The sequence below is a fragment of the Streptomyces sp. NPDC058637 genome, from assembly GCF_042717325.1.
Taxonomy (GTDB): Bacteria; Actinomycetota; Actinomycetes; order Streptomycetales; family Streptomycetaceae; genus Streptomyces.
In genome coordinates this window covers 1-115,343 of the sequence record NZ_JBHXRD010000008.1, presented here as the reverse complement: position 1 = coordinate 115,343, position 115,343 = coordinate 1, and the positions used below count along the sequence as shown (strand labels likewise).

The following is a 115,343-nucleotide window of genomic DNA, read 5'->3' as shown; positions in this document are numbered from 1 at the left end:
GAACTCCCGAAGACGGCAAGTGGGAAGATCCTCAGGCGGGAACTGCGTTCCCCCCGGTAGGACGCTCAGGCACAGACGAAAGGGCAGGTGGCGGCAATGGCCAAGGCGACGGACGGGAACGGTACGCCCGTCCCTCAACGGCTGCTGGCCGCCGCCACCCGGCTCTTCGCCGAGCGCGGTTACGACCGCACCTCGGTCCAGGAGATCGTCGAGGCGGCGGGCGTCACCAAGGGGGCGCTCTACCACTACTTCGGCTCCAAGGAGGACCTCCTCCAGGAGGTCTACTCCCGGGTGCTGCGGCTCCAGCAGGAGCGGCTCGACGGTTACGCGAACGCCGACGCCCCGATCGAGAAGCGGCTGCGGGAAGCGGCGGCGGACGTCGTCGTCACGACCATCGAGAACCTCGACGACGCCTCGATCTTCTTCCGTTCCATGCATCACCTGAGCCCGGAGAAGAACAAGCAGGTGCGGGTGGAGCGGCGCCGCTACCACGAGCGCTTCCGGGCCCTGGTCGAGGAGGGGCAGCGCACCGGGGTCTTCTCCTCCGCGACCCCCGCCGACCTGGTCGTCGACTACCACTTCGGCTCGGTCCACCACCTGTCCACCTGGTACCGCCCGGACGGCCCGCTCAGCCAGCAGGAGGTCGCGGACCACCTGGCGGACCTGCTGCTGAGGGCCCTGCGCCCCTGAGGCGTGTTCCGGCGGTGCCGTCCGGGGTCCGGGTAGGCCTGCGCCAGGTTGTGTCCGATTATCGGACGACCTTGTCCGGATTCAGCTCTTGACGGTACGCGGTCACCTCGTTGAGCATCGGTCACGCACTCAGCACCGCCAGCTCCAGGCCCCGGCCGTGCACGACCGGGGACCCCCGCACGTTCCGTCAGTCCCCGAACGGAATCCGGAGCCCTCCATGAGCCCCTTCCGCCACAGACCCCTGTCCGCGGCCGCCGTCCTCGCCGTCGCGGCCCTGCTCGCCACCGCCGCCCCCGCGGCGCAGGCGGAACCCGTCGCCCGTACGGCCGCCGCCGCCGCGCCCGACATACCTCTCGCCAACGTCAAGGCGCACCTCACCCAGCTCCAGTCGATCGCCACCGCGAACGGCGGCAACCGGGCCCACGGCCGGACCGGCTACAAGGCCTCCGTCGACTACGTGAAGGCCAAGCTGGACGCGGCCGGATACACCACCGCACTCCAGCAGTTCACCTCCGGCGGAGCCACCGGGTACAACCTGGTCGCCGACTGGCCGGGCGGCGACCCGAACCAGGTCCTCATGGCCGGTGCCCACCTCGACTCGGTGACCTCCGGCGCCGGCATCAACGACAACGGCTCCGGATCCGCCGCCGTACTCGAGACGGCCCTGGCGGTCTCACGGGCGCAGCTCACCCCGGACAAGCACCTGCGCTTCGCCTGGTGGGGAGCCGAGGAGCTGGGGCTCGTCGGCTCGAAGTACTACGTCAACAACCTCGCCTCCACCGAGCGCGCCAAGCTCGCCGGATACCTCAACTTCGACATGATCGGCTCGCCCAACGCCGGCTACTTCGTCTACGACGACGACCCGGTCATCGAGCAGACCTTCAAGAACTACTTCGCCGGCCTGTCGGTGCCCACCGAGATAGAGACCGAGGGTGACGGCCGGTCCGACCACGCCCCGTTCAAGAGCGCGGGCGTGCCGGTCGGCGGACTGTTCACCGGGGCGAGCAACACGAAGTCGAGCGCCCAGGCCCAGAAGTGGGGCGGCACCGCGGGGCAAGCCTTCGACCGTTGCTACCACTCCTCCTGCGACACGACCGCGAACATCGACGACACGGCCCTGAACCGCAACAGCGACGCCGTCGCCCACGCGATCTGGACCCTGTCCGCCGGCACGGTGACCCCGCCGACCGGCACGGTGTTCAGCAACGCCACCGACGTGGCCGTCCCGGACAACGGCGCCGCGGTGACCTCGCCCGTCGCCGTCACCGGCCGGACGGGCAACGCCCCGTCCGCACTCAAGGTGGGCGTGGACATCAAGCACACCTACCGCGGTGACCTCGTCGTCGACCTGCTCGCCCCCGACGGCACCGCGTACCGGCTGAAGAACTCGAGCGGCAGCGACTCGGCCGACAACGTGATCGCGACCTACACGGTCAACGCGTCCGCCGAGACGGCCGACGGCACCTGGAGGCTCCAGGTGCGGGACGTCGCCGCGCAGGACACCGGCTACATCGACAGCTGGCAGCTCACCTTCTGACCGCGCCGGGGAGGCGCCCCCCGCGCCTCCCCGCACCGCACTCAGAGGTACTTCTTGATCTCCCGCCGTGCCAGCGACCGCTGGTGCACCTCGTCCGGCCCGTCCGCCAGCCGCAGCGTCCGTGCCGACGACCAGAGTTCGGCCAGCGGGGTGTCCTGGCCGACCCCGCCGGCGCCGTGCAGCTGCACCGCCTGGTCCAGGATGTCGCAGACCGCGCGCGGGGTGGCGATCTTGATCGCCTGGATCTCGGTGTGCGCCCCGCGGTTGCCCACGGTGTCCATCAGCCAGGCCGTCTTCAGGACCAGCAGCCGCAGCTGCTCCACCGTCACCCGGGCGTCCGCGATCCAGTTCTGGACGACGCCCTGCTGGGCGAGCGGCTTGCCGAAGGCCGTACGGGACACGGCCCGCCTGCACATCAGCTCGATCGCGCGCTCGGCCATCCCGATCAGCCGCATGCAGTGGTGGATACGGCCCGGGCCGAGCCGCGCCTGGGCGATGGCGAAGCCGCCGCCCTCCTCGCCGATCAGATGCGAGGCGGGCACCCGTACGTCGGTGAAGACCACCTCGGCGTGGCCGCCGTGGGAGTGGTCCTCGTAGCCGTACACCCGCATCGCGCGCCGGACTTCGAGGCCCGGGGTGTCGCGCGGGACCAGGATCATGGACTGCTGGCGCCGGATGTCCTCGCCGTCCGGGTCCGTCTTTCCCATCACGATGAAGACCGCGCAGTCCGGGTTCATCGCCCCGGAGATGTACCACTTGCGCCCGTTGACGACGTAGTCCCCGCCGTCCCGCACGATCCGGGTCTCGATGTTCGTCGCGTCCGACGAGGCCACCTCGGGCTCCGTCATCGCGAACGCCGAGCGGATCTCGCCGGCCAGCAGCGGCTCCAGCCACTGCTTCTTCTGCTCCTCGGACCCGAACTGGGAGAGCACCTCCATGTTCCCGGTGTCCGGGGCCGCGCAGTTCAGCGCGGTCGGCGCCAGGTGCGGGCTGCGGCCGGTGATCTCGGCCAGCGGGGCGTACTGGAGGTTCGTCAGCCCGGCGCCGTACTCCGCGTCCGGGAGGAAGAGGTTCCACAGGCCCTGCCTGCGCGCCTCCGCCTTGAGGTCCTCGACGATCCGCGGGGTGTCCCACGGTGAGGCCAGCAGCGCGCGCTGCTCCTCGGCGGTCTTCTCTGCCGGGTACACGTGCTCGTCCATGAACGCGAGCAGCCTGGTGCGCAGCTCCTCGGTACGGGCGTCGAATGCGAAGTCCATGGGTGATCAGCCTTCCTGGAGGGTGGTGAGGCCGTGCGCGATGAAGACCGGGACGAGGTCGCCGATGCGGTCGAAGCCGGCGCCGACGGTCTGGCCCAGGGTGTAGCGGTAGTGGATGCCCTCCAGGATCACGGCGAGCTTGAACCACGCGAAGGCCGTGTACCAGGAGATGGCGGAGGTGTCCCGCCCGGAACGGGCGGCGTAGCGCTCGATCAGCTCGCCGGGAGAGGGGTGACCTGCCGCGCCGCTCGTGGTGGACACCGGGGACGTGGGCAGGTCCAGGTCGGAGCTGTACATCACGAGCAGCCCGAGGTCGGTCAGCGGGTCGCCGAGCGTGGACATCTCCCAGTCCAGGACGGCCCTGATGCGGTCGTCCGGGCCGATCAGCACGTTGTCCAGGCGGTAGTCGCCGTGTACGACGGCGGGCGCGGGGGAGACGGGGAGCTCCCGGCCCAGCGCGGCGTGCAGCTCGTCGATGCCGGGCAGTTCGCGGTTGCGGGAGGCGTCCAGCTGCTTGCCCCAGCGCCGCAGCTGCCGGTCCAGGAAGCCCTCCGGGCGCCCGAAGTCGCCGAGCCCGACGGCCGCGGGGTCCACCGCGTGCAGGTCGACCAGGGTGTCCACGAGCCCCAGCACGACGGCCCGGGTGCGCTCGGCGCCGAGCGGGGCGAGCTGCTCCGCCGTACGGTACGGGGTGCCCTCGACGTACTCCATGACGTAGAACGACGCGCCGACGACCGAGTCGTCCTCGCAGAGCAGGACGGGCTCGGGCACCGGCACCGCCGTCGGGTGCAGCGCGCTGATCACCCTGTGCTCGCGCTTCATGTCGTGCGCGGTGGCCAGCACATGGCCCAGCGGCGGTCTGCGGACGACCCACTGCCCGCTGCCGTCGGTGACGACATAGGTGAGGTTCGAGCGTCCGCCCTCGATCAGCCGGGCTTCGAGCGGTCCGTTCACCAGCCCCGGCCGCTCGCGGTCGAGATGGCCGCGCAGCAGGTCGAGGTCGAGACCTGGCGGGTGGACTGGGCTCATGGTGCGCACCTCCGGGGCGGTTGGACGGTCGGGACCATGATGCCGACCAGTCGGTATGTCGTCCAGTGCCGTCCCTGAATCCGGTGGGTGATCTCGGTGCGGAGTCTGGCGCCCGGCTGTATGGCTGAATAGAGTTCACGTATGGATACAGCATTGTTGATCGACGCCGTCCGGCTGACCCCGATCCTCATAGCCGATCCGCCGCTGCTGAACACCCAGGGCGTCCATCAGCCGTACACCCCGCGGCTCATCGTGGAAGTCGTCACCCGCGGCGGTGTGACCGGGATCGGGGAAACCTACGGCGACGGCACCTACCTCGAACTGGCCGAACCCCTGGCCCGCGCCCTGCCCGGCCGCCCGGTCAGCGATCTGAACGGCCTCTTCGCCCTCGCCGACGGGGTGTGCGGCGACTCACGCGCCGCCGACGAGCGGGTCGACGCGGGCGGGCTGCGCGGCGTGCAGACCGCCGACAAGCTGCGGCTCTCCGTCGTCTCCGGCTTCGAGGTCGCCTGTCTGGACGCGCTCGGCAAGACCCTCGGCCTGCCCGTGCACGCGCTGCTCGGCGGCAAGGTCCGCGACCGCGTCGAGTACAGCGCGTACCTCTTCTACCGCTGGGCGGCGCACCCCGTCGGCGGCGAACGGGACGACTGGGGCGCGGCCCTCGACCCCGCCGGAGTCGTCGCCCAGGCGCGGCGCTTCGCCGCCGAGCACGGCTTCAGCTCCTTCAAGCTGAAGGGCGGCGTCCTCCCGCCGGACGAGGAGATCGCCGCCGTCCGCGCCCTGGCCGAGGCCTTCCCGGGCCGGCCGCTGCGGCTGGACCCCAACGGCGCCTGGTCCGTGGAGACCTCCCTGTACGTCGCCGACCGGCTCAAGGGCGTACTCGAATACCTGGAGGACCCGACCAGCGGTACGGCCGCGATGGCGGAGGTCGCCGCCGGGACGGACCTCCCGCTCGCCACGAACATGTGCGTCACCACCCTCGCGGAACTCCCCGAGGCCTTCGCCCGCGACGCCGTCCAGGTGCTCCTCTCCGACCACCACTACTGGGGCGGGCTGCACCGCACCCGGGAACTGGCCGGAATCTGCCGCACCTTCGGCGTCGGACTCTCCATGCACTCCAACACCCACCTCGGCATCAGCCTCGCCGCGATGACCCACGTCGCCGCCACCGTGCCCAACCTCGACTACGCCTGCGACAGCCACTACCCGTGGCAGACCGAGGACGTCGTCACCACCCGCCACACCTTCACCGACGGACACCTGACCGTCTCCGACGCCCCCGGACTCGGCGTCGAACTGGACCGCGACCGGCTGGCCGCACTCCACCGGCGCTGGCTCGACGACGACGGCACGATGCGCTCACGCGACGACGCGGCCGCGATGCGTGAGGCCGACCCGGAGTGGGTGACCCCGCCGATCCCGCGCTGGTGAGCCCCGCACACCACTGCGACCCTTCCACCTGGCCCAGGCCTGAGTTGCGGGGACCCTGACCTGCGCCGATCGTCGGAGGATGAAGGCGATCAGCTACAGCAGGTACGGCTCGGCCGATGTCCTGGAATACGGTGAGCGGCCCGACCCCAAGGTCGGCCCCGACTCGGTCCTGGTGAAGGTACGGGCCGCGGCGGTGAACCCCGTCGACTGGAAGGCCCGCGAGGGATACCTCCAGACGGCGCTCGAAGCCGTCTTCCCGGTCGTCCCCGGCTGGGACGTCTCCGGGGTCGTCGTGCAACCCGGCGCGGCCGTCGACGAATTCGAGGTCGGCGACGAGGTCATCGGCTACGTGCGGGAGGACTTCCTCTCCCGCGGCACGTTCGCCGAATACGTCGCCGCACCCGTGCGCACCCTCGCCCGCAAGCCCCTGAGCCTGAGCTTCGAGGAGGCCGCGGGCCTGCCGCTGTGCGGCCTCACCGCCCACCAGGTGCTGCACCGCACCCTGAAGGTCCAGGAGGGCGAGACCGTCCTCGTCCACGCGGCCGCCGGAGGGGTCGGCTCGCTCGCCGTCCAGCTCGCCCGGCACGCCGGCTGCCGGGTCGTCGGCACGGCCGGCCCCCACAACCACGAGTACGTGCGACAGCTCGGCGCCGAACCGGTGGAGTACGGCGACGGGCTCGCCGACCGGCTGCGGGCGCTGGCCCCCGAGGGCTTCGACGCCGCCTTCGACACCGTCGGAGGGGAAGCCCTGCGGGTCTCGGCGGAGACCCTCGCATCCGAAGGCCGGCTCGCCTCCATCGCCGACGCCGAGGTCTTCTCCTACGGCGGCCGCTACGCCTTCGTGCGCCCCGACGCCCACGACCTCGCCCACCTGGCGGAACTGGCCGAGCAGGGCATCGTCTCCGTGCACGTCGACCGGGTCTTCCCGCTGGAACAGGCCGCGGACGCCTACCGGCTCAACGAGGAAGGGCGCACCCGCGGCAAGATCGTCGTCACCGTGGACTGGGAGAACTGAAGCACCGTACGGGGGCCCGCGGGGCCGGGGGAGCCGGGAGCCGTACGCGGGACCGGGAGAACCGAGCGCCGTGCGGGGGGTCCGCGCTCAGAACAGCATCGCGGCGGCGAACACCGCGAGTGCCACCGTGCACGCCGTCGCCGTCAGCGCGTGGCGCGCCGACAGCGGCGCGGGCTCCGCGGTGCTGATGCCCGTCATCCGCCGGTGCGCCACGCCGAGAAGCCCCAGCCAGGCCGACAGGCTCAGGGCCACGGCGATCACCCCGGCCGCACCCGCCCCGCCGTGCAGGGCCTGCCGGACCGCGAGCAGGGCCACCACCGTGCAGGACAGCGTGGTGCGCCGCCAGGCCAACCGCGTCCGCTCCGGCTGCAGCCCGGGATCGCGCCCGCCCGTCACCGGCCCTCCCAGCCGAACAGGACCACCACCACCATGGCCACCGCGACCACGGCGACGGCCAGGCTCAGCAGCGCCGGGAAGCGCGACACCGGCAGGTCCTCACCGCGCCGCATCGCCCGCTCGCAGCGCACCCAGTGGTGGACGGCCCGCAGCGCGCACAGCACACCGGCCCCCAGCAGCGCGAGAGCCATACCGGCCCGGACACCCCAGGGCAGGCCGGGCAGGAACTGGTCGACGGCGAAACCACCGCCGATCAGCGCGAGAGCCGTACGGATCCAGGCCAGGAAGGTGCGCTCGTTGGCCAGCGAGAAGCGGTAGTCCGGGGTGTCGCCCTCCTCGCGGATCCCCTGCGGCGACACCCACAGCCACAGGCCCCGCCTGAAGTCGCCGCCCCGGCTCATCCGTCGGACCCGGCCCGCATCGCCCGCAGCCGGTGGTACGTCTCCAGCCCGTCCGGCACCCACGTCCAGTCGCCGAGCCTGCGTTCCAGCTCCGCGTCCGTCAGGAAGGTGTGCCAGGCGACCTCCTCGGCCTGCGGGCGCACCGGCAGCTCGCACCGCACCCGGTACACGTACGACCACCAGCTGTGCTCGGCGCTCGTGTAGAGGAACTTGAACAGGGGTTCGGGTCGGGGGAGCCCCGACACCCCGAGCTCCTCCTCGGCCTCCCGCAGCGCCGCGTCGCCGTAGGACTCGCCCGCGCCGACGACCCCGCCCACGAACATGTCGTAGTGCGAGGGGAAGACCAGCTTGGTGGCGGTCCTGCGGTGGACGAAGATCCTGCCCTCCGCGTCCCTGGCCTCGATGAAGGTGCAGCGGTGGCGCAGCCCGCGCGCGGTCGCCTCGCCGCGCGTCGCCTGCCCGACGACCTCGTCGTTCTCGTCGACGATGTCCAGGATCTCATCTGCGGGAGTCATGCCCCTCATCCAATCCCATGCCGCCGACAGCCGTGGATCCGTGCCGCTCCTTGCCCTCCGGCATCGCCGGGTGCAGCCCGAGCAGCACGATCCCGGCCACGATCGCCGCGAGCCCGGCCGCCTCCCAGGCCAGGGCGCCCGTGTCGGTGCGTACCCGGTCACCGAGGAAGCCGATCCCGCAGGCGATCCCGGCCAGCGGCTGCGCGGCGGTCAGCGCGGGCAGGGAGGCCCGCAGCGGCCCCGCCTCGAAGGCGCTCTGCACCAGGATCAGCCCGGCCACCCCCAGCACGAGCACCGTGTACGGCTGCCACGCCGTCAGCAGGGCTGCCCAGCCGCTCTCCGTCAGCTTCTCCCCGCTGACCCTGGTCAGGGCGTCCTGCAGTCCGTACAGCAGCCCGGCCGCGAGTCCCAGCAGCACGGGGGCCCCACGGGTCCGCGGATGCCGGGCGCCGGCGGTCAGGAGCAGCGCGATCCCCGCCACCGTGCCGACCACCAGCCAGTGCCGCAGCGGGTCCGTGTCGGCCTGCCCGCCGCGCGGCTCGCCCGCCAGCAGGAACGCGGTGACACCGCCCGCCAGCAGCCACAGGCCGCCCCAGCCCTGCCGGCCCAGCCGCTGGCCGGTGAGGCGGCGCGACAGGGCCAGCGCGAAGACCAGATTGGTCGCCAGCAGCGGCTCGACGACCGACAGTTCGCCGTTGCCGAGCGCGAGCGCCCCGAGCACCATGCCGCAGACCATCAGCCCGATTCCCGCCAGCCAGCTCGGCACCCGCATCAGGTCCAGCAGCAGCCGGGGCGAGAGGAAGTCACGCAGGGGCGCGCGGCGGGCCGCGTCCTGCTGGAGGACGAAGCCGAGGCCCAGACAGCACGCGGCACTCACGGCGAGCAGGACGACCAGCACCGACACCGTCCGACCATAGCCCCGCGACGGTACGGGAACCGGGAGGGCGCCACGGGCCGGGCGGTTGACGTGGGCGCGGCCCGTACCGAAGATCTGACGCACAAGTAACTTCGCAGCACCGCGCATGCCCCGTACCCGCCCCGCACCGCCCCGAAGGATGGAACCCATGGCGTACGACGCTGACGTGATCGTGATCGGGGCGGGGCTCGCGGGGCTGGTGGCCACCGCCGAGCTCGTCGACGCGGGCCGGACGGTGATCCTGCTCGACCAGGAGCCCGAGCAGTCCATCGGCGGCCAGGCGCACTGGTCCTTCGGCGGTCTCTTCCTCGTCGACTCGCCCGAGCAGCGCCGTCTGCGGATCAAGGACAGCCACGAGCTGGCCCTCCAGGACTGGTACGGTACGGCCGGCTTCGACCGCGAGGAGGACCACTGGCCGCGGAAGTGGGCCGAGGCGTACGTCGACTTCGCGGCGGGCGAGAAGCGGTCCTGGCTGCACGCCCAGGGGCTGCGGCTGTTCCCCGTCGTCGGCTGGGCCGAGCGCGGCGGCTACGACGCCAACGGCCACGGCAACTCCGTACCCCGCTTCCACATCACCTGGGGCACCGGACCCGGGGTCGTCGCCCCCTTCGAACGCCGGGTTCGCGAGGGCGTCGCGAAGGGCCTCGTCCAGCTGCGCTTCCGCCACCGGGTGACCGGCCTCGGACGCTCGGCCGGAGCCGTCGACACGGTCACCGGCGAGGTCCTCGAAGCGAGCGGCACCGAGCGGGGCACCGCGAGCAGCCGCGAGGTCACCGGGGCCTTCGAGCTCAGGGCCCAGGCCGTGATCGTCACCTCCGGCGGTATCGGCGGGAACCACGACCTCGTACGGGCCCAGTGGCCCCGCCGGCTCGGCACCCCGCCCGAGAAGATGCTCTCCGGCGTACCGGCCCATGTCGACGGGCTGATGCTCGGCATCACCGAGGAGGCGGGCGCCCACCACATCAACCGCGACCGGATGTGGCACTACACCGAGGGCATCGAGAACTGGAACCCGATCTGGGCGAAGCACGGCATCCGGATCCTCCCCGGCCCGTCCTCCCTCTGGCTGGACGCCCGCGGCAAGCGGCTGCCGGTGCCGCTCTTCCCCGGCTTCGACACGCTCGGCACCCTCGAACACATCATGAGGTCCGGATACGGCTACACCTGGTTCGTGCTGGACCGGAAGATCATCGGCAAGGAGTTCGCACTCTCCGGCTCCGAGCAGAACCCGGACCTCACCGGGAAGTCGGTGCGGGACGTGATCGGCAGGGCGCGCGCCGACGTGCCCGGGCCCGTGCGGGCGTTCATGGACAAGGGCGTGGACTTCGTCGTCGAGAAGGACCTGGGCGCGCTCGTCCGGGGGATGAACGCGCTGACCGACGAGCCGCTGATCGACGAGGACGACCTGCGCCGCGAGATCACCGCCCGCGACCGGGAGGTCGCCAACCCCTTCACCAAGGACCTCCAGATCACGGCGGTCAACGGAGCCCGCGCCTACCTCGGCGACCGGCTGATCCGCACGGCCAAGCCGCACCGCATCCTCGACCCGGAGGCGGGCCCGCTCATCGCCGTACGGCTCAACATCCTCACCCGCAAGTCCCTCGGCGGACTGGAGACGGACCTGTCCTCCCGCGTCCTGACCGCGGACGGCACCCCGCTGACCGGGGTGTACGCGGCGGGGGAGGCGGCCGGATTCGGCGGGGGCGGGGTCCACGGCTACCGCTCGCTGGAGGGCACGTTCCTGGGCGGCTGCATATTCTCCGGACGCGCGGCGGGCCGCGCGGCGGCGGAGGCCACGGGCTGACCGCACCCGGCCCCACGAGCGCGGACCGCCCGTGACGGGAGCTTCACGAGCCTGTCCCGATTGTGTGCCGTTCGGCGGCAGGCCGAAATCCGACGGTTAGCCTGACTGCGCTCAGGGCGTCCGGGGGACGTCGGACCAGTTGGACGGAAGCGGGAACAGACGTGGGCAGCAGACGTGACGGGAACGCGGTGTCGCGCAGGCACATACTCAGGCTGGCCGGTACGGGACTGGGGCTGGCCGTGCTCGGGGCCGGAGCCGTGGGATGCGGGCCCGAGGAGGACTCGGCCGCCCCGGCCGGCGGCGCCACACCCGGCGGGGGCAGGAGCGGCGACACCTTCACCACCCCGCCGCCCGGCACCGCGCCCGAGCCGCTGTGGCAGGCGGACACCGCGAACACCAGCCTCTCCGGCGGTGACGCGCTCGCCGTGATCGGCGGCCTGGCCCTGGTCTCGGGCGACCCCCTGGTCGGACGGGACACCGTCACCGGCAAGGAGAAGTGGAAGCGCGCCGGTGTCGCCACGCCGGGCGCCAAGCTCATCGTCGGCGGCGGGACGCTCTACCTCGCCAGCGGTGAGTACGACGGCAACGTGGTGGGTCTGGATCCGGCCACCGGCAAGGAGACCTGGCGCAGCCGTCTCGGCGACGAGTACCAGCAGCCGCGCCCCATGGCGGCGGACGACGGCCATGTCTACGTCCTGGCCGGGATCCTGGAGAAGGACTTCACCACGCCGAACAACGTGATCGCCGCGATCGACACGGCCTCCGGCAAGGTCACCTGGAGCGAGCAGCGCGACGCGGGCACCGAGGAGTACGGCATCAACGCCGCGGTCGTCGGAAAGCGCCTCGTCTACACGGACTACCGGGAGAACGTGACCGTCCGCGACACGACGACGGGCCGGCAGATCTGGACGAAGAAGATCGGCCGGTCCAACTACCGCCACTTCGCCGTGCACGAGGAGCTGGTGATCGTGGCGGACGGACAGCGGCTGCGGGCGTTCGAACTCGCCGGGGGCAAGGAGCGCTGGTCGCTCAAGACGGAGGCGTTCAGCCGGTTCAACGACCCGCACCTCCTGGACGGCGTGCTCTACGCCTCCGACAGCGCGCGCGGCCTGTGGGCCGTGGACCCCGCCACGGGCAAGGAGGTCTGGCACAACGAGGACCTGCGGGACACGGCGACGCAGGCATGGCAGTTCGTCAAGGTGAAAGGCACCCTCTACGGAGCCACCGAGTTCGACAAGGACGGCGGCGTGCACGCCTTCGACGCGGCGACCGGGAAGCTGCGCTGGACGTACAACGACGAGACCGGCGACATCCAGCAGTGGTACGTGGCCGCGGCGGGCGACCGGCTGGCCGTGATGCACGGGAAGCGGCTCTACGCGCTCCCAGCCGTCTGACCACCCTGCCCTGCCCGGCCCCCGCTGCGACGACGCACGGGGCCGGGCCGGGGCCCGTGGCAGGAGGGGCCGATGCCGCCGGCCCACCCCGGGCGGGCCCGCGCCCGCACGTCCTCGGCGGCGGGCGGCCCCGGCCAGGGCCGCTTCCCCCGGCCCGCACACACCCCCGCGTGCCCGGGACCGGTCGCTCCCGCCGGCTCGCTGCGGGCCGTCGTTGTCCGGCAGGTTCGTACCGGGTGGCGCCGCTCCGGCCGTTTGGCACCGGAGCAGGTCCGGGTCGCTCCGGCCGGTCCGCACGGGCCGTTCCCGGGATCGCTCCCGCCGGCTCGCTGCGGGGCGGCGGGCGTCGTTGTCCGGCAGGTTCCCACCGGGTGGCGCCGCTCCGGCCGTTTGGCACCGGAGCAGGTCCGGGTCGCTCCGGCCGGTCCGCACCGGGTGGACGGCGGGCCGGTCGGCGCCGCGTTCCCGCCGGTCCGTTCCCGCCCGGGCTCCTGCTCGCCCTGGCGTCCGCTTCCGCCCGCCCGCCCCGCCCCGCGTCAGGGCGGCCGTCGTCAGAGCAGCCGCTCCACCACCCGGAACCTCTCCGCCACCACCATCGTGTCGTCGTCCACCGTGAAGGACGGATCGCCCAGCGCGTCGCGCATCTCCTCGCTGTGCCAGAACGCCTCGTGCCCGGCACGCCACTCCGCCACCGACGTGTGGCCCTCGCCCTCGTCGAGCGCGTGCCGCAGATCCACCGATCCCAGCGGCAGTACCCGCACCTCCGTCACCTCGACCACCGCGATCTCCCGCCCCTGCGAGTCGATGAGCGCGGACCTCTCGCCCACCGGCGGCAGCTCCTCCTTCTCGATCTCGTATTCCAGGAGCAGACCGGACGTCGACACCTTCTCGCCGGAGAGCACGGCCGCCACCAACTGATCGCGCAGCGGCCCGGGGAAGGCGAGGAGGAACGGCTTGAGCGGTTCGGGGGTGTCCATCCCGGCAGTGTGGCACGCGTCACTCCGAGCCACCCAGCCGCTTCCGTACCCTCGCGACGAGCTGCGCGAAAGGTGCGGACCAACCCCCTCCGGCGGTGGCCTTCGCCCTCACCGACGACAACCCGGCCGGCGACCCCACGGCGCCCGTCCCGCACCTGTTCACCTGGATGGGCAACGTCGGCGCCCTCGGCGTCATCCTGCTGATGGCGGCGGCCTCCTTCGCGGTCATCGCCTTCTTCCTGCGCCGCGGCGCGGGCCGCGCCCAGGCATCCCGGCTGGTCGCCTCCGGCCTCGCCCTGCCGGCCATCGCCGTGTCCACCGTCCGGGACTTCGACGTACTCGTCGGCTCGGGCCCCGGCTCCGCGCTCGACTGGCTGCTGCCCGGAGCCATCGGGGCCGCACTCGTCGTCGGTCTCGTGTACGGCGCGGTGCTGCGCTCCACCGAGCCGGAGGTCCACGCCAGGATCGGGCTGGGCGACGAGGCCTTCCAGCTGGAGAAGGCCGCGGAGAGCACGCCGGGCCCCCGGCAGTTCTTACGGTGGTGTGACGTACACCTGCGGCCCCTGGTGACGGGACGGCCGCGGGTGTTCGATGGGCGGGTGAACAGTCGCCCTCCCGCTCACCGGGAACCACCCGGTCACGAAGGCCCACCCGGCCACGAGGACCCGGCCGGCAGCCGCGGCACGCCCGTGGGCCGCCGTCTGGTCCTGACCATGCTGGGCCTCGGCGCCGCCGGAGTGGTGGCGGCCCCCGCACTCCAGCGGGCACTGGAGTCCGGGCTCGGCGCCGTCGCCGACAAGGATCCCACCGGACTGACCGGGCTCCTGCCCAACGGCGGCGGCTTCCGCTACTACTCCGTCGCCACCTCCGTACCGAAGAAGACCGCCGCCGACTACCGCCTCACCGTGGACGGCCTGGTCGACCGCCCGGCCACGTACACGCTGGACACCCTGAAGGCGCTCCCGCAGACCCGCCTGGTGCGGGACGTCCAGTGCGTCACCGGCTGGCGGGTCCCCGAGACCCCGTTCGAGGGGGTCAGGCTCTCCGCACTGCTGGACGCGGCAGGCGTGCGGGCGGGCGCGAAGGCGATCCGCTTCACCTGCTTCGACGGCGCCTACAGCGAGAGCCTCACCCTGGAACAGGCGCGCCGCGCCGACGTCCTGGTCGCCCTGCGGATGCGGGACGAGCCGCTGTCCCACTCGCACGGCGGCCCGGTCCGGCTCTACGTGGCCCCGATGTACTTCTACAAGTCGGCGAAATGGCTCTCCGGGATCACCGTCACCGACTCCGTCCGCCCCGGCTACTGGGAGGAGCTCGGCTATGACGTCGACGCCTGGGTCGGCCGGTCCAACGGCCGCGACGACGTCCCCACCGTCTGAACCCCCGGTGAGGATCCGCCGCTTCACCCGTGCCGAGCGCTGGGTGCACCGCACCACCGCCTGGCTGACGCTGCTCTGCGTGGCCACGGCCGCCTGCCTGTACGTCCCCCAGCTCGCCGAACTCGTCGGCCGCCGCCACCTCGTGGTCACCGTCCACGAATGGTCCGGGCTGCTCGTTCCCGTACCGCTGCTCGCCGGGCTGGTCTCCCGGGCGCTGCGCGCCGACCTCTCCCGGCTCAACCGCTTCGGGCCGCACGACCGGCAGTGGCTGAAGGCCGCCCTGCGCCGTGACCACCGACCGGACTCGCGGCCCGCCGGGAAGTTCAACGCGGGCCAGAAGCTCTACGCCGCGTGGATCGCGGGCGCCGTGCTCGTCATGCTCGGCACGGGCCTGCTCATGTGGTTCACGGACCTCGCCCCCCTGGTGTGGCGCACCGGAGCGACGTTCGTGCACGACTGGCTGGCGCTCGCCGTCGGCATCGTCCTCGCCGGACACATGGCGAAGGCGCTCGCCGACCCGGAGGCACGCCGTGGCATGCGCACCGGGTCGGTCGAGCGCCCTTGGGCCCGCTCCGAGCACCCGCTGTGGCGGGATCCCGAGGAGGAGTAGCTACAGGACCAGCGACAGCAGCAGGATGAAGCCCAGCGAGACGACGGAGATGATGGTCTCCATCACCGACCACGTCTTGATCGTCTGGCCGACGTCCATGCCGAAGTACTCCTTCACCAGCCAGAACCCCGCGTCGTTGACGTGGCTGAAGAAGAGCGAACCCGCACCGACGGCCAGGACGAGCAGCGCGGCCTCCGGGGTGGACATGCCGGCCGCCAGGGGAGCGACCAGACCGGCCGCCGAGATGGTGGCCACGGTCGCCGAACCCGTCGCCAGCCGGATCGCGACGGCGATCAGCCAGCCGAGCAGCAGGGCGGGTATCGACCAGTTCTCCGAGAACTCCAGGATCATCTGGCCCACACCGGCGTCGATCAGCGTCGTCTTGAAGCCGCCGCCCGCGCCGACGATCATCAGCACGCCCGCGATCGGGGCGAGGGACTTCTCGACGGTCGTGGAGAGCCGCGCCTTGGTGAAGCCGGCGGCCCGGCCCAGCGTGAACATGCCGACGATCACGGCCGCGAGCAGGGCGATCAGCGGGGAGCCGATCACATCGGTGACCCGCTGGACGTGGTTCTCCGGGTCGTCCACCACGATGTCGACGAGCGCCTTGGCCAGCATCAGGACGACGGGCAGCAGCACGGTGGCCAGGGTGGCGCCGAAACCGGGGCGGTGCTCCAAGTCCTCCGAGGGGCGCTGCGGGATCATCTTCTCCGGAGCCTGGATGTCCACCCAGCGGGCGGCGTACCGGGAGAAGACCGGACCCGCGATGATCACGGTCGGGATCGCGACGAGCACACCCAGCGCCAGCGTGACACCCAGATTGGCGTCGAGGGCGTCGATGGCGACCAGCGGGCCGGGGTGCGGCGGGATCAGACCGTGCATCACCGAGAGTCCGGCGAGCGCGGGGATGCCGATCCGCATCAGCGAGTAGTTGCCGCGCTTCGCGACGAGCAGCACCACCGGGATCAGCAGCACGATGCCGACCTCGAAGAACAACGGCAGACCGATGATCGAGGCGATCAGCACCATCGCCCAGGGCATCGCCCGCCCGCTCGCCCTCGCGAGGATCGTGTCGACGATCTGGTCGGCGCCGCCCGAGTCGGCGAGCAGCTTGCCCAGGATCGCGCCGAGCGCGATCAGCACACCGACGCTGGCGACCGTGGAGCCGAGACCCGCGGAGAAACTGGTGATCGTCTTGTCCAGCGGGGCACCGGCGAAGACGCCGAGCGCCAGCGAACCGATGGTCAGCGCCAGGAAGGCGTGCACCTTGAACTTCGTGATGAGTACGACGATGACGGCGATGCCCGCCAGGACGGCGATGCCCAACTGCGCGTTGCCGGCCGAGGTGATCGGTTCGACGGCGTCCGCTGCCAGCATCTCGACGCTGAGACTGCTCACGGTGAATCCTTAGGAATCGAGCCGGCGCAGCGCTGCGACGGCCCTGTCGATGATTTCTTCGGGGGAGCCGGACACGTCCACGGCCACACCCAGCTCGTCCTCCTGCAGCGGCTGCAGGGTCGCGAACTGGGAGTCGAGCAGTGCGGTCGGCATGAAATGCCCCTTGCGGCCCGCCATCCGGCGCTCGATGAGAGCCCGGTCGCCGGTCAGGTGGAGGAAGACGGCACCGGGAGCCTCGGCGCGCAGCCGGTCGCGGTAGACCCGCTTGAGCGCCGAGCTGCTGACGACTCCGCCGAGACCGGACCGGCCGTGCGCCCACCGGCCGATCGCGTCCAGCCAGGGCCAGCGGTCGTCGTCGTCCAGCGGCGTGCCCGCCGACATCTTCGCGATGTTGGCAGGCGGGTGGAAGTCGTCGCCCTCGGCGTAGGGAACGCCGAGGGCGGCGGCGAGCAGGGGACCGATCGTGGTCTTGCCGGTCCCTGCTACGCCCATGACCACGACGACGTGGGGGGTGCTCATTGGTGCCTCGCTGTCTTCTTCGACATCGGTCCGTCGCGCTACTGAAACCCATTACATACGACTTATTCAAGAGGCTGTGACATAAACGTCGTACTTTTTGTTCCCGCAGGTCGCACCGTAGGCTTGTGGCGTGACCACACAGAGCCAGGGGCTGCATACACATGTGCTGGACGCCCTGGGTCTGGAGATCGCCGCGGGCGACTGCCCGCCGGGCCGCGTCCTGCGCACCGATGAGCTCGCCCAGCGCTTCGACGTGTCCCGTACCGTCGTACGCGAGGTCGTCCGCGTACTGGAATCCATGCACCTGGTCGAGTCCCGGCGCCGGGTCGGGGTGACCGTGCGGCCCACCGAGGAGTGGAACGTCTTCGACCCCCAGGTCATCCGCTGGAGGCTGGCCGGAGCGGACCGCCCCCGGCAGCTGCGGTCGCTCACCGTGCTGCGGTCCGCCGTCGAACCCGTCGCCGCCGGACTCGCCGCCCGCCACGCCACCGCCGAGCAGTGCGCCGCCCTCACCGAATGCGCCCTCGGCATGGTCGCCACCTCGCGCGGCCAGCAGCTGGAGGGCTATCTGCGGCACGACATCGCCTTCCACCGGATCGTGCTCATCGCCTCCGGCAACGAGATGTTCGCGCGGCTCGGCGACGTCGTCGCCGAGGTCCTCGCGGGCCGCACCCACCACCAGGTGATGTTCGAGGACCCGGACCCGGCCGCCGTCACGCTGCACGTCCGGCTCGCCGAAGCGGTGCGCGAGGGCGACACAGCGGGCGCCGAGCGGCTGACCAAGGAGATCGCGGTCGGCGCACTGCACGAACTGGACGTCCTCGCGCCCTGACCCGGACTCCCGCCCCGGTACGGTGACCAATGAACGATCTTCGGCAGAACACGGGACAGTCCGGATGGGAGACCACGACATGGCGCAGCGGGTACAGGGTGTCATCGCACCGGGGAAGAACGAGCCGGTGCGGGTGGAGACGATCGTCGTGCCGGATCCGGGTCCGGGTGAGGCCGTGGTGAAGGTCCAGGCGTGCGGGGTCTGTCATACCGATCTGCACTACAAGCAGGGTGGTATCAACGACGAGTTCCCGTTCCTGCTGGGTCATGAGGCGGCGGGTGTCGTGGAGTCGGTGGGGGCGGGGGTCACGGATGTGGTGCCCGGGGACTTCGTGGTCCTGAACTGGCGTGCGGTGTGCGGTCAGTGCCGTGCGTGTCTGCGCGGGCGTCCCTGGTACTGCTTCGACACCCACAACGCGAAGCAGAGGATGACGCTGCTGGACGGTACCGAGCTGTCGCCGGCGCTGGGGATCGGGGCGTTCGCCGAGAAGACCCTCGTGGCAGCCGGCCAGTGCACCAAGGTCGATCCCGCGGTCTCCCCGGCCGTGGCCGGCCTGCTGGGCTGCGGGGTCATGGCGGGTATCGGGGCGGCGATCAACACCGGCCAGGTCGGCCGGGGTGACTCCGTGGCCGTCATCGGCTGCGGCGGTGTCGGCGACGCGGCGATCGCCGGGGCCCGCCTCGCCGGTGCGGCGAAAATCATCGCGGTGGACATCGACGACCGCAAGCTCCGGACGGCGAAGACGATGGGCGCCACGCACACGGTGAACTCGGCTTCCGACGACCCCGTCGAGGCGATCCGGGCGCTGACCGGCGGGAACGGCGCGGATGTCGTGATCGAGGCGGTCGGCCGCCCGGAGACGTACAAGCAGGCCTTCTACGCCCGTGACCTGGCCGGCACCGTCGTCCTGGTCGGGGTCCCCACCCCGGAAATGCGGTTGGAACTGCCTCTGCTGGACGTGTTCGGGCGTGGTGGTTCCCTCAAGTCGTCCTGGTACGGGGACTGTCTCCCCTCGCGTGACTTCCCGATGCTGATCGACCTGCACCAGCAGGGCCGACTCGACCTCGGAGCGTTCGTCACCGAGACCATCGCCCTGGGTGACATCGAGCAGGCCTTCGCCCGGATGCACGACGGTGACGTCCTGCGCTCGGTGGTGGTGTTCTGATGAGCGCCCGCATCGACCACCTCGTCACCTCCGGCACCTTCGCCCTGGACGGCGGCGCGTGGGACGTCACCAACAACGTGTGGATCATCGGCGACGACACCGACGCCGTCGTCATCGACGCCGCCCATGACGCCGACGCGATCCGGAGCGCACTGGGTGGCCGTACCCTGCGCGCCATCATCTGCACCCACGCACACAACGACCACATCGACGCCGCCCCCGCCCTCGCCGACGCGACCGGCGCACCGATCCTCCTGCACCCCGACGACCTCCCCCTGTGGAAGCAGACCCACCCCGGCCGCACCCCCGACGCCGAACTGGCGGACGGCCAGGTCCTGGAGATCGCCGGAACCCGCCTGGAAGTCCTGCACACTCCGGGTCACGCCCCCGGCGCGGTCTGCCTCCACGCCCCGGAACTGGCCACCGTCTTCACCGGCGACACCCTCTTCCAGGGCGGCCCCGGCGCCACCGGCCGGTCCTTCTCCCACTTCCCCACCATCATCGACTCCATCAGGGACCGGCTCCTGACCCTCCCGGCGGAAACCGCCGTCCGCACCGGACACGGCGACCCCACCACCATCGGCGCCGAAGCCCCCCACCTCAACGAATGGATCACCCGCGGCCACTGACCGAGGCCGGCTTCACCGGTCCGGCCACGCGTTCACCGGTCCGGCCACGCGGACAGCCGCAGCCCGCTCTCGAAGCGGTGCGGCACACCCGTGACCGGATCGGTGAACTCCAGCACCCTGGCCAGCAGTTGCAACGGCCGCGCGTAGTCCTCCCGGCCGGTCTCCGGCTCCACGACCGGATAGACCGGGTCGTGGACGAGCGGCAGCCCCAGCGCGTTCATATGGACCCGCAACTGATGGGTGCGCCCGGTGGCGGGCAGCAGCCGGTAGCGGCCGAGCCCGCCCCGGTGCTCCAGCAGTTCGATCCGGCTCTCGCTGTTCGCCTCGCCGGGCTCCTCGCGCGCGGCGATGACCCCGCGCTCCTTGACGATCCGGCTGTGCACGGTGCGGGGGAGCACCACGCCGGGGTCGTACGGGGCCACCGCCTCGTACTCCTTGCGCACCAGCCGGTCCCGGAACAGCGTCTGGTAGGCACCCCGCTCCCCGGGCCGTACGACGAGGAGCACCAGACCCGCCGTCAGCCGGTCGAGCCGGTGCGCGGGCTGCAGGTCCGGGAGATCCTGCTCCCTGCGCAGCCGGGCCACCACCGTCTCGGTGATGTGCCGGCCACGCGGGGTGGTTGCCAGGAAGTGCGGCTTGTCGGCGATGACGAGGTGCGCGTCGCGGTACACCACGCCGACCGGGAACGGCACGGGTTCCTCCGGTGCGAAGTCGCGGTGGAACCAGAGGTACCGCCCCGCGGTGTACGGCTCGTCGCCCCCCACCGCGGCGCCGTCGGCCCCGACGAACCGACCCCCGGCCAGCATGGCGTCCACCCGTTCCGCGCCGACCGCCCCCGCGAACCGGTCCAGCAGATGGTCCCGGACGCACCCCCAGACCCCGTCGGGGTCCTCCGGCAGCCGCACCCGCACCGGATCGACTCCCGCGTGCTGCGGCAACGGCGCGGCGGGGGGTTTCGCCCGTCCTCTCATCGCGTCGGTCCTTGCCATGGGTGGGGCGGGGGCCTGGATGCCCGGTGGCCCGGAGGGCTGCCCATCATCGCACCGCGAGGACGGAGGGCCCGGTGGCCGCCCCGACGGTAGGGCCGGTCCGGAGCGATCGTCAAGGGAAGCGGACGAAACCGCGCGCAGTGTAGAAAGCGCTTGCCGATGCGCGTAGGGTCCTGCCCGCTGAATCCATTCAACCGGATTCCGTCCACCCCGGATTCCGTCCACCCCGGGAATCCGTTCCTTTCGAACCGGAGGAGCCCCGCCATGCGCCGAGCCGGATCCGCACTGCTGGCCGCCTGCACCGCCGTCGCCGCCCTGACCGGCCTCGCGGCCACCCCCGCCGGAGCCCAGGACCGCCCCGCCGCCGGGCCGGACGCCCTGGACCACTGCACCGGCACCGCCCCCGTCCTCTGCCACTTCGACGTCGCTCCCGGCACCTACCGCGTCCGGGTCCTCCTCGGTGGAGGCGCCGGGGACGGCTCGACCTCCGTCACCGCCGAGACGCGCAGAACCGTGCTCGCCGAGACCCCGAACGCCGCCGGGAAGACCGTCCGCCGTAGCTTCACCGTGGACGTCCGCGAACCGGAGGGCGAGCCCACCGGGCCCACCGGCAGCCCCGGACTCGACCTCGCCTTCGGCGGTACGGCACCGCGGCTCGCGGCGCTCCGGGTCGAACGCGTCCGCACGCCCCAGATCCTCCTCGCCGGCGACTCCACCGTCTGCGACCAGCCCGGCGACCCCTACTCGGGCTGGGGGCAGCAGCTCCCGCAGTACCTCACCGACCGGATCACCGTCGCCAACTACGCCGACTCCGGGGAGGGCTCCCAGTCCTTCCGGGACAATCCGGCGCTCTTCCCCGCGCTCCGGGCCCGTATCCACCGCGGTGACCTCGTCCTCGTCCAGCTCGCCCACAACGACAAACAGACCGACCGCGCCACCTACCGCGCCAACCTCACCGCGATGATCGAGGACGTACGGGCCGAGGGCGGAAGGCCCGTGCTCGTCACCCCGATCGTCCGCCGCTGGTTCAACACCGACGGCACCCTCGACAACGGCACCGCCCTCCTCGTCAACGGCCTGGGCGTGGACCTGCCCGCCGAGGTGCGTACCCTCGCCGCCGAGCAGGGCACCCCGCTCGTCGACCTCACCGCCCTGACCAAGGCGCGTGTCGAGGAGCTCGGCCCCGAGGCGTCCAAGGCCCTCTACCTCTACGACGAGAAGCGCGACAACACCCACACCTCCGCGCGCGGCGCCACCGAGTACGCCGCGCTCGTCCGCGGCGAGCTGCGCGACCGGAAGCTCGTCCCGCCCCACGCGCTCCGATGACCCCCGCCCCCTTGAGCGCCCGTCCCCCACGAAGGGCGATCCCCGTGAGCCGAGCCGGAGAGCCCAGCCGCAGGAGCATGCCGAGGGGTGCCCTGGTCGCGGGAGCCCTCACCGCCGTACCCGGCGTCGCCCACGCGGCGGCGCCGCACACCGCGTACCGCAATCCGCTCGTCGAGCGGCGCGCGGACCCGCACATCACCCGGCACACCGACGGCCGTTACTACTTCACCGCCAGCGTCCCCGGGTACGACCGGATCGTCCTGCGTTCGTCCCGCACGCTGAGCGGCCTGGGTACCGCCGAGGAATCGGTCGTCTGGACCCGGCACACCACCGGGGACATGGCCGCCCACATCTGGGCTCCGGAGCTGCACCGCATCGGCACCACCTGGTACATCTACTTCGCGGCGGCCCCCGCGGACGACATCTGGAAGATCCGGATCTGGGTGCTGGAGAACGCGAGCGCCAATCCCTTCCGGGGCACCTGGACCGAGAAGGGGCGCCTCACCACCGCCTGGGACACCTTCTCCCTCGACGCCCACACCTTCACGCACCGCGGCGACCGATATCTCGCCTGGGCCCAGCACGAGCCCGGAGCGGGCGGCAACACCGGGCTCTTCCTCTCGAGGATGGCCGGCCCCTGGACACTGACAGGGCCCCAGATCCGCCTCAGCACGCCCGAGTACGAATGGGAACGCGTCGGCTTCGCGGTCAACGAGGGGCCGGCGGTGATCAAGCGGAACGGCCGCGTCTTCATGACGTACTCCGCGAGCGCGACCGACGCCAACTACCGCATGGGCCTGCTCACGGCCGACGCCCGCGGCGACCTGATGGACCCGGCCTCCTGGGCGAAGTCCCCGGAGCCCGTCTTCACCAGCAGCGAGGAGACGGGGCAGTACGGCCCAGGCCACAACTCCTTCACCGTCGCCGAGGACGGCCGCACCGACGTGCTCGTCTACCACGCCCGCCCGTACCGGGAGATCACCGGCGACCCGCTGCACGATCCCAACCGGCACACCCGCATCCAGCGGCTGGCCTGGAGGACCGACGGCACACCGGACTTCGGCATCCCGGTCGCCGACACCGTCTGACAGCGAACCCGCGCCCCGGCCGGAACGACCGGAACCCGCCGGGAACGGCCCGCAACGGCCCGGAACCGATGGGGGATCCGCCGGAACCGGCCCGGAGCGCGGGAGACGGGCCGACCTCACCCCCACGTCCCCGGCGTGCTCCGCGCACACCGTGACCCTCATCCGCGTCAAGGGGGCCAAAAAGCAAAAAACCCCAGATGACCTGGGGTTTGTGCTGGTGTCCGAGGGGGGACTTGAACCCCCACGCCCGATAAAGGGCACTAGCACCTCAAGCTAGCGCGTCTGCCATTCCGCCACCCGGACCGGGTGTCTGTCGTCCGGGCCGTGCCCGTTCCGACGTGGAAAACCATAGCAAACATTCGGGGGTGCTCGATCACGCCCCCGGCATGTGAAAGGCACGTGACGCGGAGTGGGCGGTCTTGGGTGAGCGGGGCAGGCGCGCGAGGATGAGGGGGAGCAGCACCGCGACAGTGGAAGGAAGCAGCGTGAGCGAGACCAACACGGCCCGGACCGGCATCGGTGAGTCCGCCGAGAATGAGGTCGTGGACCTCTGTCGTGACCTGATCCGGATCGACACCAGCAACTACGGCGACCACTCCGGCCCCGGGGAGCGGCTCGCCGCCGAGTACGTCGCCGAGAAGCTCGCCGAGGTCGGGCTGGAACCGCAGATCATCGAGTCCCACAAGGGCCGCGCCTCCACCGTGGCGCGGATCGAGGGCGAGGACCCGTCCCGGCCCGCACTGCTGATCCACGGGCACACCGACGTGGTGCCGGCCAACGCGGCGGACTGGACGCACGACCCGTTCTCCGGTGAGATCGCGGACGGGTGCGTCTGGGGCCGGGGCGCGGTCGACATGAAGGACATGGACGCGATGACCCTCGCGGTCGTCCGCGACCGCATGCGCAGCGGCCGCAAGCCCCCGCGCGACATCGTGCTCGCCTTCCTCGCCGACGAGGAGGCGGGCGGCACCTACGGGGCCCGCCACCTCGTCGACAACCACCGCGACCTCTTCGACGGCGTCACCGAGGCGATCGGTGAGGTCGGCGGTTTCTCGTTCACCGTGAACGAGAACCTGAGGCTGTACCTGGTGGAGACCGCGCAGAAGGGCATGCACTGGATGCGCCTCACCGTGGACGGCACCGCCGGCCACGGCTCGATGACCAACAACGACAACGCCATCACCGAGCTCTGCGAGGCCGTAGGCCGGCTCGGTCGGCACAAGTGGCCGGTCAGGGTGACCAAGACCGTACGGTCCTTCCTCGACGAGCTGTCCGACGCGCTGGGCACCCCGCTCGACCCGGAGGACATGGAGGCGACGCTCGCCAAGCTCGGCGGGATCGCCAAGATGGTCGGCGCCACCCTGCGGAACTCCGCCGCACCCACCATGCTCGGCGCCGGCTACAAGGTGAACGTGATTCCCGGACAGGCCACCGCGCACGTGGACGGGCGCTTCCTGCCCGGATACGAGGAGGAGTTCCTCGCCGACCTCGACCGGATCCTCGGCCCGCGGGTGAAGCGCGAGGACGTGCACGGCGACAAGGCGCTGGAGACCAGCTTCGACGGTTCCCTGGTGGACGCGATCCAGCTCGCGCTCAAGGCCGAGGACCCGATCGCCCGCGCGGTGCCCTACATGCTGTCCGGCGGCACCGACGCGAAGTCCTTCGACGACCTCGGCATCCGCTGCTTCGGCTTCGCCCCGCTGAAGCTGCCGCCGGAGCTGGACTTCGCCGGCATGTTCCACGGTGTGGACGAGCGGGTTCCGGTGGACGGCCTCAAGTTCGGCGTCCGGGTGCTCGACCGGTTCATCGACCATGCGTGAACGCCTCGCAGCCGAATTCGCCAGCGTGTGCGTACATAACCAGAAAGAGTGAAAGGGGCCGTGCACTCGTAGCCCCCTCATTCCCTCCTCGTTACAGGTGATGCGGTCCGCGGCTGGGACCGCACTTGTCAATCAGGAGGAATAATGATCAAGAAGGTCGTCGCAATCGCGGCTGCTACCGGTGGGCTCGTGCTCGCGGGTGCGGGTATGGCTTCCGCCGACGCCGGTGCCCAGGCTGCCGCCATCGGCAGCCCCGGCGTGCTCTCGGGCAACGTCGTCCAGGTGCCGGTCCACGTCCCGGTGAACGTGTGCGGCAACACGATCTCCGTGATCGGGCTGCTGAACCCCGCCTTCGGCAACACCTGCGTCAACGCCTGACGTTGAACACCAACCCGTAAGGGTGTGGTCCGGCGGCCCCGGAGTGCGCGCCATGCACTCCGGGGCCGCCGGGCATCGGGCCCCGGACAAGCTGTGTCCAGGGGCGTTTCGGAAGGCAGAAGGCAGGAAAGCAACCTATGCGACAGGTCACACGTAAAGGCCTGATCACCATGGCAGCGGCGGGCGGAGTGCTCGCGCTCGGTGGCGGTTACGCACATGCCGACGCGGGAGCGTCCGGCGGCGCGTCGAACTCACCGGGAGTGCTGTCGGGGAATTCGATCCAGGTCCCGATCGACATCCCCGTCAACGCGTGCGGAAACTCCGTGAACGTCGGCGGTCTGCTCAATCCCACGAGCGGCAACGACTGCGGAAACGGATCGGCGGGTGCCGGGAACGGCCGCGCGTCGGACCACAACGCCCCGTCCGGGCACGGCTCCGGCACTTCCGGGGCGAGCTCGGGCACCTCCGGGTCCGACGGACCGGGCCCAGGCAGCCACGCGTCCGGGCACGAGGCCCAGGACGGCGGGGCGGGGACCGGCAGGCATCGCGCTCCCGGCGCCACGGCACAGGGCGAGGCCAAGGGGTCGCCCGGCATCGGCTCCGGCAACCAGGTGCAGGTGCCGGTCGCGATCCCGGTGAACCTCTGCGGCAACAGCATCACCATCGGCGGACTGCTCAACCCGGTCTTCGGCAACAGCTGCGAGAACGACGCGGAGGTCACCCCGCCCGTCGTCCCGCCGACGCCGCACACCCCGGGGAAGCCGGTCCAGCCTCCCGAGCACGTCTCCGTGCCGCCGGCTCCCGAGACCCAGCTCGTGACCGAGCAGCTCGCCCACACGGGTGCGGGTGGCCTCGACCTGCTGATTCCGGCGAGCGCGGGTCTGCTGCTCGCGGGTGCGGGCACGGTCCTCTACCGGCGTTCCCGCAGCGGCGCGTAACAGCACCGCGACAGCGCGTACAGCACGATCAGAGGAGCGGGTTCCGCGTGTGCGGGACCCGCTCCGTGCTACCAGGTGGCGCGGAGCTGGCGGATGATCCGGCGGCGCAACCGCACGCGGCGGCTGCCGTCCCGGCGCAGCGTCAGTCGGTCCAACTCCCAGTGCCCGTACTCGGCACGGTCGGTCAGCAAGCGGGCCGCCTCCGTGCGGGACACCCCGCGCGGCACGTACACGTCGACAAATTCGTATTCCGGCATCGCATCTATTGTGCGGGCAGAGCCCCGGTACGGATAGCGTCTGCACTATGTCTGATGCTGCGCAGCCCACCGCTGCCGAGGTACGCGCCGCCGCCGATGCAGTCAAAACCGCGCTCGACCGCCACCTCGAGGCCGTCGAACGCCGTACCGGGGACGACGACCCCGCTGTCTACGACGCGTTCAACGCACTGGCCGCTGCGGCCGAGGTCTACGACGAACTGCTCTACGACCGCTACGACGAGGTCACCCCCTTCGAGATCCCGGGCGCGGACGACTCCATGCCGCCGTACGCCGGACCGGAGGAGCCGCACGCCGTCAGCGTGCTGATCAGGCGCGACTACGCGGTGGTCGAACCCCCGCGGCTGCTCGCCCAGGCGCAGCGGCTCGCCGACCTGGACCCGGAGGGGCACGACAGCGCCGCCGTGGCCGTCGTCGGTGCCAGCGTGCACGCCGCGCTGGGGGTGCTGTTCGGCGAGTACGAGGCGGACGAGATCGCCTCCCGGCACAAGGAGTTCGGCCTGGAGGAGGGGGACTCCACCCTCTGGGTCTCCGCGGTGGAGGAGCTTCCCGAACCGGGGGAGTGGCTCGGGGCGCCGTTCGACGAAGCGGATCCGTCCCTGGTGGTGTGCCGATTCGACGTCAGCGCGGTGTTCGACGAGGACGAGGACGACGCGGACAGGGATCCCGAGGCCTCCGTGGCGGAACGCGCCTGATCCAGGACGCCACGACGGCACGACCACACGACGGCCCCGGTGCGCCGCGCACCGGGGCCGTCGCACGTGTCCGGTCCTTCCCGCCTCCTACGTGGCCTGGGCGGCGTCCGGGGTCGGCAGCGCCTCCAGGAGGGTGCGCAGCCGGGTGGTCCGCTCCTGCGCGGGGATCTCGGCCACCGCGCGAGGCAAGGCCTGGTCCACGCCGTGCACCACGGACAGGTGCCGCTCGCCGCGGCTGAACGCGGTGTACACCCACGGCCGGCTCAGGCCCTGGGCCGCGTCGCCCGGCAGGACGACCACCACGGCGGGCCAGCGCATCCCGGCCGCCTGATGGGCACTGAGCGCCCAGCCGTGCCGCACGGATGACTCCACCGCGTCCTGGGGTACGACGAGGAGCGTGCCCGCGCAGTCCAGGTGCAGTCCGTCGGCGTCGGCCGAGACGACCGCCCCGGGGACGGCCCTGCCGGGTGCGGGGACATGGACGACGCGGTCGCCGGGATCGAACCCGCCGAACCGGCCGGGTCCCGGGTTGAGCCGCTGCTTGAGCGCCGCGTTCAGCGCCGAGGTGCCCGCCGAACCGCCGTGCCCGACCGTGATCACCTGGGTGTCGGCGGACGGTACGCCGATGGCGCGCGGCACCGAGTCGGCGACCAGCTGCACCGTGCGGTGGACGGCCTCACCGGCGTCCCGGACAGGGACGATCACGACCTCCTTGCCGGGGGCGTCGACCGGGCCGATCTCACCGATGCCGATGCCCGAGACCAGCTCGCCGATCGGCCCGGGGTCCGGGGTGCGGGACACCACCTGGGGGCAGGCACGCGCCGCGAGCACGTCCGCGAACACCCGGCCCGCGCCGGCGGATCCGAGCACACCCGGATCGCCGCTCAGGACCAGCCGCGTACCGTCGGCCAGGCACTCCACCAGCATCGCGGCCGTCTCCACGTCGAGCTGCGGGGCATCCAGCACCACCAGCAGATCGAGGGCGAACGCACCGTCCGCGTCCCGGCCGGGACCGGCGGTGCCGGACAGCAGGCCGGACAGCGTCACGACGGCCTGCGGGTCGCCCACCGAGGCGGCCAGCCTGCGCACGCCGTCCACGCTGTGGGTGGTCGCGAGGGCCCGCAGCCCCAGGCCGCGCGCGGCGGCGATCAGGGCTGCAGGCTCGGCCCTGGCGCTCTCGCCGCCGCTGTGGGCGACCAGGCCGGCGGTCGCGACGGTCCGGATCAGCTCGCCCGCCGAGGGGGACGGGGCGGCAGCGGCGGCGTCCGCCCAGTCGGTGCCCTTCTCGCAGGAGTTGACGAGGCGCCCCAGACCGTCGGCGAGGCTCTCCTCGGCCAGGGCGTACCGGTCGAGGCCCAGCAGGACCGGCGCCGGTTCCTGGGCGTCGCCCGCCCCGTCCCCGGCCTCCTCGCCGTCCGTGTCCTCCGGCTCGGCGCCGTCCGGCACCTGTGACGGGTCGGCGCCGTCCTGGAAGACGAGCACGACTCCCTCGGCGATCGCGTGCAGCACGGCCGCCTCGGGGTCGGTCACCGAGTGCCCCGCGAGCGCCGCGCGCACCTCGGACGCGTCCAGTGCGGTGTGACCCCGCAGCGCGGCCTGCTCCAGCTGCCGGCCCACGAGCGCCGCCGTGCGCCGCTCGTCGTCCGGTCCGCACTCCGCGCCCAGCAGGGCGCGGGCGAAGCCGTCGGCCTGTTCCGGCCGTACCCCGGGCACGGACAGCAGCTGCCACGGATCCTCGCGCAGGAGGTCGGCCGCCTGCTCGCCGAGCGTCGTCGCCGTCGGGCGGGCCAGGGCCTCGGGCGCTCCGCCCTCGGCGAGTACGGCCGCGACCGAGGCCACGGCCTCCGGTGACGCCCCGCGTACGGCGGTCCGTGAGGGGGCCGGGGACGGCCGGACGGGCGCCGGGCCCTCAGGGGCGGACCGGCGGGGTGCGGGCGCCGTCGCGGGGGCGTCGAAGAAGGCCGTGCCCGGCTTCTCGCCGCTCTCCACGGCGCGTACGGCCGCGAGCAGGTCGGCGGCCGGGCCGCTCAGCTTCGTGCCGGCCGGGATGGGTCCTTCCTTCTCGGCCTTGCGCTTCTCGATCCGCTCGCGCAGCTCGCGCTGGGCGGCCAGCTCCGCCTCGGCCTCGGAGAGCGCGGCGGGCCCGTCGGTCGCGGCGGCGGCATCGGCTCCGTCAGCCCCGTCGGCACCATCCGTCGCATCCGTCGTATCCGTCGCGTCGGTCGAGGGAGTCTCCTCGGCAGGGCCTTCCGAGCTCCCCGGAGCCTCTTCCGCACCGTCCGGCCCTTCCGCACCGTCCTGGCCGGGCGCCCGGTCCTCGCCGGGCGTGCCGGCGGCAACGGCTTCGGTGCCGCGGTCCTCGTCGTTCTCGGCCGCGGGGTCCGGGGTTTCCCCACGGGGAAGCGCAGTCACAGCGTGCTCCAGTCCTGATCCGGATATCGGTGCACGGGCGCCGACACGTCGTCGAGCGCCTGGCAGATCTCGTCAGGAAGACTAAGCGCCTCCACCGACAACGCCTCGGTCAGCTGCCGCGCGTTGCGCGCGCCGACGACCGGGGCCACCACGCCCGGGCGGTCCCGCACCCAGGCGAGCGCCACGTGGAGGGCCGTCGTCGCCAGGCCGTCCGCGGCCGTGGCCACCGCGTCCACGATCCGGCGCGCGGGGTCGTCCAGATACGGCTCGACGAACGGTGCCAGCACCTCCGACGCACCCCGGGAATCGGACGGCGTACCCGTGCGGTACTTGCCGGTGAGCACCCCGCGGCCGAGCGGGGACGAGGGCAGCAACCCCACCCCGAGGTCCAGCGCCGCCGGCAGCACCTCGCGCTCGACGCCCCGCTGCAGCAGCGAGTACTCCATCTGCGTACTGGCCAGCCGGGTGCGCAGCCCGGGCGAGGCGAGCTGCCAGGTGGCCGCCTTGGCCAGCTGCCACCCGCTGAAGTTCGACACGCCCGCGTACCGCACGCGCCCCGACGACACGGCCAGATCCAGTGCCTGCAGGGTCTCGTCCAGCGGTGTCACGGGGTCGAAGGCGTGGATCTGCCACAGGTCGACGTAGTCCGTACCGAGCCGTTCCAGGGACGCGTCGAGCGCGGCCAGCAGATGCCCGCGCGAGCCGTCGAAGCGGCGGTACGGGTCGGGGACACTGCCCGCCTTCGTCGCGATGACCAGATCCCGACGCGGCACCAGCGTGTCGATCAGCCGCCCGAGCAGGTACTCGGCCTCGCCGCCGCCGTACACATCGGCCGTGTCGACGAGGGTGCCGCCCACGTCCCAGAAGGCCTTCAGCTGATCCGCGGCGTCGTGATCGTCGGTGTCCCGGCCCCAGGTGAGCGTGCCGAGTCCGATCCGTGACACGCGAAGGCCGGTACGGCCGAGATGCCTCTGCTCCATGGGCGCTGAGATTACTGGCCACGACACGGGGCGGTGGAGGCCTGTGGACAACCTGACAGTCGGCTGCCGGGCCTGCCGGATCGCGGGGGCCCGCGCTAGAGTCCGGGACACAGGGACGTTACTGATCGGTAGAGGGAGCGTGGCCATGCGGCTCGGCATCAATCTCGGTTACTGGGGAGCGGGTATGGACGGCGACAACCTCGCCGTCGCCCAGGAGGCCGACCGGCTCGGCTACGACGTCTGCTGGGCCGCCGAGGCCTACGGATCCGACGTGCCGACGGTGCTCGCCTGGGTGGCGGCGCAGACCGAGTCCATCGACGTCGGCTCCGCCATCATGCAGATCCCGGCCCGCCAGCCCGCGATGACGGCGATGACCGCCGCCACCCTCGACTCGCTCTCCGGCGGCCGCTTCCGCCTCGGCCTCGGCGTGTCCGGACCCCAGGTCTCCGAAGGCTGGTACGGCGTCAAGTTCGACAAGCCGCTGGCCCGCACCCGGGAGTACGTCGAGATCGTGCGCAAGGCGATGTCCCGGGAGCGCCTGTCCTACGACGGCGAGCACTGGACGCTGCCGCTCCCGGACGGCCCCGGCAAGCCCATCAAGCTGACCGTCCACCCGCAGCGCGAGCACATCCCGCTCTACATCGCCGCGATCGGCCCGAAGAACCTGGAACAGACCGGCGAGATCGCCGACGGGGCCCTGCTGATCTTCCCGTCCGCCGAGCACCTGGAGGACACCGCGGTGAAGCACCTGCGGGCCGGGCGCGAGAAGGCCGGGAAGACGATGGAGGGCTTCGACGTCTGCCCGACCCTGCCGCTCGCGATCGGCGACGACGTCAACGGCCTCGCCGACATGTTCCGCCCCTACACCGCGCTGTACGTCGGCGGTATGGGCAGCCGCAAGCAGAACTTCTACAACCAGCTCGCCCAGCGCATGGGCTACGAGAAGGAAGCGGCCGAGATCCAGGACAAGTACCTGTCGGGCGACAAGAGCGGCGCCGCCGCCGCCGTGCCGCACCGGCTCATCGACCAGACCACGCTGCTCGGTTCGGTGGAGCGGATCGCCGAGCGGATGCAGGCGTACGCGGCCGCCGGTGTCACCACCCTGACCCTCGCCCCGGCGGGCTTCACGCTCGACGAGCGGCTCGCCGCCCTGCGCGCCGGCACGGACGCCCTGGAGCGCTCCGGCCTGGCCGCGTAACAGCCCGCCGGGCCGTCCCGGAACAGCACTACGGCCGTGGTGGGGGCTCGGGGGTCCTCCCCGCCACGGCCGTCACAGGGAACAACGCGACGCGCGCCCACCGGTTACGCCCGGTACCCCGCCCGGCCCCGTTCGTGTTGCCTACCACCTCGTACCGAATTTGACTGTGCCTCTGCGGACACCGGTGCGAAAGGTGGCAGTGATGCTGTCGGCAAAGAGTCTGTTCCAGGAGATCCTCGACAACGACGAGTCCTTCCGGCTGTTCTGCTCCATCGCCGCGGGCGGGGAGTCCCAGGGCGGCTGGGAGAACGGCCGCATCGCCGCCCTCGTCCCCGCCGGTCTGCGCGAACTCGCTCCCAAGGTCGCCCGCCACGGAGCCGACGAGGACAAGCACGGCCGCATCTTCAACGCCCTGCTGAAGCAGCGTGGGCTGCGGCCGGTCGCGGTGCCCTACGAGACGGACTACACGCTGCTCCTGGAGCGCCAGGGCATCGGCCTCGCCCACGACCGCCTCAACCGCGAGGAACCGCTCACCGAGCGGGAGATCATCGTGTACCTGGCCCACAGCCGCGTCACCGAACAACGGGCCTCCGAGCAGATGCGGCTTCTGCTCAGGTACTTCGCCGACGACGCCGTCCTCGGCCGCGCGGTGAAGATGATCTCGCGCGACGAGGACAACCACCTCGCGTACTGCCACGAGGAACTGCTCCGCTTCGCCCGGGCCGGGCACGGCAGGACGATCCGGTCCGTCCTGCGCGAGTGCGCCCGCGCCGAGATCCGGGTCTACCGCGACGTCAGCCTCGCCGTGATGACGCACATGGGCCGGGTGCTGGGCTGGCCCCGCCCCAAGGCGGCCGTGCTGGCGGCGGGCATCCACGCGATGTACGCCTACGAGCGGCTGACCGGATGGCGGCGCATGGTGAGCCTCGCACCGCCGGCGCGGCGCAATGCCCTGGGCACCCCGGCGGTGGTCGAGGCGGAGGGGGAGTTCGCCTGACGCTCCTGGAGCCAGGTTCCAGGTTCCAGATCCGGGAGCCCGGAGCTCAGGCCCCGGGCGCTGCCGGGTCCGGTCACATCCAGCCGCGGCGCTTGAACAGGCGGTACAGGCCGAAGACCGCGCAGCCCATCAGCGCGACCACCACCGGATACGTCCACGCCCAGTGCAGCTCGGGCATGTGGTCGAAGTTCATGCCGTAGACACCGGCCACCATGGTCGGCACGGCGGCCATCGCGGCCCACGCCGAGATCTTCCGCATGTCGTCGTTCTGCCGCACCCCCATCTGCGCCAGATGCGCCGCCAGGATGTCCGACAGGAGCCGGTCCAGGCCCTCCACATGCTCGTTGGCGCGGATCAGGTGGTCGTTCACGTCCCGGAAGAACGGCTGCGACTGCCTTTCGACGAACGGGACGCCCGCGCTCGCGAGCCGGGCCATCGGCGCGCTCAGCGGACCCGTCGCCCGGCGGAACTCCAGCACCTGCCGCTTGAACGTGTAGATGCGCGCGGCGGTGTTCTTGGAGTCGCCGGATCCGCTGGGCGCGAACACCTCGGCCTCCAGCTCCTCAAGGTCGACCTGGAGCTCGGCCGCGACCTCGATGTAATGGTCCACCGCCGCGTCGCTGACCGCGTACAGCACCGACGTGGGGCCGTGCCTGAGCACCTCGGGCTCGGCCTCCAGACGGCGGCGTACCGCCGCGAGTGGCGCGCCCTCGCCGTGCCGGACCGTCACCACGAAGGAGTCACCTATGAAGATCATCAACTCGTCGGTGCTGACCCTGTCGCTCTCCTGCTCGTAGATCACCGGCTTGATGACGACGAACAGCGAGTCGTCGTAAATCTCCAGCTTGGGCCGCTGGTGCGCCCGCAGCGCGTCCTCCACCGCCAGCGGGTGGAGCCCGAACTCACTGCTGACCAGGTCGAATTCCTTCTCCGTGGGCTCGTGCAGCCCGATCCAGACGAACCCGTCCCCGGCGGCTCGCGCCTCGTCGAGGGCGTCGGAGAAGTCGGCGGGGCCGTCCGTACGGCGCCCGTCCCGGTAAATGCCACAGTCCACGATCACGCGCGCATTCTTCCCTGCCCCGGGCCTGCGTGCACCTGCGCCGTGCCCTCTACGCTGGCGGGTATGCCCACGCTCATCCTCGTACGCCACGGACGCTCGACCGCCAACACCTCCGGAGTGCTCGCGGGGCGGACCCCCGGGGTCGCCCTCGACGAACGCGGCGCCGGACAGGCCGCCGCGCTGCCCGGACGGCTGTCCGCCCTCACCCTCGTCGCGGCCGTCAGCAGTCCCCTGCAACGCTGCCGCGAGACGCTCCGGCCGCTGCTCGACGCCCGGCCCGGCCTCCCGCTGCACACCGAGGAACGGATCAGCGAATGCGACTACGGGGACTGGTCGGGGCGCAAGCTCGCGGAACTCTCCGACGAACCGCTGATGTCCGTCGTGCAGCAGCACCCCTCCGCCGCCGCCTTCCCCGGCGGTGAGTCCATGCGGGCCATGCAGGCCCGGGCCGTCGACGCCGTACGGGACTGGAACGCCCGGATCGAGGCGGAGCACGGGGACGACGCCACCTATCTGATGTGCTCGCACGGCGACATCATCAAGGCGCTCGTCGCCGACGCCCTCGGCATGCACCTCGACCTCTTCCAGCGCGTCCACGTGGACCCCTGCTCGGTCACCGCGATCCGTTACACGCGCCTGCGCCCGTTCCTCCTCCGCCTCGGCGACACCGGCGACTTCGCGTCGCTGGCCCCGCGTGAACAGGCCATCGGGGCCGACGCGACGGGGGACACCGCAACGGATGCGGCCGTAGGGGGCGGCGCTGGGGCACCGTGATCGCTCCGCGCAGTAGGGTGGACGCGCCGTAGAGGCCTTGTGGGGAAATCCTCCCGGGCCCCGGCAGCCCTCCATCCGCCCCCACATTCTCAAGGGAGACAGGACGTGTCCCGTCAGGTGTTCCTCTACGACCCCCCGGACCGTTTCGTGGCCGGTACGGTCGGGCTGCCTGGCCGCCGTACGTTTTTCCTGCAGGCGTCCTCGCGGGGACGGGTCACGAGCGTGGCCCTGGAGAAGACCCAGGTGGCCGCGCTGGCCGAACGGATCGACGAACTCCTCGACGAGGTCGTCCGGCGGACCGGCGGCAACTCACCGGTGCCCGCCGTGGCACCCATGGACGTCACCGACTCCGCCCCGCTCGACGCCCCCGTGGAGGAGGAGTTCAGGGTCGGCACGATGGCTCTCGCCTGGGACGGCGAGGAGCAGCGCATGATCGTCGAGGCGCAGGCCCTCGTCGAGCTGGACGCCGAGTCCGACGACGATCTCGCGGAGGCCGAGGAGCGACTCCTGCAGGACGAGGAGAACGGCCCGCCGATGCTGCGCGTCCGGCTGAGCGGCGCCCAGGCCAGGGCGTTCGCCAAGCGCGCCCTGGACGTCGTGAACGCCGGCCGGCCCCCGTGCCCGCTGTGCAGCCTGCCCCTCGACCCGGAAGGACACGTATGCCCGCGCCAGAACGGATACCGTCGCGGGGCCTGACGGAGGCCGGACTGCGCACCCTGCTCGCGGAGGGGGAGCTCACGGTCCTCGGACAGGTTCGGGGCGCGTCGAACGCGGTGCTCTACTGCACGGTCGCGTACGAGGGCGAGGAACGCCGCTGCGTCTACAAGCCGGTCGCCGGGGAGCAGCCGCTCTGGGACTTCCCGGACGGCACGCTCGCCCAGCGCGAGGTGGCGGCGTACGAGATCTCCGAGGCCACCGGGTGGGGGCTCGTGCCGCCCACGGTGCTGCGGGAGGGGCCCTACGGCCGGGGGATGTGCCAGCTGTGGATCGAGGCCGAGCCCGATGCCGAGGCGCCCGCGCACGGGCTGCCGCCGCTGCTCGCGCTGGTCGAGGACGAGGAGCCCGGGGACGGTTGGAAGGCCGTCGGGTTCGCCGAGGTGGGGGAGGGGAAGACCGCCCTGCTGGTGCACGCCGACGACTCGCGTCTGCGCAGGCTCGCGGTCCTGGACGCGGTGATCAACAACGGCGACCGCAAGGGCGGGCACCTGCTGCCCGCGCCGGGCGGCCGGCTGTACGGCATCGACCACGGGGTGACCTTCAACGCGGACGACAAGCTGCGGACCCTGCTGTGGGGCTGGGCCGGCGAACCGCTGACCCCGGAGGCCGTGGAGGTCCTGGCCCTGCTGTCCGCCGGTCTGGAGCCGGGTACGGCGCTCGCCACCCGGCTGGCGGACCTGATCACGACGGCGGAGCTCGACGCGCTGCGGGGACGGGTCGCCGGACTGCGGGAGGCCGGGCGCCATCCGCAGCCGAGCGGGGAGTGGCCGGCCATTCCGTGGCCCCCGGTGTGAATCACGCCTCTTGACCCCGGGGACGGGGCGGCGGGACCGAGGGGCGGGGGACGGGGGGACCGGGGAAACGGGTGGGCCTTAGGGGACGGGCGGCGACCGCGCAAGACCGCCTCTTCGGCCGTGATCTCCGGTCCGGTTCGTATCCGGAAGCATCATCCGGTTACGCTCATGACATGCATGCCTGGCCCGCTTCTGAGGTCCCCGCCCTGCCTGGCAAGGGCCGCGACCTTCGGATCCACGACACCGCGACCGGCGGACGGATCACCCTTGACCCCGGTCCCGTCGCCCGCATCTACGTCTGCGGCATCACGCCGTACGACGCGACCCATATGGGTCATGCGGCGACCTACAACGCGTTCGACCTCGTTCAGCGCGTGTGGCTCGACACCAAGCGGCAGGTTCACTACGTCCAGAACGTGACCGACGTGGATGATCCGCTGCTGGAGCGGGCCGTGCGCGACGGCGAGGACTGGACCGAGCTCGCGGAACGCGAGACGGCGCTCTTCCGGGAGGACATGACCGCCCTGCGCATGCTTCCGCCCCGGCACTACATCGGGGCGGTGGAGGCGATACCCGGCATCGTCCCGCTCGTCGAACGGCTCCGGGACGCGGGCGCGGCCTACGAGCTCGACGGGGACGTGTACTTCTCCGTCGAGTCCGACCCGCACTTCGGCGAGGTCTCCGGCCTCGACGCCGAGGCCATGCGACTGCTCTCCGCCGAACGCGGCGGCGACCCGGAGCGCCCCGGCAAGAAGAACCCGCTCGACCCGATGCTCTGGATGGCCGCCCGTGAGGGCGAGCCGAGCTGGGACGGAGCCACCCTCGGCCCCGGCCGCCCCGGCTGGCACATCGAGTGCGTGGCCATCGCGCTCGACCACCTCGGCATGGGCTTCGACGTCCAGGGAGGCGGCTCCGACCTCGCCTTCCCGCACCACGAGATGGGCGCCTCGCACGCCCACGCGCTGACCGGTGAGCACCCGTTCGCCCGCGCCTACGTGCACGCCGGCATGGTCGGCCTCAACGGCGAGAAGATGTCCAAGTCGAAGGGCAACCTCGTCTTCGTCTCGGCACTGCGCCGGGACGACGTGGACCCCGCGGCGATCAGGCTCGCGCTGCTCTCGCACCACTACCGGTCCGACTGGGAGTGGACCGACCAGGTGCTCGCCGACGCGGTCGAGCGCCTCGCACGGTGGCGCGCCGCCGTCTCCCGGCCGGACGGACTCCCCGCGGACGCCCTGGTCGAGGAGGTGCGGGAGGCCCTGGCCGACGATCTGGACGCCCCGGCCGCCCTCGCCGCCGTGGACCGCTGGGCCGCGGCGCAGACCGCCGAGGGCGGTACGGACGAGAGCGCGCCCGGCCTCGTCTCACGCACCGTCGACGCCCTGCTCGGTGTCGCCCTCTAGCCCGTATCCACCCCGTACGCGCGAACCGGCCCCTGACTTCACGGCGAAGTCCGGGGCCGGTCCGTGTGTCCGGGGCCGACGGACGCGGGCGTCAGTCCCCGGACGGGTTCTCGTCCGGCCCGGCGGGCGGGTCCTCGGGCGCGTCCCCCTCCTTCGGCCGGGGCGTCCCGGGCCGCTCGGCCTCCGGCCGCTGCGGCTTCGGCGGTCTCGTACGGCCGCTCGACGTGTCCCGCAGATACGGCACGTCGCCGCTCTCCGTGGCATGACCGCCGGGCGGCTGGCCCGGGCCCCCGACGTCACGGCGCCTGAGGTACCGCTCGAACTCCCGGGCGATGGCCTCGCCGGACGCCTCGGGCAGTTCCGCGGTGTCCCGCGCCTCCTCCAGCGTCTGCACGTACTCCGCGACCTCGCTGTCCTCGGCCGCCAGCTGATCCACGCCGAGCTGCCACGCGCGGGCGTCCTCGGGCAGTTCGCCCAGCGGGATCCGCAGCCCGAGCAGATCCTCGAGACGGTTCAGCAGGGCCAGCGTCGCCTTCGGGTTCGGCGGCTGCGACACGTAGTGCGGTACCGCCGCCCACAGACTCACCGCGGGAACCCCCGCATGCGTACAGGCTTCCTGGAGGATGCCGACGATGCCCGTCGGGCCCTCGTACCTGGTCTCCTCCAGATCCATCGTTCTGGCCAGATCGGGATCCGAGGTCACTCCGCTCACCGGCACCGGGCGGGTGTGCGGGGTGTCGCCCAGCAGCGCCCCCAGGATGACGACCATCTCGACGCCCAGCTCATGGGCGAAGCCCAGGATCTCGTTGCAGAACGAGCGCCAGCGCATGGAGGGTTCGATGCCGCGGACCAGCACCAGGTCCCGGGGCTTCTCCCCGCCGATACGGACCACGGAGAGTCGCGTGGTGGGCCACGTGATCTTGCGTACCCCACCGTCCAGCCACACCGTGGGCCGATTGACCTGGAAGTCGTAGTAGTCCTCGGCGTCGAGCGCCGCGAACACCTCGCCCTTCCATTCCCGGTCCAGATGTCCGACCGCTGTGGAGGCGGCGTCACCGGCGTCGTTCCAGCCTTCGAACGCGGCCACCATGACCGGGTCGATCAGCTCGGGTACCCCCTCGAGCTCGATCACCCAGGCCTCCTTCCGAAGTTCCCTTGTGTACGGACCAACCTTACGGCTTCCGTCCTACCCGGCCGCAGCCTGTTTGCATGCATGGGCGAACCGTGCCGGTCCTTGATTCATCCGAGCTGTACCGGGCCGGAAGTGATCGAATTTCCGCCGGACCCTGGACGACCGGCAGTGTCCGGGGCTATACATCGGATGACCAAGCAGAGGTCCGATGTTATTCCCCTGGGGGCGCACATGAGTCAGACCGTCACGGACTTCGAGGTTCACGACATCCGCTTTCCCACCTCGGAACAGCTCGACGGCTCCGACGCCATGAACACCGACCCCGACTACTCGGCCGCCTACGTCGTCCTGCGTACGGACGGTGCCGGTAGCGAAGGGCATGGTTTCTGCTTCACCATCGGCCGTGGCAACGACGTCATGGCCGCCGCCATCGGGACGCTCCGCGCCCATGTGGTCGGGCGCCCCGTACCGCGTGACGCAGCCGGTCTCGGCGCCCTGTACCGCGAGCTCACGCACGACTCCCAGCTGCGCTGGCTGGGGCCCGAGAAGGGCGTGATGCACATGGCGGCCGGCGCGGTCGTCAACGCCGCCTGGGACCTCGCGGCCAAGCTGGCGGGGCAGCCCGTCTGGCAGTTCCTCGCCGGGATGACGCCGCGGGAGCTCGTCTCCCTCGTCGACTTCCGCTACCTCACCGACGCGCTGACCCCCCAGGAGGCGCTCGCCCTGCTCCAGGACGCCGAGCCGGGCCGCGCGGAGCGCACCGAACGGCTGCTCGCCGAGGGCTACCCCGCCTACACGACCTCACCCGGCTGGCTCGGTTACGACGACGACAAACTCGTACGCCTGGCCAAGGAGGCGGTCGCGGACGGCTTCACGCAGATCAAGCTCAAGGTCGGCGCCGACCTGGACGACGACATCCGCAGACTCGCGCTCGCCCGCACCGCCGTCGGCCCCGGCATCCGCATCGCCGTCGACGCCAACCAGCGCTGGGACGTGGCCGCCGCGGTGGAGTGGATGCGCGCCCTCGCACCCTACGACCCGTACTGGATCGAGGAACCGACCAGCCCCGACGACGTGCTCGGGCACGCCGCCGTGCGGGCGGGGCAGCCCGTCAAGGTCGCCACCGGCGAGCACGTCGCCAACCGGGTCGTGTTCAAACAACTGCTCCAGGCCGGCGCGGTCGACTTCGTCCAGATCGACGCCGCCCGGGTCGCGGGCGTCAACGAGAACCTGGCGATCCTGCTGCTGGCCGCCAAGTACGGCGTCCCCGTCTGCCCGCACGCCGGAGGCGTCGGACTGTGCGAACTGGTGCAGCACCTCTCGATGTTCGACTACGTCGCGGTCTCCGGCAGCCGGGAGGACCGGGTCATCGAGTACGTCGACCACCTCCACGAGCACTTCGCCGATCCGGCCGTCATCGAGGACGGCCACTACGTCACCCCCCGCACACCCGGCTTCTCCGCCCGCATGCTCCCGGACTCGATCGCCGCCCACATCTACCCGCAGGGCCCCGTATGGCAGGCCCGCCTCCACACCGAGGAGACCGACCGATGACCGGTACACAGGATTTCGACGGGCTGTCCGCCCTGGTGACGGGCGGCGCGTCCGGCATCGGGGCCGCCGTGGCGGCACTGCTGCTCGCCCGCGGGGCACGTGTCGCCGTGCTCGACCGCGAGACGCGGGGCGCCCCCGCCGGGGTGCTCGCGATCGAGGCCGACGTGACGGACGACGCCGCCGTACGGAACGCCGTCGACCTGGCCGCCGTCGAACTGGGCGGCCTGCACACCCTCGTGTCCAACGCCGGGATCGGCTCCGTCGGCACCGTCGAGGACAACGCGGACGAGGAGTGGACCCGCGTCCTGGACGTCAACGTCCTCGGCATGGTCCGCGCCGCCCGCCATGCCCTGCCCCATCTGCGCCGGGCCGCGCCCGGGCGCCCCGGCGCCGTGTCGATCACCCAGACCTGCTCCATCGCCGCCACCGCGGGACTCCCGCAGCGCGCCCTCTACAGCGCGAGCAAGGGCGCGGTGCTCTCACTGACCCTCGCCATGGCCGCCGACCACGTCCGCGAGGGCATCCGCGTCAACTGCGTCAACCCCGGCACCGCCGACACCCCGTGGATCGGCCGGCTGCTCGGACAGGCCGAGGACCCGGCCGCCGAACGCGCCGCCCTCGACGCCCGCCAGCCGCTGGGACGGCTGGTCTCCGCCGACGAGGTCGCCGCCGCCGTCGTCTATCTGGCGAGCCCGGCGGCCGCGTCCGTCACCGGCACCGCGCTCGCGGTCGACGGCGGGATGCAGGGCCTGCGACTGCGCCCCGCCCGCTGACCTGCGGCGGAGGACATCCCGCCGCCGGTCTGTGCGGGTCGAGCTGTGTGGGTCGACCCGCGCGCCGTCGATCCGTACCTGCCGACCCGTGCCCGTCACAGGGTCGAGCGCAGCCACTGCTCCACGCTCGCCACATGCACCGTCGCCCAGGACCGGGCCGCCTCCGCGTCCCGGTCCCGCAGGGCCGCGAGGATCGCCCGGTGTTCGCGCAGCGTCCGGGTCACCGCGTCCTCCTGGGTCAGCCCGCGCCAGACCCTGGCCCGGGTGGTCGGCCCGGACAGGCCGTCGAGCAGAGAGCACAGGACCGAATTGCCGGAGGACCGGACGATCCCACGGTGGAACTCCAGATCGCAGGAGACCAGTTCCTCGACCGAAGGAGCATCGCCCAGGGCGTCCAGCTGCGCGTCCAGCACGTCCAGCTGCGCCTCCTCGATGCGGAGTGCGGCCATCGCCGTGGCGGCGGGCTCCAGGATCCGGCGCACCGCCAGGAACTCCAGCACCGTGTCGTCACGGTGGAAGTCCACCACGAAGCTCAGTGCCTCCAGCAGGAGCTGAGGATCGAGGCTGGTGACATAGGTGCCGTCGCCCTGGCGTACGTCGAGGATCCGGATCAGCGACAGCGCGCGTACCGCCTCGCGCAGGGAGTTACGGGAAAGACCCAGGTCGGAGGCGAGTTCGCTCTCCTTGGGAAGCCGGTCGCCGGGCCCCAGAGCGCCCGAGACGATCATTCCCTTGATCTTCTCGATCGCTTCGTCGGTGACGGCCATGTGGGGCCTCCTCGCGCACAAGACATCCGATGTATGGGCTCATTATGCGGCCCCCGCCCGGTGCTTCGGCCCCCAGGCCACTCACAGGCTCCGCGCACGCTCCACGAGGAGCCGGCGCAGTTCACGCGCCGCGCGCCTGCCTGCGGCGCCGGGGCGCCGGGAGAACGGCGGCGCCCGCGTCCCCGAGCGGCCGGCACACGATCGTGCCGCTGCGCTCCGGGGAGTCGCCGGGCGCGAGACCGAAGCCGCCAGCACGGAGCGCCGCCGCTCCAGGAGATCCACCCCGGCCCGCGGCCTCTGGGCCCACCCGGACAGGCAGGCCGGCCCCGCCCAAGCCCCCTTCGCCGAGGCCCGGGCCGGGGCCGGATCCAGGGCCCCGGACGGGACCTGGAGCCCGGACAGCCGGACCCGGCTCCCCGCACGGACGGCCCGGCGCTCCGGCCCTCCGCGCGGGGAGCGGGACGTCGGTCAGGCGAGGCCGAGGTGGCCGCGCAGGGTCCGCGCGGTGTACTCGGTGCGGAAGAGCCCGCGTCGTTGCAGGACGGGCACCAGACCGGCTGTGATCCGGTCCAGGTCGTCGGGGAGCACGGCCGGCCGCAGCCGGAATCCGTCGGCGCCCCCTTCGCGGAACCACTCCTCCAGGAGGTCCGCCAGTCCCTCCGGCGTGCCGGTGAAGATCGCCGCGTCCGAGGTGAAGGCGGTGCCCGCGGACTCGTCGAGCCGGGCCTTGCGCTCCTCGGCGGCCTCCTGACCGGCGCCCAGCACGACGTTGACGTCGGCGAACACGCGGATCGCCCCCGCCGGCCGTCCCGCCTCCTCCCGCAGGGCCTCGACCTCCTTCCGGATGGCGAGGAGCCCGGACGTGTCCTGGGGGGTCACGAAGACGACGTCCGCGTGGGCGGCGGCCAGCCGGTAGGGGACCGTGGCGTGTGCGAGCAGCGTGACCGGAGGACTGCTCTGCACGGGGTGGACCGCCGTCCCCCAGGCCGCGGTCGCGGCCGTCAGGAACTCGTCGGCCCGCGCGAACAGTTCACGTATCCGCCGGTCGCCCTCGGGGGTCCCGAGCAGAGCCACCAGCCGGGCGTGTTCGGGGTTGCTCGTCGACGCCCGTGGCCGTACCCCCGCCCGTCCCGCGCTCACGTGGTCGAGCGTCGCGATCCGCGTCGCCCACGTCTCGGGGTCGCCCGTCGTCGGGCCCAGGGGAACGAGCCCGATCAGATCGGTGGCGGTGGCCGCGAGCGCGAGCAGCAGGGCGGAGTCGAGCCGTCCGGGGCCGTCCTCCACGGTGACGAAGTCCAGCAGCCCCGCCTCGGCGCTCCGCACCAGTGACGTGTACTGCTCCGGCGTGAACGGCCGTGCGGGAGCGGCGGGATGGGACCCGGCGCCGTCGAGAGCCGCCGACAGATGAAATCCCTCTTGTAAGGTCATCCGTCCACTGTCCTCTCATCGCATTGCGCGCGTGTGGCTTTGGTGTGGCACGGCGCGGGCGCACGCGTGGGGGCGGCTCCCCGGAGCCGCCCCCACGTCCCGTACGGAGTGTCAGCGCCGGTCCGCCAGCACGTCCTCGACCTCGGCCCGGATCTCGTCCGTCGCCAGGCCACGGATCGTCAGCGTCGTCCGGCGGCGCAGCACGTCGTCCGCCGTCTCGGCCCACTCGCGGTCGCGGGCGTACGCCACCTGTGCCCAGATCTCCGGGGCGTCCGGGTGGATCCGGGCCGCCAGCGCCGGGTTCTCGTTCGCCAGCCGCGCGATGTCGAAGGAGAGCGAGCCGTAGTGGGTGGCGAGGTGCCGTGCCGTGTCGGCGGCCATCCGCGGACCCGGTGTGCCGCCGTCGACCATCAGCCGGTGCGCGACCGCGTTCGGGTTCGCGATACCGGGCAGCGGCAGCTTCCGCGGCAGCCGTGACATCGGCTCCATGTCCTCGGCGAGCGGGTGCCCGGGGAGCGCCGCCAGCTTGTTCATCACCGTGCGGCCGATGTGGCGGAACGTCGTCCACTTGCCGCCCGCGACCGACAGCATGCCACCGCGGCCCTCGGTCACGACCGTCTCGCGCTTGGCCTTCGAGGTGCCCCCCGGACCGCCCGGCAGCACCCGAAGCCCCGCGAAGGAGTACGTGATCAGGTCCCGGGACAGCTGCTGGTCCCGGACGGAGAACGCCGCCTCGTCCAGGATCTGCGCCGTGTCCTTCTCGGTGACCGCGACATCGGCCGGGTCACCCTCGTACTCCTCGTCGGTCGTACCGAGCAGCAGCATGTCCTCCCACGGCAGGGCGAACGTGATGCGGTACTTGTCGATCGGCGTCGCCAGCGCAGCCTTCCACGGACGGGTGCGCCTGAGGACCAGGTGCGCGCCCTTGGACAGCCGGATGGACGGAGCCGCGTCCGGGTTCTCCATCTTCCGCAGGTGATCGACCCACGGGCCGGTGGCGTTCAGCACGAGGCGGGCGTTCACGCCGAACTCCGTACCGTCCTGACGGTCCTCCAGCTCGGCGCCGGTGACCCGGCCCCGGGTGAAGCGCAGCCCGGTGACGGCGGCGTGGTTGAGGACGACGGCACCGGCGTCGACGGCCGCACGGACCGTCATCAGCGCCATCCGGGCGTCGTTCATCTGGTCGTCGCCGTAGACCGCGACGGCCTTGAGGTTGTCCGTGCGCAGCTCGGGCACGTCGCGCTGCGCACGGGCAGGGCTGATCACATGGCCGACGCCGTCACCGAACGCGGACAGCGCCGAGTACGCGAAGACGCCCGCGCCGAGCTTGGCCGCACCGTGCGGCCCGCCCTTGTAGACCGGCAGGTAGAAGGTGAGCGGATTGGCCAGGTGGGGTGCGACCTGACGGGACACCGCGCGCCGCTCGAAGTGGTTCTCCGCGACCAGCTTGACCGCGCCGGTCTGCAGGTAACGCAGACCGCCGTGGAGGAGCTTGGAGGAGGCGGAGGAGGTGGCGCCGGCGAAGTCGCCGGCATCCACGAGGGCCACCCGCAGGCCGGACTGCGCGGCGTGCCAGGCGGTGGAGATGCCCAGGATGCCGCCACCGATCACCAGGAGGTCGTACGTCGCCTTGGAAAGCTGCTCCCGGGTTTCGGCGCGGCTCGGGAGGGAGCCGGAGGCCGGATGCGTCCCGAGGGCGGGGACGCTCTGCAGGGTGGTCATATCGATCTACTCCTCGGCGGTGTCATCGTCGAGCCAGCCCATGGAACGCTCCACGGCCTTGAGCCAGCTCCGGTACTCGCGGTCGCGGGTGTCCGCGTCCATGCGGGGTGTCCACTCGGCGGCGCGGCGCCAGTTGGCGCGCAGCGCGTCGGTGTCCGGCCAGAAGCCGACGGCGAGACCGGCGGCGTAGGCGGCGCCGAGGCAGGTGGTCTCGGCGACCATGGGGCGCACCACGGGCGCGTCCAGGAAGTCGGAGAGCGTCTGCATCAGCAGGTTGTTGGAGGTCATGCCGCCGTCGACCTTGAGCGCTGTCAGCTCGACGCCGGAGTCCTTCGTCATGGCGTCACTGATCTCGCGGGTCTGCCAGGCGGTGGCCTCGAGAACGGCGCGGGCGATGTGCGCCTTGGTCACGTACCGGGTGAGACCGGCGATGACACCGCGCGCGTCGGGGCGCCAGTAGGGGGCGAACAGGCCGGAGAACGCGGGCACGAAGTACGCGCCGCCGTTGTCCTCGACCGACGAGGCCAGCGTCTCGATCTCGGCCGCCGACTTGATCAGGCCCATCTGGTCACGCATCCACTGCACCAGTGAACCGGTGACGGCGATGGACCCCTCGAGGGCGTAGACCGGCTTCTGGTCGCCGATCCGGTACCCGACCGTCGTCAGCAGCCCGTTGTACGAGTTCACCGGGGTGTGGCCGGTGTTCATCAGCATGAAGGTGCCGGTGCCGTACGTGGACTTGGCCTCGCCCTGGGCGAAACAGGTCTGGCCGAACAGCGCGGCCTGCTGGTCACCGAGCGCGGAGGCCACCGGGATGCCGTCCAGGGCGCCGCCCTTGGCGGTGCCGTACACCTCGGCGGAGGACCGGATCTCGGGCAGGACGGCCGGCGGGATGTCCATCGACTGGACGATCTTGTCGTCCCACTGCATCGAGTGGAGGTTCATCAGGAGGGTGCGCGACGCGTTGGTGACGTCGGTGACGTGGACGCCGCCCTCGGTGCCGCCGGTCAGGTTCCAGATGACCCAGGAGTCCATGGTCCCGAAGAGGATGTCGCCCCGCTCGGCGCGCTCGCGCAGCCCTTCGACGTTGTCGAGCAGCCAGCGGACCTTCGGACCGGCGAAGTACGACGCGAGCGGCAGGCCCGTCTCGCGGCGGAAGCGGTCCTGGCCGACGTTGCGGCCGAGCTCCTTGCAGAGCGCGTCGGTGCGGGTGTCCTGCCAGACGAGGGCGTTGTGGACGGGCTCACCGGTGTTCCTGTCCCAGAGCAGCGTGGTCTCGCGCTGGTTGGTGATGCCGATCGCCTTGACGTCGGCGGAGGTGATGCCGGCCTTGGCGACCGCTCCCGCGACGACTTCCTGGACGTTCTCCCAGATCTCGGTCGCGTTGTGCTCGACCCAGCCGGGCCTGGGGAAGATCTGCTCGTGTTCCTTCTGGTCGACGGAGACGATCCGGCCGTCCTTGTCGAAGACGATGCAGCGGCTGGACGTGGTGCCCTGGTCGATGGCCGCGATGAACGGGCCGGTGGTGTGTGCGTCGGTCACGGTGTGGCTCCCGGAGGTCTGTGTGGTCTGGAGGGTCACGGCTCAGGCGAAGGCGAGGTTGTAGAGCCCGCCGGCCAGAGCGCCGCCTATGAGTGGTCCCACTACCGGTACCCAGGCGTAGCCCCAGTCGGAACCACCCTTGTTCGGCAGGGGCAGCAGCGCGTGCACGATGCGCGGACCGAGGTCACGTACGGGGTTGATCGCGTAGCCGGTCGGGCCGCCGAGCGACAGACCGATGCCTACGACGACCAGGGCCGTGATCAGCACGCCGAGCGTGCCGAGCCCGTTGCCGTCGTTGTTGAGACCCTGGGTGAGGATCGCCAGGATCAGCACGGCGGTGGCTATGACCTCCGTGACCACGTTCTGCACCGCGTTCCGGATCTCCGGACCGGTGGAGAAGATGCCGAGCACGGGCCCGGCCTGGGGCGCGGCCGACTGGTCGACCAGACCCTCCTCGGCGGGCTGCGCCTTCAGGATCTCGGGATCGGTGAGGTGCGCGTGGAACTGTCCGTAGTACACGGCCCAGACGAGCACGGCACCGATCATCGCGCCGAGCAGCTGCGAGGCGAGGTACAGGGGTACGTCGCTCCACTCGGTGCCGCCCTGGATCGCGAGGCCGAGGGTGACCGCCGGGTTCAGGTGGGCACCGGACACGCCGGCGGCGAGGTAGGCGCCGGTCAGTACGGCGAAACCCCACCCGAAGGTGATGGCGAGCCAGCCGGCGTTCTGCGCCTTCGAGCGCTTGAGCGTGACGGCGGCACAGACACCGCCGCCGAGCAGGATGAGTACGGCGGTACCGATGGTCTCGCCGATGAAGATGTCGGAGCTGGACACCACGACTCCTTTGTCCTTCGTCCAGGGGAAGGCGAAACACCGGGTCCCTCCGGTGGATCGCGCCCCAGGTGGGTAACCCGTCACATACGGGCACGTCACCTGCAAGGGCTTGACCGGCCCTCGGCACTGTCACACCCTAACGCGTATTGCCGTTAGGTGTTCGACAATGTCGACCGGTGAACGGCAATGTTTCTCCCGAATGAAGGAAGCGTCAAGAGTTCTGTGACGTGGGACTCGCACGGCGGCCCGATCGTTACCGAGGGCGCGGCGAGCGCCCGGGCCCCGGTAGGCGGGCGTACGCCCGGAAGCGTCCGGTGCCCCGGTCGACGGAAGGCGGCGCCCGGGTCCCGGCAGGCGGGGGTGCGCTCAGAAGCGTCCGGCGCCCAGGTCCCGGGAGACGGCGCGGGCGCAGTCCCGCACGGCGGCGATCAGCTCGGGGCGCAGTTTCCCGTCCGGGCAGACGCGTTCCACGGCGCCCGTCACGGCCACCGCGCCGACCGGCATGCGGCGCCGGTCGTGGACCGGGGCGGCCACCGCCGCCACGCCCTCCCAGGTCTCCTCCACGTCCGAGGCCCAGCCCTGTGCCCGGATCAGGTCGAGCAGCGACTCGAACTCCTGCTCGTCGGTGACGGTGCGCGGGGTGAAGGGCCGTCGTTCCACCTCGACGACCTCGCTGTGCGCGACCGGGTCGTAGGCGGAGAGGACCTTGCCCAGTGCGGTGGAGTGCAGCGGCTGCATCGCCCCCACCTCCAGTACCTGGCGGCTGTCGTCGGGCCGGAAGACGTGGTGGACGATCAGGACGCCGTGCTGGTGCAGTACGCCGAGGTGAACGCTCTCGCCGCTGGAGCGGGCCAGGTCGTCGGTCCACACCAGGGCGCGGGCGCGGAGCTCGTGCACATCGAGGTAGCTGTTGCCCAGGCGCAGCAGCTCGGCGCCCAGCTGGTAGCGGCCGGACGCCGCGTCCTGCTCGACGAAGCCCTCGTGCTGGAGCGTGCGCAGGATGCCGTGTGCGGTGCCCTTGGCCAGCCCCAGCGAGGACGAGATGTCGGAGAGCCCGAGCCGACGCTCGCCGCCCGCCAGCAGACGCAGCATCGCCGCTGCCCGCTCGAGCGACTGGATGTTCTTGGCCATCGCGCCGTACTCCTCCACCTCGGTTCGACAATGCTGAACACTATCGGTCGATGCCGACCTCTGTCCGGTGGCGTGACGATTCCGCCCCACCGTCCGACCGGGCCCCGGTCCTCGCACAGCATGCAGTCCGCCCCGTGGGACGCGACGACCGCCCCGCGCCCGGCCCCGCTACGCTGACCGCGTGCCCTCCTCCGCAGAAGGGCGCAAAGCCGACAGCCGTCGCATTCCAGGGAGAACATCCATGGCCTCGTTGCCGACCCCTTCCGCTGACAGCCGGACCCGAGCCGCAGCCCTCCGGGAGGCTCTCGCCACCCGAGTGGTCGTGGCGGACGGTGCCATGGGCACGATGCTCCAGGCGCAGGACCCCACGCTCGACGACTTCGAGAACCTCGAAGGCTGCAACGAGATCCTGAACGTGACCCGGCCCGACATCGTCCGCTCGGTGCACGAGGAGTACTTCGCCGTCGGCGTGGACTGCGTCGAGACCAACACCTTCGGGGCCAACGCCTCCGCCCTCGGCGAGTACGACATCCCCGGCAGGATCCACGAGCTCTCCGAGACCGGCGCGAGCATCGCCCGCGAGGTCGCCGACCGGTTCACCGAATCCACCGGACAGCAGCGCTGGGTGCTCGGCTCCATCGGCCCCGGCACCAAGCTGCCGACGCTGGGCCACGCCCCCTACACGGTCCTGCGTGACGGATTCCAGCAGAACGCCGAAGGGCTGATCGCCGGCGGCGCCGACGCTCTCATCATCGAGACCACGCAGGACCTCCTGCAGACCAAGGCCGCCGTGCTGGGCGCGCGGCGCGCCCTGGAGGCGATGGGCAGCGATCTCCTGGTGCTGTGCTCGCTGGCCTTCGAGACCACCGGCACCATGCTGCTCGGCTCCGAGATCGGTGCCGCGCTGACCGCGCTCGAACCGCTCGGTGTCGACATGATCGGCCTGAACTGTTCGACCGGCCCCGCCGAGATGAGCGAGCACCTGCGCTACCTCACCCGGCACTCCCGCATCCCGCTGCTCTGCATGCCGAACGCCGGACTGCCGGTGCTCACCAAGGACGGGGCGCACTTCCCGCTCGACGCCGAGGGACTGGCCGACGCCCAGGAGACCTTCGTCCGGGAGTACGGGCTCTCGCTCGTCGGCGGCTGCTGCGGCACGACGCCCGAGCACCTGCGGCAGCTCGTCGAACGGGTCCGGGGCGCCGAGCTCACCCCCCGTACCCCGAGCCCCGAGCCGGGCGCGGCCTCGCTCTACCAGACCGTGCCGTTCCGCCAGGACACCTCGTACCTCGCGATCGGCGAGCGTACGAACGCCAACGGATCCAAGAAGTTCCGTGAGGCCATGCTCGACGCGCGCTGGGACGACTGTGTCGAGATGGCCCGCGACCAGATCCGCGAAGGCGCCCACATGCTCGACCTCTGCGTCGACTACGTGGGGCGTGACGGCGTCGCCGACATGGAGGAACTGGCCGGCCGCTTCGCCACCGCCTCCACCCTGCCGATCGTGCTCGACTCCACCGAGGTGCCCGTCCTGCGCGCCGGTCTGGAGAAGCTGGGCGGCCGGGCCGTACTGAACTCCGTCAACTACGAGGACGGCGACGGCCCCGAGTCCCGCTTCGCCAAGGTCAGCGGGCTGGCCGCCGAGCACGGCGCCGCGCTGATCGCTCTGACCATCGACGAGGAGGGCCAGGCCCGCACCGTCGAGCACAAGGTCGCCATCGCCGAACGGCTCATCGAGGACCTCACCACCAACTGGGGCATCCACGAGTCGGACATCCTCATCGACTGCCTGACCTTCACCATCTGCACGGGCCAGGAGGAGTCCCGCAAGGACGGGATCGCCACCATCGGTGCCATCCGTGAGCTGAAGCGGCGTCACCCCGACGTGCAGACCACGCTGGGCCTGTCCAACATCTCCTTCGGCCTGAACCCGGCCGCCCGTGTCGTCCTGAACTCCGTCTTCCTGGACGAGTGCGTGAAGGCGGGTCTGGACTCCGCGATCGTGCACGCCTCCAAGATCCTTCCCATCGCCCGGCTGGAGGAGGAGCAGGTCAAGGTCGCCCTCGACCTCATCCACGACCGCCGGGAGGAGGGCTACGACCCGCTGCAGCGGCTCATGGAGCTCTTCGAGGGCGTCAACATGAAGTCGATGAAGCGAGGCAAGGCCGAGGAACTGCTCGCCCTGCCGCTGGACGAGCGGCTCCAGCGACGCATCATCGACGGCGAGAAGAACGGCCTGCAGGCCGACCTCGACGAGGCGCTGCGCTCCCGGCCCGCGCTGGAGATCGTCAACGACACCCTGCTGGCGGGCATGAAGGTGGTCGGCGAGCTCTTCGGCTCCGGCCAGATGCAGCTGCCGTTCGTGCTGCAGTCCGCCGAGGTCATGAAGACCGCGGTGGCCCACCTCGAACCGCACATGGAGAAGTCGGACGCCGACGGCAAGGGCACCATCGTGCTCGCCACCGTCCGCGGCGACGTCCACGACATCGGCAAGAACCTCGTCGACATCATCCTGTCCAACAACGGCTTCAACGTGGTCAACCTGGGCATCAAGCAGCCCGTCTCCGCGATCCTGGACGCCGCCGAGGAGCACCGCGCCGACGTCATCGGCATGTCCGGCCTCCTGGTGAAGTCCACCGTGATCATGAAGGAGAACCTGGAGGAGCTGAACCAGCGCAAGATGGCGGCCGACTACCCGGTGATCCTCGGTGGGGCCGCCCTGACCAGGGCCTACGTGGAACAGGACCTGCACGAGATCTACGAGGGCGAGGTCCGCTACGCCCGCGACGCGTTCGAAGGGCTGCGCCTCATGGACGCCCTCGTCGCGGTCAAGCGGGGTGTCCCCGGGGCCACCCTGCCCGAGCTGAAGCAGCGCAGGGTGCCCAAGCGTGACGTCGCCGTGCCGGAGGCCCAGGAGCCGGAGGAGGGCGTGCGCTCCGACGTGTCCGTCACCAACCCGGTTCCCGAGCCGCCGTTCTGGGGCACCCGGGTGGTCAAGGGCATCCAGCTCAAGGAGTACGCCTCCTGGCTGGACGAGGGCGCCCTCTTCAAGGGCCAGTGGGGCCTCAAGCAGGGCCGTGCGGGCGACGGACCGACGTACGAGGAGCTGGTGGAGACCGAGGGCCGCCCGCACCTGCGCGGCTGGCTCGACAAGCTCCACACCGAGAACCTGCTGGAAGCGGCCGTCGTCTACGGATACTTCCCGTGTGTGTCCAAGGGCGACGACCTGATCCTGCTGCACGAGGACGGCTCGGAGCGCACGCGCTTCACCTTCCCGCGCCAGCGCCGCGGCCGCCGCCTCTGCCTCGCGGACTTCTTCCGTCCCGAGGAGTCGGGCGAGACGGACGTGATCGGCCTCCAGGTCGTCACGGTCGGCTCGAAGATCGGCGGGGCCACCGCCGAACTCTTCGAGGCGAACTCCTACCGCGACTACCTGGAGCTGCACGGACTGTCCGTGCAGCTGGCCGAGGCGCTCGCCGAGTACTGGCACGCACGCGTCCGCGGCGAGCTGGGATTCGCCGGGGAGGACCCGTCCGACGTCGAGGACATGTTCGCGCTGAAGTACCGCGGCGCGCGCTTCTCGCTGGGCTACGGGGCCTGCCCCGACCTGGAGGACCGGGCGAAGATCGCCGCGCTCCTGGAGCCCGAGCGCATCGGGGTGAAGCTCTCCGAGGAGTTCCAGCTGCACCCTGAGCAGTCCACGGACGCGATCGTCATCCACCACCCCGAGGCGAAGTACTTCAACGCACGGTAGTACGCCGTTCAACGCGCGGTAGGGCGCCGCTCCACGCGCCGTATCCGGACGAGTCGTACACTGGTCGGTCCAGTGCAGGCCGGTCGCCGTTCCCACCGGGAACGCGGCCGGCCTTCTCGTCCCTCATGGAGGTGTGCCGGATGACCAGTACGGTCCCCGCGTCCTTGACCCGCACGGCCGAAGGCTCCGCCCTGCAGGCCGTCCTTCTCGACATGGACGGCACCCTGGTGGACACCGAGGGCTTCTGGTGGGACGTGGAGGTCGAGGTCTTCGCCGACCTCGGACACCGCCTCGACGAGGCCTGGCGCGACGTGGTCGTCGGCGGGCCGATGACCCGCAGCGCCGGTTACCTCATCGACGTCACGGGCGCCGACATCGCCATCGACGAGATCACGGTCCTGCTCAACGACCGCTTCGAGAAGCGCATCGGCCGCGGAGTGCCGCTGATGCCGGGTGCCGCACGGCTGCTCGCCGAGCTCGCGGCCCACGAGGTGCCCACCGCCCTGGTCTCCGCCTCGCACCGCCGGATCATCGACCGGGTGCTGGAGTCGGTGGGCCGCCATCACTTCGCGCTCACCGTCGCCGGTGACGAGGTGGCCCGCACCAAGCCCCACCCCGATCCCTACCTCGCCGCCGCCGCCGGTTTCGGGGCTGATCCGTGGCGCTGCGCGGTCGTCGAGGACACCGCGACGGGCGTCGCCGCGGCGGAGGCCGCGGGCTGCCGGGTGGTCGCCGTGCCGTCCGTGGCACCGATCGCCGCCGCGCCGGGACGGGTGGTCGTGCCTTCACTCGAACAGGTGGACCTGGCCTTCCTGCGTGCCCTGGTCACGGAGAAGTGACGAACCGCGCACCGGGCGTCACCCTGTGAACGAATGGCGGGGTATTGGCGCGCACGGTGTGAGGAATCCTCTCCGGCTCCGCGCATAAGCCAGGTTCATGTCAATGGTGAGGATGTGACGGGGAGGTGATCTTCCCCACTCGACGTGGCCTCCGCCGGGTTCCGTGGCAAGCCCGGCCGCTCGTTTCCGGCACCCAAAAGTCCAGGTTCATGGACCGCTGTACGAATCATTCCCGAGCGTGGCACGGACACGCCGTCATGGGCGATCACCGAGCGGACACGGGGCGCGGAAGCGCGGTCAGGGGCCTCCGCGGCTCCCACTAATCTCGGTTTTCCCGCATGCCGCACCGAGGGAGAACGTCCAGATGAACCGCAAGACGCTGGTGCTGCCGGCCGTATTGGGCCTGCTCGCGCCCGTGCTCGCCGCCTGTGGCGGGTCGGACGGCGGGGGCGATGCCATCGTTGTCGGGACGACGGACCAGTTCGCCGCCTCCGCCGAAGCCCCGGCACCGCTCGACCCCGCCGTCGGCTACGAGGCCGGCGTCTGGAACGTACTGCGCCAGACCGTGCAGACCCTCACCCACATCCCGCGCGGCGGTGGTGAGCCGGTGCCCGAGGCGGCCGAGACCTGCGGCTTCACCGACAGGGAGAACGAGAGCTACCGCTGCACGCTCCGCGAGGGCCTCACCTTCGCCGACGGCACGCCCGTCACTCCGGACGACGTGAAGTACTCCGTCCAGCGCGTGCTCGACATCAAGGACGAGAGCGGCCCCGTCGGTCTGCTCGCCAACATCGACACGATCGAGACCAAGGGTGAGGACCAGGTCGTCTTCCACCTGCGCACCCCGGACGCGACCTTCCCGTACAAGCTGGCCACGCCGGCCGCCGGCATCGTCCAGAAGGACAAGTACCCGGCCAAGGCCCCTCGCGAAGGCTTCCAGGTCGACGGCTCAGGGCCGTACACCATGGAGGCTGAGGTCAAGGACGACCGGGTCGTGAAGATGGTCTTCACCAGGAACCCCAAGTACAAGGGCGACCTGAAGGTCCTCAACGACGAGGTCGAGCTGGCCCTCTTCCCCGACGCCGCCGGCATGGGCAAAGCGCTCGAGGACGAGGAGATCGACATGATGACACGCACCATGTCGCCCGAGCAGGCCCAGAAGATGCTCGTGGAACCGGTGGACGGCATCGAACTCACGGAGATGCCCGGCCTCGCCATCAGCTACCTCGCCTTCGACACCGAGGACCCCGCGGTCGAGAACAAGGCCGTACGCCAGGCCATGGCCCAGATCATCGACCGCGGCGCCATCGCGAGCAAGGTCTACGGCACCACGGCCGAACCGCTCTACTCGCTCGTCCCGACCGGCATCACCAACCACACCAACTCCTTCTTCAACAAGTACGGCGAGCCCGACGTCGACGCCGCCGGGAAGATCCTGGAGAAGGCCGACATCTCCACCCCGGTGAAGTTCACGCTGAACTACACGACGGACCACTACGGCCCCGCCACCGCCGCCGAGTACAAGGCGCTGGCCAAGCAGCTCAACGACTCGAAGCTCTTCGAGGTCGACGTCAAGGGCACCCCGTGGGCCGAGTACCGCCTCGCGCAGAGCGAAGGGGACTACGCGGTCTACGGCATGGGCTGGTTCCCCGACTTCCCGGACCCGGAGACGTACACGGCGCCGTTCCTCGACGAGGACAACTTCCTCAACTCGCCCTACGAGTCCACCCTCATCCAGGACACCCTCATCCCGGAGTCGCGGCGGGTCGCGGACCGCGGCGCCGCGGCCGCGACCTTCACGAAGATCCAGGACATCGTCGCCACCGACGTCCCCGTCCTCCCGATCTGGCAGGGCAAGCAGTACGTCGCCTCCCGCGAGGGCCTGACCGGTGTGGAGTGGGCCGTCACCTCCTCGGCCGACCTGCAGCTCTGGGAGCTCAAGAACACCGTCTGACCGGTACACCGAAACGCCGATGCGGTCCGGAGCCACCGGCTCCGGACCGCATCACCGTTTCCGCGCACCGAGCCCGGTCACTGCGCACCGAGCCCGGTCACTGCGCTCCGGGACGCACCAGCCCGCTCTCGTACGCGTAGACCGCCGCCTGCACCCGGTCCCGCAGACCCAGCTTCGTCAGCACATGGCCCACATGCGTCTTGACCGTCGTCTCGCTCACGAAGAGGTCGGCGGCGATCTCCGCGTTCGACAGACCACGCGCCACCAGCTTCAGCACCTCGACCTCGCGGTCGGTGAGCGTGTGCAGCGCGTCCGGGACGGGATCCTCACCCGAGGGCAGATGGTCCGCGTACTTGTCGAGCAGCCGGCGCGTGATGCTCGGCGCCAGCATCGCCTCACCGGCCGCCACCACCCTGATGGCCTGCACCAGCTCGTTGGCCGGAGCGTCCTTCAGCAGGAAGCCGCTGGCACCCGCGCGCAGCGCCTCCACCACGTACTCGTCGAGATCGAAGGTCGTCAGCACCAGGACCTTCGCCGGGCCGTCCCGCCCCGGACCCGTGATCTGACGGGTGGCCTCGACGCCGTCCATCCGCGGCATCCGGATGTCCATCAGCACGACATCCGGCTGCAGGGCCCGCACCTGGTCGATGGCCTGCAGGCCGTCACCGGCCTCACCGACCACCGCGAGATCGCCCTCGGCCTCCAGGATCATCCGGAAGCCGGTGCGCAGCAGCGGTTGGTCATCGACCAGCAGGACGCGGATTGCCACGGAATCTCCTTAAGGGCTTTCGAGGGCCGCCGGCTGGCCGGCCTCGGCCCGGACCGGCTCCATTCTGCCCTGCACACCCTCCACCGACTCGGCCGGGCGGACCGACAGCGGATATACCGGGGGAGTCCCGCCGAACTCCGGACACACCGCCCGGTGGTCGCACCAGCCGCACAGCTTCGTCGGCCGGGGCCGCCACTCACCCGTCTCCGTCGCCAGCCGGATCGCGTCCCACAGGGCGAGCAGCTTGCGCTCCACCCGCTCCAGATCGGCCGGCACCGGGTCGTACGTCAGCACGTCACCGCTGCCCAGGTACACCAGCTGCAGCCGCCTGGGCACCACGTTCCTCAGGCGCCAGATCACCAGCGCGTAGAACTTCATCTGGAAGAGCGCGCCCTCGGAGTACTCCGGCCGCGGCGCCTTGCCCGTCTTGTAGTCGACGATCCGGACGTCGCCCGTGGGGGTCACGTCGATCCGGTCGATCACCCCGCGCAGCCGCAGCCCCGAATCCAGCTCCGTCTCGACGAACAGCTCCCGCTCGGCGGGCTCCAGGCGCGTCGGGTCCTCCAGCGAGAACCACCGCTCAACCAGCCGCTCCGCCTCGCCCAGCCACCCGGCGAGCCGGTCACCCCCCGCGTCCCCGGAGAACAGCTCGGCCAGCTCCGGCTTCGACTCCAGCAGCCGGTCCCACTGGCCGGGCACGAGCGACCTGGCCCGCGGCGCCGTGCGCTCCGCGGCGGGAGCGTCGAACAGCCGCTCCAGCACGGCATGCACCAGCGTGCCGCGGGTAGCCGCCTCACTGGGCTTCTCGGGCAGTTTGTCGATGACCCGGAAGCGGTACAGCAGCGGGCATTGCATGAAATCGCTCGCGCGCGACGGCGACAGGGACGAAGGTGGCCGGTGCGGGCGCGGTACGGAGGTCATGCCGAAGACCCTACGGCCCGCCACCGACACCCAGCGGCATACCATCGACCACAGAGCTCGCGCACTGCATGATCGTGGCAGACGCCACCGACCGAAGGGACCACGTGGACGAGAGCGGCGACAGCGGGCGCCCGTCGCCCGGCGCAGGGGGACCGGACCCCGGCACCGGACCGGACAAGGGCAAACCGCGACGGCCGGCGGACCCCGGCGGCGGCCTCCTGATGGGCCGCCCCTTCGGGGTGCCCGTGTACGTGGCACCCAGCTGGTTCGTCGTCGCAGCGCTGATCACCTGGGTCTTCGGAGGCCAGCTCGACCGCGTCCTGCCCGGACTTGGCGGAGCCCGCTACCTGGTCGCGCTCTTCTTCGCGATCGCCTTCTACGCCTCCGTGCTCGTCCACGAGCTCGCCCACACCGTCGCGGCCCTGCGCTACAAACTGCCGGTCCGCCGCATCCAGCTGCAGTTCTTCGGCGGCGTCTCCGAGATCGAGAAGGAATCCGAGACCCCGGGCCGCGAATTCGTCCTCGCCTTCGTGGGCCCCCTGCTCTCCCTCGTCCTCGCCGGCCTCTTCTACATCCCCCTCCAGTTCGTCGAGGCGGGCACCATCCCCGGCGTGCTCCTCGCCGGACTGATGATCTCCAACCTCATCGTCGCCGCCTTCAACCTGCTGCCCGGCCTGCCGCTCGACGGCGGACGCATGCTCCGCGCCGTGGTCTGGAAGATCACGGGCAAGCCCATGAGCGGCACCATCGCCGCCGCCTGGGTCGGCCGGGGCCTGGCCGTCGCCGTCCTCGTCGGCCTCCCGCTGCTCACCCACACCGGCGCGCTGGGCAACGCCACCAGCGAGATCAGCGGCTTCGAGACCGTGACCGACGCCCTGCTCGCCGCGATCCTCGCCGGGATCATCTGGACCGGCGCGGGCAACAGCCTGCGCATGGCGCGGCTCCGCGAACACCTCCCCGACCTCCGCGCCCGCACCCTCACCCGCCGCGCCGTCCCCGTCGAGTCCGCCACCCCGCTCTCCGAGGCGCTCCGCCGCGCCAACGAGGCGGGGGCCCGCGCCCTCGTCGTCGTCGACGGACAGGGCAACCCCAAGGGCGTCGTCCGCGAGGCGGCCATCGTCGGAGTCCCCGAACACCGCCGGCCCTGGGTGGCCGTCAGCGGCCTCGCCCAGGACATCACCGACGGGATGAAGGTTCCCGCCGAACTCGCGGGTGAAGCACTCCTGGACCGCCTCAAGGCCACCCCGGCCACCGAATACCTGGTGATCGAGGACACCGGGGAGATCTACGGCGTCCTGTCCACCGTCGACGTCGAACGCGCCTTCGTCGCGGCCATGGCCCGGCCCTCGGCCTGACAACGGCCCCCCCACCACCCGGCGGCCCGGGGGACCCCGCAAGGGAGGCCGCCGAAATACCGGTAGGCTGCTCACATGTCCGAACCGACCGGTGCCGCCCGCCGTCGCGGCCCATTCAAAGTCGGGGACCAGGTCCAGCTCACCGACCCCAAGGGACGCCACTACACCTTCACGCTCGAAGCCGGAAAGAATTTCCACACCCACAAGGGTTCTTTCCCGCACGACGAGCTGATCGGTGCTCCCGAGGGCAGTGTTGTCCGTACCACGGGAAACGTCGCCTACCTCGCGCTGCGCCCCCTGCTCCCCGACTACGTCCTGTCCATGCCCCGCGGCGCCGCCGTGGTCTACCCCAAGGACGCGGGCCAGATCCTGGCCTTCGGCGACATCTTCCCCGGCGCCCGCGTCGTGGAGGCCGGTGTCGGCTCCGGAGCGCTCAGCACCTTCCTGCTGCGCGCCATCGGCGAGCAGGGCATGCTGCACTCCTACGAGCGCCGCGAGGACTTCGCCGAAATCGCCCAGCAGAACGTCGAGCGCTACTTCGGCTCCCCGCACCCCGCCTGGCAGCTCACCGTCGGCGACCTCCAGGACAACCTGTCGGACACCGACGTCGACCGTGTCGTCCTGGACATGCTCGCCCCGTGGGAATGCCTGGAAGCCGTCTCCAAGGCACTCGTGCCCGGCGGCATCCTCTGCGCGTACGTCGCGACCACCACCCAGCTCTCACGGACCGTCGAATCCATCCGCGAGATCGGCTGCTTCGCCGAACCGCAGCCGTGGGAGTCGATGATCCGCAACTGGCACGTCGAAGGCCTGGCCGTCCGTCCCGACCACCGGATGATCGGCCACACGGGATTCCTCGTCACCGCCCGCCGGCTCGCGGACGGCGTCGAGCCGCCGCTGCGCCGCCGCCGCCCCTCCAAGGGCGCGTACGGCGAGGACTACAAGGGTCCCGGCAGCCGGAGCGGGTCCGCCGCCCCCGCCGCCGTCACCGAGGACTGACCCGGCCCGAGCCATGGCACCGGCCCGCCGGGCCACGGTCTCGCACCACAACGCACAGGCGCCGCCGCCGAGTTCCCCGGACCGATCCGGGGACCTCGACGGCGGCGCCTTCGCGTTGCCGACGGGCCGGGGGAGCGACCCCGCCGTTCCCCCCGCGGTGTGAGGTGTGGCACGATGCTGGCCACCCCCGCCCGTCGGCATCCGCCCGGCACCGCCTGTCAGGCACCCATGAACCACAGGAGACATACCGCGTGCAGACCTCCGCGCTCCCGGACCTCGCGCACACCGACACCAAGCCGGTGCACTGGCTCGCCACGGCCGCGGCCATGGCCGCCGTCGTCGCGGCCGCGGGACTGTTCCAGCCCGACGGGGTCACCGCGACGGCCTCGGCGTCCGAGCACCGCACCGGCGCCCGGCACGGCGCCGCACCGGCCGCCGCGCCCGACCCCGCCGGTGTCGTCTTCCCGTTCGACTGCAGCGGCGCCGGGCAGACCGTCGCCGACAGCGCCCCCGGGGACCTCGACGGCGACGGCAGGCCCGAGACCGTCGCGATCGTCCGCTGCGCCGCCGGTTCCGGCACACCGCCCAGCGGCGTCTACGTCCTGACACGGAAGAGCGGGGCCGCACCCCGGGTGGTCGCCACCCTGGTGGACCCCGCTCAGAAGCTGACGGTCACCGACTTCACCGTCCGTGACGGCCGGATCTCGGCGACCCTGCTGGGCTATTCCTCGGCCGCCGTGCCGCGCTGCTGCCCCGACGAGGAGGAGAGCGCCCTCTGGCAGTGGAAGGGCAACGCCTTCGTCAGGTCGTCCCCGGCCCGGGACACCGCGCTGGACGCCTGAGGCGGTTACGCCGCGTCGGGTCCGAAGACTTCCACATTGTCCGAAACGCGACGTACATGAATGCAGTCGCCGGGACACTCCTTGGCCGAATCCACCACGTCCTGGAGGAGTGGCAGCGGCACCGGGGTGGTGGCGCCCTTGTCCTGGAGGAGCTCGTCCTCGGGGCTCTTCACGTACGCCAGACCGTCGATGTCCAGCTCGAACACCTCGGGTGCGTACTGCACGCAGATGCCGTCGCCCGTACAGAGGTCCTGGTCGATCCAGACCTCGAGGTCCTGCGTGGGACTGTCGCCCGGGGCGTCCTGCTGCGCGGTCATGTGTCCTGCCGTTTCCTGCGTATCTGTACCAATTGAAGCCAGCCCTGACGGGTGTTGGACGCTTCGACGATACAACCGGCGGCTTTCCGATGCCGAAGGGTGGGTATTCCCTTGGCGTGAGGGAGGGCGCAAGGGTGAAGATCGGACACACCCCCGGGTCTTTGTGATCTAGGGGTTTCAATCACCACCCACGCAGGTAGGGTCAGGAAGCGTCCAGCTCCCCTTGGAGGAGGTGAGGACCGTGGCAGCCCACGACGACGACATCAACCACGGCATCCGGCCCGTGCGGGGGTCAGAAGACCCAGCCGGCCAGGTTGCCTATCTCGAGCAGGAAATCGCCGTCCTGCGACGTAAGCTCGCCGACTCGCCGCGTCATTCGAGGATTCTCGAAGAGCGGATCGTCGAGCTGCAGACCAACTTGGCAGGCGTGTCCGCGCAGAACGAGCGGCTCGCCAGTACGCTCCGTGAGGCCCGTGACCAGATCGTGGCCCTCAAGGAGGAGGTCGACCGGCTGGCCCAGCCACCGGCCGGCTTCGGTGTCTTCCTGCAGGTCAATGAGGACGGCACCTGCGACATCTTCACCGGGGGCCGCAAGCTCCGGGTGAACGTCAGCCCGAACGTCGAGCTCGAAGGCCTCCGGCGAGGCCAGGAAGTGATGCTCAACGAAGCGCTCAACGTGGTCGAGGCCATGGCATTCGAGCGGGCCGGGGACATCGTCACCCTCAAGGAGATCCTCGAGGACGGCGAACGCGCCCTGGTCGTCGGGCACACCGACGAGGAACGGGTGGTGCGGCTCGCCGAGCCGCTGCTGGACATCACCATCCGTCCCGGCGACGCCCTCCTGCTCGAACCCAGGTCCGGCTACGTCTACGAAGTGGTGCCGAAGAGCGAGGTCGAGGAGCTCGTCCTCGAAGAGGTTCCGGACATCGACTACAACAAGATCGGCGGTCTGGGCGACCAGATCGAGCTGATCCGGGACGCGGTCGAGCTCCCCTACCTCCACCCCGACCTCTTCAAGGAGCACGAACTGCGCCCGCCGAAGGGCATCCTGCTCTACGGTCCACCCGGTTGCGGCAAGACGCTCATCGCCAAGGCCGTGGCCAACTCGCTGGCCAAGAAGGTCGCAGAGGTCACCGGACAGCCCGCGGGGAAGAGCTACTTCCTCAATATCAAGGGCCCCGAGCTCCTCAACAAGTACGTCGGCGAGACCGAGCGGCACATCCGCCTCGTCTTCCAGCGTGCCCGGGAGAAGGCGAGCGAGGGCACCCCCGTCATCGTCTTCTTCGACGAGATGGAATCCCTCTTCCGCACCCGTGGTTCCGGTGTCAGCTCGGACGTGGAGAACACCATCGTCCCCCAGCTGCTCGCCGAGATCGACGGTGTGGAGGGTCTGGAGAACGTCATCGTCATCGGCGCCTCCAACCGCGAGGACATGATCGACCCCGCGATCCTGCGGCCCGGCCGTCTCGATGTGAAGATCAAGATCGAGCGCCCGGACGCGGAGGCCGCGAAGGACATCTTCGCGAAGTACCTCACGCCTTCGCTGCCGCTGCACGCGGACGACCTGGCCGAGCACAGCGGCTCGAAGGAGGCCGCCGCCCACGCCATGATCCAGTCCGTCGTGGAGCGGATGTACACGGAATCCGAGGAGAACCGCTTCCTCGAGGTCACCTACGCCAACGGCGACAAGGAAGTCCTGTACTTCAAGGACTTCAACTCCGGAGCGATGATTCAGAACATCGTCGACCGGGCGAAGAAAATGGCCATCAAGGCATTTCTCGAGCAGCGCCAGAAGGGCCTGCGCGTCTCCCACCTCCTCCAGGCATGTGTGGACGAGTTCAAGGAGAACGAGGACCTGCCGAACACCACCAATCCGGACGACTGGGCCAGGATTTCCGGAAAGAAGGGCGAGCGGATCGTGTTCATCCGCACACTCGTCACCGGAAAGCAGGGCGCGGACACCGGTCGTTCCATCGACACGGTGGCGAATACCGGACAGTACCTGTAAAACGCAGACCGGCTGCGGATGCCCGGCAGGGTATCCGCAGCCGGCCGTTTTCCCGGCAGGGTCCGGCCACACCCGAACAATGACGCAATTGATCTCCCCACCGGCGCAGAGGCGCTCTAGGCTCTGCCGTACCGCCGAGTCGCGCAGTGCGGGGACGGGCACCGCACGCGTACCGGACCAGCAGCGGTACTTGAGCGGCGCTCCCGGACGGGAGCGCCGCCGGGCAAGGAGGGCCGCATGACCGTACGGCGAGTGATGGGCATCGAGACGGAGTACGGGATCTCCGTCCCCGGTCAACCCAACGCCAATGCCATGCTCACCTCGTCCCAGATCGTCAACGCCTACGCGGCGGCGATGCACCGGGCGCGCCGCGCCCGCTGGGACTTCGAGGAGGAGAATCCGCTGCGCGACGCGCGAGGCTTCGACCTCGCCCGCGAGACCGCCGACTCCAGCCAGCTCACCGACGAGGACATCGGCCTCGCCAATGTCATCCTCACCAACGGTGCCCGGCTGTACGTCGACCACGCGCACCCCGAATACAGCTCACCCGAGATCACGAACCCGCTCGACGCGGTGCTCTGGGACAAGGCCGGCGAACGGGTCATGGCGGAGGCCGCCGAGCGGGCCGCCGCCATCCCGGGCGCCCAGCCCATCCACCTCTACAAGAACAACACCGACAACAAGGGCGCGTCCTACGGCACGCACGAGAACTACCTGATGAAGCGGGAAACCCCCTTCTCGGACATCGTGCGCCATCTGACCCCGTTCTTCGTCTCCCGCCAGGTCGTCACCGGCGCCGGCCGGGTCGGCATCGGCCAGGACGGCCGTGAGCACGGCTTCCAGCTCAGTCAGCGCGCGGACTACTTCGAGGTCGAGGTGGGTCTGGAGACCACCCTCAAGCGTCCCATCATCAACACCCGCGACGAACCGCACTCCGACGCCGAGAAGTACCGCAGGCTGCACGTGATCATCGGCGACGCGAACCTCTCCGAGATCTCGACCTACCTCAAGCTCGGCACGACCTCGCTGGTCCTCGCCATGATCGAGGACGGCTTCATCAACGTCGACCTGGCGGTCGACCAGCCGGTGCGCACCCTGCACCAGGTCTCGCACGACCCGACCCTGCGACAGCTCGTCACGCTCCGCAGCGGCCGGACACTCACCGCCGTGCAACTGCAGATGGAGTACTTCGAGCTGGGCCGCAAATACGTCGAGGAGCGGTACGGGGCGGACGCCGACGAGCAGACCAGGGACGTCCTGGCCCGCTGGGAGGACACCCTGAACCGCCTGGAGAACGATCCGATGAGCCTCGCCGGCGAGCTGGACTGGGTCGCCAAGAAGGAGCTCATGGAGGGCTACCGGCGCAGGGACGGCCTGGACTGGGACGCGCCGCGTCTGCACCTGGTCGACCTCCAGTACGCCGACGTGCGGGCCGACAAGGGCCTCTACAACCGCCTGGCGGCCCGGGGGAGGATCAAGCGCCTGCTGGACGAGAGCGACGTCGAGCGGGCCCGTACGAAGCCGCCCGAGGACACCAGGGCCTATTTCCGGGGCCGCTGCCTGGAGCAGTACGCGGACGACGTCGCCGCGGCCTCCTGGGACTCGGTCATCTTCGACCTGCCCGACCGTGACTCGCTGCAACGGGTTCCCACGATGGAGCCGCTGCGCGGGACCCGTGAACACGTCAAGGACCTCCTGGACCGCTGCCGTACCGCGGAAGAGCTGGTCCGGACGCTGTCCGGGGGCTGAAAGGGCCACCGGCTGGGAATCAATCAAGAGACCTCCGGACGTTGAGACAAGTACCGGGCCAATGTCGGACCCCGTAGGTAGGGTCTGATCACGTGCTTCGAACCGAGCGGGGTGAGCTACATGGCGACCAAGGACACCGGCGGCGGACAGCAGAAGGCGACACGCTCCACCGAGGGGACCGAGGAGCAGGCGCAGGACGCGCAGGTCTCCGAGGACCTGCAGGAGCGACAGGAGAAGCTGAGCGACGACGTCGACGACGTCCTCGACGAGATCGACGACGTCCTCGAGTCCAACGCTGAGGATTTCGTGAGGTCGTTTGTCCAGAAAGGTGGAGAATAGGGCTTAATGTCCGATATTCCCGCCGATGGGAAATGCTCTCCCTGTCGAATGGCTCCGCCGGCGGAGTCATTCGCCGGTAACAGGGCGATGCGGGACGGCCTCCAGGCGAATTGCCGGAAATGCTCTGCCGAGTACCACCGGCAGCGCCAGGAGGCCAAGGGCAGGTCCGTTCGGGTCAAGGTGCCGGTGCCTCGGGGGCACAAGCGTTGCCCGCAGTGCGGCGAGGTGAAACCGCACGATCGGTGGGAGCGCGACAGGTCGTCGTCCGACGGCTGGCCGAGCCACTGTCGCCCATGCCGGGCCGAGCGAAATCGAATGAGCTACATCCAGCGCAAGTATGGCCCCGGTCCAGCGGAGTTGGACACGCTGACCGCCGCTCAGCAGGGCGTTTGCGGTATCTGCCCAACTGCTCGGTCGCAGCATGTGGATCACTGTCATGAGACGGGTAGGGTCCGTGGCGTACTGTGCTTCAGCTGCAACGCAGCCCTGGGGCAGCTCAAGGATCGGCCGGATGCCATAAGGCGTGCAGCCGCATACGTGGAGGGAAACGCGTGGAAGCCAACACTCGTAGCACCGGGCGTCTACCAGCTGCCTTCCTGACGCCGGGGTCGTCCTCGTTCATGGACTTCCTGTCCGACCAGTCGCCCTCGATGCTCCCCGGCAACCGCAGCCTGCCGCCGCTGCAGGGCGCCATCGAGGCGCCGCACGGGACGACCATCGTCGCGGCCTCGTTCCCCGGTGGCGTGGTGCTCGCCGGTGACCGGCGGGCGACCATGGGGAACATGATCGCGCAGCGCGACATCGAGAAGGTGTTCCCGGCCGACGAGTACTCGGCGGTGGGGATCGCCGGTACGGCGGGCCTCGCCGTGGAGATGGTCAAGCTGTTCCAGCTGGAGCTGGAGCACTTCGAGAAGGTCGAGGGCGCCACGCTCTCCCTGGAGGGCAAGGCCAACCGCCTCTCCACGATGATCCGCAGCAATCTGGCGATGGCCATGCAGGGCCTGGCGGTCGTCCCGTTGTTCGCCGGGTTCGACGTCGACCGCGGGAAGGGCCGGATCTTCTCGTACGACGTCACCGGCGGGCGTTCCGAGGAGCACGGCTACGCCTCCACGGGCTCCGGTTCCGTCTTCGCGCGCGGGTCGATGAAGAAGCTGTACCGCGAGGACCTGACGGAGGAGCAGACACTCACCCTGGTCGTGCAGGCGCTGTACGACGCGGCCGACGACGACTCGGCGACCGGTGGCCCGGACGTGGCCCGCCGGATCTACCCGATCGTCACCGTCATCACGGACGAGGGCTTCCGGAAGCTGGGCGACACGGAATCCTCGGAGATCGCACGCGCGATCCTGGAGCGTCGGCTCGAGCAGCCCGACGGCCCCCGCGCCGCGCTGCTCTGACCCGGTCCGACGCTTCCTTGATGCACTCGTCACTGACAGAAAGGGACGGATAGCCGGTGTCGACGCCGTTCTATGTCTCACCCCAGCAGGCCATGGCCGACCGGGCGGAATACGCCCGGAAGGGCATCGCCCGTGGTCGCAGCCTGGTTGTGCTGCAGTTCGCCGACGGCATTGTGTTCGTCGGCGAGAACCCGTCCCGTGCGCTGCACAAGTTCAGCGAGATCTACGACCGGATCGGCTTCGCCGCCGCCGGCAAGTACAACGAGTACGAGAACCTCCGCATCGGCGGGGTTCGCTACGCCGACCTTCGCGGATACACCTACGACCGCGACGACGTGACGGCCCGTGGGCTGGCCAACGTCTACGCGCAGACGCTCGGCACCATCTTCTCCAGCGCGGCCGAGAAGCCGTACGAGGTGGAGCTGGTGGTCGCCGAGGTCGGCGCGGGGCCGGAGGGTGACCAGATCTACCGGCTGCCGCACGACGGTTCGATCGTGGACGAGCACGGCTCCGTCGCGGTCGGCGGGAACGCGGAACAGATCAGCAGCTTCCTGGACCAGCGTCACCGCGACGGGATGTCGCTCGCGGAGGCCCTGAAGCTGGCCGTCCAGGCACTCTCCCGGGAGGCCAACGGCAATGAGCGGGAGATCCCCGCCGAGCGGCTCGAGGTCGCGGTCCTGGACCGTACGAGGCCGCAGCAGCGCAAGTTCAAGCGGATCGTCGGGCGGCAGCTGACCCGGCTGCTGGACGCGGACGGTGCGGGGGCGACCCCGACGGACGCCCCGTCCGACACCGAGGAGGCCGACACCCCGGAGGCCGACACCCCGGCGACCGAAACCCCGGGCACCGACACCCCGGCCTCGCCCACCGACGGGACCACGCAGGAGTAGTCCGGACCCCGGGCCTCCGGTCCGCCGCCCCCGGCCGCCGTGCGCGGCCGGGGGCACCGTCATGAGACGGGCGGGGGCGCGGTGGAGCCCCGCACCACCAGGTGGACAGGGAGAGCGGCCTGCTCCGTCCGGCGGCCGTCAAGGACCGCCAGCAGGGCCGTCATGCCCCGTTCGCCGACCTGCTCGGCCGGCAGCCGCACCGTGGTGAGCTCGGGTTCGACCGCCGTGGCCAGGGCCAGGTCGTCGAAGCCGGTCACGGAGATGTCGTCGGGCACCCGCAGCCCCCGTCTGCGGACGGCCTTGCAGGCCCCGGCGGCCAGGATGTCGTCGTCGCACACGATCGCCGTCGGCGGTGGCCCCGGGGAGGCCAGGACCGCTTCGGCGGCCTCGCGCCCGGCCCGTACGTCGAGCGGGGCCGTGACCCGGTGGACGGTCGCGCCGGGGACGGCCCGCACGGCGTCGGCGAGGGCCCGGGCACGCACCGCGAAGGTCCAGGTGTCCACGGCCGAGGCCAGGTGGACGAAGCGGCGGTGGCCCAGGTGCAGCAGGTGCTCCGCCACCTGCCGCATACCGTCCGCGATCTCCAGGTTCACCCGGGCCGCCGTGCCGTGGTCCCGCGGATCGCTGTCCAGCATCACCAGCGGCAGGTCCGCGTTCCGCAACGCCCCCAGCGCGTCCGCCGCCATCGACGAGGCGATCACCCCGTCGAGCGCCGCGCGGGCGGAGGCGAACGGGTCCCTGGCCGGTCCCGTCCCGTCGGGCGACGGGTAGAGCACCACACCGAACTCGTGCTCCGCGGCGACGGCGGCGGCGCCCGTGTAGACCCGGGCGAAGAACTCGTTGGTGAGCGCGGGCACGACCAGGAGGGCCGTGCGGGTGCGGCCCAGTCGCAGGCTGCGGGCGGCCAGATTCGGCCGGTAGCCGAGCTCCCGTGCGCTGTCACGCACCCGTTCCGCGGTCGCCCCGGAGACCCTTCCGCGCCATTTTCCGCCGAACACGAGCGAGACGGTGGCCTGGGAGACGCCTGCGGCCCGGGCCACGTCGCGGCTGGTCGGCCGGGGTGGTGCGGGCTGCCGCGCGCTGCTCACTCGTGCCTCCGTGCTGTGCGGGCCGGATGCCGTGGGATGGACCGGCCGACTGCGCACATGGTACGTATGAACGCTGAAGTTATACGTAAAACTGCCGGTGTGTGGACACCACCGGGCGAGAGGGGCGGACATGGCCGCGGGATATATGGACATCCTCCGGACGCGGCATGCCGCCCGGCTGCTGGCGGGAACACTGGTGGGACGCCTGCCGAACGGCACGGCCCACATCGCGATCGTCCTGTTCACCCGGGCCGAGGGCGGCAGCTACACGCTGGCCGGCGCCCTCGCAGCCGCGTACGGCCTGGCGACGGCCGTGGGGCAGCCACTGCTCGGCAGGGCCGTGGACCTGTACGGACAGCCGCGGATCCAGCTCCCCGCCGCCGTGCTCTCCGCACTCGGCATGGCGGCACTGGCCCTGATGGGTCTCGACCGGCTCCTGCCCGCCTACGCGGCGGTGATCGTGGCGGGTGTCTTCACGCCACCCCTGGAAGGGGGTCTGCGGGCCCTGTGGCCCACGGTCCTCGGCCGGGAGGACCGGGTGCACCGGGCCTACGCCATGGACGCCGTTGCGCAGGAGATCATGTTCACGGTGGGGCCGCTGCTCGTGACGGTCCTGGTCTCCCTCCGGTCGCCGGCCGCCGCGCTCCTGGTCATCAACGCCATAGGCGTCCTCGGTGCGCTCTGGGTGGTGCTCTCCGAGCCCTCCCGCACCTGGCGTTCGGCTCCCCGCGAGGCGCACTGGCTGGGCGCGCTGCGCTCGCCCGGACTGCTGGCCCTGCTGGGGACGTTCTTCTTCGTCGGGCTCGCGCTCGGCTCGATCACGGTCGCCGGAGTCGCGTACGCCGACGACCACGGCCGTGAGTCCGTGTACGGCTGGCTGATGGCCGCGCTCGGGCTCGGCGCTCTGATCGGCGGCGCGGCCTACGGGGCGCGGCAGTGGGCCGGGCCGCCCGAGAAGCGGCTGAGGGTCATCGTCGCGCTGCTGGCCCTGGGCTACCTGCCGTTGACGCTGACCCCCGGTGTGCCCGCCATGACCGCACTGGCCGCACTGGCCGGGGTGTTCCTGGCCCCGGCGATCGCCTGCTCCTTCATCGTCGTCGACCGGCACGCCCCGCGGGGCACGGTGACCGAGGCGTTCTCCTGGCTCGTGACGACGTTCGGGGTGGGCGCGGCGGCCGGAACGGCGGTGGCCGGCCCGGCCGTCGAGCTCGGCGGGACGGCGTGGAGCTTCGCCGTCGCGGGAGCCGGCGGAGTGGCCGCACTGCTGGTTCTGCTGGCCACCGGAAGGGTCCTCGCAGTTCCCGCGCGTGGGCCCGAGATCGTGGCCGGATCGGAAAATGATCGAAACGGTGCGGCCGAACCCGGTTTCAGCTCAGGCCATAAGGCGTAATGTTCAGTCATGGACCGCCGCATTTTCGGGCTGGAGAACGAGTACGGCGTCACGTGCACGTTCAGGGGACAGCGCCGACTGTCACCTGATGAAGTGGCGCGCTACCTCTTCCGCCGTGTTGTGTCATGGGGCCGCAGCAGCAATGTCTTCCTGCGGAACGGCGCCCGTCTGTACCTCGATGTGGGATCGCATCCGGAATACGCGACACCCGAATGCGACAACGTGACCGAACTGGTCACGCACGACAAAGCAGGCGAACGCATTCTCGAAGGTCTGCTCGTCGACGCCGAACGCCGCCTGCACGAGGAGGGAATCGCGGGCGACGTCTATCTCTTCAAGAACAACACCGACTCGGCGGGAAACTCCTACGGCTGTCACGAGAACTACCTCGTGGCCCGGCACGGAGAATTCTCCCGGCTCGCGGACATCCTCATTCCCTTCCTCGTCACCCGGCAGCTGATCTGCGGTGCCGGCAAGGTGCTGCAGACCCCGCGCGGAGCCGTCTACTGCGTGAGCCAGCGTGCCGAGCACATCTGGGAGGGCGTCAGTTCCGCGACGACGCGTTCCCGTCCCATCATCAACACCAGGGACGAGCCGCACGCCGACGCGGAGCGGTACCGCCGCCTCCACGTCATCGTCGGCGACTCCAACATGTCCGAGACGACCATGCTGCTCAAGGTCGGTGCGACCGACCTGGTGCTCCGCATGATCGAGGCGGGCACGGTGATGCGCGACCTGACCCTGGAGAACCCGATCAGGGCCATCCGCGAGGTCAGCCACGACATCACCGGGCAGCGCAAGGTGCGACTCGCCAGCGGACGTGAGGCCTCGGCCGTCGAGGTCCAGCGCGAGTACTACGAGAAGGCCGTCGACTTCGTCGAGCGCCGGGGCATCCGCACCGGCACGGTCGACCAGGTCCTCGAACTGTGGGGCCGCACCCTGGACGCCATCGAGGCCGAGGACCTCGACCGGATCGACACCGAGATCGACTGGGTCATGAAGTACAAGCTCATCGAGCGGTACCGGGCCAAGCACAACATGACCATGTCGAACCCGAGGGTCGCCCAGATAGACCTCGCCTACCACGACATCCACCGTCGGCGGGGGCTCTACTACCTGCTGGAGCGCAAGGGGCAGGTCGCCCGCATCTGCAACGACATGAAGATCTTCGAGGGCAAGTCCGTGCCTCCGCAGACCACCAGGGCACGGCTGCGCGGCGACTTCATCCGCCGGGCCCAGGAGCAGCGCCGGGACTTCACCGTCGACTGGGTGCACCTCAAGCTCAACGACCAGGCGCAGCGCACCGTGCTGTGCAAGGACCCCTTCCGTTCCGTCGACGAGCGGGTGGAGAAGCTCATCGCGGGCATGTGACGGAGAAGGACCTGTCCCACCGCGGATGCGACCGGGCCCCGTACGTTCCTCGTACGGGGCCCTTCGCTCGGCCTAGAGTGTCGGGGACCCATCCACGTGCCGTCTGAGATCTGAGGAACCAGTGCGCCGACTTGCCGGCCTTCTCGTCGTCCCCCTCCTGCTGCTGTCCACCGCAGCATGCGGCGACGACAAGGCCTCCGACTCCGCCTCGTCCGCCTCGTCCAAGAACGGCGTTCCCGCGATCACCGCGGGGGCGAAGTTCGGCGAGAAGCCCACCCTGGCGAAGGGGGAGGGCGATCCACCCAAGGAGCTGAAGACCGAAGTCATCAGTGAGGGTGACGGCGCGGAGCTCAAGAACGGCGACGCGATCCAGGTCAACTACCTCGGGCAGGCGTGGGACTCCACCAAGCCGTTCGACAACAGCTTCGACCGCAAGCAGCCCTTCGACCTGACGCTCGGTGCGGGCATGGTCATCCAGGGCTGGGACAAGGGACTCGTCGGCCAGAAGGTCGGCAGCCGCGTCCAGCTGGTCATCCCGCCGGAACTCGGTTACGGCGAGGCGGGCCAGGGTGAGGACATCAAGCCCAACGCCACCCTCGTCTTCGTCGTCGACGTGGTGAAGGCGACGCAGGTCCCGAAGTCCGCGGAGGGCGCCGTGGTCGCCCAGGACAACATCGACCTGCCGAAGGTCGGGACGAACACCGACGGCAAGGCGCCGAAGGTCACGTTCCCCAAGTCCGACCCGCCCGAGAAGCTCGTCTCCAGCTACGTCCTGGAGTCCGACGGGGAGGTCATCAAGGAGACCGACAGCGTCGTCGTGAACTACGAGGCCTTCCTGTGGAAGGGCGGCAAGAAGTTCGACAGCACCTACGACACGGGCAAGACCGCGACCTTCCCGCTGGCCCAGATCACGGTCAAGGGCCTCAAGAACGGCCTCGTCGGCAAGAAGGTCGGCAGCCGGGTGCTGCTCGTCATCCCGCCGGACCAGGCCTTCGGCGACGAGGCGCAGCAGACCGTCCCCGCCAAGTCGACGCTCGTGTGGGCCGTGGACATCCTGACAAAGATGTAAGACTGTCCAGGTTGCCCCGTTCATCATTTAGAGGAGCAGTTCAGTGAGCATCGAGAAGCCCGAGATCGACTTCCCGGGTGGCGAGCCGCCGGTGGACCTGGAGATCAAGGACATCCGGGAAGGTGACGGAGCGGTCGCCGAGAAGGGCATGACCGTGTCCGTCCACTACGTCGGTGTGGCGTTCTCCACCGGCGAGGAGTTCGACGCCTCGTGGAACCGCGGCACCCCGCTGCAGTTCCAGCTCGGTGCCGGTCAGGTCATCGCGGGCTGGGACCAGGGTGTCCAGGGCATGAAGGTCGGCGGACGCCGTCAGCTGACCATCCCCGCGCACCTCGCCTACGGCGACCGCGGCGCGGGCGGCGGCTCCATCGCCCCGGGCGAGACGCTGATCTTCGTCTGCGACCTGGTCGCCGTCTGATCCGCCAGGTGACAGCAGCGAGGGCCCGTGCCGTCAGGCACGGGCCCTCGCTTTGGTCCGGACACCCCGGACCGGTACGGTCGACGGTCGTAGAGCACGTAGAGAAAGGGCGTCGATGGCGATTGCCAAGGCCGAACGGCTGATGAACCTGGCACTGTGTCTGCTGGGGACCCGGCGCCCGCTCAGCAAACGTGAGCTCCGCGGGTCCATCGAGGCCTATCTCGAAGCGGGCACCGACGAATCCTTCAACCGGATGTTCGAGCGCGACAAGGACGATCTGCGCGAACTCGGCCTGGTCATCGAGACCGTGGAGAACCTCGACGGGGAGACCGGCTACCTCGCGCGCCGCGACAGCAACCGGCTGCCCCCCATCACGCTGGACGCCGAGGAGGCCGCGGCCCTCGGGCTCGCGGCCAAGGTCTGGCAGCAGGCCCGGCTCGCCGGCGCCGCCAGCGGCGCCCTGCAGAAGCTGCGGGCCGCCGGCATGCCGGAGGCCGAGGACGCGTACGAGGTGCACAGCGCCCTCGAACCCCGCATCCCCGTCCACGAGGCCGCCTTCGAACCGCTGATGCTCGCCTGCCGGGACCGCCGCCCCGTCACCTTCGACTACCGCAAGGCCAACGCCGCCCGCCCCGAGCAGCGCCAGGTGGAACCCTGGACGCTCGAATGCTGGCGCGGCCACTGGTACCTGGCCGGCTGGGACCGCGAGCGGGGCGCCGAGCGGGTCTTCCGGCTGTCCCGGATCTCCGGGCGCGTCCGCTCCCGCGCCGGCGCGTTCACGGTCCCGGTGCCCGACGTGGTCACCGTCCGCGAGACGGTGGAGAGCTGGGCGGGGGAGACCGCGACCCGGACCGCCCGCATCAGGCTGCGCGCCGGGTCCGGCTACCCGCTGCGCTCCCGCGCGATATCGGTACGGGAACTCGGGGACGGCTGGGAAGAGTTGGAGATTCCGTACGGACACGGACTGGACGCCTGGCTCGTCGAGTTCGGCCCGGACGTCGTCGTGACGGAACCCGCCGATCTGCGGGCCGATGTGATGGACCGGCTGCGCGCCGTGGCCAAGGACTGAGGGGAACCGCTACTCGTGGCCACGAACGCGATCGACCAGACCCGGCGGATGCTCTCCCTGGTGACGTACCTCCGTGAGCGCCCCGGCGCGCATGTCCAGGACGTCGCCAGGGCCTTCGGCATCACCGAGGACGAGCTGATCTCCGACCTCGACGTGCTCCCCATGTGCGGGACCAGCTTCCGCGGCGGTGACCTGCTCGACATCGACACCGACGGCGACCGGATCTGGTGGCACAACCCGGACGACGTCGCGGAGCCGCTGCGGCTGGCCGCGGACGAGGCCACGGCCCTCCTCGTCGCGGCCCGTGCGGTGGCGACGCTGCCCGGACTGCGCGAGAGCGACCGGCAGGCGCTGGTACGCGCCACCGCGAAGCTGGAGACCGCCGCCGGTGAGGTGGGGGCCGCGAGCTCCCGGCTCTCGGTCACCTTCGAGTCCGAGGGAGGGGTCTTCGCCGACGTCGACCGGGCGATCTCCGAGCGGCGCAGGCTCTGGCTGCGCTACTACTCGCCCGCGCGCGACGAGCTCACCGAGCGTGAGGTGGACCCGATCCGGCTGTTCGCCGTCGGCCACACGTACATGGAGGGCTGGTGCCGGCTCACCGAGGCGCGGCGTACCTTCCGGCTCGACCGGGTCGCCGAGATCCGGCTGCTCGACGCCCCGTCCGCACCGCCGGAGATCGAGCTGCGCGACCTGTCCGAAGGGCTGGTCCAGCCGGCGGCCGAGGACCCGGAGGTCGTGGTCGAGGTGGGCCCCGGGGGCAGATGGGTCGCCGAGTACTACCCGCACGACAGCGCCGAGGAGCTGCCCGACGGGGGCATGCGGATCACCCTGCGCACCCCCGACCCGGCCTCGCTGCGCAGGCTCGCGCTACGGCTGGGCGGCGAAGGGCGCATCACGGCCCCCCAGGACCTGGCGCACAGCGCCCGACTGGCGGCGCGTGAGGCACTGGCCGCCTACGACGATGCGCTCTGAGGGGCGGCCGGCGGTGCACCGGGGAGACAGAAGTCATATGACGGCGATATCGGGCGGGCACGGAAGGCAGGGCGGACCCGCACCCGTGCCGGTGCCCGCCGCCGTACGGTTCCGGGCCGCGTGCCCGGACTGCCGGGGGCGCTTCGAGCTCGCGGCGGGAGCCCTGCGCCTCGCCATAGGCGCCAGCCGGCGCACCACCTTCTACACCTTCACCTGCCCCGAGTGCGGCTCCGCGGTCCGCAAGCCGGCCGGAGAGCGCATCGTCGAACTGCTCTCCGGCGGCGGAGTGCGGACGCTGCGCCTCCACACCGCCCTGCGGTAGCGCCCGCAGGCCGTCCCGCAGCTACGAGAAGACATCGAGGCACCGTCCATGTTCTGGCCCATGCTCGCCATCGCCCTGGGATTCCTCGGCCTGGCCGTGCTCGGCGTCCTGGCCGTCAAGGTCTTCGTCGAGGCGCAACGGCTCGGCAGGCAGGTCGCCGCGACCACACAGCGGATCAACCGAGCGGCCGAGGATCTCGAACGAGCGGCCACCGGTCTCGCGGAGACCGGGGAGGCCCTGCGATAGACAGGCGGCGCCCTCCAGATTCACGGTTGCGGGGGGTACGCTGCTGAGGTCGGCCCAGGCAGGGAGGTGCGGGCCGCAAGCGGGAGTACGCGCGGGCATTGCCTCGCGTTTACCCCTGCGGGTTACGATCGCTGCCAGCGCGAAGGTCGGACGTATGTCCGGCCGAACGGGTAGCGAGCCCACCCTCCAGTCGCCTCAGTGAGAAGGAAGTCGCACATGATCGGCAATCTGAAGCCCCTCGAGATCGTTCTGATCATCGCTGTCATCCTGCTGCTCTTCGGTGCCAAGAAGCTTCCCGACATGGCGCGTTCGCTCGGCAAGTCGGCCCGCATCCTCAAGAGCGAGGCGAAGGCCATGAAGAAGGACGACGCGGAGCCCGCGGCGCCCACCACGGAGACCGTCGCGGACACCGCTCCGCCGGCCGCTCCCGCCCGTACCATCCAGGCCGCTCCCGGGGACGTCTCCAGCTCCCGCCCGGTCAGCGAGGCCAAGCCCACCACCCAGAGCTGACAGCTGACTCGCACCACCGACAGCTGTCGCACGAGACGAGGGAAGTGGGTTGCTCAAGTCTGCCCGCAAGCAGGAGAAGGACGACGAGGGGCGGATGCCCCTCCTCGATCACCTGCGTGAGCTGCGCAACCGACTGCTGAAGTCGGTCCTGGCCATCGTGGTCGCCGTGATCGCGGCAGCGTTCTTCCAGAAGGAAATCTTCGAGTTCCTGATGAAGCCGATCCTGGACTCGGTCGGCTGCAAGAACGGCGCCGTGACCATGGTCAACGGCCGGCCGTGCGCGGAGATGACCACCAACGGTCTGCTGTCACCCTTCACCATCGCGCTGAAGGTGTCCCTGATGGCGGGTGTGCTGCTCGCCACCCCCGTCTGGCTCTTCCAGCTGTGGGCGTTCGTCGCCCCGGGCCTGCACAAGCAGGAGAAGCGCTACTCGATGGCCTTCGTGGCCGCCGGGGTTCCGCTCTTCATGGCCGGTGCCTACCTGGCCTACACGATCCTGCCGCAGACCGCCGAGATCATGCTCGGCTTCACGCCCGACAACGTGAAGAACCTGCTGCCGCTCGACGACTTCCTCGACCTGATCACCCGCATGGTGATCGTCTTCGGGCTGGCCTTCGAGCTTCCGCTGCTGCTCATCCTGCTCAACATGACCGGCGCCCTGTCCGGCGCCCGCATGCTGCGCTGGTGGCGCGGGATGCTGGTCGGCCTCACCGCGTTCGCGGCGATCGCGACGCCGGGCGGCGAGCCCATCTCGATGCTCCTGCTGGCGGGGCCGCTCGCGGTCCTGTACTTCGTCGCGGTCGGTTTCTCGCTGCTCAACGACAAGCGCAGGCAGCGCCGCAACCCCGACGCCGAGCTCGACGACGACGAGGCCTCGAAGCTGGACCTCACACCCCAGGGCGTCGGAGCGGTCGAGAGCGTCACTCCTGTCCGCGCGGCCCTTCCCGGGCAGGCGAGCGGCGAGTCCGACGGCGGCCGGCCCCACCGGCTCAACGGTTACGACGACATCACCTGACCTTGTAGGGTCTCCCCAGACTTCGTCCAGGGGGACCCCCGGTGACCAGCGAGATCACACTTTTCGTCAATCCCACCGCAGGACGCGGCCGGGGCGCGCGGGCCGCGCAGCCGGCCGCTTCCGCGTTGCGGGACGCGGGCTTCTCCGTGCGTACGGTGCTCGGCGAGGACGCCGACGACGCCCTTCGCCGGGCCCGTGAGGCCGTGGCCTGCGGGACCGGCGCCCTGATAGCCGTGGGCGGTGACGGCATGATGTCCCTCGCCCTGCAGGCCGTCGCCGGAACGGACACCCCGCTGGGTGCCGTGGCCGTCGGCACCGGCAACGACTTCGCCCGTGCGCTCGGGCTGCCGATCCGTGATCCGGCCGCGGCGGGACGGCTGGCGGCCGAGGTGCTCAAGGCGGGGACCGCGCGCGACATCGACCTCGGCCGGGCCGGCGGGCGCTGGTTCGGCTCCGTGCTCGCCTCCGGCTTCGACTCGCGGGTCAACGACCGGGGGAACCGGATGCGCCTGGTCGGCGGACGGTTCAAGTACGACCTGGCCATCCTCGCCGAACTGGCGGCCTTCCGGCCGATCCCGTACCGCGTCCGGCTGGACGGCGGTCCGGTGCGCGAGATCGAGGCGACGCTGATCGCCGTGGGAAACGGCTCCACGTACGGCGGCGGCATGCGGATCTGCGCGGACGCCGTCATGGACGACGGGCTCTTCGACGTGACCGTCGTCGGCGACTGCAGCCGTACCACCCTGCTCAGGGTCTTCCCCCAGGTCTACAGGGGGACGCATCTGGGCCATCCCGCGGTCGGTGTCCACCGGGTCTCGTCCATCGAGCTGGCCGCGGCCGGCACCACCGCGTACGCGGACGGCGAACCGCTGGGTCCGCTGCCGCTCACGGCGACCTGTGTACCCGCCGCCGTGCGGGTCCTCGCACCGTGAAATAAAGATCGGGCTGACTGTCATACCTGGCGGGTAGGCTCGTATCAAGATGACAGAGGACCTCTCACCAGCTGAGCGATACCAGGCTTCTCGGGTCCGTGCGGCCGAGCAGGCCACGGCCCTCGGGCCCTTCCGCGAGATGTACGAGTTCGGTCTGGATCCGTTCCAGATCGACGCCTGCAAGGCCCTGGAAGCGGGCAAGGGGGTGCTGGTCGCGGCCCCCACGGGGTCGGGGAAGACGATCGTCGGCGAGTTCGCGGTGCACCTGGCCCTGCGCCAGGGCCGCAAGTGCTTCTACACCACGCCCATCAAGGCCCTGTCCAACCAGAAGTTCACCGACCTCGTCAGACGGTACGGCGCGGACAAGGTCGGACTCCTGACGGGGGACAACAGCGTCAACGCGGACGCACCCGTGGTCGTCATGACCACCGAGGTGCTGCGCAACATGCTGTACGCCGGATCCCAGGCGCTCACCGGCCTCGGCTACGTGGTGATGGACGAGGTGCACTACCTCTCCGACCGCTTCCGCGGCGCCGTCTGGGAGGAAGTGATCATCCACCTGCCGGAGTCGGTGACCCTGGTGTCGCTGTCGGCGACCGTGTCCAACGCCGAGGAGTTCGGCGACTGGCTGGACACCGTCCGGGGTGACACCCAGGTGATCGTCTCCGAGCACCGGCCCGTGCCGCTGTGGCAGCACGTCATGGCCGGGCGCCGGATGTACGACCTCTTCGAGGAGGAGACGGACCACGGCGGCCGGGGCACCGGCAGGCGTGAGGTCAATCCCGACCTCGTCAGGCTCGCCCGGATGGAGAACCAGCGCGGGTACAACCCGCGCGAGCGCCGCCGCGGCAAGATGGTCCGCGAGGCCGACCGTGAGCGCGAGCGCCGTCAGCGCAGCCGCATCTGGACCCCGTCGCGGCCCGAGGTCATCGACCGGCTCGACGCCGAAGGGCTGCTGCCCGCGATCACGTTCATCTTCAGCCGGGCCGGCTGCCAGGCGGCCGTGCAGCAGTGCCTGCAGGCCGGGCTGCGGCTCAACGACGAGGACAAGCGCCGGCTGGTCCGGGAGATCGTCGAGGAGCGGACCGCGTCCATCCCCGGCGAGGACCTGCACGTCCTCGGCTACTACGAGTGGCTCGAAGGCCTGGAGCGGGGCATCGCCGCGCACCACGCCGGAATGCTGCCGACCTTCAAGGAGGTCGTCGAGGAACTGTTCGTGCGGGGCCTCGTCAAGGCGGTCTTCGCCACGGAGACGCTGGCACTCGGCATCAACATGCCCGCGCGTTCCGTCGTGCTGGAGAAGCTCGTCAAGTGGAACGGCGAACAGCACGCCGACATCACGCCCGGCGAGTACACCCAGCTGACCGGACGGGCCGGGCGCCGGGGCATCGACGTCGAGGGCCACGCGGTGGTCCTGTGGCAGCGGGGCATGGACCCCGGGGCGCTCGCCGGACTCGCGGGCACCCGCACGTACCCGCTGCGCTCCAGCTTCCGGCCCTCGTACAACATGGCCGTGAATCTCGTGCAGCAGTTCGGGCGGCACCGGTCGCGTGAGCTGCTGGAGACCTCCTTCGCGCAGTTCCAGGCGGACCGCTCGGTCGTCGGCATCTCCCGGCAGGTCCAGCGCAACGAGGAGGGCCTGGAGGGGTACCGCGAGGGCATGACCTGCCATCTCGGGGACTTCGAGGAGTACGCGCGGATGCGCCGCGACCTGAAGGACCGCGAGACGGACCTGGCCAAGCAGGGTGCCGCGCAGCGGCGGGCCGCCGCCTCGACGTCCCTGGAGAAGCTCAAGCCCGGTGACGTCATCCATGTGCCGACGGGGAAGTTCGCCGGCCTCGCGCTGGTCCTCGACCCGGGGCTGCCGGCGGGACGAACCGACGGGCACCGCGGGCTGGAGTACCACGACGGACCGCGCCCGCTGGTCCTGACCGCCGAACGGCAGGTCAAGCGGCTGGCCCAGATCGACTTCCCGGTGCCCGTCGAGGCGCTGGAGCGGATGCGGGTGCCCAAGTCGTTCAACCCGCGCTCACCGCAGTCGCGCCGCGACCTGGCCTCCGCGCTGCGGAGCAAGGCCGGGCACATCGATCCGGGGCGGCACCGCAAGCAGCGGGCCGCGGCGGCCGACGACCGGGAGATCGCCCGGCTGCGCACGGAGCTGCGCGCGCACCCCTGCCACGGCTGCGACGAGCGCGAGGACCATGCCCGGTGGGCGGAGCGCTACCACCGGCTCCAGCGTGACACGCGGCAGCTGGAGCAGCGGATCGAGGGCCGGACGAACACCATCGCCCGGACCTTCGACCGGATCGTCGCGCTCCTGACCGAGCTCGACTACCTGCGCGACAGCGAGGTCACGGACAACGGCAGACGGCTCGCACGGCTGTACGGGGAGCTCGACCTGCTGGCCAGCGAGTGCCTGCGTGAGGGCGTCTGGGAGGGGCTGAACCCGGCCGAACTGGCCGCGTGCGTCTCCGCGCTGGTCTACGAGGCGCGGCAGGCGGACGACGCGGTGGCCCCCAAGCTGCCGTCGGGTCCGGTGAAGGCGGCGATGGGTGAGATGGTCCGCATCTGGGGCAGACTCGACGCCCTGGAGGAGGACTTCAAGATCAGCCAGACGGAAGGGGTCGGCCAGCGCGAACCCGACCTCGGCTTCGCCTGGGCGGTCTACATGTGGGCCTCGGGGCGGACGCTGGACGAGGTGCTCCGCGAGGCGGAGATGCCGGCGGGCGACTTCGTACGATGGTGCAAGCAGGTCATCGACGTGCTCGGCCAGATCGCGGCCGCCGCGCCCCGGGACGGGAGTTCGGTGGCGAAGAACGCGCACAAGGCCGTCGACGCGGTGCTGCGGGGCGTGGTGGCGTACAGCTCGGTGGGGTGATCCCCGCGGGTACGCACGGATGCACTGCGGGTCCGGCGGGTTCGCCCGGTGGTCCCTTGCGGGTCCGGCGGGCCCCCCGGCAGGTCCGGTGCGCAGGGTGATCCCCCGTGGTTCCCGGCGAAGGAACAGCAAGTGGCCGCAGGCTCGGTGTCCGTGCCTGTGGCCACTTCTGTCTGGGAATCCGCTACTCCTTTTTGTTCTTCACCGCGACTCCCGCGCAAACCGCCCCCAGTACGACCGCCAGGCCTCCGACGATCACGTTGTTGAGGATGACGCCCATGTCGGGGCTGCTGCCCACGATCCAGGTCGACACGATCAGCCAGGCGCCCAGGGCGCAGATGGCCAGGCTCATGCCGGTCATGCGCTCGGGCATGGCGGTGAAGCACAGCGCCAGCACCGCTATCGCGATACCGATGACGAGGTTGTGCGTCACCAGGTCGGGCTGGCTCGCGCTGAAGTGGAGCACCCAGGGCGAGACGGCGCAGTACAGACCCAGCAGGAAGAGCGGTGCGTCCGCGAGGGCCGTGCTGCGGCCTCCGCCACTGACTACGCGGTCGTGGCGCGCCCGCATCTCGGAAGCATCGGGGTGACCGCTGATGTCACCTCTGGTGTGCGAGACGTTACTCATGAGATTCGTCCCTTCGTGCCTTGCGAGAGTGGCCGCGGCTGGTAGGCGGTCACTATCTCTCCCGACCCAGTCTGCTCTTATATATCCCTTATGTGTAGGCCTTCAGGGGGGTGGATTCTGCGATTCCGTCGAGCCGTCCGGCGAGTGACACCAGGTCGGGGGTCCGTAGAACCCGGTCCTCGTATCCCGGCAGCGGTACGTGCAGGCACCGCGTCCAGCGTTCCGGGACGGCGACGAGCCCGTACACCGCTCCTGCCAGTCCGCCGGTGACGGCCGCCACCGTGTCGGTGTCGCCGCCCACATCGACCGCCGCGGCGAGCGCGCTCTCGAAACCGGAGGTGCTGCGCAGCGCCCACAGCGCGGTGCCGAGGCACGGCCACACCGCGCCGTTGAACTCGGTGGCGTCGTCGGGATGCCAGTCCGGGGCGAGCACGGTCGCCCAGCGGGCCCGGTGGTCGGTGTGCACCTCGGCGAGTGCGCCGGGGACTGCGGAGAGGGGGTCGTCACCGTCCAGGGCGACGCGCACCAGCTCGTGGAAGACCGCGGTGCCCTCCCAGGCCGCCCGGTCGCCGTGGGTCAGGGCCGCGATGCGGCGGGCGGCGTCCATGGTCGCCACCCGCCCCCGGCGCGCGAAGTACACGGCGGAGGTGGTCGCCCGCATCAGCGAACCGTTGCCCGCCGCACGCGGGTTGACCTGGAAGTGCCGGGCGGCGGCCAGGTCCCAGGGTTCCCCGCTCGTCAGGACGTACTCGGTCTGCAGCCCGATGTCCTTGGGTTCGGCCGCCGCCCAGCGCCTGAACCGGTCGAAGACGTCGGGGAGTTCGAGGCCGCCGTTGTCCAGCAGCGACTCCGCGACGAGAACGGCCATCTGTGTGTCGTCCGTCGCCTCGCCCGGGTCCCAGCCGCCGCCCCCGCACAGCGTCCCCACGCCGTCCGGGAAGCGGGCGGTGAACACACCGGGCGCCCCGAACTCGAAGGGGGCGCCCAGTGCGTCGCCGGCGGCGGAGCCGACCACGGCACCGGCCGTCCGGTCCCTCCGGGCCGCGTCCGGATGTTCGCCCGCTCCAGGGGTGCGGCCCTCGGGCCCCGTTCCGCTCATGCGGGTCATCGTATGAGCGGAACGGGGTGTCAGGCGGCCGGCATCAGGACGGTGTCGATGATGTAGACCGTGGCATTGGCCGTCGGGACGTTGCCGCAGACGACCTTGGAGGAGTCGTTCACGGTGTACGACATGTCCGAACCGGAGGTGGTGAGACCGGTCTTGGCCAGAGTGTCGAAGGAGCCCTTGTCCAGCTGCGAAGGCGCCAGCTTCTGGCCCACGACGTGCGAGGTGAGCACCTTGGTCAGTGCGGCCTTGTCGGCGAGCAGCTTGTCCAGGTCGGCCTTCGGGATCTTGGCGAAGGCGCCGTTGGTCGGGGCGAACACCGTGATGTTCTCGGCGCTGTTCAGGGTGTCGACGAGGCCGGCCTGCTTGACGGCCGCGACCAGCGTAGACAGCGCCGGGTTGTTCGACGCCGCCGTGGCGACCGGGTCCTGCGCCATGCCGTCGAAGGAGCCCGCGCCTTCCTTCGGGACCGTCGCACAGCCCGGGCCGAACGGCCCGTCCGTCGGCTCGGTCTCCTTGGCCGGAGCGCTCGACGCCGCCTTGTCCGCACCGGAGTCGGAGCCGGCCGCGGAGGTGTCGGAGTCGCTGGAGCAGGCGGTCAGGGCCAGCGGCAGCAGGGCCGCGGCGGACACGGTGACGGCGATGCGGCGGAGGTGACGAGTGTTCATGGTGTTCTCCTGAAGGGATCGTTGACTCAACAGAGGGAAAGGAAGGATGAGGTTCGGGGGGCGGGGAGCGCGGTCAGGTCACGTCGACCACCACCGAGTGCCACCCGGTCGCACCGTCGGGCACGGTGCCGACCCGCTTGTCGGTCTGTGTGGCGCCGGTACGGTCCGTCGCGCGGACCTCGAGGGTGTGGTGGCCGGTCGTGGCGGGCCACTCCCACACCCACTGGCGCCAGGTGTCACGGCCGGCCTCGGCGGCCAGCCGCGCGGTGTGCCACTCACCGCCGTCGACCCGGACCTCCACCCGGGCGATGCCCCGGTGCTGGGCCCAGGCGACACCGGCGATCGGTACGGTCCCCGCGCGCGGGGAGGCGAAGGGGCGGGGCGTGTCGATGCGTGACTGGGTCTTGACCGGAGCCTCGCGGGACCAGTCACGTTCGACCCAGTACGCGTCGTACGCGTCGAACGTCGTCAGCTCGATGTCCTGGATCCACTTGCACGCCGAGACGTAGCCGTAGAGACCGGGGACGACCATCCGGACGGGGAAGCCGTGGTCGAACGGCAGCGGTTCGCCGTTCATGCCGACCGCGAGCAGTGCGTCGCGGCCGTCCATGACCTCCTCGACCGGGGTGCCGATCGTCATCCCGTCCACGGACCGCGCCACGATCTGGTCCGCGGGCCCGCCCTTGGACGGCGGCCTCACCCCGGCCTCGGCCAGCAGAGCGGCCAGGCGCACGCCGATCCACCGGGCGGTGCCCACATACGGACCGCCCACCTGGTTGGACACGCAGGTCAGCGTGATGTCGCGCTCGACCAGCTCACGCCGCAGGAGGTCCTGGAAGCCGAGGGTGACGGGTCGCGCCACCCCCTTGCCGTGGATCCGCAGCCGCCACCGGTCGGCGTCGACACGCGGCACCACCAGTGCGGTGTCCACCCGGTAGAAGTCCTTGTTCGGGGTGACGAACGAACTCAGGCCCCGGATGCCCAGATCCGCGCCGTCCGGTACCGCGGCTGCGGGAGAGGCCGGCGCAGGGAGGACGACGTCACCGCGTGAGGCGGAGACCCCGGCCAGTTCGGACGCCTGGAGCCGTCGGCCCAGGAGACCCGCACCGGCCGAGGCCGCCGCCGCGGCGGTCGCCGCGATCACGAATCCGCGGCGGTCGAAGGTGCCCCGCACCCCGCCGTCCGTGTCGCCGTCCGTGTCGCCGTTCGTCCCGTCGCCCGTACCGGCGTCCGTGCCGTCGACCACGGGAGGCGGAGCGCTTGCCGCGGCCGGCCGCCCGGCCAGGAGATACAGCACTCCCGCGGCCACCAGCGCACCCACGACCGAAGGCAGCGCATCCGCCGCGCGGCCCTCGGGCCGCCCGGCCGCGGACACCGCCCCGACCACGCCGAAGACCAGTACGGCCGCAGCGCCGCTCCACCGCTGCCGCAGCGCGAGGACCCCCACCGCCATGGCGAAGACCGCCAGGAGGACGAGGATCCCGAGCTGCAGCACCAGCTTGTCGTCGGCGCCGAAATTCCGTACGGCGAAGTCCTTGACGGCCGCGGGAGTGCGGTCGATGACCGCCCCGCCCACCGCCGTGACCGGACCCGCCTCGGGACGTACGGCAGCCGCGACGAGTTCGGCCACGCACAGGGCCGTGAACCCGGCGATCAGACCGCCGAGCGCGGCGAACGCGGCACGCACCCAGCGGGACCGCCGGGACCCGGAGGCCCCGTGCTTCTGCGAAACGTATCGGTCTGTTGTCACACCGGGAGTTCGGTGCCGGGCGCCCGGCGGATTGGTCGTTCACCCGATCGAAGGAACTTCGCCGAAGGGGCAATCCGCGGGCCGACCCACACCGAATGACCTCTGAGCGGCTCTCCGGCAGAGCCCGGCCAGCGTGGAACACCGGAAGGAACCCCGAATGACAACGCAGCGGCGGCGCACAGCCGTGGTGGGCAGTGGAGTGGCGGGGCTGACCGCCGCGTACGTCCTGGGCAGGGCACGGGACGTGACCCTGTACGAGGCCGACGAACGCGTCGGCGGCCACGCCCACACCCACGATCTGACCTCGTCGGACGGCCGTACGCACCGCGTCGACTCGGGCTTCATCGTGCACAACCGGCGTACGTACCCCCATCTCCTCCGGCTCTTCGGAGAACTGGGCGTGGCCACCCAGGAGTCGGAGATGAGCATGTCCGTGCGCTGCGAGGGCTGCGGCCTGGAGTACGCCGGTGCCCGGGGCGCCGCAGGGCTCTTCGCCCGGCCGGGCGTTCTGCTGCGGGGCCCGTACCTGCGGATGCTCGCCGAGGTGCCCCGATTCCACCGGGCGGCCCGGGCGCTGCTCGCCCGGGACGACGGCGCGTCCGCCCTGACTCTCGGACAGTTCGCGGCCCGCGGCCGCTTCTCCCCGTACTTCACCGCCCACTTCCTGACGCCGATGGTCTCCGCCGTCTGGTCCTGCGACCCGGTGACCGCGACGCGCTACCCGGCCCGCTACCTCTTCCGGTTCATGGACCACCACGGGATGCTCTCGATCGGCGGGTCCCCGGTGTGGCGGACCGTCACCGGCGGATCACGCGCCTACGTCGACCGCCTCGTCAAAGAGGTCCACTCCGTGCGCACGTCCACCCCCGTACGGGCGGTACGGCGGCACAGCGACGGCGTGGAGGTGGTCACCGATGACGGCACCACGCAGGAGTACGACGAGGTCGTCGTCGCCACCCACCCCGACCAGGCGCTCCGGCTGCTGGCCGACCCCACCGACGACGAACGGCGCACCCTCGGGGCGTTCCGCCACTCACGCAATCCCACGCTGCTGCACACCGACACGACACTGCTGCCGCGCAGCCGTGGCGCCGCGGCCTCCTGGAACTACCTGATGCCGTCCTGCGCGGCCGACGCCGACCGGGTCACCGTCAGCTACGACATGAACCGCCTCCAGCGCCTGGACGCCCCCGAGCGGTTCGTCGTCACGCTGAACGGCGCCGACCGGATCGACCCGGGCCTCGTCCGGGCCCGCACGGTCTACGAACACCCCGTGTTCACCCCGGAATCGGTCGCCGCCCAGGCCCGCCTTCCCGCCCTCTCCGGACCGGTCACCGCCTACGCCGGGGCGTACCACGGCTGGGGATTCCACGAGGACGGCTGCCGTTCCGGCGCGGAGGCGGCCGCCGCGCTGGGGGTGACCTGGTGACCGGCACCCTCGACCCGGCCACCGGCACCCGCGCCACCGGCACCCTCACCCCGGGCACCGGCGCCGCCCTCTATCCGTGCACCGTCACCCACGTACGGACCACGCCCCGCGGATACGCCCTGCGGCACCGCACCTACCTGTGGCTGATCGACCCGGACCGTCCGCCGCGGCTGCCCTCCGTCCTGCGCCCGCTGGCCCGCTTCGACTCCCGCGACCACTTCGGCGGCACGGCCCCCACCATCCGGGCCGGGCTCGAACGGTTCCTGCGGGCCCACGGCGTCGAACTCGCCGACGGCACCGTCACGATGCTCACCCAGGCCCGGGTGTTCGGTCACGTCTTCAACCCGCTGACCGTCTACTGGTGCCACCGGTTGGACGGCACCCCGCTCTGCGTGGTCGCCGAGGTGCACAACACCTACGGGGAACGCCACGGCTACCTGCTGCGCCCGGACGCCGCCGACCGGGCGGTCACCGGCAAGGACTTCTATGTGTCGCCGTTCTTCCCGGTGGACGGCGACTACCGGATGCGGCTCCCCGCCCCGGACCGCCGACTGCATCTGACGATCCACCTGGAGCGCGAGGGCGCACGCCCGTTCACCGCGACCGTACGCGGAACCCGGCGTCCCGGCACGCCCTCCCAGCTGCTCCGGCTGTTCCTGCGCCACCCCTTCTCCACCGCGGTCGTCTCCGCCGCGATTCGGCTGCACGGCATCCGGCTGTACCTGCGCCGGCTGCCCGTACAGCCACGTCCCCGTCACCGCACCCAGGAAGGCATGCAGTGAAGGTGCCCACCTCTCCCGTCTCACCTACTTCTCCCGCCTCACCCACCCCTCACCTCTCTCCTCTCCCGTCCCTCGCGCCCTTCGTCCCGGCCCCCCGCGACGCCGTCCCGGCCCGCGCCGCCGGTGCGGACCCGGGGCGCTGGCCCGATGTCGTCGCCCTGCCACGGGCCTCCGGAACCAGGACCGCCGTCGCCGAACGGCTCGTACGCCACGCGCTGGACCGCCTTCCGCTGCGTGTCGGGCTCGCGGGCGGCGACAGCATCGGCCTGGGCGGGCCGCTGATGGAGATCCGTGAACCCGGCGCGTTCTTCCGCCGGATCGGCGCGGGCGGGCTCATCGGATTCGGCGAGTCGTACATGGCGGGCGAATGGGATTCGCCCGACCTCGTCGGTGTCCTGACCGTGCTCGCCGGGCACGCGGCCGACCTCGTCCCCGCGCCGCTGCAGAGGCTGCGCCGGCTGTGGGCCCCGCGACAACCCGCCGCGCAGGCCAACACCCCCGAGGGCTCCCGCGACAACATCAGCCACCACTACGACCTGTCGAACGACCTCTTCGCCCTCTTCCTCGACGACACGCTGACGTACTCCGCCGCCGTCTTCCGCGGCTTCCCCGCCGAACAGGACCTCCTGCCCGCCGCCCAGCACCGCAAGATCGACCGGCTGCTCGACCTGGCCGGCGTCGGTCCCGGCACCGAACTGCTGGAGATCGGCACCGGCTGGGGCGAACTCGCCGTCCGCGCCGCCGCGCGGGGCGCCCGCGTCACCACCCTCACGCTGTCCCGCGAGCAGCGGGAGCTGGCGCGGGACCGGATCCGTGCGGCCGGTCACGAGGACCGGGTCGACGTGCGGCTCAGCGACTACCGCGACGTCACCGGGGAGTACGACGCGATCGTCAGCGTCGAGATGATCGAGGCGGTCGGGGAGGAGTTCTGGCCTGTCTACTTCCGTACCCTGGAGCGGTGTCTCGCGCCCGGCGGACGGATCGCGCTGCAGGCCATCACGATGCCGGACGACCGGATGCTCGCCAGCCGCAACACGTACACCTGGATCCAGAAGTACATCTTCCCCGGCGGGCTGCTGCCCTCCACCGAGGCGATGGAACGCGTCACCACCGGGCACACGGGCCTGCGGATACAGCGGCGCGACAGCTTCGGCACGCACTACGCCGAGACGCTGCGGCTGTGGCGGGAACGCTTCGGGGAGCGGGCCGGCCAGGTCGACGCCCTCGGCTTCGACGCGACCTTCCGTCGTATGTGGACCTTCTATCTCGCCTATTCCGAGGCCGGCTTCCGGTCCGGCTATCTCGACGTGCAGCAGATTCTCCTGAGCCGTGAGGACACCGCGTGAACACCTCCACCGACACCCCGGGAGGCGCGGCACAGCGCATCGCGCCCGTCATCGAGCAGTTCCTCGGCGGCCCGCCGCCGGTCAGGATCAGGATGTGGGACGACACCGAGACCGGCCCCGAGGACGCCCCCACCGTGCACGTCCGTTCCCGCAGGGCACTGCGCCGGCTCCTCTGGGAGCCCGGCGAACTCGGCCTCGCCGAGGCCTACATCTCCGGGGACATCGACATCGCCGACGACCTCGCCGACGGACTCCGCGCGATGCGCCGCGCATCGAGGGAGCAGGGTCTGCGGGCGCCCCGGCCCACAGTCGCCGACCGCCTCAGGGCGGCCGGCACCGCCCTGCGCCTCGGGGCGGCCGGGCCGCGCCCGCCCGTACCGGCGGCCCGCGCGGGGCTCCGCGGCGCGCTGCACAGCAAGGCCCGCGACCGGGCCGCGATCAGCCACCACTACGATCTGTCGAACGCCTTCTACTCCCTGCTGCTCGACGAGACCATGGCCTACTCGTGCGGCTACTGGACCTCCGACGCCCCCGGCTACGGACCGGCCGACGCCCAGCGCGACAAGCTGGAGCTGATCTGCCGCAAGCTCGACCTGGAGCCGGGCGCGCGCCTCCTGGACATCGGCTGCGGCTGGGGGTCCCTGACACTCCACGCGGCGGCCCGTCACGGAGTCCGCGTCACCGCCGTCACCCTGGCCGCGGAACAGGCCGCCCACGTACGCCGTGAGGTGGAGGCGCGCGATCTGGGGGAACTCGTCGAGGTGCACCACCGCGACTACCGCGACATCGCGGGACTGCCCGGATTCCGGGGCGGGTACGACGCCGTGTCCGCCGTCGAGATGGGGGAGCACGTCGGCGACGCCGAGTACCCGGCCTTCGCGGCGCTGCTGCACTCGGTGCTCCGGCCACGGGGACGCGCCCTGGTCCAGCAGATGTCCCGAGGGACGACCGCTCCCGGCGGCGGGGCCTTCATCGAGTCGTACATCGCACCGGACATGCACATGCGCCCGCTCGGCGAGACGGTCGGCCTCCTCGAAGGCGCCGGGCTGGAGGTCCGTGACGTCGAGTCGATGCGTGAGCACTACGTGCTGACCGTCGAGGCATGGCACCGCACGCTGGAGGAGCGCTGGCCCGAGTTCGTCGCCCTGGTCGGGGAGGAGACCGCCCGCGTCTGGCGGCTCTACCTGGTGGGCGGCGCGCTCGCCTTCGAGGAACGGCGGATGGGGGTCGACCAGATCCTCTCCGTGCGGCCCGACGCGGGCGGCGCGGCCGGCCTGCCGGCCACCCGGCACGGCTGGTACCCGGTGCCGGGAGCGGTACCCGGACAGCGCGGGGACGCCGACGCCGCACCGGCGGACGCGGGCCGGGGCCCGGCGGCCGGACAATGAACGGCTTCGCGTGGGGGGCGTTCGGGACGAATCTTGCCGCGGGGGCGGGAGCGGCCCTCGCCGTCATGCTCGTGACGTTCCTGGTCGCCCTCCGCAAACGCCTGCACCGGATCGTCGACGTGGCCTGGGGCCTCGGCTTCGCGGCCGTCGCCCTGATCTCGTACGCGATGTCGAACGGCCACGGGGACGGGGTGCTCCGCGTCCTGGTGACCGCGCTGACCGTCGTCTGGGGCCTGCGGCTGGCCGTGCACATCGGCCGGCGCGGCCACGGCCACGGGGAGGACCCGCGCTACGCGGCCATGCTCGCCAAGGCGCCGGGCAGTCCCGACCTGTACGCCCTGCGGAAGGTGTACCTCCTCCAGGGGGCGCTGGTCTGGCTGATCTCCCTGCCGGTGCAGGCCGCGTACTACCTGGCGGGACCGCCCGGCGGATGGGTCTGGGCGGGGACCGCGCTCTGGGCGGTGGGAACCGTCTTCGAGACGGTGGGCGACGCGCAGCTGGAGCGCTTCCGGCGCGATCCGGCGAACAAGGGACGGATCATGGACCGGGGGCTGTGGTCCTGGACCCGCCATCCGAACTACTTCGGTGACTTCTGCGTCTGGTGGGGGCTCTTCCTCCTCGTCTGCGGGAACCCCGCCGTGGCGGCGACGACGCTGGTGTCCCCGGTCGTGATGAGCCTCCTGCTGGTCAAGGGCAGCGGAAAGGCGCTGCTGGAGCGGCACATGGAGGGGCGGCCCGGATACGCGGAGTACCGGGCCCGCACCAGCGGCTTCTTCCCCCTGCCGCCCGGCCGCGCGCGGCGTGGCTGAACACGGGTGTGGCCACGCCGGGGGCCACAGCCGTGCGGGCTCAGGCGTCCGGGAATTCCATCAGGGCCAGCGGCTGCGTGGTCGGCTGCTTCGAACCGCCCGCGGGCTCGACCGTGATGCCCATGCCCGAGGCGCCGTCCACGGGCCCGTCCAGCAACACCGTGCCGTCCGTCGCCGACGGGTCCATCAGCCCTGCCGAGCGCATGCTCCCGCCGTCACCGTCGTCGAACCACAGCTGGTACACCTTGCCGCCGGGCGGCCGGGCCATGCCGGAGGCCAGGAACACCGCCCGGTCCACGCTCCGCGAGACGACGACCGTGCCCCGGGCGCCGCCCGCCAGCACACCCGAGCTCGTCCGCGCGTCCGGAGCCGCCAGCACCCGGGCCAGCTCCTCGTTCTGCCGCCGGGCGTCGGACGCCTCCTGCCTGGCGTCCCGCGCGACCTGGTTCTGCCACACGGCGACCCCGCCGAAGGCGGCAGCGGCGGCGACGCACGCGGCGAGGGCGTACGACGACCAGCGGCCCACCCGCCGGGCGGTCGTGGAGCGTGCGCTCCGGCCGTGCGAGGGCGCCTCCTGCCGTACGGTCGTGATCTCCCGCAGTACCCGGTCGCGCAGCGCGGCCGGTGCCACGGCGGACACCGCGAGCCCGAGCCGGGCGGCGGTCGCGGACAGTTCCCTCACCTCCTGGGTGCAGGCCTCGCAGGCGCCCAGATGACGCTCGAACGCGAGGCGTTCGTCCTCCGGCAGAGCGTGCAGGGCGTAGGCCCCGGTCAGCGTGTGCAGCTCGGCGGTGCTCATGCGTTCACCCCCAGGCAGTCGCGCAGCCGGATCAGCCCGTCGCGCAGCCGTGTCTTGATGGTCCCCAGTGGTACGGACAGCAGTTCGCCGACCTCGCGATAGGTCAGCCCGCGGTAGTACGCCAGGGTCACCGACTGCCGCTGGAGCTCGGAGAGCGTCCGCAGACAGCGCCTGACCTGTTCCCTCTCGAGCCGGGTCTCGACCTGCTCCGACACCTCGTCGAAGTCCGGCGTGCGGTCGAGCAGCGCGGCCCTGTGCTCCCGCGCCGACGTGGCCTCGGCCGACCGGACCCGGTCCACCGCCCGGTGGTGAGCCAGTGTCAGCACCCAGTTCATGGCGCTGCCACGGGACGGCTGGAAGCGGGGAGCGGTGCGCCACACCTCCACGAGCACCTCCTGCGCCACCTCCTCGGACTGGGCCGGATCGCGCAGGACGCTTCGCACCAGGCCGAGGACAGGTCCGCTGACCTGGTCGTACACCTTGGTGAAGGCATCCTGGTCACCACGGGCGACCAGGACGAGCAGCTCCTGCAGATCGGGCCCCGGCGAGGGGATCCCACTGATGTGGACGGCTTCTTTCACGCGGACGTTCCTCCCGGGGCACACATCGGCTTCCAGGGATGATTCGGAACCGGTGGGCCTGCGGATTGGTCGGTGGGCCGAAATAATCGCACGGGCTCCGCGTGCCGAGGCCCACCCGGAACGCACGTCAGCCGGGCAGTGCCGCGCTGTCCTCCGCGTCCCGCCGCACGGAGCGGGCACCCGGCTTCCCGATGGCGCGGACCGCGAGGAAGACCACCAGGCCGGCCGGCGAGAGCAGGACGGTCAGCACCAGCAGAGGCCCCATCACATACGGAGACACCCCGAGGCGCCGCGCCTCCAGGAACATCCACTGCCCGAGCAGCAGGTCCCAGGCGATGATCTGCGCCCAGACGGCGCCTGCGCCGTTCGCCAGGACGGTGAGGTCGCGGAACGTGTCGATGTCCGGGCTGCTCACCGCGGTCCAGAGTTCGGGGAACACCGGCGCGGCCATCACCGCGTAGAGCACCAGCACGGGCAGCACCGTCAGCGGCGACGCGGCGACGCGGGCGGTGACACGCCGGCCCGGCGCGAAGATCATGAGCAGCCAGAACGGGGCAGCCAGCAGGAACGTGACCTCGAAGAGGGCACCGGTCATGACACAGGCTCCTTGTGCGACGCGCCGGCTTTCGTGCGGGCACCGGCCGGGCGCAGCGCCGCGATGGCACCCGCCGCGGTGACGGCGGGGATCATGGCGGCGGCGGTGAGCGTCGCCCCGTCGGGGTGGACGAGCGGCAGGCCGCGCAGCGCCTGCCAGGTGAGCAGGGCGACGACCGCGGCGTACGCGCCGGAGGTGACGAGCACCAGCCGCAGCCGCACGCGCGGGTCACGCAGCCGGGCGATCCGGGGCGCGAGGGCGATCAGTGCCAGCAGGAACAGCGGGAGGGCCTGGAGCGCGTGCATCCCGATGAAGTGCGGGACGCGGAGGTCGCCGCCGGTCGTCGACCAGCCCGTGAGCGGCATCGAGGGTCCGCCGTCCGGTACGCCGACGGAGTGCGCGCCGATCACGTCGGCGGTGTCCAGATCGCCGGCCTCCCGCTGGAGGGCGGAGGGCCGCGTCATCAGGTACCCGAGTCCGGCGCCCGCCAGGGCGATGAGCACCCCGGACCGCACCGCCCAGGCCGAGGCACGGTCGGCGATCCGCGCACGGAGCAGCAGGATCGCGATGGCGAGGGTGCCGGCCCAGAGGATCACGACGGTGACGGCCATCGCACTGTAGAGCGTCGCGTCGAACGGGGTCTCGTTGTTGAAGTGGCTGCGCCTGCCCCGGGCCACCTGGCCGGTGATGATCACCATCTCTCCCAGGCAGGCCAGCGCGACGACGGTGCCGGCCCACCAGCCGGTGCGCCGACCGCGGGTGAGGAGCGTCAGCATCCACGCCAGGGTCAGCGTGTACGGCACGAACGAGAGGGCGAACTTGAACGGCTTGGCCCAGATCGGCGAGCCCGCGACGACCCGGTCGTCGACCAGGAGTCCCACCGCCGCGACGACGGCCATCACCACCATCGAGGCGGAGAAGAGGACTAACGGCCGATGCCACGTGCGCCATGAAGACATGGAGACCCCCAGAACCATTATGGATAGTAGTGCTGTCTGCTATCCGATAGGCGTACTATCTATGATGAGGGTCGGCATGGCAAGGTCCGGAGGGATGAACACACAGTGCGCATCGGTGAATTGAGTCGCAGGTCCGGGGTTCCGGTGCCGACGATCAAGTACTACGTACGCGAGGGGCTGCTGCCCCCCGGCCGGCTGACCAGCCCGAACCAGGCGCTCTACGACGACGGGCACGAGCGCCGGCTGCGGCTGATCCGGGCCCTGCTCGACGTCGGCGGGCTTCCGCTCTCGGCCATCGCGGACGTGCTGGCCGCGGTCGACGATCCGGCGCAGCCGGTGCACAAGGTGCTCGGGGTCGCGGCGAAGCGGATCGGTCCGGCGGAGGGCGACGAGGAGGGGCCCGAGATGCTGGACGCCCGGGAGGACGTGGCCGCACTGGTGGAGCGCCGCGGCTGGCGGGTCGAACCGGACTGCGCGGCGGGCCGGTCGCTGGCGGGGGTGCTGGCCGCACTGCACAGGGCGGGGCACGGCGGCTTCGTCGAACTGCTCGACCTCTACGCGGACGCCGCCGAGCCGGTCGCCCGGGCGGACCTCGACTACGTGGGGCGGCGGGTGGCCCGCGAGGACCTGGTGGAGAGCGTGGTCGTCGGCACGGTGCTCGGGGAGGCCATGTTCGCCGCGCTGCGCCGCCTCGCGCACGTGGACGCGTCGGCACGTACGTACCCGGACGAGGGCGCGCGGGGGTGAGGACGGCGCGGAGCCCGGTCACCGTCCAGGACGGTGACCGGGCTCCGGCGGGGGGCGTGCGGGGCTACGCGGCCTCCACGACTGCTATGCGGCGCTCTCCTGCTCGCGCTCCACCTGCTCGTTCCATTCGCGCTTGACAGCGCGCCAGGCGTCGTCGTTCTGACCGAGGCGCCAGTAACCGGAGATCGACAGCTGCGCGAGCGGGATGCCGCGCTCCAGGCGCAGGTGGCGGCGGATGTCCTTCACGAAGCCCGCCTCACCGTGGACGAACGCCTGCACCTCGCCCTCGGGGAAGTCCAGGCCGGTCACCGCGGCCGTGAGGGCCTCGCCGACCGGGCGGTCGCCACGGTGCAGCCAGGTCAGGGACACTCCGTCCGGCGTCACGGTCTTCTGCTCCTCGGAGGCGTCCGGCACCTCGACGAACGCGTGCACCACGGCACCCGCCGGCATCTGCTCCAGCGCCGCGGCGATCGCCGGCAGCGCGCTCTCGTCGCCCACGAGCAGATGCCAGTCGGCCGAGGCCTGCGGTCCGTAACCCCCGCCGGGGCCCAGGAAGGTCACCTGGTCACCGGCGCGCGCCCGGCTCGCCCACGGCCCCGCGAGTCCCTCGTCCCCGTGCACCACGAAGTCGATCGCCATCTCACGGGCGACCGGGTCCCAGGAACGCACGGTGTAGGTGCGCGTGGTGGGCCACAGCTCGCGCGGGTACTCCTCGCGGATCGCCGCCATGTCGAAGGGGTGCGCGTAGTCCGCGCCCTCGGGGGCGAAGCACAGCTTGACGTAGTGGTCGGTGAATCCGGCGAGGGCGAAGTCCGCCAGGCCGTCGCCGCCGAGGACCACGCGCACCATGTGCGGGGTGATCTGCTCGGTGCGAACAACCTGCGCTCCCTGGGCCGTAGGTGCCTGGCGTGCCGGCCGCTCTGCCACGAGGTTCTCCCTGCTCCGGACCTCTGCGAGGCTCCATGTACTTAGGTTTACCTAAGCTAGCACCTTCATGCCTGGAGTGTGAGGAGCAGGCGCTGCAGCGAGCCACCCAGGCCCCAGCGGGCGGCCAGGGCCTCCACGGCCGCGGGGTCCCTGGGCTCCCGGGGGAGCGCGGGGTCGAAGGCGGGCAGCGGTACGTCACCGGCGACACGGACCACCTTCGGCGCGACCGCCACGTAGTCCCGCGCCCCGTCCAGCCGCCTGCGCTGCGACGGGGTCAGCCGGGCGGCGGGATCGTCCACCGCGGCCATGATCCCGGCCAGGTCGCCGAAGGCGTCGAGCAGCTTCGCCGCCGTCTTCTCGCCGATGCCAGGCACACCCGGCAGGCCGTCGCTCGGGTCCCCGCGCAGCAGGGCCAGATCGACGTAACCCGCGCCGTCGACGCCGTACTTCTCCCGCAGCCAGGCCTCGTCCGTCACCTGCAGCGTGCCCACGCCCTTCAGCGGGTAGAGCACCCGGACACCGCGGGCGTCGTCGACCAGCTGGTAGAGATCACGGTCTCCGGTGACGATGTCCACCGGCCCGGTGGCCTGTCCCGCCAGCGTGCCGATCACGTCGTCCGCCTCGTACGGCGAGACGCCCACGCGGGCGATGCCCAGGGCGTCCAGCACCTCCTCGATGACCGGCACCTGCGGCGAGAGCGTGTCGGGGACCTCTTCCTCGTCGGGCACGCCGTCGGACGTCGGCGCCGCCACCCGGTGCGCCTTGTACGTCGGGATCAGGTCGACCCGCCACTGCGGGCGCCAGTCCGCGTCCATGCAGGCGACCAGGTCGTCCGGACGGTGGTCCTGGACGAGCCGGGCGATGAAGTCGAGCAGCCCGCGCACGGCGTTGACCGGGGTGCCGTCCGGTGCGCGCACCGAGTCCGGCACGCCGAAATAGGCGCGGAAGTAGAGGGAGGCGGTGTCGAGGAGCATCAGGCGTCGCGTCACACCCCGATGATGCCGCACCGCACCGACACGGCCCGCCCCGGACGCCCGCGGTCCCGGGAAGGCGGATCGCGCAAGGTGAACTGGGTCACACGTGTGTTTGGGTCGTGTAAGTGGGGGCAGGCGCGGCACCGGAGCGGACCACGTCCATTTTTCCACTGGTGCACGTGCTCTGCGGACCGAATCCGCACCGCTCCACGGTCTGCCGGCGGGGGTGGCAGACCGTTTTTCGGTTCAACGCGTGAGGTTTATGTGTCAAGGCTGCAAGCAGAGCACCTGTACAAGGTGTTCGGCAGACGACCCGATCAAGCCGTGCGGAAGCTCGAAGGCGGGACCCATCGCGACGAGCTGCGCGCCGACGGAACGACCGCAGCGGTGATCGACGCCTCGTTCACCGTGGAACCCGGCCAGATCTTCGTCGTCATGGGGCTCTCCGGATCCGGGAAGTCCACCCTGCTGCGGATGCTCAACGGGCTCCTCGAGCCCACCGCGGGGCGCGTGCTGTTCGACGGGCAGGACCTGACCGCCCTGAGCGCCCGTGACCTGCGCACCGTCCGTTCCAGGAAGATCAGCATGGTCTTCCAGCACTTCGCGCTCTTCCCCCATCGCAGTGTGCTCGAGAACGCCGCGTACGGCCTGGAGGTCCAGGGCGTACCGCGTGCCGAACGCGAGAAGCGCGCCGCCGACGCCCTGCAGCTGACCGGCCTCGCCGGCTGGGAGAAGTCCTGGCCCGACGAACTGTCCGGCGGCATGCAGCAGCGTGTCGGCCTGGCCCGCGCACTCGCCACCGACGCCGACCTGCTGCTGATGGACGAGTCCTTCAGCGCGCTCGACCCGCTGATCCGCCGCGACATGCAGGACCAGCTCCTCGAACTGCAGAAGCGCCTGAAGAAGACCATCGTCTTCATCACCCACGACCTCAACGAGGCCATGCGCCTCGGGGACCGTATCGCCGTGATGCGGGACGGCGAGATCGTCCAGCAGGGCACCGCCGAGGACATCCTGGTCCGCCCGGCCAACGACTACGTGGCCTCCTTCATCCAGGACGTCGACCGCTCCCGGGTGCTCACCGCGGGTTCGATCATGGAGGAGCCCGAGGCGGGCCGCTCCGACGCGGACCTGATGGCCGAGGCCCCCGCGACGGTGTCCGCTCAGACGCCCATCGCCGAACTCTTCACCCCCTGCTCCACCAGCGGCGTCGCCGTGGCCGTCACCGACGCGGACGGCGGCGTCATCGGCGTCGTGCCGCGCAACCGGCTGCTCGCCGCGCTCGGCGAGGAACCCCGGGTCGAGGTCGCGGTCCCGGCCCGGCGCGACATCAAGAAGGTGAACGCCGGTGCCTAGGTTCTCGTTCGGTGAATGGGTGGAAAGCGCCGTCGACTGGCTGCAGTCGAACCTCGCCTGGCTCTTCGACGCCATCAACACCGTCCTCGGCGGTGCCTACGACGGTGTCGACGCGGTCCTCGGCGGAGGTGAACCGCTGCTGATGGCCGGGATCTTCGCCGTCATCGCCTTCTGGCTGCGCGGTGTGCTCCCCGCCGTCTCCACCTTCGTGGGCTTCGCGCTCATCGACGCCCTCTCCCTGTGGGACGAGTCGATGGCGACCCTCTCGCTGGTTGTCGTGGCTGCCGTCATCACGGTCGTGATCGCGGTGCCCACGGGTATCTGGGCCGCGCGCAACAGCAAGGTCAGCGCCACGCTCCGGCCGGTGCTCGACGTCATGCAGACGATGCCGGCCTTCGTCTACCTGATCCCCGGCGTCATGTTCTTCGGTGTCGGTGTCACCCCCGGTGTCATCGCCACCATCGTGTTCGCGATGCCCCCGGGCGTCCGTATGACCGAGCTGGGCATCCGCCAGGTAGACAGCGAGCTGGTCGAGGCCGCCGAGGCGTTCGGCACCACGCCCAAGGACACCCTGACCCGGGTGCAGCTGCCGCTCGCCCTGCCGACGATCATGGCCGGAATCAACCAGGTCATCATGCTGGCCCTGTCGATGGTCGTCATCGGCGGCATGGCCGGCGCCGGCGGCCTCGGCGAGAAGGTGTACGCCGGAATCACCCAGCTCCAGATCGGCCTCGCCGCCGAGAGCGGCATCGCCGTCGTCATCCTGGCCATGTACCTGGACCGGATGACCGGGGCACTCAACGAGCGGGTCTCCCCGCTCGGACGCAGGGCCGCCGCCAAGGTCGCGGCCGGTGCGCGGCGCCTCAGGTTCACGCACTACAAGCCCGGTACGGCGGTCGCGATGGTCGGTGTGGTCGTCCTCGCGCTCGTCGCCGGCGGTCTCAACATCGCAGGCTCCGGCGATGCGGAGAAGAGCGGCCAGGCCGCCGACGGCAACGTCGGCCAGGGCCAGAAGATCAACCTGGGCTACATCCCGTGGGACGAGGGCATCGCCTCCACCTTCCTCTGGAAGGAGATCCTGGAGCAGCGCGGCTACACCACCGGCATCACCCAGCTCGACGCCGGCCCGCTCTACTCCGGTGTCGCCCGCGGCGACATCGACTTCCAGACGGACTCCTGGCTGCCGACGACGCACAAGGACTACTGGGACAAGTACAGCGAACAGCTGGACGACCTCGGCTCCTGGTACGGGCCGACGTCCCTGGAGCTGACGGTCCCGTCGTACGTCGAGGGCATCGACTCGCTGGCGGACCTCAAGGGCCAGGGCAAGAAGTTCAACGGCAAGATCATCGGCATCGAGGCCAGTGCCGGGATGATGGGCACGCTGAACGAGAAGGTGCTCAAGGAGTACGGCCTGGAGGGCGAGTACGAGGTCGTCTCCTCCAGCACGTCCTCGATGCTCGCCGAGCTGAACGCCTCCATCAAGAAGAAGGAGCCGGTCGTGGTGACCCTGTGGTCGCCGCACTGGGCCTACGGCAAGCACGACCTCAAGAAGCTGAAGGACCCGAAGGGCGCCTGGGGCAAGGGCGAAGAGGTCCACACCGTCGCCCACAAGGGCTTCGCGAAGAAGGCCCCCGTCGTCTCCGACTGGCTCAAGGAGTTCGAGCTCACCGAGGAGCAGCTCACGAGCCTGGAGAACGAGATCCAGGAAGCCGGCCAGGGCAAGGAGCAGGACGGCGTACGCGCCTGGCTGAAGAAGAACCCCGGCCTGGTAGACGAGCTCGCCCCGCTGCCCGGCGGTGCCGGCGGTGCCCAGCAGGGCAAGGACGCGGGCAAGACCGTCGACATGGGGTACTTCCCGTGGGACGAGGCCATCGCCTCCACCTACCTCTGGCAGAACATGCTGGAGGACCGGGGTTACAAGACCACGGTCAAGCAGCTCGACCCCGGCCCGCTCTACACCGCTCTCGCGCAGGGACAGCTGGACGTCCAGTTCGACTCCTGGCTGCCGACGACGCACAAGGACTACTGGGACCGCTACAAGAACGACCTCACCGATCTCGGCTCCTGGTACGGGCCGACCTCGCTGGAGCTGACGGTCCCGTCGTACGTCGAGGGCATCGACTCGCTGGCGGACCTCAAGGGCCAGGGCAAGAAGTTCAACGGCAAGATCATCGGCATCGAGTCGAGCGCCGGGATGATGGGCACGCTGAACGAGAAGGTGCTCAAGGAGTACGGCCTGGAGGGCGAGTACGAGGTCGTCTCCTCCAGCACGTCCTCGATGCTGGCCGAGCTGAACCGGTCGATCAAGAAGAAGGAGCCGGTCGTGGTGACCCTGTGGTCGCCGCACTGGGCCTACGGTGACCACGACCTGAAGAAGCTGAAGGACCCGAAGGGCGCCTGGGGCGAGGGCGAGGAGATCCACACGGTCGCCAAGAAGGACTTCGCCGAGGACTTCCCGGAGCTCACCGGTTGGCTGAAGGACTTCAGGATGAGCGAGGAGCAGCTGGCCTCGCTCGAGGTCGAGATCCAGAAGGGCGGTGCGGGCAGGGAGAAGGAGTCCGCCCGCACCTGGATGGAAGCCAACCCGGACGTGGTGGACCGGCTGGCCCCAGTCGGCAGCTGATCCACCCGCGGTCACCCCGAGGGGGACGGCCCCGGTAGCGAACCGGCGCCGTCCCCCTCAGGCTTGTCCCAAGAGTCCTCGGAGGGTTTCCCGTCCGCTCACTTCCGCTCCATCCCGCGAACGACATGCGTAGGGTGCTGGCAACCGGGAGGATGGCGATCCGGGGAGGGAGCCGGACATGGACGACAAGGAAGCCCTTCGGGTGGGTGCCGCGGTTCGCCGACGGCGCAGGACCCTCGGGCTCACACTGGCCGCGGTGGCCGGGCGCAGCGGCCTGTCCGTACCGTTTCTCAGCCAGATCGAGAACGAACGGGCCAGACCCAGCCCCCGGTCCCTGGACCGGGTGGCCGAAGCGCTGGAGACGACGACCGAGCGGCTGCGGGCCGCGGCGGACTCGGCGCGCGCCGTGGACGTCGTGCGGGCGGGCGACGAGGACGGCGTACGCCGACTGGTGCGCGGCCGTCATCAGCTCAGCGCCCTGGAGTTCGTCGGCGAGCCGGACCTCGGGCGCGAGTTCCAGCACCGCAACGACGAGGTGATGTACGTCGTGGAGGGCGCCGTCGAGGTCGAGGCAGAGGGGCAGGCCCACCGGCTGGGCAGGGGTGACACCCTCTTCCTGTCCGGCGGTGTGCGGCACCGCTGGCGGGCGACCGTCCCGGACACCCGGCTGCTGGTCGTCGCGGTCGCGGAGCACATCGACGCCACCTACGACTCGCGCCGCTGAGGGACCGCGGTGCGGGTCGTCCCCCTGGTCCCCAGCCTCACCGAGGCCGTCACCGGCCCCGGACTGCTCGTCGGCGTCACCGACCGGTGCGCCCACCCGGCGGAGCTCACCGTCGCCCGGATCGGCGGCACGAAGAACCAGACGTCGCGGCCGCCGTGGCCCCGCGCCCCGACCTCGTCGTCGCGAACGACGAGGAGAACCGGGAATCCGACCTGGCCGCCCTGCGGGAGGCCGGACAGGACGTCCTGGTCATCGAGGTCCGCACCCTCGGCCAGGCCTTCACCGAGCCGGCGCGGGTCCTGGCCGCGTGCGGCCTGAACCGCCGCGTCGGCTGGACGAGGCCGAGCCCGCCTGGGCGGCGCTGCCACCGCCCGGCACCCCGCGCACCGCGATCGTGCCCGGTGATCTGCCGGCCCGCCTCGGGGTGCGCAACGTGTACGCGGACCATCCGGAGCGCTGCCCGCGCATCCCGCCCGCCGACCCGAACGGGGCGGGCGCCGACCTGGGTGGCGCTGCCCGACGAGCCGCACCGCTCCACCGCCGACGACGGCCCCGCGGCCTTCCCCTCGGCGCCCGCCGCGCTCGTCGACGGCCGCCACCTCACGTGGTACGGGCCGTCTCCGGCCGAAGCGGCCGGGGAGCCGCGAGCAGCGCTCCGCCGGCCAGCCCGCGGAGCGTCCGTGCACCCGCCACCGCCCAGGCCGTGACCAGCAGCGCGTAGAGAGCCACGGCCAGCCAGGTGAACGCGTGCAGTCCGGTGTGCCGGGCCAGCCCGGCGGCGCCCGTGACGCACGTACCGACGGGGAAGGTGAAGCCCCACCACGTCATCGTGAACCCCATGCCGCGGCGGGCCGCGCGCATCACCATCGCGGTGGACAGGGCCAGCCACAGCAGGGCGAAGCCCATCACCGGCACCCCGTAGAGCACGGCGAACGCGCCGAACGCCGACGCGTACGGTACGGGGGCCGCGCCCGGCGCCACCTCGGCCAGCTGGTTGACGGCGGTCGTGGACTGGCCCAGCGGGCCCAGCACCAGGAACAGCGTCGGGGTCAGGGCGAGCGGCGGAGGGCCCCGGTGCAGGAGTGTGCCGAAGACCAGGGGCACGACCACGAGCGTGGCCAGCAGGGACAGCCCGAACATGGCGTAGCAGCCCAGCAGCAGCGCCTCGCGCCACTGGCCGGGCGGCAGCTCGGGCACCAGGAGCGGACCCACCGCAGCGGAGACCATCGGGGCCACCAGGGGCAGCAGCCAGACCGGTGAGGCGGTGCCGGGCGCCGGGCGGTGGCGTACGACCATCAGGTACGGGATCGCCACCGCGGCGGCGAGACCCGTGACCGTACCCAGGGCGAACAGCACCACGTCCACCGCGACGGCCACCGGATGCCCGACGACGTCCCGGCCGACCACCAGGGTGCCCGCGCCCACCGCGAGCAGGGCCATGGACAGGCAGCCGTAGAAGGGGGCGACGGCGGGGTCCAGGAGGTGGGCCCTGGCCTGGCCGGGGTGCAGGATCCAGTGCCCGGCCCGGGCCAGGAGGAGGACGGCGAGCAGCACCGCGGACAGGGCCCACACCACGACACAGGCCACCCGCAGACCGGGCACCTGGACGGGGAGCGAGGCGCCCGCCGTCGCGACGATCGCGGTGCCCATGACCGTCGCGTACCAGTTGGGGCCGAGGTACCGCAGGGAGGGGAGCCGGGGGAGAGCGGGCGGGAGGGCGGGTGCCCGGGTCCTGGTCCGCGGAAAGATGGCCATGACACGATTCTCGGAGGGCGGGGTTCGGTCCACCAGGGAGTCCCGGCCTATGAGGTCATAAGCTGGCTTTATGCCCAGCTCCGTTTCCGACTCCACGCCCGGCCCCGGGTCCGCCCCGGCCTCCGCCTCCTCCACGCCCGTATCGCGTTCCGTGCCGGAGCAGGCTTCGTCGCTGTCCCACCGGGTCCCCGACCTGGGCGCGATGGTGCTGCTGCTGGCCGTGGCGCGGCACGGGAGCCTGGGCCGGGCGGCGCGGGACGTCGGTATCACCCAGCCCGCGGCCTCCAGCCGTATCAGGTCGATGGAACGGCAGCTGGGCGTCGCCCTGCTGGACCGTTCACCGCGCGGCTCCCGGCTCACCGACGCGGGAGCCCTCGTCACCGACTGGGCGCGCCGGGTCGTCGAGGCCGCCGAGGCGTTCGACGCGGGGGCGCAGGCGCTGCGGGACCGGCGCGACTCGCGGCTGCGGGTCGCCGCGAGCATGACCATCGCGGAGTACCTGCTGCCCGGCTGGCTCATCGCGCTGCGCGCCGAACGGCCCGGCACCGCCGTGTCGCTGCTCGTGGGCAACTCGGCCGTGGTCGCCCAGCGGCTGCTCGCCGGTGAGGCCGATCTGGGCTTCGTCGAGGGCCTGTCCGTGCCGGAGGGGCTCGACGGCACGGTCATCGCGCACGACCGGCTCGTCGTCGTGGTCGCCCCGTCCCACCCGTGGGCCCGCCGCCGCAGCCGGCTGACGCCGCAGGAACTCGCCGCCACACCCCTGATCCTGCGCGAGCACGGTTCGGGCACCCGTCAGGTCCTGGACGCCGCGCTCGCCGTGCACGGCGGACTCGCCCGGCCCCTGCTCGAACTCTCCTCGACCACCGCGGTGAAGGGGGCTGCGGAGAGCGGGGCAGGCCCCTGCGTACTGAGCGAGCTGGCACTGGGCGAGGAGCTCTCGGCCCGGCGCCTGGTCACCGTCCCGGTCCCGGGCGTGCACCTGCGGCGCCAACTGCGCGCGGTCTGGCCCTCCGGGCACCGCCCGTCCGGTCCGGCCCGCGACCTGCTGTCGCTGACCGCGCATCCCGCCGGCCCGGCACGCGGCTGACGCTTCGTCGCCCGGAACCGGTACCGGGCGTGCGGCGGTATGAGGCGTACGCAGGCGTGATGCGGTGCGCGCGGGAGAGCCGCACCTCCGCCGCCCTGGGGGTGATTCATGGACCGGACACCCTGGGTTCGCTCTCCGTACGGATGTCGGTTCCCGGCCGGATTCCGGTGAGACGGAGATCACTTACCGAGTTACGGGCGGCGTGTAGATGTCGGGTGAATGTACCCATCTGCGCATGTGGACTCGTTGATCACCTGTCCCTACGGTCACTTCACAGTCGCATCGTGTGATGGGTTTGTGGGCTCCGGGGAGGGCTGGGGGATGTTTCGTCGTGCCCGCGTGCACAAGGGGTCCGGTAGACCAGGGGTGCTGACGCTCGCCGTCGCACTGGTGGCCGGCATGGTTTCGGTGGCGGGCGTCGGGCAGGCCGGCGCGGAGGCGCCGGACACGGTGTCCCGCCCGGCCGTCGAGGCCGGTGACGACGCCGGTCCGGGCCTGACCGAGGACGAGGCGCTGGCGGAGGCCGGACGCGTCGGCAGGAAGGTCGAGGTCACCTCCGCGCGAGGTGAGAGCCGCGACGTGTTCGCCACGCCCGAGGGAAGGCTGGAGGCGCGGGAGTACCTGCGTCCGGTCCGCACGCGTGTAGGCGGCGCCTGGGTGGCGATCGACACGACCCTGGCCGTCACGGCCGACGGTACGGTCGAGCCGAAGGCCACCTCCGAGGGGCTGTCCTTCTCCGGTGGTGGCGAAGGGCCGCTGGTGCGTCTGGAACGTGCCGGTCGCGCACTGGAGTTCAGCTGGCCGGGACAGGTACCGGAACCGACGCTGGACGGCGACACGGCGACGTACGCGGACATCCTTCCGGACGTGGACCTGAGGCTCGGTGCCCAGGAGGACGGCTTCACGCAGCTGCTGGTCGTCGGATCCGCCGAGGCCGCGGAAAGCCGTGAACTGGCCGAGTTGCGGATGGGACTGGCAGCCGACGGCGTGACGGTGCGGGAGACGGCCGCGGGCGGGATCGCCGCACTCGACGAGAGCACGGGCACCCCCGTGTTCGAAGCCGCGGAGCCGGTGATGTGGGACTCCAGTCCGGGTGACGGGGCGGCGGCACGGTCCAGGCAGGCCGACGGCCAGGAGCCCGGGGCCGGGGCGCGGGACGAGCCGGGCGCGGGGGAATCCGGGCAGCTGGCCCCGGTCGGCGTGGAGGTGGCGGCCGGGGGCGAGGAGCTCGTCCTCACGCCTGACAGGGACGTACTGGCGGGTGACGACACGGTCTACCCGGTGTTCATCGACCCGCAGTGGTACTCGCCGAAGACGTCGGCGTGGACGATGGCGTCGAAGTACTGGGCGAGTTCGCCGCAGTGGAAGTTCAACGGGGACCCGGACGCGGGCCTCGGATACTGCGGGTGGGCCTATTGCAAGCCGTACGACACCAAGCGGCTCTTCTACCAGATCCCGACGTCGAGGTTCGCGGGCAAGTCGATCCTCTCGGCGGAGTTCGTGGTGCGCGAGACGCACGCCGCCTCGTGCGAGAAGCGTGAGGTCCAGCTGTGGCGGACGAAGGGCATCAACTCCTCGACCACCTGGAACTCACAGAACGCCGACGGCTTCTGGGTGGACCACATCGAGAGCCGTAGCTTCGCCTACGGATACGACGGATGCTCCGCCGCCGACGCGGAGTTCGACGTCAAGAGCGTGGTGGCGCAGGCGGCGGCCGGGAAGTGGTCGACCCTCACGTTCGGCATGCGCGCCACCAGCGAAACCGACATGTACACCTGGAAGCGGTTCTCCGACGACGCGTTCCTGCGGGTGAACTACAACCGGCCGCCCGCGCAGATCAAGACGTCCCAACTGACACAGGACCCGGGCGGCGCGTGCGGCAAGCCGGGTGCGGCCAAGCGGGTGCGGATCCTGCCGGCGCTGCGCGCCAACGACGTGACCGACCCGGACAAGGACCGGGTGCGGGTGCAGTTCGAGGCCTCGTGGGACGCCGGGGACGGCAAGGGCTTCACCAGCCGCTGGACCTCGGCCGCCTCCACCTACAAGGCCTCGGGCTCGGACTTCGCCCTCTCCCTGCCCAGCAGCATTCCGAAGAACAGGACCATCGGCTGGTCGGCGCGCTCCAACGACAGTGCCCAGTGGTCCCCCTGGTCGTGGGTGGGGTCCGCGACGGCCTGCAACACGGTCTACGACACCTCCGTGCCGGCCGGGCCGTCCATCACGTCCGGCCAGTACCCGCCCTCCGACCCCGAGGACCCGCAGGATCCCTGGCTGGACGGCGTGGGACGGTACGGCACCTTCACCGTCGACTCGTCCTCCGCCGACGTGACGAGGTACTGGTTCGGCGTCAACGGTGATCCGAGCAGCAAGCACACGCTGACCACCTCCGGCGGCGGGGCGAAGACCATGAAATTCATGCCGACCCGGCCCGGTGTCAACTTCATCACCGCGCAGGCCTTCGACGCGGCCGGCAACGGCAGCGAGATCCGCACCTACCAGTTCAGGGTCCGGGCCGGACAACCGGACCGGCTGAGCTGGAATCTCGACGAGGCCGAAGGAGCCACCGCCGTCCGGGGACAGGGCGGCGACTGGAAGGCCGGGCTGTCCGGCGGAGCCCAGCCGGGAGTGGCCGGAGTCACCGGCAACGGCCTGCACCTGGACGGGGTGGACGACCACGCGGCGACCGTCTCGCCCGTGCTGAACACCGCCAAGAGCTTCTCGGTGTCCCTGTGGGCCAGGCTCCCCGCCGACAAGGCGGACGCCGCGACCGTCGCCGTGTCCCAGGCCGGGCACAACACCAGCGGCTTCGAGATCTACCACTCCTCGGCCCTGGGCGGCTGGGTGTTCCTGCGGCACACCACGGACGCACCCGGCAGCACGACGGTGCGCGCGGTGCAGCCCGCCTGCCCGGCCGGCGACACACAGTGCGCGAGCGGCAGGCTCGGGGTCTGGACCCACCTGGTCGGGGTGTTCGACAACACGAGCAAGCAGCTGAAGCTGTACGTCGACGGGGAGCAGGTCGGCACGGCCCCCTTCACCGGACCGTGGGACGCCCGCGGGAAGACGATCCTGGGCGCGGCCTCCCACTTCGGCACGACCGAGAACTTCTTCCCCGGTGACCTCGACGAGGTGCAGCTGTTCGACTACCAGCTCACCGACGCCCAGGTGACCCGGCTGCACACCAAGCAGCCGGTGGACACCAACCGGCCCGCCAAAGCCGTGTGGCCCCTGGACGAGGACGCCGACGCCACGGCGGTGGCCGGCCGCGCCCAGCAGATCGACGCCACACTGAAGGGCGGCGCGAAGACCGGCGTGCCGGGTGTGGCGGGCAACGGCCTGGAGCTGGACGGCACCGACGACCACGCCACCACCGGCCGTCCCGTCATCGACACCTACCAGAGCTTCGCCGTCTCCGCCTGGGCCCGCCTGCCCAAGGACAAACCCAACCGGGCCATGGTGGCGGCCCATCAGAACGGCACCGCCAACCGGGGCTTCGAGCTGTACCACTCCACGACGGGCTGGGTGTTCCAGCGTGCCACCGCCGACACCGCCGACGCACCCCTCGTACGGGCCGTGGAGACCGCGACCAGCGACCCGAAGTGCCCCCTGGCCGCCACGGGCGAATGGGCACACGCGGTGGGCGTCTACGACATCGACGCCCAGCAGATCCGCCTCTACGTCAACGGCTGCCTCAAGGCCACCCAGCCCTTCACCACCCCCTGGCTCGCCACCGGATCCGTCACCCTGGGCGCCTCCGGCTACACCAGCGGGTTCAGCAACTTCTTCCAGGGCGACCTCGACGACGTACAGCTGTACGACCGCACCGTCACGGACGACGAAGTGCGCCAGCTCTTCAAGCAGCGGCCCCTGATCAAGTCCCGCTGGCTGCTCGACTCCGCCACCGGGACGCCCGTCACCTCTCCGAACGCCGTGAGCGGCGCCCCCGCCCTGACACTGGGCGGCCAGGCGGCCGTCGGCTCCGGCTGGGTCGACGACGCGGCGCTGATCCTCGACGGCGTGGACGACTACGCGGCCACCACGGCCGTACCGGTGGACACCGGTGCCAGCTACACCGTCACCGCCTGGGCGCAGGCTGCCGCCGCACCCGGCCGGCCCGCCACCGTGATCTCAGCGGAAGGCGCGGCCCGGAGCGCCTTCGCGGTCCGCTTCGTGCCGGACGCCGACCCCGCGGCCGGACAGGGGAGCTGGCAGATCCAGATACCCGGCGCGGACTCCACGACGGCGACCACGGTGACGGTGAACAACCGTCAGTTCTACGACGCCACCGAGTGGAACCATGTGGCCCTGGTCTACGACGGCTTCGCCGACCAGGCACTCCTCTACGTCAACGGCCAGCTCGAACAGGTCGCCTGTGCCGACACCGACGGGGACGGCAGCCCCGACGACACCACGTGCGGCGATCAGGTGTCCTGGGCCGCCAACACGGCCGCCTTCACCGCGACCAAGTCCCTGCAACTGGGGCGGAGCAAGACCGGATCGACCGTCGGTGACCACTGGCCGGGCGGGATCGACGACGTGTGGACGTTCCAGGGCGCCCTGAGCGAATCGCAGATAGCCCATCTGTCGCTGGGCATGCCGGGAGTCGCCACCGAGGTGCCCGGCACCGACTGACCGGGAACGGTGCCGGCCCGTCGCCATCGGCCACGGGCCGGCACCCCGTCGCGGCCGACGCCGCGACGTTTCTGCACCAGGCCAACCGCCCAGTACCGCCGGGTCCTGTCCCGTGCGGCCGGGCGCGAGCGGATCCGAGGGGAACAATGAGGCAATCGTCATCAAAGGGACGGGCGGGTCGGTGGAGACGCCGGGCCGCGCTGGCCTTCGCCGTCGTCATGACCGCGACACTGCTCCAGGGGGTCGTCGCCCCCGACGGCTCCGGAGCGGTGGCTGACGACGGGCGGGGCCGGCCGGCTCTCCCGGAGGCGGAGCGGCCTGTGGCCGGTTCCGCCGTCACGAAGTCGAAGGCCCGCACAGTGGAGCGCGGGCCGAGGACGCCGCGTACCGCTCCCAAGGAGGCGTGGCCGAAGGCGGGTTCGGCCGAGGTGACGCTTCGGCGGACACAGGCCGGGGCGAAGGCGGCCGCGCCCTCCCGGGCCGGCGGACTTCCGGTGCGTGTCGGCCCGATCGAGACCCCGTCGGCCCGCGTGGCCAAGGCCGCCCAGCCGGCCGCCGGCCGTGTCCGCGTCCGGGTGTCCGGGCGCGACGAGACCCGGCGTGCCGCGGTCGACGGGCTGCTCCTCGCACTCACCCCCGGGCGCGAGGACTTCACGGACGGCGCCGCGCAGGTCCGGGTCGACTACCGCGACATCGCGCAGGCCTACGGCGGCGCCTACGGTGCCCGGCTGACCCTGGTCCGGCTCCCGGCCTGTGCCCTGACGACCCCGGAGACCTCGGGCTGCCGCACCCGGACGCCGGTCGAGACGGTGAACGACACGGAGCGCGGCACGCTCACGGCCCCGTCCGTGCGGGTCGCCGCCGCCGGACCGACCGTGCTGGCCGCCGTGGCCGACGACACGGCGGTCACCGGCGACTACAAGGCGACCCCGCTCTCCCCGTCCGCGACCTGGCAGACCGACCTCAACACCGGTGACTTCGGCTGGTCCTACGACCTGGCGGTGCCCGACGTACCGGGCGGCCTGAAGCCGAGCATCGGCCTCGGCTACTCCTCCGGATCGGTCGACGGCCGGACCGGGGAGACCAACAACCAGTCCTCCTGGGCCGGCAGCGGCTTCGACCTGTGGCCGGGCTACATCGAGCGCCGTTACAAGCCGTGCGCCGACGACGGTGCCGAGAACAGTGACGGCATGAAGCCCGGCGACCTGTGCTGGGGTTACGACAACGCTTTCATCAGCTTCAACGGCAAGGGCGGCGAGCTGGTCCCCGTCGGCTCCGACCAGTTCAGACTCCGCCAGGACGACGGCACCCGGATCGCACGGCTCACCTCCGCGGACCGCGGCAACGGTGACGACAACGGCGAGTACTGGCGTCTGACCGACCCCGACGGAGTGCAGTACTACTTCGGCTACCACCGTCTCCCCGGCTGGAGCGACGGCAGGAAGACCACCGAATCGGCGTGGACCGTGCCGGTGTTCGGCGACGACGCGGGGGAGCCCTGCCACGCGGCGGCCTTCGCGGACTCGTGGTGCCAGCAGGCCTGGCGCTGGAACCTCGACTACGTGGTCGACCCGCGCGCCGACGCCATCGCCTACACCTACGTCCAGGAGAAGAACTCCTACGGCCGCAACCTCAAGGCGGCCGACGACACCCGGTACACCCGTGGCGGATACCTCGACGAGATCCAGTACGGCCTGAAGGCGTCGTCGGTGTACACCACCCCCGCCCTCGCGAAGGTGACCTTCGGCAACGCCGAGCGCTGTCTGCCGGATGCCCTGACCACCTGCTCGTCCGTCACCACCGACCACGCGTACTGGTACGACACGCCCTACGACCTCAACTGCGAGCAGGGCAAGGACTGCGACCAGGGCCGTCTCTCCCCCTCGTTCTGGACGCGCAAGCGCCTCACCGAGGTGACCACGCAGGTCCGTGACGCCGCCGGCGCGTACCAGAAGGTCGACTCCTGGAAGCTCCAGCACCGCTGGGGCATGGCGGACATCGACTACCAGCTGCTGCTCGACTCGATCCAGCACACGGGCCACACCGCCACCCCCGCGATCACCCTGCCGAAGACGACGTTCGCCTACACACAGCTGGAGAACCGCCTCGACCGGACCGGTGACGGCTACGCGCCGTTCATCAAGGACCGGCTCTCCACGATCGCCGACGAGCACGGCGGCCAGACCGACGTCGACTACTCCGCCCCCGCCTGTGACCCGGCCTCACCGCCCACCCCGCACACCAACACCACCCGGTGCTTCCCGCAGTACATGGGTGGCAGCTCCACGGTCGACCCCGAGATCCACTGGTTCAACAAGTACGTCGTGTCGTCCGTCACGGCGACCGACCGCACCGGCGGCGCACCCGACCAGGTCACCGCGTACCAGTACATGGGCCCGGCCGCCTGGCACTACGACGACGACGACGGCCTGACCAAGGAGAAGTCCAAGACGTGGTCCCAGTGGCGGGGCTACGGACAGGTGCGCGTCAAGACCGGCGGCCAGGGCGGGGACGCGGCCATGAAGTCGCAGACCGACTCCTACTTCCTGCGCGGTATGGACGGCGACCGGGGATCCCCGGCCGGCGGTACCAAGGACGTGAGTGTCACCCTCGGCGACGGCGAGGGTGACCCGATCACCGACCACGAGGCCTTCGCGGGCTTCGCCTACAAGACCGTCAGCTACTCCGGCAACGGCGGCAAGGTCCTCACCAGGAGCGTCAACCGCCCCTGGCGCCACGAGACCGGGAGCAAGACGCGGGACTGGGGGACCGTCACCTCCAACTTCACCGGTGCCGGGCGCAGCACCTCCTGGACGTCCCTGGACAACGGGGCGGGAGCGTCCTGGCGGACCACCGCCAGCTCCACCACGTACGACACCGTGGCCGGACGCGTCATCCGGATCGACGACTCGGGTGACACCTCCACGGCGGCGGACAACCGGTGTACCCGCACCACCTATACCGCCGCCGGCACCGCCGGCATCCTCAACCGGCCCGCGCAGGTCGAAACGGTCGCGAAGGCATGCGCCGACCCCGCCGACCGTACGAAGGACGTCATCGCCGACGTCCGTTCCGCGTACGACGGCGGAGCCTACGGAGCGGCGCCCACCAGGGGTGACGTCACCGCCACGGCCCTGCTGAAGAAGCACGACGGCTCCACGGCCACCTACCTGGAGTCCGGCGCGACCTTCGACTCCTACGGCAGGGTCCTGTCCAGCACCGACCTGACAGCGGACGTCACGGTGACGGGCACCGCCGCACCGGTGCGTACCACGCGCACGGACGGGCGGACCACGACCACGGTCCGCACGCCGGCCACCGGCTTCGTGACGAAGACGGACACGACCACACCCCCGGCCCGGTCCGGTGACGCGACCACGGCGCTGACCAGCTCGGCCGCCCACGATCCTCTGCGCGGGCTGCCGCTGACCCAGACCGACGCCAACGGGAAGGTCACGACCTTCACCTACGACGCGCTCGGCCGGTCCGCCAAGGTCTGGCTCGCCGACCGGCAGACGACACTGTCGCCCAGCTACGAGTTCGCCTACCTGATCACGGAGGGGAAGCCGGTCGCCGTCGTCACGAAGGCACTGGGCACCAACGGCAGCCAGGTCGCCGCGTACAGCCTGTACGACGGATTCCTGCGGCAGCGCCAGACACAGAAGCCGGGCCCCGGCGGGGGCAAGCTGATCTCCGATGTCCTCTACGACGAACGCGGCCTCATAGCGAGGAGCTTCGACACCTACTACGCCACGGGAGCGCCGTCACAAGCCCTGTTCAAGCCCGCCGACGCACTCGCGGTCGAGACCCAGACCCGCACCTCGTACGACGGCACGGGCCGTCCGACCGTGACGGAGCAGATCGCGGGCAACGGCGACGGCGGCGCGGTGCTGGGAACCACCCGTACCACCTACGGCGGCGACCGCACCACGGTCGTCCCCCCGGAGGGCGGAACGGCGACCACCACCCTGACCGGCGCCCGCGGGCAGATCACCGAACTGCGCCAGCACCACACGCGGTCCGCGGAGGCCGCGTACGACACCACCCGCTACGCGTACAGCCCGCGCGGTGAGCTGGCGAAGCTCACCGACCCCGCCGGGAACAGCTGGACGTACACCTACGACGTGCTCGGCCGTCTCACCGCGACGACCGACCCGGACAAGGGCGCCGGCGCCACCGCGTACGACGACCGCGGCCAGGCCGTCTCCGTCTCCGACGACCGGGACAGCGATCTGCACTACTCCTACGACGGACTCGGGCGGCAGACCGAACTGAGGGAGAAGAGCGCCACCGGAACGCTCAGGGCCCGGTGGACCTACGACACCGTCCAGAATGCCAAGGGGCACCTCGCGGAATCGACACGCTACGTCGGAGGTGACGCGTACACCAGCCGGATCGTCGCCTACGACCGGCTGTACCGGGTGCTGCGTTCGACCGTCACGGTTCCCGAGAACGAGGGCGCGCTCGCAGGCACCTACCTGTCGGCCTCGGCCTACAACGTCGACGGATCCGTGCGCACGACAGGCTCCCCGGCAGCGGGCTCCCTGCCCGCCACGACTGTGGCGTTCACCTACGAGGACCAGACACAGCGGCTCATCGCCCTCAGCGGCAGCCAGGGGCTCGACGCCGTCACCGTCCACGGCCTCACCGGCAAGCCGCTGCAGCACGAGTTCTCCGACAACGGCGGCAAGAAGGTCTGGGCGACCAACACCTACGAATGGGGCACCCAGCGCCTGGCCACCGCGCGAGTGGACCGGGAGGACGTACCAGGGGTCGACCGCCACAACACCTACCGCTACGACCAGGCCGGCAACGTCCTGTCGGTCGCGGACGTCTCCCGGTCCGGAACCGACACCCAGTGCTTCGGTCACGACCACCTGCGCCGCATGACGACGGCCTGGACCCAGGGCACGAGCACCTGCGCCGCGGCCCCCGGCGGGGACACCGTCGGAGGCCCCACGCCCTACTGGCACTCGTACACCTACGACAAGGTGGGCAACCGGAGCACCGAGACGCTGCACGACATCGCCGGTGACGCGGCGAAGGACACGGTGCGCACCTACGCCTACCCCGAGCCCGGATCGCCGCGCCCCCACGGCGTGCTCTCCGTGACCCAGAGCGGGCCGGGCGGCACCGCGCGGGACTCCTACGCCTACGACGCCGTCGGCAACACCACCGTGCGCACCCTGGCCGGCACGGACCAGCGGCTCGACTGGGACGCCGAAGGCCGTCTCGCCAAGGTGACCGAGCCGGTGGAAGGCGGTTCCGACAAGATCACCGAGTACCTGTACGACGCCGAGGGAAACCGGCTCGTCGCCCGCACCGCCGAGGAGAGCACGCTCTACCTCGGCGCGACCCGGATCACCGTCGCCAAGGGCAGTACCGTCCCGAAGGCGACGCGCACGATCGATCTCGGCGGCGGTCACCAAGCGGTGATCGAGGACGACGGATCCGTCTCCTTCACCTTCGCCGACCATCAGGGATCGGGGCAACTGGCTGTCGGTGCAGGGGACCAGGTGCTGACCCAGCGGCGCACGCTCCCCTTCGGAGGCGTACGGGGCACGCGCCCGAGTGCCTGGCCGGGTGTGCAGGGATTCGTCGGCGGTGTGGACGACTCCGAGGTCACCGGGCTGCAGCACCTGGACGCCCGTGAGTACGACCCGGCGACCGGCCGGTTCGTCTCCGTGGACCCCCTGCTCACACCGGACGATCCACAGGCGCTGAACGGCTACGCCTACAGCAACAACAGCCCGGTCACCTTCAGCGATCCCGATGGACTGGGCTGTATCCACGGAGCACCCGGCGGCGGCGCGGACGGCATCTGCGCGGGTGTGGACGGTGACACCGACGGCGTCATCGGCTTCGGCTCCAACAACTGCCAGCGGACGTCGGCCTGCTACGACACCGCGGTCGAGATGTCCAAGAAGGCCAGGAGCAACGGCACCTACGGCAAGAAGCCGATCGTGATCCGGCCCAAGGGCGACTCGATCACCATCCAGGGTGTCTACGTCCCGACCCAGGCCGAACTGGCCGAGCACTTCCCGTACTACCACGAGCGCCTCGACTACCAGCACAACGTGCAGAACTGGGCACGGGCCCGGTGCGGCAACCTGCAGGCCTCAGGCTCGGAATTCTGCAGTGCGGTGGGCAAACTCGGCTGGTTCGGCGACCAGAACGGTCCGGGCATTCTGGAGGTCCTGGGCGTCGACGACTACATCGGCTGCGCCCAGGGCTCCGGCAGCGCCTGCAAGGCGGCGGCGATCGACGCGGCCGTAGCAGCCGGTACCGGCCTGCTCGGCAAGGGAGCCAAGGTGGTCTTCAAGGGCTTCAAGGCAGCCCTGAGGAAGACCGACTCGATTCCGATCCAGTGTCTCGCGGGGGGCGGCCGGCACAGCTTCACCCCAGGAACGCCCGTCCTGATGTCCGACGGGTCCACGCGGCCCATCGAGGACGTCAGGATCGGCGACGACATCGTGGTGACCGACCCGGAGAGCGGGCTCACCACGACGCGGACGGTGGTCGCCACCATCATCACCGAGGACGACAAGGACTTCGTCGACCTCACGGTCTCCCGCAAGGGGGACCACAGCACCCAGGCGCTGACCTCGACGACGACGCACCCCTTCTGGTCCCCCTCCGAGGACGCCTGGGTGGACGCCGGACACCTCAGGGCCGGTATGACGCTGCGCACGGTGGACGGTGGCACGGCCGAGGTCGAGAGGACCGTGGAGTTCCGTGACCACCGGCGCACGCACGACCTCACCATCGACGACATCCACACCTACTACGTCGTCGCCGGCACCACCCCGCTCCTCGTACACAACGACGACGGCGGGTTCGACTGGGAGAAGGGTCTGCAGGATCTCGAGAGCGACTGGGACTCAGGTGACCTCGACGACGACGGTTACCACGCGCCGCGCGGCAACCAGGCCGAGAACAGGGAGTTCAAGGACGCGGTGAAGGAGATCGAGCGCGGTCTCGGACGCGATGTCACGCCGGCCGAGCGTCGCATACTGCACGAGCGGATCACCGGCCAGGGCTACGGTTACCACCGCATCATCGAGGAAGGAAAGGGGTTGTTCCGTGGCTGCTGAGACATCGTCCGACGCGATCACCGGACTCCTGGAAGGAGCTGTCGTCCGCTCGGTCGGCAGGGCCGCGGACATGGGCGTGATCGAGTTCGCCGGCACCTCGGGCGAGACGGTCATGGTGCACGCGCAGTGCCCTTTCCGGATCGTGCACGAGGGCAGGACCGTCCTCGGGTCCGCCGACATGAGGTACGCGCAGAAGGGGGCCGGGGCCCGGGCCTTCGACGAGTTCCGCATGGTGTACGACGCCCGTGCGGCCACACTCAACGGGGTCCTCGGGCAGCTGCGCCCCACCGTCGGCGGGGTGGCCGTCGGGGACGCGGGTGAACTCGGTGTGAGCTGGGCGCCCGCTTTCCGGCTCACGATGTTCCCCGACTGCTCGGGGACGATGGAGGCCTGGCGGGTCTTCGTACCCGGTGGCGCCCATCACGGATACCCGGCGGCCACCGTCTGACGAGCGCCGCCGTCGACCCGGCCGTACGACCCCGGCCGTACGACCCCGGCCTTACGACCCGGTTGTGCGACCCGGCCCCCCGCTCCGCGTCACCGCGGAGC

The 115,343-nt window shown here is 71.2% G+C and carries 99 protein-coding genes, 1 tRNA gene and 1 pseudogene (1 of these 101 running past the window's edge); 64 read left to right on the top strand and 37 right to left on the bottom strand.

Annotated features, from left to right (window positions below):
- The 3 genes from ACFWVP_RS10380 to ACFWVP_RS10370 all read left to right on the top strand — a co-directional run.
- Positions 1-60 carry the final stretch of an AMP-binding protein gene (locus tag ACFWVP_RS10380; protein WP_384495320.1) on the top strand. It extends 1,608 nt beyond the left edge of the window, so only the last 60 of its 1,668 coding nucleotides appear in the window; its start codon lies beyond the left edge, outside the window; the stop codon is at positions 58-60.
- Positions 61-96: 36 nt separating this feature from the next.
- A complete protein-coding gene (locus tag ACFWVP_RS10375; protein WP_384495319.1) occupies positions 97-690 on the top strand; it encodes a TetR/AcrR family transcriptional regulator in 594 nt (197 codons plus the stop codon).
- A 217-nt stretch (positions 691-907) separates the two neighbouring features.
- Positions 908-2,227, top strand: a complete 1,320-nt coding sequence (locus tag ACFWVP_RS10370) for a M28 family metallopeptidase (protein ID WP_384495317.1) — start codon at positions 908-910, stop codon at positions 2,225-2,227.
- Positions 2,228-2,268: 41 nt separating this feature from the next.
- Here ACFWVP_RS10370 and ACFWVP_RS10365 read toward each other — a convergent pair whose 3' ends face one another.
- Positions 2,269-3,483: an acyl-CoA dehydrogenase family protein gene (locus ACFWVP_RS10365; protein ID WP_384495315.1), complete on the bottom strand. Its 1,215-nt coding sequence runs from the start codon at positions 3,481-3,483 to the stop codon at positions 2,269-2,271.
- Between the two features lie 6 nt (positions 3,484-3,489).
- Positions 3,490-4,512: a phosphotransferase family protein gene (locus ACFWVP_RS10360; RefSeq protein ID WP_384495313.1), complete on the bottom strand. Its 1,023-nt coding sequence runs from the start codon at positions 4,510-4,512 to the stop codon at positions 3,490-3,492.
- 141 nt (positions 4,513-4,653) lie between these two features.
- Here ACFWVP_RS10360 and ACFWVP_RS10355 point away from each other — a divergent pair, with 141 nt between their 5' ends.
- The gene (locus ACFWVP_RS10355; RefSeq protein WP_384495311.1) at positions 4,654-5,943 is read left to right on the top strand and encodes a glucarate dehydratase family protein; all 1,290 of its coding nucleotides are present in this window, start codon (positions 4,654-4,656) and stop codon (positions 5,941-5,943) included.
- Between the two features lie 79 nt (positions 5,944-6,022).
- On the top strand, positions 6,023-6,958 hold the full coding sequence (locus ACFWVP_RS10350; RefSeq protein WP_384495309.1) for an NADP-dependent oxidoreductase: 936 nt from the start codon (positions 6,023-6,025) through the stop codon (positions 6,956-6,958).
- An 87-nt stretch (positions 6,959-7,045) separates the two neighbouring features.
- Here ACFWVP_RS10350 and ACFWVP_RS10345 read toward each other — a convergent pair whose 3' ends face one another.
- The 4 genes from ACFWVP_RS10345 to ACFWVP_RS10330 are packed head-to-tail and all read right to left on the bottom strand — an operon-like array spanning position 7,046 to position 9,174.
- On the bottom strand, positions 7,046-7,354 hold the full coding sequence (locus ACFWVP_RS10345) for a DUF202 domain-containing protein (RefSeq protein WP_384495307.1): 309 nt from the start codon (positions 7,352-7,354) through the stop codon (positions 7,046-7,048).
- Positions 7,351-7,755, bottom strand: a complete 405-nt coding sequence (locus tag ACFWVP_RS10340; protein ID WP_384495305.1) for a YidH family protein — start codon at positions 7,753-7,755, stop codon at positions 7,351-7,353. The genes ACFWVP_RS10345 and ACFWVP_RS10340 overlap by 4 nt, the downstream gene beginning before the upstream one ends.
- Positions 7,752-8,270: an NUDIX hydrolase gene (locus ACFWVP_RS10335; protein WP_384495303.1), complete on the bottom strand. Its 519-nt coding sequence runs from the start codon at positions 8,268-8,270 to the stop codon at positions 7,752-7,754. The genes ACFWVP_RS10340 and ACFWVP_RS10335 overlap by 4 nt, the downstream gene beginning before the upstream one ends.
- A complete protein-coding gene (locus ACFWVP_RS10330; RefSeq protein ID WP_384495302.1) occupies positions 8,254-9,174 on the bottom strand; it encodes a DMT family transporter in 921 nt (306 codons plus the stop codon). The genes ACFWVP_RS10335 and ACFWVP_RS10330 overlap by 17 nt, the downstream gene beginning before the upstream one ends.
- Before the next feature lie 160 nt (positions 9,175-9,334).
- Here ACFWVP_RS10330 and ACFWVP_RS10325 point away from each other — a divergent pair, with 160 nt between their 5' ends.
- Positions 9,335-10,990 carry an FAD-binding dehydrogenase gene (locus tag ACFWVP_RS10325; RefSeq protein WP_384495300.1) on the top strand — a complete coding sequence of 552 codons (1,656 nt, stop codon included), beginning with the start codon at positions 9,335-9,337 and terminating at the stop codon, positions 10,988-10,990.
- Positions 10,991-11,151: 161 nt separating this feature from the next.
- The gene (locus ACFWVP_RS10320; protein ID WP_384495298.1) at positions 11,152-12,384 is read left to right on the top strand and encodes a PQQ-binding-like beta-propeller repeat protein; all 1,233 of its coding nucleotides are present in this window, start codon (positions 11,152-11,154) and stop codon (positions 12,382-12,384) included.
- A 551-nt stretch (positions 12,385-12,935) separates the two neighbouring features.
- Here the strand turns inward: ACFWVP_RS10320 and ACFWVP_RS10315 are convergent.
- Positions 12,936-13,361, bottom strand: a complete 426-nt coding sequence (locus ACFWVP_RS10315) for an ASCH domain-containing protein (protein WP_384495297.1) — start codon at positions 13,359-13,361, stop codon at positions 12,936-12,938.
- Positions 13,362-14,074: 713 nt separating this feature from the next.
- Here ACFWVP_RS10315 and ACFWVP_RS10310 point away from each other — a divergent pair.
- Both ACFWVP_RS10310 and ACFWVP_RS10305 read left to right on the top strand, forming a co-directional pair.
- Positions 14,075-14,740: a molybdopterin-dependent oxidoreductase gene (locus ACFWVP_RS10310; RefSeq protein ID WP_384495503.1), complete on the top strand. Its 666-nt coding sequence runs from the start codon at positions 14,075-14,077 to the stop codon at positions 14,738-14,740.
- On the top strand, positions 14,682-15,350 hold the full coding sequence (locus ACFWVP_RS10305; RefSeq protein WP_384495296.1) for a cytochrome b/b6 domain-containing protein: 669 nt from the start codon (positions 14,682-14,684) through the stop codon (positions 15,348-15,350). Before ACFWVP_RS10310 ends, ACFWVP_RS10305 begins: the two co-directional genes overlap by 59 nt.
- Here ACFWVP_RS10305 and ACFWVP_RS10300 read toward each other — a convergent pair whose 3' ends face one another.
- Both ACFWVP_RS10300 and ACFWVP_RS10295 read right to left on the bottom strand, forming a co-directional pair.
- Positions 15,351-16,748 (bottom strand): GntP family permease, encoded by a 1,398-nt coding sequence (locus tag ACFWVP_RS10300; RefSeq protein WP_384495294.1) that lies wholly within the window; start codon positions 16,746-16,748, stop codon positions 15,351-15,353.
- 9 nt (positions 16,749-16,757) lie between these two features.
- Entirely contained in the window at positions 16,758-17,267 is a 510-nt protein-coding gene (locus ACFWVP_RS10295) for a gluconokinase (protein WP_384495293.1), read from the bottom strand.
- A 130-nt stretch (positions 17,268-17,397) separates the two neighbouring features.
- Between ACFWVP_RS10295 and ACFWVP_RS10290 the strand changes: the two genes are divergently transcribed.
- The 3 genes from ACFWVP_RS10290 to ACFWVP_RS10280 all read left to right on the top strand — a co-directional run bounded on the left by ACFWVP_RS10290 (position 17,398) and on the right by ACFWVP_RS10280 (position 19,893).
- On the top strand, positions 17,398-18,099 hold the full coding sequence (locus tag ACFWVP_RS10290; protein WP_384495291.1) for a FadR/GntR family transcriptional regulator: 702 nt from the start codon (positions 17,398-17,400) through the stop codon (positions 18,097-18,099).
- A 79-nt stretch (positions 18,100-18,178) separates the two neighbouring features.
- The gene (locus ACFWVP_RS10285) at positions 18,179-19,264 is read left to right on the top strand and encodes an S-(hydroxymethyl)mycothiol dehydrogenase (protein WP_384495289.1); all 1,086 of its coding nucleotides are present in this window, start codon (positions 18,179-18,181) and stop codon (positions 19,262-19,264) included.
- Positions 19,264-19,893: an MBL fold metallo-hydrolase gene (locus tag ACFWVP_RS10280; protein ID WP_384495288.1), complete on the top strand. Its 630-nt coding sequence runs from the start codon at positions 19,264-19,266 to the stop codon at positions 19,891-19,893. Before ACFWVP_RS10285 ends, ACFWVP_RS10280 begins: the two co-directional genes overlap by 1 nt.
- A gap of 32 nt (positions 19,894-19,925) precedes the next feature.
- Here the strand turns inward: ACFWVP_RS10280 and ACFWVP_RS10275 are convergent, their stop codons facing one another.
- Positions 19,926-20,864, bottom strand: coding sequence for a pseudouridine synthase (locus tag ACFWVP_RS10275; RefSeq protein ID WP_384495287.1), 939 nt, complete (start codon positions 20,862-20,864; stop codon positions 19,926-19,928).
- Positions 20,865-21,146: 282 nt separating this feature from the next.
- Between ACFWVP_RS10275 and ACFWVP_RS10270 the strand changes: the two genes are divergently transcribed.
- Both ACFWVP_RS10270 and ACFWVP_RS10265 read left to right on the top strand, forming a co-directional pair.
- Entirely contained in the window at positions 21,147-22,208 is a 1,062-nt protein-coding gene (locus ACFWVP_RS10270; protein ID WP_384495285.1) for a rhamnogalacturonan acetylesterase, read from the top strand.
- Between the two features lie 77 nt (positions 22,209-22,285).
- Positions 22,286-23,296: a family 43 glycosylhydrolase gene (locus ACFWVP_RS10265; protein WP_384495283.1), complete on the top strand. Its 1,011-nt coding sequence runs from the start codon at positions 22,286-22,288 to the stop codon at positions 23,294-23,296.
- Positions 23,297-23,511: 215 nt separating this feature from the next.
- Here ACFWVP_RS10265 and ACFWVP_RS10260 read toward each other — a convergent pair.
- Positions 23,512-23,599, bottom strand: a tRNA-Leu gene (locus ACFWVP_RS10260).
- Positions 23,600-23,781: 182 nt separating this feature from the next.
- Here ACFWVP_RS10260 and ACFWVP_RS10255 point away from each other — a divergent pair.
- The 3 genes from ACFWVP_RS10255 to ACFWVP_RS10245 all read left to right on the top strand — a co-directional run bounded on the left by ACFWVP_RS10255 (position 23,782) and on the right by ACFWVP_RS10245 (position 26,432).
- Positions 23,782-25,116, top strand: coding sequence for a M20/M25/M40 family metallo-hydrolase (locus tag ACFWVP_RS10255; RefSeq protein WP_384495282.1), 1,335 nt, complete (start codon positions 23,782-23,784; stop codon positions 25,114-25,116).
- A 144-nt stretch (positions 25,117-25,260) separates the two neighbouring features.
- Positions 25,261-25,494 (top strand): chaplin ChpH, encoded by a 234-nt coding sequence (gene chpH, locus ACFWVP_RS10250; protein WP_104790232.1) that lies wholly within the window; start codon positions 25,261-25,263, stop codon positions 25,492-25,494.
- A 137-nt stretch (positions 25,495-25,631) separates the two neighbouring features.
- Positions 25,632-26,432, top strand: a complete 801-nt coding sequence (locus tag ACFWVP_RS10245; protein WP_384495280.1) for a chaplin — start codon at positions 25,632-25,634, stop codon at positions 26,430-26,432.
- Positions 26,433-26,500: 68 nt separating this feature from the next.
- On the opposite strand, the gene ACFWVP_RS10240 is transcribed toward ACFWVP_RS10245, so the two are convergent.
- Positions 26,501-26,689: a DUF5703 family protein gene (locus ACFWVP_RS10240; protein WP_384495278.1), complete on the bottom strand. Its 189-nt coding sequence runs from the start codon at positions 26,687-26,689 to the stop codon at positions 26,501-26,503.
- Positions 26,690-26,736: 47 nt separating this feature from the next.
- Between ACFWVP_RS10240 and ACFWVP_RS10235 the strand changes: the two genes are divergently transcribed.
- Entirely contained in the window at positions 26,737-27,402 is a 666-nt protein-coding gene (locus ACFWVP_RS10235) for a hypothetical protein (RefSeq protein WP_384495276.1), read from the top strand.
- Between the two features lie 87 nt (positions 27,403-27,489).
- Here ACFWVP_RS10235 and ACFWVP_RS10230 read toward each other — a convergent pair whose 3' ends face one another.
- Both ACFWVP_RS10230 and ACFWVP_RS10225 read right to left on the bottom strand, forming a co-directional pair.
- Positions 27,490-29,814, bottom strand: coding sequence for a helix-hairpin-helix domain-containing protein (locus tag ACFWVP_RS10230; protein ID WP_384495275.1), 2,325 nt, complete (start codon positions 29,812-29,814; stop codon positions 27,490-27,492).
- Positions 29,811-30,794 carry an aldo/keto reductase gene (locus tag ACFWVP_RS10225; RefSeq protein WP_384495273.1) on the bottom strand — a complete coding sequence of 328 codons (984 nt, stop codon included), beginning with the start codon at positions 30,792-30,794 and terminating at the stop codon, positions 29,811-29,813. The genes ACFWVP_RS10230 and ACFWVP_RS10225 overlap by 4 nt, the downstream gene beginning before the upstream one ends.
- A 145-nt stretch (positions 30,795-30,939) precedes the next feature.
- Here ACFWVP_RS10225 and ACFWVP_RS10220 point away from each other — a divergent pair, with 145 nt between their 5' ends.
- Together ACFWVP_RS10220 and ACFWVP_RS10215 are read left to right on the top strand one after the other, a co-directional pair.
- The gene (locus ACFWVP_RS10220; protein WP_384495271.1) at positions 30,940-31,992 is read left to right on the top strand and encodes an LLM class F420-dependent oxidoreductase; all 1,053 of its coding nucleotides are present in this window, start codon (positions 30,940-30,942) and stop codon (positions 31,990-31,992) included.
- Positions 31,993-32,194: 202 nt separating this feature from the next.
- Entirely contained in the window at positions 32,195-32,989 is a 795-nt protein-coding gene (locus tag ACFWVP_RS10215) for a ferritin-like domain-containing protein (RefSeq protein ID WP_384495270.1), read from the top strand.
- Between the two features lie 73 nt (positions 32,990-33,062).
- On the opposite strand, the gene corA is transcribed toward ACFWVP_RS10215, so the two are convergent.
- The gene (gene corA, locus ACFWVP_RS10210; RefSeq protein WP_384495268.1) at positions 33,063-34,049 is read right to left on the bottom strand and encodes a magnesium/cobalt transporter CorA; all 987 of its coding nucleotides are present in this window, start codon (positions 34,047-34,049) and stop codon (positions 33,063-33,065) included.
- 63 nt (positions 34,050-34,112) lie between these two features.
- On the opposite strand from corA, the gene ACFWVP_RS10205 reads away from it, so the two are divergent.
- From ACFWVP_RS10205 to mshC, 4 genes are all read left to right on the top strand, one after another.
- The gene (locus tag ACFWVP_RS10205; protein WP_384495267.1) at positions 34,113-34,823 is read left to right on the top strand and encodes a histidine phosphatase family protein; all 711 of its coding nucleotides are present in this window, start codon (positions 34,113-34,115) and stop codon (positions 34,821-34,823) included.
- Positions 34,824-34,928: 105 nt separating this feature from the next.
- The gene (locus ACFWVP_RS10200; RefSeq protein WP_384495265.1) at positions 34,929-35,519 is read left to right on the top strand and encodes a DUF3090 domain-containing protein; all 591 of its coding nucleotides are present in this window, start codon (positions 34,929-34,931) and stop codon (positions 35,517-35,519) included.
- The gene (locus ACFWVP_RS10195) at positions 35,483-36,334 is read left to right on the top strand and encodes an SCO1664 family protein (RefSeq protein WP_384495263.1); all 852 of its coding nucleotides are present in this window, start codon (positions 35,483-35,485) and stop codon (positions 36,332-36,334) included. The genes ACFWVP_RS10200 and ACFWVP_RS10195 overlap by 37 nt, the downstream gene beginning before the upstream one ends.
- A gap of 173 nt (positions 36,335-36,507) precedes the next feature.
- Positions 36,508-37,737, top strand: coding sequence for a cysteine--1-D-myo-inosityl 2-amino-2-deoxy-alpha-D-glucopyranoside ligase (gene mshC / locus ACFWVP_RS10190; protein ID WP_384495262.1), 1,230 nt, complete (start codon positions 36,508-36,510; stop codon positions 37,735-37,737).
- Positions 37,738-37,828: 91 nt separating this feature from the next.
- Here mshC and ACFWVP_RS10185 read toward each other — a convergent pair whose 3' ends face one another.
- Positions 37,829-38,869 carry a PAC2 family protein gene (locus tag ACFWVP_RS10185; protein ID WP_384495261.1) on the bottom strand — a complete coding sequence of 347 codons (1,041 nt, stop codon included), beginning with the start codon at positions 38,867-38,869 and terminating at the stop codon, positions 37,829-37,831.
- 231 nt (positions 38,870-39,100) lie between these two features.
- Here ACFWVP_RS10185 and ACFWVP_RS10180 point away from each other — a divergent pair, with 231 nt between their 5' ends.
- Both ACFWVP_RS10180 and ACFWVP_RS10175 read left to right on the top strand, forming a co-directional pair.
- A complete protein-coding gene (locus ACFWVP_RS10180) occupies positions 39,101-40,423 on the top strand; it encodes an L-fuconate dehydratase (RefSeq protein WP_384495259.1) in 1,323 nt (440 codons plus the stop codon).
- The gene (locus ACFWVP_RS10175; protein WP_384495258.1) at positions 40,420-41,196 is read left to right on the top strand and encodes an SDR family NAD(P)-dependent oxidoreductase; all 777 of its coding nucleotides are present in this window, start codon (positions 40,420-40,422) and stop codon (positions 41,194-41,196) included. The genes ACFWVP_RS10180 and ACFWVP_RS10175 overlap by 4 nt, the downstream gene beginning before the upstream one ends.
- A gap of 95 nt (positions 41,197-41,291) precedes the next feature.
- Here the strand turns inward: ACFWVP_RS10175 and ACFWVP_RS10170 are convergent, their stop codons facing one another.
- The 6 genes from ACFWVP_RS10170 to ACFWVP_RS10145 all read right to left on the bottom strand — a co-directional run bounded on the left by ACFWVP_RS10170 (position 41,292) and on the right by ACFWVP_RS10145 (position 48,620).
- Positions 41,292-41,963: a FadR/GntR family transcriptional regulator gene (locus tag ACFWVP_RS10170; protein ID WP_384495257.1), complete on the bottom strand. Its 672-nt coding sequence runs from the start codon at positions 41,961-41,963 to the stop codon at positions 41,292-41,294.
- Positions 41,964-42,431: 468 nt separating this feature from the next.
- Positions 42,432-43,391, bottom strand: a complete 960-nt coding sequence (locus tag ACFWVP_RS10165; protein WP_384495255.1) for an LLM class flavin-dependent oxidoreductase — start codon at positions 43,389-43,391, stop codon at positions 42,432-42,434.
- Between the two features lie 111 nt (positions 43,392-43,502).
- Positions 43,503-45,113 (bottom strand): FAD-dependent oxidoreductase, encoded by a 1,611-nt coding sequence (locus ACFWVP_RS10160; RefSeq protein WP_384495253.1) that lies wholly within the window; start codon positions 45,111-45,113, stop codon positions 43,503-43,505.
- A 6-nt stretch (positions 45,114-45,119) separates the two neighbouring features.
- Complete coding sequence (gene glpK, locus ACFWVP_RS10155) at positions 45,120-46,655, bottom strand: glycerol kinase GlpK (protein WP_384495251.1); 1,536 nt, start codon at positions 46,653-46,655, stop codon at positions 45,120-45,122.
- Positions 46,656-46,697: 42 nt separating this feature from the next.
- Positions 46,698-47,489 (bottom strand): MIP/aquaporin family protein, encoded by a 792-nt coding sequence (locus tag ACFWVP_RS10150; protein ID WP_384495249.1) that lies wholly within the window; start codon positions 47,487-47,489, stop codon positions 46,698-46,700.
- A 366-nt stretch (positions 47,490-47,855) separates the two neighbouring features.
- On the bottom strand, positions 47,856-48,620 hold the full coding sequence (locus tag ACFWVP_RS10145) for an IclR family transcriptional regulator (protein WP_384495247.1): 765 nt from the start codon (positions 48,618-48,620) through the stop codon (positions 47,856-47,858).
- Positions 48,621-48,861: 241 nt separating this feature from the next.
- Between ACFWVP_RS10145 and metH the strand changes: the two genes are divergently transcribed.
- The 3 genes from metH to ACFWVP_RS10130 all read left to right on the top strand — a co-directional run bounded on the left by metH (position 48,862) and on the right by ACFWVP_RS10130 (position 55,167).
- The gene (gene metH / locus ACFWVP_RS10140) at positions 48,862-52,374 is read left to right on the top strand and encodes a methionine synthase (protein ID WP_384495245.1); all 3,513 of its coding nucleotides are present in this window, start codon (positions 48,862-48,864) and stop codon (positions 52,372-52,374) included.
- A gap of 140 nt (positions 52,375-52,514) precedes the next feature.
- A complete protein-coding gene (locus ACFWVP_RS10135) occupies positions 52,515-53,213 on the top strand; it encodes an HAD family hydrolase (RefSeq protein ID WP_384495243.1) in 699 nt (232 codons plus the stop codon).
- A gap of 364 nt (positions 53,214-53,577) precedes the next feature.
- Positions 53,578-55,167 carry an ABC transporter substrate-binding protein gene (locus ACFWVP_RS10130; RefSeq protein WP_384495241.1) on the top strand — a complete coding sequence of 530 codons (1,590 nt, stop codon included), beginning with the start codon at positions 53,578-53,580 and terminating at the stop codon, positions 55,165-55,167.
- A gap of 97 nt (positions 55,168-55,264) precedes the next feature.
- Here the strand turns inward: ACFWVP_RS10130 and ACFWVP_RS10125 are convergent, their stop codons facing one another.
- Positions 55,265-55,936 (bottom strand): response regulator transcription factor, encoded by a 672-nt coding sequence (locus tag ACFWVP_RS10125; RefSeq protein WP_103517407.1) that lies wholly within the window; start codon positions 55,934-55,936, stop codon positions 55,265-55,267.
- Between the two features lie 9 nt (positions 55,937-55,945).
- A complete protein-coding gene (locus ACFWVP_RS10120; protein ID WP_384495501.1) occupies positions 55,946-56,791 on the bottom strand; it encodes a RecB family exonuclease in 846 nt (281 codons plus the stop codon).
- Between the two features lie 170 nt (positions 56,792-56,961).
- Between ACFWVP_RS10120 and ACFWVP_RS10115 the strand changes: the two genes are divergently transcribed.
- The 3 genes from ACFWVP_RS10115 (at position 56,962) to ACFWVP_RS10105 (ending at position 60,053) form a co-directional block, all read left to right on the top strand.
- Positions 56,962-58,212, top strand: a complete 1,251-nt coding sequence (locus tag ACFWVP_RS10115) for a site-2 protease family protein (protein ID WP_384495499.1) — start codon at positions 56,962-56,964, stop codon at positions 58,210-58,212.
- 75 nt (positions 58,213-58,287) lie between these two features.
- Positions 58,288-59,211 (top strand): tRNA (adenine-N1)-methyltransferase, encoded by a 924-nt coding sequence (locus ACFWVP_RS10110; RefSeq protein ID WP_384495239.1) that lies wholly within the window; start codon positions 58,288-58,290, stop codon positions 59,209-59,211.
- 251 nt (positions 59,212-59,462) lie between these two features.
- A complete protein-coding gene (locus ACFWVP_RS10105; protein WP_384495238.1) occupies positions 59,463-60,053 on the top strand; it encodes a hypothetical protein in 591 nt (196 codons plus the stop codon).
- 5 nt (positions 60,054-60,058) lie between these two features.
- Here ACFWVP_RS10105 and ACFWVP_RS10100 read toward each other — a convergent pair whose 3' ends face one another.
- Complete coding sequence (locus ACFWVP_RS10100; RefSeq protein ID WP_384495236.1) at positions 60,059-60,370, bottom strand: ferredoxin; 312 nt, start codon at positions 60,368-60,370, stop codon at positions 60,059-60,061.
- Positions 60,371-60,611: 241 nt separating this feature from the next.
- Between ACFWVP_RS10100 and arc the strand changes: the two genes are divergently transcribed.
- From arc to prcA, 6 genes are all read left to right on the top strand, one after another.
- Positions 60,612-62,378 (top strand): proteasome ATPase, encoded by a 1,767-nt coding sequence (gene arc, locus ACFWVP_RS10095; RefSeq protein ID WP_384495234.1) that lies wholly within the window; start codon positions 60,612-60,614, stop codon positions 62,376-62,378.
- Positions 62,379-62,615: 237 nt separating this feature from the next.
- The gene (dop, locus tag ACFWVP_RS10090; protein ID WP_384495232.1) at positions 62,616-64,127 is read left to right on the top strand and encodes a depupylase/deamidase Dop; all 1,512 of its coding nucleotides are present in this window, start codon (positions 62,616-62,618) and stop codon (positions 64,125-64,127) included.
- Between the two features lie 120 nt (positions 64,128-64,247).
- Positions 64,248-64,466 carry a ubiquitin-like protein Pup gene (locus tag ACFWVP_RS10085; protein WP_384495230.1) on the top strand — a complete coding sequence of 73 codons (219 nt, stop codon included), beginning with the start codon at positions 64,248-64,250 and terminating at the stop codon, positions 64,464-64,466.
- 6 nt (positions 64,467-64,472) lie between these two features.
- Positions 64,473-65,066 (top strand): endonuclease VII domain-containing protein, encoded by a 594-nt coding sequence (locus tag ACFWVP_RS10080; RefSeq protein ID WP_384495228.1) that lies wholly within the window; start codon positions 64,473-64,475, stop codon positions 65,064-65,066.
- A complete protein-coding gene (gene prcB, locus ACFWVP_RS10075) occupies positions 65,018-65,863 on the top strand; it encodes a proteasome subunit beta (RefSeq protein ID WP_384495226.1) in 846 nt (281 codons plus the stop codon). The genes ACFWVP_RS10080 and prcB overlap by 49 nt, the downstream gene beginning before the upstream one ends.
- 56 nt (positions 65,864-65,919) lie before the next feature.
- The gene (gene prcA, locus ACFWVP_RS10070; RefSeq protein WP_384495224.1) at positions 65,920-66,753 is read left to right on the top strand and encodes a proteasome subunit alpha; all 834 of its coding nucleotides are present in this window, start codon (positions 65,920-65,922) and stop codon (positions 66,751-66,753) included.
- A gap of 59 nt (positions 66,754-66,812) precedes the next feature.
- Here the strand turns inward: prcA and ACFWVP_RS10065 are convergent, their stop codons facing one another.
- The gene (locus ACFWVP_RS10065; RefSeq protein WP_384495222.1) at positions 66,813-67,841 is read right to left on the bottom strand and encodes a LacI family DNA-binding transcriptional regulator; all 1,029 of its coding nucleotides are present in this window, start codon (positions 67,839-67,841) and stop codon (positions 66,813-66,815) included.
- Between the two features lie 130 nt (positions 67,842-67,971).
- On the opposite strand from ACFWVP_RS10065, the gene ACFWVP_RS10060 reads away from it, so the two are divergent.
- From ACFWVP_RS10060 to ACFWVP_RS10005, 12 genes are all read left to right on the top strand, one after another.
- Positions 67,972-69,231, top strand: coding sequence for an MFS transporter (locus tag ACFWVP_RS10060; RefSeq protein WP_384495221.1), 1,260 nt, complete (start codon positions 67,972-67,974; stop codon positions 69,229-69,231).
- A gap of 9 nt (positions 69,232-69,240) precedes the next feature.
- Positions 69,241-70,602 carry a Pup--protein ligase gene (gene pafA / locus ACFWVP_RS10055; protein ID WP_384495219.1) on the top strand — a complete coding sequence of 454 codons (1,362 nt, stop codon included), beginning with the start codon at positions 69,241-69,243 and terminating at the stop codon, positions 70,600-70,602.
- Positions 70,603-70,723: 121 nt separating this feature from the next.
- Positions 70,724-71,671, top strand: a complete 948-nt coding sequence (locus tag ACFWVP_RS10050) for an FKBP-type peptidyl-prolyl cis-trans isomerase (RefSeq protein WP_384495217.1) — start codon at positions 70,724-70,726, stop codon at positions 71,669-71,671.
- 43 nt (positions 71,672-71,714) lie between these two features.
- Positions 71,715-72,089, top strand: coding sequence for an FKBP-type peptidyl-prolyl cis-trans isomerase (locus tag ACFWVP_RS10045; RefSeq protein ID WP_384495216.1), 375 nt, complete (start codon positions 71,715-71,717; stop codon positions 72,087-72,089).
- Positions 72,090-72,204: 115 nt separating this feature from the next.
- Positions 72,205-73,158 carry a helix-turn-helix transcriptional regulator gene (locus tag ACFWVP_RS10040; RefSeq protein ID WP_384495214.1) on the top strand — a complete coding sequence of 318 codons (954 nt, stop codon included), beginning with the start codon at positions 72,205-72,207 and terminating at the stop codon, positions 73,156-73,158.
- A gap of 15 nt (positions 73,159-73,173) precedes the next feature.
- Positions 73,174-74,130 (top strand): helix-turn-helix transcriptional regulator, encoded by a 957-nt coding sequence (locus ACFWVP_RS10035; RefSeq protein WP_384495212.1) that lies wholly within the window; start codon positions 73,174-73,176, stop codon positions 74,128-74,130.
- Positions 74,131-74,167: 37 nt separating this feature from the next.
- Complete coding sequence (locus ACFWVP_RS10030; RefSeq protein WP_384495211.1) at positions 74,168-74,452, top strand: hypothetical protein; 285 nt, start codon at positions 74,168-74,170, stop codon at positions 74,450-74,452.
- A gap of 48 nt (positions 74,453-74,500) precedes the next feature.
- Positions 74,501-74,698, top strand: a complete 198-nt coding sequence (locus ACFWVP_RS10025) for a hypothetical protein (RefSeq protein WP_056786540.1) — start codon at positions 74,501-74,503, stop codon at positions 74,696-74,698.
- 216 nt (positions 74,699-74,914) lie between these two features.
- Entirely contained in the window at positions 74,915-75,208 is a 294-nt protein-coding gene (tatA, locus tag ACFWVP_RS10020) for a Sec-independent protein translocase subunit TatA (RefSeq protein WP_384495210.1), read from the top strand.
- Positions 75,209-75,257: 49 nt separating this feature from the next.
- A complete protein-coding gene (tatC, locus tag ACFWVP_RS10015; RefSeq protein ID WP_384495208.1) occupies positions 75,258-76,223 on the top strand; it encodes a twin-arginine translocase subunit TatC in 966 nt (321 codons plus the stop codon).
- A 41-nt stretch (positions 76,224-76,264) separates the two neighbouring features.
- Positions 76,265-77,155 (top strand): diacylglycerol kinase, encoded by an 891-nt coding sequence (locus tag ACFWVP_RS10010; RefSeq protein ID WP_384495206.1) that lies wholly within the window; start codon positions 76,265-76,267, stop codon positions 77,153-77,155.
- 49 nt (positions 77,156-77,204) lie between these two features.
- Positions 77,205-80,033: a DEAD/DEAH box helicase gene (locus ACFWVP_RS10005; protein WP_384495204.1), complete on the top strand. Its 2,829-nt coding sequence runs from the start codon at positions 77,205-77,207 to the stop codon at positions 80,031-80,033.
- A 184-nt stretch (positions 80,034-80,217) separates the two neighbouring features.
- Here ACFWVP_RS10005 and ACFWVP_RS10000 read toward each other — a convergent pair whose 3' ends face one another.
- From ACFWVP_RS10000 to ACFWVP_RS09985, 4 genes are all read right to left on the bottom strand, one after another.
- Complete coding sequence (locus tag ACFWVP_RS10000; protein ID WP_384495202.1) at positions 80,218-80,661, bottom strand: SPW repeat protein; 444 nt, start codon at positions 80,659-80,661, stop codon at positions 80,218-80,220.
- An 88-nt stretch (positions 80,662-80,749) separates the two neighbouring features.
- Complete coding sequence (locus ACFWVP_RS09995) at positions 80,750-81,760, bottom strand: ADP-ribosylglycohydrolase family protein (protein ID WP_384495200.1); 1,011 nt, start codon at positions 81,758-81,760, stop codon at positions 80,750-80,752.
- A 29-nt stretch (positions 81,761-81,789) separates the two neighbouring features.
- The gene (locus ACFWVP_RS09990; RefSeq protein WP_384495199.1) at positions 81,790-82,434 is read right to left on the bottom strand and encodes a fasciclin domain-containing protein; all 645 of its coding nucleotides are present in this window, start codon (positions 82,432-82,434) and stop codon (positions 81,790-81,792) included.
- 73 nt (positions 82,435-82,507) lie between these two features.
- The gene (locus ACFWVP_RS09985) at positions 82,508-84,121 is read right to left on the bottom strand and encodes a molybdopterin-dependent oxidoreductase (RefSeq protein ID WP_384495197.1); all 1,614 of its coding nucleotides are present in this window, start codon (positions 84,119-84,121) and stop codon (positions 82,508-82,510) included.
- A gap of 220 nt (positions 84,122-84,341) precedes the next feature.
- Between ACFWVP_RS09985 and ACFWVP_RS09980 the strand changes: the two genes are divergently transcribed.
- The 5 genes from ACFWVP_RS09980 (at position 84,342) to ACFWVP_RS09960 (ending at position 89,938) form a co-directional block, all read left to right on the top strand.
- A complete protein-coding gene (locus tag ACFWVP_RS09980) occupies positions 84,342-85,613 on the top strand; it encodes an NAD(P)/FAD-dependent oxidoreductase (RefSeq protein WP_384495195.1) in 1,272 nt (423 codons plus the stop codon).
- Between the two features lie 119 nt (positions 85,614-85,732).
- Positions 85,733-86,395 carry a DUF1365 domain-containing protein gene (locus tag ACFWVP_RS09975; RefSeq protein ID WP_384495497.1) on the top strand — a complete coding sequence of 221 codons (663 nt, stop codon included), beginning with the start codon at positions 85,733-85,735 and terminating at the stop codon, positions 86,393-86,395.
- Positions 86,392-87,741 carry a class I SAM-dependent methyltransferase gene (locus ACFWVP_RS09970; RefSeq protein WP_384495193.1) on the top strand — a complete coding sequence of 450 codons (1,350 nt, stop codon included), beginning with the start codon at positions 86,392-86,394 and terminating at the stop codon, positions 87,739-87,741. Before ACFWVP_RS09975 ends, ACFWVP_RS09970 begins: the two co-directional genes overlap by 4 nt.
- Positions 87,738-89,129: a class I SAM-dependent methyltransferase gene (locus ACFWVP_RS09965; protein ID WP_384495191.1), complete on the top strand. Its 1,392-nt coding sequence runs from the start codon at positions 87,738-87,740 to the stop codon at positions 89,127-89,129. Before ACFWVP_RS09970 ends, ACFWVP_RS09965 begins: the two co-directional genes overlap by 4 nt.
- Positions 89,126-89,938 carry a DUF1295 domain-containing protein gene (locus ACFWVP_RS09960; protein ID WP_384495189.1) on the top strand — a complete coding sequence of 271 codons (813 nt, stop codon included), beginning with the start codon at positions 89,126-89,128 and terminating at the stop codon, positions 89,936-89,938. The genes ACFWVP_RS09965 and ACFWVP_RS09960 overlap by 4 nt, the downstream gene beginning before the upstream one ends.
- 40 nt (positions 89,939-89,978) lie before the next feature.
- Here ACFWVP_RS09960 and ACFWVP_RS09955 read toward each other — a convergent pair whose 3' ends face one another.
- The 4 genes from ACFWVP_RS09955 to ACFWVP_RS09940 all read right to left on the bottom strand — a co-directional run bounded on the left by ACFWVP_RS09955 (position 89,979) and on the right by ACFWVP_RS09940 (position 92,872).
- Positions 89,979-90,737: an anti-sigma factor domain-containing protein gene (locus ACFWVP_RS09955; RefSeq protein WP_384495187.1), complete on the bottom strand. Its 759-nt coding sequence runs from the start codon at positions 90,735-90,737 to the stop codon at positions 89,979-89,981.
- The gene (locus ACFWVP_RS09950; protein WP_384495186.1) at positions 90,734-91,318 is read right to left on the bottom strand and encodes a sigma-70 family RNA polymerase sigma factor; all 585 of its coding nucleotides are present in this window, start codon (positions 91,316-91,318) and stop codon (positions 90,734-90,736) included. The genes ACFWVP_RS09955 and ACFWVP_RS09950 overlap by 4 nt, the downstream gene beginning before the upstream one ends.
- A 127-nt stretch (positions 91,319-91,445) precedes the next feature.
- Complete coding sequence (locus tag ACFWVP_RS09945) at positions 91,446-91,913, bottom strand: ABA4-like family protein (protein WP_384495184.1); 468 nt, start codon at positions 91,911-91,913, stop codon at positions 91,446-91,448.
- The gene (locus tag ACFWVP_RS09940; protein ID WP_384495182.1) at positions 91,910-92,872 is read right to left on the bottom strand and encodes a hypothetical protein; all 963 of its coding nucleotides are present in this window, start codon (positions 92,870-92,872) and stop codon (positions 91,910-91,912) included. The genes ACFWVP_RS09945 and ACFWVP_RS09940 overlap by 4 nt, the downstream gene beginning before the upstream one ends.
- A 105-nt stretch (positions 92,873-92,977) precedes the next feature.
- On the opposite strand from ACFWVP_RS09940, the gene ACFWVP_RS09935 reads away from it, so the two are divergent.
- On the top strand, positions 92,978-93,619 hold the full coding sequence (locus ACFWVP_RS09935) for a MerR family transcriptional regulator (RefSeq protein ID WP_384495181.1): 642 nt from the start codon (positions 92,978-92,980) through the stop codon (positions 93,617-93,619).
- 84 nt (positions 93,620-93,703) lie between these two features.
- Here ACFWVP_RS09935 and ACFWVP_RS09930 read toward each other — a convergent pair whose 3' ends face one another.
- Complete coding sequence (locus ACFWVP_RS09930; protein WP_384495179.1) at positions 93,704-94,546, bottom strand: siderophore-interacting protein; 843 nt, start codon at positions 94,544-94,546, stop codon at positions 93,704-93,706.
- Between the two features lie 65 nt (positions 94,547-94,611).
- Entirely contained in the window at positions 94,612-95,520 is a 909-nt protein-coding gene (locus tag ACFWVP_RS09925; protein ID WP_384495495.1) for a 5'-3' exonuclease H3TH domain-containing protein, read from the bottom strand.
- Positions 95,521-95,784: 264 nt separating this feature from the next.
- On the opposite strand from ACFWVP_RS09925, the gene ACFWVP_RS09920 reads away from it, so the two are divergent.
- From ACFWVP_RS09920 to ACFWVP_RS09905, 4 genes and pseudogenes are all read left to right on the top strand, one after another.
- Positions 95,785-96,876, top strand: coding sequence for a glycine betaine/L-proline ABC transporter ATP-binding protein (locus ACFWVP_RS09920; RefSeq protein ID WP_384495178.1), 1,092 nt, complete (start codon positions 95,785-95,787; stop codon positions 96,874-96,876).
- Entirely contained in the window at positions 96,869-99,502 is a 2,634-nt protein-coding gene (locus ACFWVP_RS09915; RefSeq protein WP_384495176.1) for an ABC transporter permease/substrate binding protein, read from the top strand. The genes ACFWVP_RS09920 and ACFWVP_RS09915 overlap by 8 nt, the downstream gene beginning before the upstream one ends.
- 178 nt (positions 99,503-99,680) lie before the next feature.
- On the top strand, positions 99,681-100,226 hold the full coding sequence (locus ACFWVP_RS09910) for a helix-turn-helix domain-containing protein (protein WP_384495174.1): 546 nt from the start codon (positions 99,681-99,683) through the stop codon (positions 100,224-100,226).
- 9 nt (positions 100,227-100,235) lie between these two features.
- Positions 100,236-100,933: pseudogene (locus tag ACFWVP_RS09905) on the top strand (helical backbone metal receptor).
- Here ACFWVP_RS09905 and ACFWVP_RS09900 read toward each other — a convergent pair.
- Positions 100,827-101,981 (bottom strand): TDT family transporter, encoded by a 1,155-nt coding sequence (locus tag ACFWVP_RS09900; RefSeq protein ID WP_384495172.1) that lies wholly within the window; start codon positions 101,979-101,981, stop codon positions 100,827-100,829. The pseudogene ACFWVP_RS09905 and the gene ACFWVP_RS09900 sit on opposite strands and share 107 nt — an antisense overlap.
- 202 nt (positions 101,982-102,183) lie before the next feature.
- Here ACFWVP_RS09900 and ACFWVP_RS09895 point away from each other — a divergent pair, with 202 nt between their 5' ends.
- The 4 genes from ACFWVP_RS09895 (at position 102,184) to ACFWVP_RS09880 (ending at position 115,242) form a co-directional block, all read left to right on the top strand.
- Positions 102,184-103,068, top strand: a complete 885-nt coding sequence (locus ACFWVP_RS09895) for a LysR family transcriptional regulator (RefSeq protein WP_384495494.1) — start codon at positions 102,184-102,186, stop codon at positions 103,066-103,068.
- Between the two features lie 366 nt (positions 103,069-103,434).
- Positions 103,435-107,700: a LamG-like jellyroll fold domain-containing protein gene (locus tag ACFWVP_RS09890; protein WP_384495170.1), complete on the top strand. Its 4,266-nt coding sequence runs from the start codon at positions 103,435-103,437 to the stop codon at positions 107,698-107,700.
- Between the two features lie 218 nt (positions 107,701-107,918).
- The gene (locus ACFWVP_RS09885; protein ID WP_384495168.1) at positions 107,919-114,794 is read left to right on the top strand and encodes a polymorphic toxin-type HINT domain-containing protein; all 6,876 of its coding nucleotides are present in this window, start codon (positions 107,919-107,921) and stop codon (positions 114,792-114,794) included.
- A complete protein-coding gene (locus ACFWVP_RS09880) occupies positions 114,784-115,242 on the top strand; it encodes a hypothetical protein (protein ID WP_384495166.1) in 459 nt (152 codons plus the stop codon). The genes ACFWVP_RS09885 and ACFWVP_RS09880 overlap by 11 nt, the downstream gene beginning before the upstream one ends.
- The last annotated feature ends 101 nt before the right edge of the window (positions 115,243-115,343 follow it).

Coding starts and splice junctions, on each gene's coding strand:
- ACFWVP_RS10375 (WP_384495319.1), top strand. CDS start 97: ATGGCCAAGGCGACGGACGGGAACGGTACGCCCGTCCCTCAACGGCTG.
- ACFWVP_RS10370 (WP_384495317.1), top strand. CDS start 908: ATGAGCCCCTTCCGCCACAGACCCCTGTCCGCGGCCGCCGTCCTCGCC.
- ACFWVP_RS10365 (WP_384495315.1), bottom strand. CDS start 3,483: ATGGACTTCGCATTCGACGCCCGTACCGAGGAGCTGCGCACCAGGCTG.
- ACFWVP_RS10360 (WP_384495313.1), bottom strand. CDS start 4,512: ATGAGCCCAGTCCACCCGCCAGGTCTCGACCTCGACCTGCTGCGCGGC.
- ACFWVP_RS10355 (WP_384495311.1), top strand. CDS start 4,654: ATGGATACAGCATTGTTGATCGACGCCGTCCGGCTGACCCCGATCCTC.
- ACFWVP_RS10350 (WP_384495309.1), top strand. CDS start 6,023: ATGAAGGCGATCAGCTACAGCAGGTACGGCTCGGCCGATGTCCTGGAA.
- ACFWVP_RS10340 (WP_384495305.1), bottom strand. CDS start 7,755: ATGAGCCGGGGCGGCGACTTCAGGCGGGGCCTGTGGCTGTGGGTGTCG.
- ACFWVP_RS10335 (WP_384495303.1), bottom strand. CDS start 8,270: ATGACTCCCGCAGATGAGATCCTGGACATCGTCGACGAGAACGACGAG.
- ACFWVP_RS10325 (WP_384495300.1), top strand. CDS start 9,335: ATGGCGTACGACGCTGACGTGATCGTGATCGGGGCGGGGCTCGCGGGG.
- ACFWVP_RS10315 (WP_384495297.1), bottom strand. CDS start 13,361: ATGGACACCCCCGAACCGCTCAAGCCGTTCCTCCTCGCCTTCCCCGGG.
- ACFWVP_RS10310 (WP_384495503.1), top strand. CDS start 14,075: ATGCTGGGCCTCGGCGCCGCCGGAGTGGTGGCGGCCCCCGCACTCCAG.
- ACFWVP_RS10305 (WP_384495296.1), top strand. CDS start 14,682: ATGACGTCGACGCCTGGGTCGGCCGGTCCAACGGCCGCGACGACGTCC.
- ACFWVP_RS10295 (WP_384495293.1), bottom strand. CDS start 17,267: ATGAGCACCCCCCACGTCGTCGTGGTCATGGGCGTAGCAGGGACCGGC.
- ACFWVP_RS10285 (WP_384495289.1), top strand. CDS start 18,179: ATGGCGCAGCGGGTACAGGGTGTCATCGCACCGGGGAAGAACGAGCCG.
- ACFWVP_RS10280 (WP_384495288.1), top strand. CDS start 19,264: ATGAGCGCCCGCATCGACCACCTCGTCACCTCCGGCACCTTCGCCCTG.
- ACFWVP_RS10275 (WP_384495287.1), bottom strand. CDS start 20,864: ATGAGAGGACGGGCGAAACCCCCCGCCGCGCCGTTGCCGCAGCACGCG.
- ACFWVP_RS10270 (WP_384495285.1), top strand. CDS start 21,147: ATGCGCCGAGCCGGATCCGCACTGCTGGCCGCCTGCACCGCCGTCGCC.
- ACFWVP_RS10265 (WP_384495283.1), top strand. CDS start 22,286: ATGCCGAGGGGTGCCCTGGTCGCGGGAGCCCTCACCGCCGTACCCGGC.
- chpH (WP_104790232.1), top strand. CDS start 25,261: ATGATCAAGAAGGTCGTCGCAATCGCGGCTGCTACCGGTGGGCTCGTG.
- ACFWVP_RS10245 (WP_384495280.1), top strand. CDS start 25,632: ATGCGACAGGTCACACGTAAAGGCCTGATCACCATGGCAGCGGCGGGC.
- ACFWVP_RS10240 (WP_384495278.1), bottom strand. CDS start 26,689: ATGCCGGAATACGAATTTGTCGACGTGTACGTGCCGCGCGGGGTGTCC.
- ACFWVP_RS10235 (WP_384495276.1), top strand. CDS start 26,737: ATGTCTGATGCTGCGCAGCCCACCGCTGCCGAGGTACGCGCCGCCGCC.
- ACFWVP_RS10225 (WP_384495273.1), bottom strand. CDS start 30,794: ATGGAGCAGAGGCATCTCGGCCGTACCGGCCTTCGCGTGTCACGGATC.
- ACFWVP_RS10220 (WP_384495271.1), top strand. CDS start 30,940: ATGCGGCTCGGCATCAATCTCGGTTACTGGGGAGCGGGTATGGACGGC.
- ACFWVP_RS10215 (WP_384495270.1), top strand. CDS start 32,195: ATGCTGTCGGCAAAGAGTCTGTTCCAGGAGATCCTCGACAACGACGAG.
- ACFWVP_RS10205 (WP_384495267.1), top strand. CDS start 34,113: ATGCCCACGCTCATCCTCGTACGCCACGGACGCTCGACCGCCAACACC.
- ACFWVP_RS10195 (WP_384495263.1), top strand. CDS start 35,483: ATGCCCGCGCCAGAACGGATACCGTCGCGGGGCCTGACGGAGGCCGGA.
- mshC (WP_384495262.1), top strand. CDS start 36,508: ATGCATGCCTGGCCCGCTTCTGAGGTCCCCGCCCTGCCTGGCAAGGGC.
- ACFWVP_RS10180 (WP_384495259.1), top strand. CDS start 39,101: ATGAGTCAGACCGTCACGGACTTCGAGGTTCACGACATCCGCTTTCCC.
- ACFWVP_RS10175 (WP_384495258.1), top strand. CDS start 40,420: ATGACCGGTACACAGGATTTCGACGGGCTGTCCGCCCTGGTGACGGGC.
- ACFWVP_RS10170 (WP_384495257.1), bottom strand. CDS start 41,963: ATGGCCGTCACCGACGAAGCGATCGAGAAGATCAAGGGAATGATCGTC.
- ACFWVP_RS10165 (WP_384495255.1), bottom strand. CDS start 43,391: ATGACCTTACAAGAGGGATTTCATCTGTCGGCGGCTCTCGACGGCGCC.
- ACFWVP_RS10160 (WP_384495253.1), bottom strand. CDS start 45,113: ATGACCACCCTGCAGAGCGTCCCCGCCCTCGGGACGCATCCGGCCTCC.
- ACFWVP_RS10145 (WP_384495247.1), bottom strand. CDS start 48,620: ATGGCCAAGAACATCCAGTCGCTCGAGCGGGCAGCGGCGATGCTGCGT.
- metH (WP_384495245.1), top strand. CDS start 48,862: ATGGCCTCGTTGCCGACCCCTTCCGCTGACAGCCGGACCCGAGCCGCA.
- ACFWVP_RS10135 (WP_384495243.1), top strand. CDS start 52,515: ATGACCAGTACGGTCCCCGCGTCCTTGACCCGCACGGCCGAAGGCTCC.
- ACFWVP_RS10130 (WP_384495241.1), top strand. CDS start 53,578: ATGAACCGCAAGACGCTGGTGCTGCCGGCCGTATTGGGCCTGCTCGCG.
- ACFWVP_RS10120 (WP_384495501.1), bottom strand. CDS start 56,791: ATGCAATGCCCGCTGCTGTACCGCTTCCGGGTCATCGACAAACTGCCC.
- ACFWVP_RS10110 (WP_384495239.1), top strand. CDS start 58,288: ATGTCCGAACCGACCGGTGCCGCCCGCCGTCGCGGCCCATTCAAAGTC.
- ACFWVP_RS10100 (WP_384495236.1), bottom strand. CDS start 60,370: ATGACCGCGCAGCAGGACGCCCCGGGCGACAGTCCCACGCAGGACCTC.
- dop (WP_384495232.1), top strand. CDS start 62,616: ATGACCGTACGGCGAGTGATGGGCATCGAGACGGAGTACGGGATCTCC.
- ACFWVP_RS10085 (WP_384495230.1), top strand. CDS start 64,248: ATGGCGACCAAGGACACCGGCGGCGGACAGCAGAAGGCGACACGCTCC.
- ACFWVP_RS10080 (WP_384495228.1), top strand. CDS start 64,473: ATGTCCGATATTCCCGCCGATGGGAAATGCTCTCCCTGTCGAATGGCT.
- ACFWVP_RS10060 (WP_384495221.1), top strand. CDS start 67,972: ATGGCCGCGGGATATATGGACATCCTCCGGACGCGGCATGCCGCCCGG.
- pafA (WP_384495219.1), top strand. CDS start 69,241: ATGGACCGCCGCATTTTCGGGCTGGAGAACGAGTACGGCGTCACGTGC.
- ACFWVP_RS10040 (WP_384495214.1), top strand. CDS start 72,205: ATGGCGATTGCCAAGGCCGAACGGCTGATGAACCTGGCACTGTGTCTG.
- ACFWVP_RS10030 (WP_384495211.1), top strand. CDS start 74,168: ATGACGGCGATATCGGGCGGGCACGGAAGGCAGGGCGGACCCGCACCC.
- ACFWVP_RS10025 (WP_056786540.1), top strand. CDS start 74,501: ATGTTCTGGCCCATGCTCGCCATCGCCCTGGGATTCCTCGGCCTGGCC.
- tatA (WP_384495210.1), top strand. CDS start 74,915: ATGATCGGCAATCTGAAGCCCCTCGAGATCGTTCTGATCATCGCTGTC.
- ACFWVP_RS10005 (WP_384495204.1), top strand. CDS start 77,205: ATGACAGAGGACCTCTCACCAGCTGAGCGATACCAGGCTTCTCGGGTC.
- ACFWVP_RS10000 (WP_384495202.1), bottom strand. CDS start 80,661: ATGAGTAACGTCTCGCACACCAGAGGTGACATCAGCGGTCACCCCGAT.
- ACFWVP_RS09995 (WP_384495200.1), bottom strand. CDS start 81,760: ATGAGCGGAACGGGGCCCGAGGGCCGCACCCCTGGAGCGGGCGAACAT.
- ACFWVP_RS09990 (WP_384495199.1), bottom strand. CDS start 82,434: ATGAACACTCGTCACCTCCGCCGCATCGCCGTCACCGTGTCCGCCGCG.
- ACFWVP_RS09980 (WP_384495195.1), top strand. CDS start 84,342: ATGACAACGCAGCGGCGGCGCACAGCCGTGGTGGGCAGTGGAGTGGCG.
- ACFWVP_RS09960 (WP_384495189.1), top strand. CDS start 89,126: ATGAACGGCTTCGCGTGGGGGGCGTTCGGGACGAATCTTGCCGCGGGG.
- ACFWVP_RS09955 (WP_384495187.1), bottom strand. CDS start 90,737: ATGAGCACCGCCGAGCTGCACACGCTGACCGGGGCCTACGCCCTGCAC.
- ACFWVP_RS09945 (WP_384495184.1), bottom strand. CDS start 91,913: ATGACCGGTGCCCTCTTCGAGGTCACGTTCCTGCTGGCTGCCCCGTTC.
- ACFWVP_RS09940 (WP_384495182.1), bottom strand. CDS start 92,872: ATGTCTTCATGGCGCACGTGGCATCGGCCGTTAGTCCTCTTCTCCGCC.
- ACFWVP_RS09925 (WP_384495495.1), bottom strand. CDS start 95,520: ATGCTCCTCGACACCGCCTCCCTCTACTTCCGCGCCTATTTCGGCGTG.
- ACFWVP_RS09910 (WP_384495174.1), top strand. CDS start 99,681: ATGGACGACAAGGAAGCCCTTCGGGTGGGTGCCGCGGTTCGCCGACGG.
- ACFWVP_RS09900 (WP_384495172.1), bottom strand. CDS start 101,981: ATGGCCATCTTTCCGCGGACCAGGACCCGGGCACCCGCCCTCCCGCCC.
- ACFWVP_RS09895 (WP_384495494.1), top strand. CDS start 102,184: ATGGTGCTGCTGCTGGCCGTGGCGCGGCACGGGAGCCTGGGCCGGGCG.
- ACFWVP_RS09885 (WP_384495168.1), top strand. CDS start 107,919: ATGACCGCGACACTGCTCCAGGGGGTCGTCGCCCCCGACGGCTCCGGA.